The organism is Gemmatimonadota bacterium (assembly GCA_026705765.1).
Taxonomy (GTDB): domain Bacteria; phylum Latescibacterota; class UBA2968; order UBA2968; family UBA2968; genus VXRD01.
The window spans coordinates 1-88545 of the sequence record JAPPAB010000056.1 but is presented as its reverse complement, the minus strand read 5'-3'; the positions used below and the strand labels follow the sequence as shown (position 1 = coordinate 88545).

General features: G+C 50.1%; 99 protein-coding genes. 41 read left to right on the top strand and 58 right to left on the bottom strand.

The features are described 5' to 3' along the window. Positions 1–407: 407 nt before the first annotated feature. The 12 genes from OXH16_08125 to OXH16_08070 form a co-directional block, all read right to left on the bottom strand. Positions 408–1205 (bottom strand): hypothetical protein, encoded by a 798-nt coding sequence (locus tag OXH16_08125; protein ID MCY3681350.1) that lies wholly within the window; start codon positions 1203–1205, stop codon positions 408–410. Positions 1206–1388: 183 nt separating this feature from the next. After that, entirely contained in the window at positions 1389–2132 is a 744-nt protein-coding gene (gene map / locus OXH16_08120; protein MCY3681349.1) for a type I methionyl aminopeptidase, read from the bottom strand. Positions 2133–2372: 240 nt separating this feature from the next. Then, the gene (locus OXH16_08115; GenBank protein MCY3681348.1) at positions 2373–2603 is read right to left on the bottom strand and encodes a hypothetical protein; all 231 of its coding nucleotides are present in this window, start codon (positions 2601–2603) and stop codon (positions 2373–2375) included. A 4-nt stretch (positions 2604–2607) separates the two neighbouring features. Then, positions 2608–2982, bottom strand: coding sequence for a hypothetical protein (locus OXH16_08110; protein ID MCY3681347.1), 375 nt, complete (start codon positions 2980–2982; stop codon positions 2608–2610). A 602-nt stretch (positions 2983–3584) separates the two neighbouring features. Further along, on the bottom strand, positions 3585–3812 hold the full coding sequence (locus tag OXH16_08105; protein ID MCY3681346.1) for a DUF433 domain-containing protein: 228 nt from the start codon (positions 3810–3812) through the stop codon (positions 3585–3587). 89 nt (positions 3813–3901) lie between these two features. Beyond that, complete coding sequence (locus tag OXH16_08100) at positions 3902–4498, bottom strand: histidine phosphatase family protein (protein ID MCY3681345.1); 597 nt, start codon at positions 4496–4498, stop codon at positions 3902–3904. Positions 4499–4589: 91 nt separating this feature from the next. Beyond that, a complete protein-coding gene (locus OXH16_08095) occupies positions 4590–5693 on the bottom strand; it encodes a hypothetical protein (GenBank protein MCY3681344.1) in 1104 nt (367 codons plus the stop codon). A 249-nt stretch (positions 5694–5942) separates the two neighbouring features. After that, complete coding sequence (locus tag OXH16_08090) at positions 5943–6869, bottom strand: hypothetical protein (GenBank protein ID MCY3681343.1); 927 nt, start codon at positions 6867–6869, stop codon at positions 5943–5945. A gap of 53 nt (positions 6870–6922) precedes the next feature. Next, positions 6923–7243, bottom strand: coding sequence for a DUF2442 domain-containing protein (locus OXH16_08085; GenBank protein ID MCY3681342.1), 321 nt, complete (start codon positions 7241–7243; stop codon positions 6923–6925). Between the two features lie 88 nt (positions 7244–7331). Further along, on the bottom strand, positions 7332–8081 hold the full coding sequence (locus OXH16_08080) for a UvrB/UvrC motif-containing protein (protein ID MCY3681341.1): 750 nt from the start codon (positions 8079–8081) through the stop codon (positions 7332–7334). A gap of 112 nt (positions 8082–8193) precedes the next feature. Further along, on the bottom strand, positions 8194–9255 hold the full coding sequence (locus OXH16_08075) for an Ldh family oxidoreductase (GenBank protein ID MCY3681340.1): 1062 nt from the start codon (positions 9253–9255) through the stop codon (positions 8194–8196). A gap of 46 nt (positions 9256–9301) precedes the next feature. After that, a complete protein-coding gene (locus OXH16_08070) occupies positions 9302–10453 on the bottom strand; it encodes a hypothetical protein (protein ID MCY3681339.1) in 1152 nt (383 codons plus the stop codon). A gap of 147 nt (positions 10454–10600) precedes the next feature. Here OXH16_08070 and OXH16_08065 point away from each other — a divergent pair, with 147 nt between their 5' ends. Both OXH16_08065 and OXH16_08060 read left to right on the top strand, forming a co-directional pair. Beyond that, positions 10601–11614, top strand: a complete 1014-nt coding sequence (locus OXH16_08065; protein ID MCY3681338.1) for a Gfo/Idh/MocA family oxidoreductase — start codon at positions 10601–10603, stop codon at positions 11612–11614. A 6-nt stretch (positions 11615–11620) separates the two neighbouring features. Beyond that, positions 11621–12859, top strand: a complete 1239-nt coding sequence (locus tag OXH16_08060) for a 4-hydroxy-3-methylbut-2-enyl diphosphate reductase (protein MCY3681337.1) — start codon at positions 11621–11623, stop codon at positions 12857–12859. A gap of 7 nt (positions 12860–12866) precedes the next feature. Here the strand turns inward: OXH16_08060 and OXH16_08055 are convergent, their stop codons facing one another. Beyond that, entirely contained in the window at positions 12867–13274 is a 408-nt protein-coding gene (locus OXH16_08055; GenBank protein ID MCY3681336.1) for a helix-turn-helix transcriptional regulator, read from the bottom strand. Positions 13275–13386: 112 nt separating this feature from the next. Between OXH16_08055 and OXH16_08050 the strand changes: the two genes are divergently transcribed. From OXH16_08050 to frr, 6 genes are all read left to right on the top strand, one after another. Continuing rightward, positions 13387–14187 (top strand): hypothetical protein, encoded by an 801-nt coding sequence (locus OXH16_08050; protein ID MCY3681335.1) that lies wholly within the window; start codon positions 13387–13389, stop codon positions 14185–14187. 395 nt (positions 14188–14582) lie between these two features. Continuing rightward, entirely contained in the window at positions 14583–15014 is a 432-nt protein-coding gene (gene rplM / locus OXH16_08045; protein MCY3681334.1) for a 50S ribosomal protein L13, read from the top strand. 13 nt (positions 15015–15027) lie between these two features. After that, positions 15028–15423: a 30S ribosomal protein S9 gene (gene rpsI, locus OXH16_08040; GenBank protein ID MCY3681333.1), complete on the top strand. Its 396-nt coding sequence runs from the start codon at positions 15028–15030 to the stop codon at positions 15421–15423. Between the two features lie 109 nt (positions 15424–15532). Beyond that, positions 15533–16291: a 30S ribosomal protein S2 gene (gene rpsB / locus OXH16_08035; protein MCY3681332.1), complete on the top strand. Its 759-nt coding sequence runs from the start codon at positions 15533–15535 to the stop codon at positions 16289–16291. A 23-nt stretch (positions 16292–16314) separates the two neighbouring features. Beyond that, a complete protein-coding gene (gene tsf, locus OXH16_08030; protein ID MCY3681331.1) occupies positions 16315–16914 on the top strand; it encodes a translation elongation factor Ts in 600 nt (199 codons plus the stop codon). Positions 16915–16944: 30 nt separating this feature from the next. After that, positions 16945–17502: a ribosome recycling factor gene (gene frr, locus OXH16_08025; protein MCY3681330.1), complete on the top strand. Its 558-nt coding sequence runs from the start codon at positions 16945–16947 to the stop codon at positions 17500–17502. Positions 17503–17591: 89 nt separating this feature from the next. Here frr and OXH16_08020 read toward each other — a convergent pair whose 3' ends face one another. Next, positions 17592–18119: a hypothetical protein gene (locus OXH16_08020; GenBank protein ID MCY3681329.1), complete on the bottom strand. Its 528-nt coding sequence runs from the start codon at positions 18117–18119 to the stop codon at positions 17592–17594. Positions 18120–18199: 80 nt separating this feature from the next. Here OXH16_08020 and OXH16_08015 point away from each other — a divergent pair, with 80 nt between their 5' ends. From OXH16_08015 to OXH16_07985, 7 genes are all read left to right on the top strand, one after another. After that, the gene (locus OXH16_08015; protein ID MCY3681328.1) at positions 18200–19153 is read left to right on the top strand and encodes a serine hydrolase; all 954 of its coding nucleotides are present in this window, start codon (positions 18200–18202) and stop codon (positions 19151–19153) included. 93 nt (positions 19154–19246) lie between these two features. Further along, positions 19247–20326 carry a chorismate synthase gene (gene aroC, locus OXH16_08010; GenBank protein ID MCY3681327.1) on the top strand — a complete coding sequence of 360 codons (1080 nt, stop codon included), beginning with the start codon at positions 19247–19249 and terminating at the stop codon, positions 20324–20326. Between the two features lie 3 nt (positions 20327–20329). Continuing rightward, positions 20330–21976 (top strand): class I adenylate-forming enzyme family protein, encoded by a 1647-nt coding sequence (locus OXH16_08005; GenBank protein MCY3681326.1) that lies wholly within the window; start codon positions 20330–20332, stop codon positions 21974–21976. Positions 21977–22042: 66 nt separating this feature from the next. After that, positions 22043–22363, top strand: a complete 321-nt coding sequence (locus tag OXH16_08000) for a YkvA family protein (protein ID MCY3681325.1) — start codon at positions 22043–22045, stop codon at positions 22361–22363. A gap of 12 nt (positions 22364–22375) precedes the next feature. Beyond that, positions 22376–23491, top strand: a complete 1116-nt coding sequence (mutY, locus tag OXH16_07995) for an A/G-specific adenine glycosylase (protein MCY3681324.1) — start codon at positions 22376–22378, stop codon at positions 23489–23491. Then, positions 23488–24306: an SDR family NAD(P)-dependent oxidoreductase gene (locus OXH16_07990; GenBank protein MCY3681323.1), complete on the top strand. Its 819-nt coding sequence runs from the start codon at positions 23488–23490 to the stop codon at positions 24304–24306. Before mutY ends, OXH16_07990 begins: the two co-directional genes overlap by 4 nt. A 1-nt stretch (position 24307) precedes the next feature. Beyond that, complete coding sequence (locus tag OXH16_07985; protein MCY3681322.1) at positions 24308–25054, top strand: SDR family NAD(P)-dependent oxidoreductase; 747 nt, start codon at positions 24308–24310, stop codon at positions 25052–25054. Between the two features lie 102 nt (positions 25055–25156). Here the strand turns inward: OXH16_07985 and OXH16_07980 are convergent, their stop codons facing one another. The 10 genes from OXH16_07980 to OXH16_07935 all read right to left on the bottom strand — a co-directional run bounded on the left by OXH16_07980 (position 25157) and on the right by OXH16_07935 (position 33073). Next, entirely contained in the window at positions 25157–25321 is a 165-nt protein-coding gene (locus OXH16_07980) for a hypothetical protein (protein MCY3681321.1), read from the bottom strand. A gap of 27 nt (positions 25322–25348) precedes the next feature. Then, positions 25349–25789 carry a VOC family protein gene (locus OXH16_07975; protein MCY3681320.1) on the bottom strand — a complete coding sequence of 147 codons (441 nt, stop codon included), beginning with the start codon at positions 25787–25789 and terminating at the stop codon, positions 25349–25351. A gap of 176 nt (positions 25790–25965) precedes the next feature. Then, entirely contained in the window at positions 25966–26571 is a 606-nt protein-coding gene (locus tag OXH16_07970; protein ID MCY3681319.1) for an XTP/dITP diphosphatase, read from the bottom strand. An 11-nt stretch (positions 26572–26582) separates the two neighbouring features. Beyond that, the gene (gene rph / locus OXH16_07965) at positions 26583–27299 is read right to left on the bottom strand and encodes a ribonuclease PH (protein MCY3681318.1); all 717 of its coding nucleotides are present in this window, start codon (positions 27297–27299) and stop codon (positions 26583–26585) included. A 78-nt stretch (positions 27300–27377) separates the two neighbouring features. Next, a complete protein-coding gene (locus OXH16_07960; GenBank protein MCY3681317.1) occupies positions 27378–28145 on the bottom strand; it encodes an ATP-binding protein in 768 nt (255 codons plus the stop codon). 153 nt (positions 28146–28298) lie between these two features. Further along, positions 28299–28769, bottom strand: coding sequence for an SsrA-binding protein SmpB (gene smpB / locus OXH16_07955; GenBank protein ID MCY3681316.1), 471 nt, complete (start codon positions 28767–28769; stop codon positions 28299–28301). An 11-nt stretch (positions 28770–28780) separates the two neighbouring features. Continuing rightward, positions 28781–29611, bottom strand: coding sequence for a transglutaminase-like domain-containing protein (locus OXH16_07950; protein MCY3681315.1), 831 nt, complete (start codon positions 29609–29611; stop codon positions 28781–28783). After that, on the bottom strand, positions 29608–31485 hold the full coding sequence (mnmG, locus tag OXH16_07945; protein MCY3681314.1) for a tRNA uridine-5-carboxymethylaminomethyl(34) synthesis enzyme MnmG: 1878 nt from the start codon (positions 31483–31485) through the stop codon (positions 29608–29610). Before mnmG ends, OXH16_07950 begins: the two co-directional genes overlap by 4 nt. 8 nt (positions 31486–31493) lie before the next feature. After that, positions 31494–32522 (bottom strand): biotin synthase BioB, encoded by a 1029-nt coding sequence (bioB, locus tag OXH16_07940; protein ID MCY3681313.1) that lies wholly within the window; start codon positions 32520–32522, stop codon positions 31494–31496. A gap of 29 nt (positions 32523–32551) precedes the next feature. Continuing rightward, positions 32552–33073 carry a chromate transporter gene (locus OXH16_07935; GenBank protein ID MCY3681312.1) on the bottom strand — a complete coding sequence of 174 codons (522 nt, stop codon included), beginning with the start codon at positions 33071–33073 and terminating at the stop codon, positions 32552–32554. Positions 33074–33380: 307 nt separating this feature from the next. Between OXH16_07935 and OXH16_07930 the strand changes: the two genes are divergently transcribed. The 19 genes from OXH16_07930 to OXH16_07840 all read left to right on the top strand — a co-directional run bounded on the left by OXH16_07930 (position 33381) and on the right by OXH16_07840 (position 54580). Beyond that, complete coding sequence (locus tag OXH16_07930) at positions 33381–34166, top strand: tetratricopeptide repeat protein (GenBank protein ID MCY3681311.1); 786 nt, start codon at positions 33381–33383, stop codon at positions 34164–34166. Further along, positions 34150–34887: a class I SAM-dependent methyltransferase gene (locus tag OXH16_07925; GenBank protein MCY3681310.1), complete on the top strand. Its 738-nt coding sequence runs from the start codon at positions 34150–34152 to the stop codon at positions 34885–34887. The genes OXH16_07930 and OXH16_07925 overlap by 17 nt, the downstream gene beginning before the upstream one ends. Before the next feature lie 4 nt (positions 34888–34891). Next, complete coding sequence (gene efp / locus OXH16_07920; protein MCY3681309.1) at positions 34892–35449, top strand: elongation factor P; 558 nt, start codon at positions 34892–34894, stop codon at positions 35447–35449. 9 nt (positions 35450–35458) lie between these two features. Further along, complete coding sequence (gene accB / locus OXH16_07915) at positions 35459–35944, top strand: acetyl-CoA carboxylase biotin carboxyl carrier protein (protein ID MCY3681308.1); 486 nt, start codon at positions 35459–35461, stop codon at positions 35942–35944. 92 nt (positions 35945–36036) lie between these two features. Next, entirely contained in the window at positions 36037–37380 is a 1344-nt protein-coding gene (accC, locus tag OXH16_07910) for an acetyl-CoA carboxylase biotin carboxylase subunit (GenBank protein ID MCY3681307.1), read from the top strand. A gap of 43 nt (positions 37381–37423) precedes the next feature. Then, positions 37424–37807, top strand: a complete 384-nt coding sequence (gene gcvH / locus OXH16_07905; GenBank protein ID MCY3681306.1) for a glycine cleavage system protein GcvH — start codon at positions 37424–37426, stop codon at positions 37805–37807. A 108-nt stretch (positions 37808–37915) separates the two neighbouring features. After that, positions 37916–38443, top strand: a complete 528-nt coding sequence (locus tag OXH16_07900) for an HNH endonuclease (GenBank protein MCY3681305.1) — start codon at positions 37916–37918, stop codon at positions 38441–38443. Between the two features lie 12 nt (positions 38444–38455). Further along, complete coding sequence (gene trpS / locus OXH16_07895) at positions 38456–39523, top strand: tryptophan--tRNA ligase (GenBank protein ID MCY3681304.1); 1068 nt, start codon at positions 38456–38458, stop codon at positions 39521–39523. Beyond that, a complete protein-coding gene (locus tag OXH16_07890; protein MCY3681303.1) occupies positions 39520–40314 on the top strand; it encodes a segregation/condensation protein A in 795 nt (264 codons plus the stop codon). Before trpS ends, OXH16_07890 begins: the two co-directional genes overlap by 4 nt. Next, a complete protein-coding gene (gene scpB / locus OXH16_07885; protein ID MCY3681302.1) occupies positions 40307–41053 on the top strand; it encodes an SMC-Scp complex subunit ScpB in 747 nt (248 codons plus the stop codon). Before OXH16_07890 ends, scpB begins: the two co-directional genes overlap by 8 nt. Further along, a complete protein-coding gene (locus OXH16_07880) occupies positions 40965–41687 on the top strand; it encodes a pseudouridine synthase (GenBank protein MCY3681301.1) in 723 nt (240 codons plus the stop codon). The genes scpB and OXH16_07880 overlap by 89 nt, the downstream gene beginning before the upstream one ends. A gap of 93 nt (positions 41688–41780) precedes the next feature. After that, positions 41781–42458 (top strand): (d)CMP kinase, encoded by a 678-nt coding sequence (gene cmk, locus OXH16_07875; GenBank protein ID MCY3681300.1) that lies wholly within the window; start codon positions 41781–41783, stop codon positions 42456–42458. A gap of 16 nt (positions 42459–42474) precedes the next feature. Next, positions 42475–43119 carry a lysophospholipid acyltransferase family protein gene (locus OXH16_07870; GenBank protein MCY3681299.1) on the top strand — a complete coding sequence of 215 codons (645 nt, stop codon included), beginning with the start codon at positions 42475–42477 and terminating at the stop codon, positions 43117–43119. A gap of 92 nt (positions 43120–43211) precedes the next feature. Continuing rightward, positions 43212–45161: a 30S ribosomal protein S1 gene (gene rpsA, locus OXH16_07865; protein MCY3681298.1), complete on the top strand. Its 1950-nt coding sequence runs from the start codon at positions 43212–43214 to the stop codon at positions 45159–45161. Positions 45162–45243: 82 nt separating this feature from the next. Further along, positions 45244–46587, top strand: a complete 1344-nt coding sequence (gene mtaB / locus OXH16_07860) for a tRNA (N(6)-L-threonylcarbamoyladenosine(37)-C(2))-methylthiotransferase MtaB (GenBank protein ID MCY3681297.1) — start codon at positions 45244–45246, stop codon at positions 46585–46587. 146 nt (positions 46588–46733) lie between these two features. Beyond that, positions 46734–47300 (top strand): hypothetical protein, encoded by a 567-nt coding sequence (locus OXH16_07855; protein MCY3681296.1) that lies wholly within the window; start codon positions 46734–46736, stop codon positions 47298–47300. 21 nt (positions 47301–47321) lie between these two features. Beyond that, the gene (mutS, locus tag OXH16_07850) at positions 47322–49946 is read left to right on the top strand and encodes a DNA mismatch repair protein MutS (GenBank protein MCY3681295.1); all 2625 of its coding nucleotides are present in this window, start codon (positions 47322–47324) and stop codon (positions 49944–49946) included. Between the two features lie 152 nt (positions 49947–50098). Continuing rightward, positions 50099–50485 carry a hypothetical protein gene (locus OXH16_07845; protein MCY3681294.1) on the top strand — a complete coding sequence of 129 codons (387 nt, stop codon included), beginning with the start codon at positions 50099–50101 and terminating at the stop codon, positions 50483–50485. 21 nt (positions 50486–50506) lie between these two features. Continuing rightward, a complete protein-coding gene (locus OXH16_07840) occupies positions 50507–54580 on the top strand; it encodes a hypothetical protein (protein MCY3681293.1) in 4074 nt (1357 codons plus the stop codon). Positions 54581–54809: 229 nt separating this feature from the next. Here the strand turns inward: OXH16_07840 and OXH16_07835 are convergent, their stop codons facing one another. The 6 genes from OXH16_07835 to OXH16_07810 form a co-directional block, all read right to left on the bottom strand. Continuing rightward, complete coding sequence (locus OXH16_07835) at positions 54810–55025, bottom strand: hypothetical protein (GenBank protein MCY3681292.1); 216 nt, start codon at positions 55023–55025, stop codon at positions 54810–54812. Between the two features lie 94 nt (positions 55026–55119). Beyond that, entirely contained in the window at positions 55120–55482 is a 363-nt protein-coding gene (locus OXH16_07830; GenBank protein MCY3681291.1) for a HigA family addiction module antitoxin, read from the bottom strand. Between the two features lie 54 nt (positions 55483–55536). Further along, positions 55537–55875, bottom strand: a complete 339-nt coding sequence (locus OXH16_07825) for a DUF5615 family PIN-like protein (protein ID MCY3681290.1) — start codon at positions 55873–55875, stop codon at positions 55537–55539. After that, a complete protein-coding gene (locus tag OXH16_07820; GenBank protein MCY3681289.1) occupies positions 55876–56145 on the bottom strand; it encodes a DUF433 domain-containing protein in 270 nt (89 codons plus the stop codon). It abuts the gene before it with no gap. 153 nt (positions 56146–56298) lie between these two features. After that, the gene (locus tag OXH16_07815; GenBank protein MCY3681288.1) at positions 56299–57144 is read right to left on the bottom strand and encodes a phytanoyl-CoA dioxygenase family protein; all 846 of its coding nucleotides are present in this window, start codon (positions 57142–57144) and stop codon (positions 56299–56301) included. A 16-nt stretch (positions 57145–57160) separates the two neighbouring features. Next, a complete protein-coding gene (locus OXH16_07810) occupies positions 57161–57622 on the bottom strand; it encodes a GNAT family N-acetyltransferase (protein ID MCY3681287.1) in 462 nt (153 codons plus the stop codon). A gap of 231 nt (positions 57623–57853) precedes the next feature. Here OXH16_07810 and OXH16_07805 point away from each other — a divergent pair, with 231 nt between their 5' ends. Both OXH16_07805 and OXH16_07800 read left to right on the top strand, forming a co-directional pair. Further along, positions 57854–58615 carry a sugar phosphate isomerase/epimerase gene (locus OXH16_07805; protein MCY3681286.1) on the top strand — a complete coding sequence of 254 codons (762 nt, stop codon included), beginning with the start codon at positions 57854–57856 and terminating at the stop codon, positions 58613–58615. A 15-nt stretch (positions 58616–58630) separates the two neighbouring features. Continuing rightward, positions 58631–59314 carry a methyltransferase gene (locus tag OXH16_07800; GenBank protein MCY3681285.1) on the top strand — a complete coding sequence of 228 codons (684 nt, stop codon included), beginning with the start codon at positions 58631–58633 and terminating at the stop codon, positions 59312–59314. On the opposite strand, the gene OXH16_07795 is transcribed toward OXH16_07800, so the two are convergent. The 25 genes from OXH16_07795 to OXH16_07675 form a co-directional block, all read right to left on the bottom strand. Continuing rightward, on the bottom strand, positions 59311–60216 hold the full coding sequence (locus OXH16_07795; protein ID MCY3681284.1) for a dihydrodipicolinate synthase family protein: 906 nt from the start codon (positions 60214–60216) through the stop codon (positions 59311–59313). The genes OXH16_07800 and OXH16_07795 overlap by 4 nt on opposite strands. After that, positions 60213–61220, bottom strand: a complete 1008-nt coding sequence (locus OXH16_07790) for an ADP-ribosylglycohydrolase family protein (protein MCY3681283.1) — start codon at positions 61218–61220, stop codon at positions 60213–60215. Before OXH16_07790 ends, OXH16_07795 begins: the two co-directional genes overlap by 4 nt. A 44-nt stretch (positions 61221–61264) precedes the next feature. Next, complete coding sequence (locus tag OXH16_07785; GenBank protein ID MCY3681282.1) at positions 61265–62263, bottom strand: homocysteine S-methyltransferase family protein; 999 nt, start codon at positions 62261–62263, stop codon at positions 61265–61267. Continuing rightward, on the bottom strand, positions 62260–64188 hold the full coding sequence (locus OXH16_07780) for an ASKHA domain-containing protein (protein ID MCY3681281.1): 1929 nt from the start codon (positions 64186–64188) through the stop codon (positions 62260–62262). The genes OXH16_07785 and OXH16_07780 overlap by 4 nt, the downstream gene beginning before the upstream one ends. Continuing rightward, entirely contained in the window at positions 64181–64942 is a 762-nt protein-coding gene (locus tag OXH16_07775; GenBank protein MCY3681280.1) for a corrinoid protein, read from the bottom strand. Before OXH16_07775 ends, OXH16_07780 begins: the two co-directional genes overlap by 8 nt. Then, positions 64935–65987 (bottom strand): MtaA/CmuA family methyltransferase, encoded by a 1053-nt coding sequence (locus OXH16_07770; GenBank protein MCY3681279.1) that lies wholly within the window; start codon positions 65985–65987, stop codon positions 64935–64937. Before OXH16_07770 ends, OXH16_07775 begins: the two co-directional genes overlap by 8 nt. Before the next feature lie 15 nt (positions 65988–66002). Then, positions 66003–66632, bottom strand: a complete 630-nt coding sequence (locus OXH16_07765) for a hypothetical protein (GenBank protein ID MCY3681278.1) — start codon at positions 66630–66632, stop codon at positions 66003–66005. 13 nt (positions 66633–66645) lie between these two features. Next, complete coding sequence (locus OXH16_07760; GenBank protein MCY3681277.1) at positions 66646–67509, bottom strand: HAD family hydrolase; 864 nt, start codon at positions 67507–67509, stop codon at positions 66646–66648. A gap of 10 nt (positions 67510–67519) precedes the next feature. Further along, complete coding sequence (locus OXH16_07755) at positions 67520–68557, bottom strand: Gfo/Idh/MocA family oxidoreductase (protein MCY3681276.1); 1038 nt, start codon at positions 68555–68557, stop codon at positions 67520–67522. A gap of 109 nt (positions 68558–68666) precedes the next feature. Continuing rightward, positions 68667–69530, bottom strand: coding sequence for a class I SAM-dependent methyltransferase (locus OXH16_07750; GenBank protein MCY3681275.1), 864 nt, complete (start codon positions 69528–69530; stop codon positions 68667–68669). Continuing rightward, complete coding sequence (locus tag OXH16_07745; protein MCY3681274.1) at positions 69531–70841, bottom strand: PQQ-like beta-propeller repeat protein; 1311 nt, start codon at positions 70839–70841, stop codon at positions 69531–69533. After that, positions 70838–72196, bottom strand: a complete 1359-nt coding sequence (locus OXH16_07740; protein ID MCY3681273.1) for a serine hydrolase — start codon at positions 72194–72196, stop codon at positions 70838–70840. Before OXH16_07740 ends, OXH16_07745 begins: the two co-directional genes overlap by 4 nt. A 152-nt stretch (positions 72197–72348) precedes the next feature. Further along, on the bottom strand, positions 72349–73389 hold the full coding sequence (locus OXH16_07735; GenBank protein MCY3681272.1) for a hypothetical protein: 1041 nt from the start codon (positions 73387–73389) through the stop codon (positions 72349–72351). Between the two features lie 10 nt (positions 73390–73399). Beyond that, positions 73400–73630, bottom strand: coding sequence for a hypothetical protein (locus OXH16_07730; GenBank protein MCY3681271.1), 231 nt, complete (start codon positions 73628–73630; stop codon positions 73400–73402). A 1-nt stretch (position 73631) separates the two neighbouring features. Continuing rightward, positions 73632–73862: a hypothetical protein gene (locus OXH16_07725; GenBank protein MCY3681270.1), complete on the bottom strand. Its 231-nt coding sequence runs from the start codon at positions 73860–73862 to the stop codon at positions 73632–73634. Between the two features lie 86 nt (positions 73863–73948). Further along, on the bottom strand, positions 73949–74272 hold the full coding sequence (locus OXH16_07720; protein MCY3681269.1) for a DUF5615 family PIN-like protein: 324 nt from the start codon (positions 74270–74272) through the stop codon (positions 73949–73951). 29 nt (positions 74273–74301) lie between these two features. Continuing rightward, positions 74302–74538, bottom strand: coding sequence for a DUF433 domain-containing protein (locus tag OXH16_07715; protein ID MCY3681268.1), 237 nt, complete (start codon positions 74536–74538; stop codon positions 74302–74304). 35 nt (positions 74539–74573) lie between these two features. After that, the gene (locus tag OXH16_07710; protein ID MCY3681267.1) at positions 74574–75365 is read right to left on the bottom strand and encodes a class A beta-lactamase-related serine hydrolase; all 792 of its coding nucleotides are present in this window, start codon (positions 75363–75365) and stop codon (positions 74574–74576) included. A gap of 8 nt (positions 75366–75373) precedes the next feature. After that, positions 75374–76420 carry a Gfo/Idh/MocA family oxidoreductase gene (locus tag OXH16_07705; GenBank protein MCY3681266.1) on the bottom strand — a complete coding sequence of 349 codons (1047 nt, stop codon included), beginning with the start codon at positions 76418–76420 and terminating at the stop codon, positions 75374–75376. A gap of 13 nt (positions 76421–76433) precedes the next feature. Further along, on the bottom strand, positions 76434–77429 hold the full coding sequence (locus OXH16_07700; protein ID MCY3681265.1) for a TIM barrel protein: 996 nt from the start codon (positions 77427–77429) through the stop codon (positions 76434–76436). 14 nt (positions 77430–77443) lie between these two features. Next, the gene (locus tag OXH16_07695) at positions 77444–77884 is read right to left on the bottom strand and encodes a hypothetical protein (protein MCY3681264.1); all 441 of its coding nucleotides are present in this window, start codon (positions 77882–77884) and stop codon (positions 77444–77446) included. 94 nt (positions 77885–77978) lie between these two features. After that, entirely contained in the window at positions 77979–78359 is a 381-nt protein-coding gene (locus tag OXH16_07690) for a hypothetical protein (protein ID MCY3681263.1), read from the bottom strand. 7 nt (positions 78360–78366) lie between these two features. Further along, positions 78367–79146, bottom strand: a complete 780-nt coding sequence (locus OXH16_07685; protein ID MCY3681262.1) for an undecaprenyl-diphosphate phosphatase — start codon at positions 79144–79146, stop codon at positions 78367–78369. A gap of 9 nt (positions 79147–79155) precedes the next feature. Continuing rightward, positions 79156–79989, bottom strand: a complete 834-nt coding sequence (locus OXH16_07680; GenBank protein ID MCY3681261.1) for a hypothetical protein — start codon at positions 79987–79989, stop codon at positions 79156–79158. A gap of 91 nt (positions 79990–80080) precedes the next feature. Continuing rightward, on the bottom strand, positions 80081–81277 hold the full coding sequence (locus OXH16_07675; GenBank protein ID MCY3681260.1) for a Gfo/Idh/MocA family oxidoreductase: 1197 nt from the start codon (positions 81275–81277) through the stop codon (positions 80081–80083). Positions 81278–81322: 45 nt separating this feature from the next. Here OXH16_07675 and OXH16_07670 point away from each other — a divergent pair, with 45 nt between their 5' ends. Continuing rightward, on the top strand, positions 81323–81613 hold the full coding sequence (locus OXH16_07670; protein ID MCY3681259.1) for a type II toxin-antitoxin system RelE/ParE family toxin: 291 nt from the start codon (positions 81323–81325) through the stop codon (positions 81611–81613). A 10-nt stretch (positions 81614–81623) separates the two neighbouring features. Next, positions 81624–81911: a putative addiction module antidote protein gene (locus OXH16_07665; GenBank protein ID MCY3681258.1), complete on the top strand. Its 288-nt coding sequence runs from the start codon at positions 81624–81626 to the stop codon at positions 81909–81911. 58 nt (positions 81912–81969) lie between these two features. Here the strand turns inward: OXH16_07665 and OXH16_07660 are convergent, their stop codons facing one another. The 3 genes from OXH16_07660 to OXH16_07650 all read right to left on the bottom strand — a co-directional run bounded on the left by OXH16_07660 (position 81970) and on the right by OXH16_07650 (position 83098). Continuing rightward, positions 81970–82500: a methylated-DNA--[protein]-cysteine S-methyltransferase gene (locus OXH16_07660; protein ID MCY3681257.1), complete on the bottom strand. Its 531-nt coding sequence runs from the start codon at positions 82498–82500 to the stop codon at positions 81970–81972. A gap of 106 nt (positions 82501–82606) precedes the next feature. Further along, positions 82607–82741 carry a winged helix-turn-helix domain-containing protein gene (locus OXH16_07655; protein ID MCY3681256.1) on the bottom strand — a complete coding sequence of 45 codons (135 nt, stop codon included), beginning with the start codon at positions 82739–82741 and terminating at the stop codon, positions 82607–82609. Between the two features lie 81 nt (positions 82742–82822). Continuing rightward, on the bottom strand, positions 82823–83098 hold the full coding sequence (locus OXH16_07650) for a DUF2442 domain-containing protein (GenBank protein ID MCY3681255.1): 276 nt from the start codon (positions 83096–83098) through the stop codon (positions 82823–82825). Positions 83099–83220: 122 nt separating this feature from the next. Here OXH16_07650 and OXH16_07645 point away from each other — a divergent pair, with 122 nt between their 5' ends. The 3 genes from OXH16_07645 to OXH16_07635 form a co-directional block, all read left to right on the top strand. After that, positions 83221–84393, top strand: coding sequence for a hypothetical protein (locus tag OXH16_07645; GenBank protein MCY3681254.1), 1173 nt, complete (start codon positions 83221–83223; stop codon positions 84391–84393). A gap of 312 nt (positions 84394–84705) precedes the next feature. Beyond that, positions 84706–86661: a hypothetical protein gene (locus tag OXH16_07640; protein ID MCY3681253.1), complete on the top strand. Its 1956-nt coding sequence runs from the start codon at positions 84706–84708 to the stop codon at positions 86659–86661. 14 nt (positions 86662–86675) lie between these two features. Continuing rightward, positions 86676–88545, top strand: a 1870-nt coding sequence (locus OXH16_07635; GenBank protein MCY3681252.1) for a DUF3604 domain-containing protein, incomplete at its 3' end; no start/stop codon positions are given.

Sequence of the window (88545 nt, the reverse complement as noted above, 5' to 3'; positions counted from 1 at the left end):
TGGTCATATTGCGAGAGAGACTTATTCTCATTTTTCCATGCTTGTATTCTCGCACAGAGTAGTTGATTATAGAGAATACGACATTCGTCAATATGCGTCAGCAAGATTTGTTCTTGCTTTTTGGTCGGTCGCAATCTGTACTTGAACGAATTAAACATAATAAAAATATATACTTATGTGTTATTTTTGTCAAGTTGAAAATAGAATAAATCTTGTTGATGCACCGCCACCGATAGTCCCTTGAGGACTATCCTCCAGGCTAAAGTCGCCCCATAAATTCTATGCGCTTCGCCATGCCTGAAGCGCAGACGCGTTGTTACGCGCTGGCGACGCAGCCCACTCACGGCAAAGTCTTTCAAGGGCTGAAAGATTCGACCACACGATGTTTTTAGTTGTGTGGTTCGGTATCACTCAATCAGTGACAGGCGAGTCAACATTGAGCCGCCGACTTTTTCTAACGTGACGTCGCAAACGATGAGTGTCTCCCTTCCATCGGGAGCCTGATAAACGACAGTGCCATCTTCTGAAGCAACCGCAATTCCGCCATGCCGCCGAGTAGGGGGCAAGGCGTTTATCTCATTGATGTAACTTGCTTGGATCGTGGGACAGCGATAGCGCAAAGAAATGGACCTTACGCCTTCGGCACAGCTGTTGTGCAGGAGACTACTATCCTCGGAATAGTGGTTTACAGTTACTCCAGGCCAGAAGATGATTTGGCTCTGTTCAATGCCCGAGTCCTCAAGCTGGTCGAGCATTCCAACTTCATTGCAGACCACGAATCCGCAAAGGATCTGATCTATCATGATCGGGGCTTTGGAAGAGGCTCCGACGAAATTCCAGTTCTTAGTCCAGCCGGGTGCAATCAGCATTCTGCCACCCACATACTGAATACCGGTTACAGGATCGAGTAGGATTATAGCATTTACGTAGGAATCCGCGACAGAATATGGAGAGCCAAGGAGTACTCGGACACCATTTTTCTCTACGTGCTTGAGAATTTCATAGAGTCCTTGAGTGACTTCATCAATCCAAGCCTCTCGGGCAAAGAAGTCGTGCAAGTGTTGCCCCCAACCTGTAACCATCATCTCTGGCAAGAGTGCAACATCAGCCTCTTTATCCGTAGCTATCTCAATGGACCGTATCGCAGTCTTCACATTCTCAGTCAATTGGCTGGACATTGAAACTTGGAAAGAACAGATTCGCATAGTGATTTTCTTTTTCGTAGATGGAGTGGTTTCTGCTTCTGTACATAATTTGTCAGGGTGAGATGGTAGGAGAACCTTGCGCCGCTTGCGTGTAATGTTACCGTCGTACCCGAATCGCGAAGCGGTTGCGCGGAGGGCACAGCCCGAAGTCGGACACGGACGTGTTAGCAGAAATCAGGCCGCTCAGGCCGCAGTCAGCAAAATAGGCCGGCCATCGGTAATAACGACAGTATGCTCAAAATGAGCCGAAAGAGATCCATTTGAGGTCCTCACGGTCCAACCGTCGCAATCTTCAACGGCTTGGGCTGGATGCTCGGCAATCATAGGCTCGATGGTGATCACAAGACCATTCGTAAGCGGCTTTGAATCGAGCGGATTGTAGGTGTTTGCAACGATGGGGTCTTCATGGATAACCCGACCTATCCCGTGTCCCGCAAGCTCATTGACAACCCAGAATCCTTGTCGTTTCACCTCGTGCTCTACGGCATGGCCGATGCAATTGATCGGTTTGTTTGCACGAGCTACGGCCACCGCCTTTTCGAATGCCGTACGGGCACATCGACACAATCTATCGGCTTTCGCGGAATATGGAGGAATCGGGATGGTGATTGCTGCATCTGCAATGTAGCCGTTCAGTTCAGCGGTGACATCCAGGCTTACAATGTCACCCTGTTCCAGCACTCGGTCACTCGGAATACCGTGAATGATCTCGTCATTGACACTGATAAGATTGACGCCGGGAAAACCGTAAAACAGCCGAGGTGCGGACGTTGCCCCGTATCGATTGAGCACCAACTCGCCAACGCGATCAACTTTCGCTGTGGTTACTCCGGCGCGAACAGCACTCGCCATTGCCTTTAATGTAGCGGCAACCACCTGCCCTGCCTGTGCAAGGCCTTCGAAATCCTCAGGACATTCTATCGACAATGGAACCACTCCTTTTTGAAGGTGGTGACTCTCAATCTTGATTTATGCTAACTACGGGATTAACGAACTGTTACGGTAATTCATATTGAACTGACCGTTCAGTCAAATGCCGTCCCGGTTTGGTATCCGGAAAAAGCCATGTTTGGGGTTGATATTGGCACTTGTGATCTTGCACCGCCTTCGGGCTCGTGAGACCTTCACAAGCTGACGGTAAGCATCGGGTTGGCTGATTCTTGCCTTTCAATCTATGCCTTCGATTGCAGCCTCGCCCATACGAATCGCCGCATCAGGGAGAGCGAGTATTCGGTCTTCCAATCCCCAGGTTCTCCGATTAGGCGACTTCGGACCCCATTTCCGGTGGAGTTGGCAGAGACGTTTGGCATAGTAGGCCGCGAAGATGAACGGGAGTGCGGTACGTTCATCATCTGAGGGAGGCCGGACCGAAAAGTACCCCTCCACGAACCGCTGCATTTCCTCATCGGAGAGTATCGACGCGGTCTACGACCTCTCCTTCCAAGAAGCTCTCCACCGAAATCACCAGGTCTCGAACGGACTTGTAGAGGCTACCATCCGTGGTTGGACGGATGTCAGGACACGGCGCGCCGTGATCGGCAAGGTGTCGAACAAACTCCACAATGGTTTTGGGATGGGTCGAGCCGTCCCACCCCGGATTCACGCGGAACACAACGCGTCCGTCCCGCAGACTATCACAAAAGAAGACGCACCGCGAATTCGCCCTGCGGACGCTGGTTACTTCCAGATCCCAGAATCGCTTGCAGAGATCCATAATTTCTGACTGATCAGGCAGCGGGCCCGTTTCGTCTCTATATCTGGGATAGCGTGGTTCCATTGGTTTTCTCGGCCCAGGACTGGCCGTAGCGGCGCATTGCAGGTAACGGCCTGCGGTTGCCTAAGTGGCAATGCATCAGGAAACAGATCACCTGTTTTCCATCAGCCAACCCATCACTCACGGCCACTTGGGTTGGAGCGACCGAAGGGAGCGCAACTGGCAACCGTCTTGTTGTGTGCTGTGCCAGCCTGGGGTGGGGAGCGGACGAACAACACTTGCAGAAATCCCGCCAGATAGGTCGTCTAGCGGGAACCGAAAAAATTTGCCGCGTCTATGATCGCCACAGCCTCAGATTGGAATCTCTATGTAGTCACCTGGAGCTATTTTATCAACAGCCGCCTGGATGTCATCGATTCGCAACTGGATTCGTGGCCATGAAGTCGAAAGCAGAACGATGATCGCCAGCTGTCTGCCGGACAGATTCTGTTGGTATCGAAGATTTTGGTCTGTAGAGATCAAGAGTTGGTAGTCATCCTGCTCACTTGCCTGAAGCAACTCGCTATTTTGAAGGTGGGACCATCCCCGCTCAAAGGCGGTATCGACCGAGTGATTTGACAGATATCGTCGAAGAGGCACGGGGGTGCCCTGATCAAATAGAATTCTCATGAATCAACAGAGCCCGCCAACGCCTTCACTTCGTGATCGAGAACCGTTTCGATCTGCCATCGTTTTACGCCGGGGAACCATTCCAGAAACTGCTCAATCGAAGCCCCATCTTTGAGATTCTCGAAAAGCGCGGATACAGGAACCCGAGTGCCACGAAATATCCAGGCTCCACTGACCTTTTTGGGATGGCGCTCAACCGCATCGCATGTTTCCCAATTTGTCATACATTTACTCCATTTTCAATCTGCCTGGTGGTATAACCTCAGCCAATAGTATGAAAAAATAGCGCTATCCGTTGGGATAAACAAGAGGATTATAGGTGGTGCATAGCCCCAACAGCATCGAGTCGATATTGGTTGCCATCGTATGCAATCGTCGTAACGGAGCATTCACGCATGACTTCACCACTGTATGGGTTATTGCAGAATTTCGGACTGATGCGACTCAGTTCTTCAAACGAAAAAACGTTGAGAAGGAAGTCTGCTAAGACACCACCATGGGTCACCCCAATCACAGTATCTTTGGATGACTGACGATAGCAATCGGAAACAAATGCCTCAATGCGTCTGCCAGCCTCAATGCTTGAATCGCCAACACTGGGTCGGTAATCTCGCTCTCTGTTACAACGCTCCCACTGAGCTATGAATGCATCGAAAGATTGGCCTTCGATATCACCCCAATTCATCCGCTCACGTAGCCGTGAATCTTCAGTAACTTCAAGATTCAAAATGGTGGCGATGATCTCTGCTGTCTCTCTTGTTCGTGCCAGGGGACTGCTGAAGATTCGCGCGATGCCATTTGATGCTAACTTCCGGGCGAGTAGTCCTGCCTCTTCTCGTCCCTTTGATGTCAATGAAGGGTCGCCGATCTTGCGGTCTCTCTTACCGTGGCGAATGAAGTGAAAACGCATTAAAATTAAATCTACCTATCTTTCGATTTTTCTTGTACACAATTTGCCGGAGTGAGGTTGGAGGGAACTCTTGCACCGCTTCAGGTGTCAATCACCTCCTCGAATGATACACGAGGAATCGCTCGAACTCAAGAATCGTCTGAACGACATGTGCATCTACTTCCCAAGAATCATCTTTTCGTTGTATCACATTATTTTGTAGTAGAGCACGAACATCAGACACTCTTTGGAGCATGACTTTTGGACGGATATCGGTAGTGCCTACATCCATGTAAAATGACTCTGACACACCGCTTTGTCTAGGCAGTCCATCTATTACTTCTTTGAGCTTGGTCTTATCTGAGAGTAATTGTCCCATTTCATGTACATAGTCGAAACCGTTGTCCTCGTACGCAGAAAAAAGGAACTCGTCTTTATCCTGCAGTTCAATGTCCGTTGCTCTCCTGAAGCGTTTTACGTGTTTTTTGCGTTTTCTCCGCGTGAGTTTTTCCGAAACAAAGTCTACTGAAAAAATGACCGTAAGCAACAGAAGGGTGAGCCCTAAAAAATATAAAATCAGCCTTGCTGCCTGCACCCAGACTCCACCCGCGAAGACAAGGTGCCAGTAAGACATTTCGCTTTCAGCGCTTGATTGCTCAGTGAGGTAGAAAGTCCTAATACCAGCAATTTTGCCCTGTGGGGAAAGTATTGGTGTCCAACCTTGGGTATGCAAAATCAGAGCCTTGAACATAAAGTACTCCTTACTCTCTAAGATTACTGGCTCGAAGACGCAAAGTAAGCTATCAGTGAGTGAAACGCGCAGATTTGATATCAAATATCGGCTGCTAGCTTCGAGCAATTCCACTCGTAGCAACTTACCGGTTGAGAAGGTAAAGCCAAGTGGTTCCCTTTTGTCGTAATGGCCCATGAGAATGGCCGTCTCACCAGAGTTGACCACTCGGACTACTACTACCCTAAGGGCCTGCTTGGACTTCTTAATATCAAGCCCATCATATAAGATTTCCAACTTTCCCAAATCTTCTCGAACGTCGAGAACGCTCGTATTGCTTACTATTTCGAATCTCAGTTGCGGTTTGCGGTCTCTGAAAAATTCCGAGTATATTGCCAAACTGCCAAACAATAGGGCGATGATGAAGCCCAAGAGCGACCAATTATATTTATTCTTGATGGTGTTTAGAGAATCTCGTAAGCCCATAGCGTTTCATCTTTGAATAAAAGTTCTCGCACTGCAATCCAGAATCTATGATGGAGTATTCTGGGTAGTGTATATAACTGTTCTATTTCTGTTTTTTAGCACAGGACGCGCCATTGCTTTTAGGGCTGCATGGTCGCTAACGACTTCACAATTCACGACCCTGCGATGTGGGGTGAAAGAAGCGCCAAGGAGCGTAAGCGAAGCGGCGTAAATTGCTCTGTTAGGTAGAGCGAGAATATCACAAGCACACTAACTATTGTCATCGATCTGTGAAGCGTTACTCAATTCGCGAGATGTCCGTTCAGCAAGCAACGAAGTATCTATGAGGAATTTTAAACAGAATCGTGCACGGGCTTGGTCATAGAAGCTATCGTCTCTTATTTGAACTATAGATATTTTGCCTCCCACAGTTCTGTGGACGATAGGAATTATAGCTTTAAATCTACGGTAATCTCTAAGATCTACACCATTTATGAGTAATTGCAGGTCTGTATGAATAGTACTGAACTTTTCTTCTAATTCTCGAGTAAAATATTCAAGGGAATTTCGAAGGTCCGAGTCGTCTACTTCAGGTGGTCTAATATTTAAAATTCCGGACCAACGCTCCTCCTCAATCCGAGGAAAAAGACTTAAAACTTCATGCCATAGTACAGCGCATTTTTTGATAGCATCAATGTACTGGTCTCTTTGAATATCTTGCTCCGCCTCTTTTAGTTTACTCTTAATGTTCTCGTTTTGTACTGCATCGATAATAGAAACATCACTAAAATTGATATTTAGAAATCGTTCAGAGGATAGAAATAAAAAGGAATGTATATTGATAGCAATAGCCCGGATATCTTCAGATCTAGGTAACATGCCCATATGTTTAAAATCAACCCTCGCCTTGTTTAGCCTGAAAAGTTCCTGGCGCCCAGGGATGGTTTTATCTGTCTTCGTTTCTATTTTGTTAATAAGCCCACTAAAGCTCTCGTGCTCTTTAAAAGGAGCTTCTACACTCTCTCCAATAATTCGTAAGACTATTTCTACACAATCATGGAGGGACAAAACCGCGAACCCTTCAGAATGCTGCCCACCGGTATCAAGCTGTCTGATAGCTTGCTCAAGTAGTAGTCTGGAAATCAACAGACGTTCCATTTGATGAGGAGTTACATCCATATCGCTAGTATTACTCATCTCCTTTCATATAACCACGGAATTAAGAACAGTTACGGTAATACATACTAAATCTATGTATCTCCGATCTTGCGGGAATTCTTCTCTTTATTTCTTGTCTCTAACCATCGCTTTAGCGAACGTTGGCTTTCTCCTGAAGGTCGGCCAGCCCATACATTTTCGATGCTAATATCTTCATCCAGATCAGGCCAATGAATGCCTTCGCCTCGACCAATGAGTCGCCAATTATTGCGCTCTTGAGGGCTGCCAGGCAATAGACGGGGATACCATTCTAAAGGGACGCTTATGCTTCGTCCATCGACTAAGTCTATAATTAGTGCATCGTCGATAGATATACGCTCCGCAAGCACAGGTTTGCCTGTAATATATATCATTGTTTGACAATGATTTAGAAACTAAAAGCCCACGTCCTTTGACTGTGGGCTTTTTGTATGATCCTACCTCTCGCAACTGGTTTATAGATCAGATTTCGGTCTTTTCCTTCAGAGACAGAAGTTGATCGCGCAATTCTGCGGCGCGTTCGAAGTCTTCGAGGCCCACGGCTTCGCGGATCTGGTCGCGCAAGTCCTGGGACAGGGATTTGGGGCGGTCGCGGCGAATCTCGTCTGCCCATTCCTGGAGGAAGGCGATTTCTTCACTTTCGTCAATGAGGTCGTGACGGTCAAATTCTCTGAAGAAGGCTCGGAGTTCGTCAATGCCGTCGTCAATTTTTGACAGTGCCATGTCGTAGGCTTCGCGTTCGAGGTACATCAGGACTTCGGCCCTTACGCGGTGTCCAATGACAAAGGGACGATAGTGCTCAAACGCTATGCGGTCTTCCTCGTCTTCTGCGTATTCTTTGACAAAGTCGAAAAGTTCGAGGTTGCGTTCTGCGTCTTTTTTGGCGTTGAGATATTCGCCTATTTCGAGAAAGCTAATGCGGCGATGATAATATTGGAGGGCTTCCATCTGGAGTTCCATACAATTTTCAGAATTGAGCACAAAGTTTTCTGGACCGCGTTTTTGTGCCTGCGCTTTGTAATAGTGCAAGAGCGATTCATACCCTTCGGGCTGTTGGCCGTCGGGGCGACCGGTGACATCCATTTGCAAGATGCCCATTTCGATGCGGAGTTGAACTTTGGTACGACCATCATTTCCTCTGATTTTGCGAACACACAATTGCCCGGGTTCACAGGGCCAGTCATCCAGAAGAGGCTGAATATCTTTACTCATCGGTGCGTATCCTCCATTGATAAATTGGCTTAGGAAAATAAGCTCGAAAGCAGTTTACGATAATCACTATATGTTGTCAAGAAATTAGCGGAGAAAGGTGGGGGTATGATTTTCACGCATCATCTCGTACTTCGGGTATTGACACACCCAGTTCATTTGCTGTTTCGACTGTGTTGTCCCAGGTTTCGTCTTCGATAAAGACACCTTCGGCTTCGCGTTTGGCGCGTGTGTCGTGTTCGATTTCCCCTGGGAGATAGATTTTATCGACGCCGGGCTGGGTTCGGGAAGACTTGATCCAGTCGCAGAGACGGTCAATTTCGTTGAGATAATCGGAGAGATCGATAAAGCTGTCGATTTTGATGGCGATGGCGATATAGCCGCTGCCGCCTCGCGTGGGTTGTTCCGAACTGCATCCCGCCCATGAGAGACCGCCCGCGATGGCGTCGATCATCATGCCCAGGCCATATCCCTTGTGGCCCTGAGGTCCGCCCAGAGGTAGCATTGCCACAGCGTCACCGTTACCTTTGAAGCGATTGGGGTCATTCACGGGATTGCCGTCTGAGTCTATGAGCCAGCCATCGGGTGTTTGTTGCCCGCGCGCGCGATACACATCGACTTTGCCACCGGCAGACATGCTGGTGGTTATGTCGAGCATGAGGGGAGGACCGTTGGGTGTGGGGGCACTGAAGGCGATGGGATTGGGGGGGAGGCGTCGGCTCGTGCCGCCAAAGGGAGCGGTGAAGCGCCCACCGCCATTGAGCATGAGCAGGCCAATGCAGTTGCGTTCAGCCGCTTTGGGCGGATAATCGCCCAGGCGACCGATATGACTGGATCGGTGGACAGCTACGGCGCCGATGGTGTGTTCGAGGGCGCGGTCGGTAGCCATTTGCATGGCTTTGTGGGCGACGACAATGCCGATGGTGCGCTCGGCATCAATGACGGCTGAGACCGGGGTTTCTCGAATGATTTTGAGTTCGCGCACGGGTTTGATATTGCCGCTTGTGATGGCGCGAATATAGCCCGGCGTGCGAATAACACCGTGCGAATCGTGGCCGTAGAGGTTGGCATCCACGAGGTGGTCGGCTACGATGTGAGCCTGATCTTCTGGAAATCCCGCAGCGCTGTAGAGTTCGCGTTCCAGGGTTCGAAGATGCGTTGCGTCAATAATGGGCATATAGTATATGTCCTTTCAAAAAAGATGATGGTGTGCTATGATCCGTCTATTGGATCGCCTGGCGAACCCAATCGAGTGCGGAGAGCGGCATGATGCCATAGTTATAAAAGGCGAATTTGGTCACGCCTTGCTCTCGGGCCGCTTGTAGATTGGCACAGAGGGTTTCTGCATCGGGGGAGGCTGGGGGATAGGCTTGAAGTCCGACAACGAGTTGGTCTGGACTCTGGAGGATGGGCAAGAGTTCAGAGACTCGCGTTCTGGTGCGTTGGGGATCAGCAGTATAAGAAAGAATTTCTACGCTGTCAGCAATTTGTGCAATGGCTTTGGGATTTGATCCCGTGATCGTTGAATCACCCATCAAGATATAGGAGAGCGGGACATCCACGGACGCTTTGAGTTCGCGTACGAGGGATGTGACAATTTCTTCGCGCATGGCGTCAAATGCTCCGAGATCTGGTATTGTGCGTTTGAGGTCTGTGATGGTTTCCCGGACGGGTTGACCAGTTTCAAAGGCCGTGCGGATTTTTGCGGTGACAGCGCTTTGTAGCCGGGCAATGTCGATATTGGCTTCCATCGCCTGTTTTTTGCAGCTATCGCAGAAACAAAGTGAAAAGAGGTAGCGTCCGCCAGCCCCCAGGTCAATACCGTGTTTGGCGTGATAGTGCAGATGGCCCCAACCGGAGTAGGCGAGGGATTCGCATTCGAGGAGGGAGATGCCGTAGTTGAGAACCAGATCCCGAGAGAGCGCGATGGCAAAGGCGCGCACGTCTGGGTTTGCCGGGCAGAGAGCCGATTTGCTGATGTCACCTGTGCAGCGGACTTCGGCACATTCGGGGTGGGATTGCGCCTGATGGGAGTTGTGAAAATAGACGGTCCATGAATTGAGATTTATGTCTGCGGATGCTGCTGCTTTTGCTGCTTCGCCCCACCAGTTTTCGTTTTGCATCAAAGGGCTAACATGTGGTTTGATCGCGCCGTAAAGCGATTCCTGTGGCTCAAAATAAATTGCTGATTGTGAGACCTCGAGTGTGTTATTGGCGGGTAGATGGGGACGCAACATGTCAAAGGTGTGGTAAGCCGATGCGAGGTTGATGGCGTCGAGTTTAACTTCTTCGCGGAGTTTGTGCAGGACGGCGTCATAACCTTCGTCGCGTAAATCCCAGGGATAAGTCCACATGGTGGCGTTGAGTGCAGGCATTGGGATGCTCCTTTCACTGTTTGAGACATGGTATTTTCATTTTGGATAATTTCAAAGTGATTTTTGAGACGGGTTGAAAGGGGATTGACTTTTTTCCTAAAATATGGTATAACCTGTTTTTGTATTCAACATTGTTTGGAGGAATGGATGACAAAACTCGGATTGGGTGTGATAGGATGCGGCAATATGGGCGTGAGCCTGGCCAATGGTGCGCGAGACCTGGACTGCGCCGAGGTGGTTTGTGTCAGCGATGTGGATAGTGAAAAAGGCCAGGCGCTATCTGAGAAAATGGATTGCGATTACGAGGCGGATTATCACACCATGCTGGCGCAGGAGGATGTGCAGGCAGTTATGATTGCCACGCCACCGTTTTTGCACAGTGACCCCACAATAGCAGCAGCCCAGGCGGGCGTGCATGTGTTTTGCGAAAAGCCCATGTCGCCGACGCTGGCGGGGTGTGATGCGATGATCGCCGCGTGTGAGCAAGGCGGCGTCGCGTTGGGTATTGGGCTGGTGTGTCGCTTTCACCCGGTGCATCGCAAGGTGCGCGATTTGGCTCGCGAGGGCGATTTGGGAATGCCTTTGTGTTTGATGGTGCATCGCCTGGGTGGTGGCTGGGGCGGCGTGTGGTCTGCATCGTGGCGAAAGTCAAGGGATAAAAGTGGCGGTACGCTAATGGAAGTGAATGCGCACGAAATCGATTTTATGCGTTTTGTGATGGGCGATGCGGAATCGGTTTCTGCGGCGGGTGGGCAGTTCGTGCAGATGGAGACGGATTTTCCAGATGTGGCACTCGTTTCCATCCGATTCAAAAACGGTGGGGTAGGCGTATTGCACTCCAGTCAGGCAAGTGCTATTGGCGGTTATGGCGGGCGGTTGGATTGCGCCGAAGGCTCGGTGGTCTTTCCTACGTTTTGGGGCGGTGAAGGTGGTTTGCGCTACAAGCGATACGATGGTGATGAAACGGCGATTGCCGCATCGGAGTTGTCGCAAGATGAAAGCCCGGTGAGCCAGGAGATTCGCGCATTTTGCGAAGCTGTGCTCAATGGGGAAGATCCGCCAGTGTCTGGCGCAGATGGCAGGGCAGCTGTGGAAATAGCGTTGGCGGCTTATCGGTCCATTGAAACGGGCGAAGCGATTGCGCTCCCATTTGAGGAATGAAGTGTCATGGCGCGAAAATTTGAGATTCCAGAATTTTACAAAAGTCCGATTATTTCGCAGGTCAAAAGCGCGCGACAATTATCGGATCCCAAAAAGCGCGATTTGCAGCCCTCGGTGCTGGATTTTGGGCCTGTGCGATTTTTTTTGGCGCGGCATTTTGGGTTTTGCTTTGGCGTGGAGAATGCCATTGAAATCGCGTATAAGACCCTGGAAGCCCATTCGGACCGGCGCGTGTTTTTTCTGAGTGAGATGATTCACAATCCCAATGTGAATGCGGATTTGCAGGATCGCGGCGTGAAGTTTATGTTTACGCCCTCTGGCGAACAGCTCATTCCGTGGGACGAACTTGTACCCGAAGATATCGTGGTGGTGCCCGCTTTTGGTACAACCGTGGGAACGCAAGAGGAATTGGCCCGGCGGGGGATTGATCCCTATCAGTACAATACTACCTGTCCATTTGTCGAAAGGGTGTGGAAGCGCAGTGCCCAATTGGGAGATGGGGATTATACTGTTATTATTCACGGGAAGACCATACACGAAGAGACGCGGGCGACTTTTTCACACGCGGTTCAAAATGCAGAGGTCGTAGCTGTACTGAATTTGAAAGAGGCGCGTATTTTAGCAGATATTATTCGGGGCAAACGCGATCCCGATGCTTTTGAACGGCATTTTAGACACAAGTGCTCACAGGGATTTGACCCCAGCATCCATTTGTCGCGTATCGGTGTGGTGAATCAGACGACGATGTTGGCTACTGAAACGCATAAAATAGCTGAGATCATTCGGCAGGCACTCATGGATCGATATGGAGTGGAGAATATCGAAGATCATTTTGCGGATACATCAGATACGCTTTGTTATGCCACCAACGAAAACCAGAATGCGACATACACGCTTATCGAGCAGGGGGCAGACATCGCTCTGGTTGTAGGGGGCTACAATTCTTCGAATACATCACATATTGTGGAATTGTGCGAGGAAGCTATGCCGACGTTTTTTGTGAAGGATGCCGGGGAGTTGGTTTCAGAACGCGAAATTCGGCACTATTGCCTCAGGTCGCATGGGGTGGAGATTGCCGAGAATTGGTTGCCCGATAAAAGACCTGTGGATGTCGCACTGACATGCGGTGCTTCGTGTCCCGATGCCGTGGTGGATGGTGTGCTGTTGCGGGTGTTGTCTTTTTTTCCCGATGCGCGGGATGTGAATGATGCGCTGGCATCGTACAGGGCGATGGAGCCTGTGTAATATGGGGTTACCCCTCTCCTAAGACTTCGAGAAGTCTGCGAACTTTTTCCAGTGATTCCTGTTTCTGCAAGCGCAGTAGTGCAGAAAGCACGGCTTTTCCGTCTTCGGAAGACAGTAAAATATTCAGTTCTCTGAGTTGTTCTGTCGTGAGTGTATTAATCCGGTCGCTTACAATACTGCTCAACTCGGGATCGCGCTCTCGCGGGTAAACGATAGTTGTTGTACCCAGGAGGACATCCGGCGAAACGCCCAGGGCAGTAGCAATAGCGACCAGAGTATCGGTTCGAGGCACTTTTGTCTCTGCTTCAATGCGAGATACTGTTGCCTGATCAATATTAGCCGCATTGGCGAGGTCGAGTTGAGACCAGTTTTTTGCGTGCCGTAATTCCCTTATTTTTCGTCCAGTTACGATCATAAATGAAAAATAAGGTAATTTTATGGATTTATATATGCTCATAAGCATATATTTTGATTAAAAATATGTATTTATACATATTATACGTTTGCATTTTGGGATTGGAGCCGCTATGAGAAAAATGTATTGGACAGATCTGAGAACTTCTAAAATTCAGTGTGCAAACACAGATGGTTCAAATGTCAAAGATCTCGTTACTACCGGATTGCGTATTCCAAATAGCATCGCCCTGGATGGAGACGAGGGTAAGATGTACTGGACGGACGCTGGGACGTCCAAAATTCAGCGTGCAAACCTGGATGGTTCAGATGTCGAAGATCTCATTACTGACGATATATATCTTCCAGGTGGAATGACGGTGTATGGAAAAAAAAGAAAAATATATTGGACAGATGCGGCCTGGGGAGAGACCGTGGAGTGCAAAGTACAACGAGCTGATCTGGATGGCTCTCAGGTCGAAACCCTCGTTTTCACCGAAATGAGTATTCCCAACGGTATCGTCCTGGACCTGGACATGGGTAAGATATACTGGACGGACTTAACTAAAATTCAACGTGCGAACCTGGATGGTTCTTATGTTGAAACTCTCGTTTTCACCGAATTACTGCCATTGGGGATTGCCTTAGACGTGGGTGAAGGGAAGATGTACTGGACGAACTATAAGGGTGCTGGCGTGTCTAAAATTCAACGCGCGAACCTTGATGGCTCCGATGTTGAAGATCTCGTTATCGCGGGATTGGATCGCCCGTCGGGTATTGCTTTAGACGTCGTCAAAGGGAAGATGTACTGGGGGGACTACGACAACTATGGCGTGTCTAAAATTCAATGTGCGAATTTAGATGGTTCAGATGTTGAAGATCTCGTGACTGAGGGATTGGATCGCCCATCGGGTATTGCACTGTGTTGCTTCTAATACTTCCACCTTTTCAAGGGTTGACTTTCACCTTTGCATGGGCTATATTGGAACCACACAAGAAAGGAGGTGGTCGAATGAGTGAAATGACCAGTGGAGGTGGCTGTCGTTAGGTGCGCCTCTGCCAGGAGCGGGAATAGCATCTCGAATGGTAGCGCACCTGGCAATCCAAGACAGCCATCGAGCGGTTTGTTATCTGCCACATTGGCGATTTTTTGACAATCGCGAGGCAGAAATTTCCGTCAGACGATGCGCCGCACGGAGATGGGTCGGTTTTCCGACACCCGACGTGTGGCGCTTTTTTGTGGGTTTCTAACTTGACAAAATTGGATTATACTGTACCTTCAAAGGCTTAAAATACTTTGCGATTTCAAAATTTGGAGAGGAAATGAGCGATGATGACACCGAGTGCCAAAAAAGGTGATGTTGAACAAACCTGGTATGTCGCAGATGCGGAAGGCAAGATACTGGGGCGATTTGCCAGTGGCGTTGCCCGAATTTTGCGCGGCAAACACAAGCCTTTTTATACCCCCCATGTTGATACGGGGGATCATGTGATTATTGTAAATGCCGAGAAAATACAGGTGAAGGGCAATAATAAAGCCCAGCAGAAGGTTTATACGAGTTATAGTGGGTATCCCAGCGGGCTTAAGAAGCAAACACTGGAAGATGCGCTGGAAAAGCGTCCCACGTTTGTACTCGAGCACGCGATTCGGGGTATGTTGCCCCACAATAGATTGGGGCGGCAGATGATCAAAAAGGTCCGTATTTACGCCGGGCCAGAGCACCCACACCAGGCTCAGTCTCCTGAGCCTATTGATTTATAGAGGAGGTGATTATTTGGCAGTTGAACCACTGAGTTCTGCTACGGGACGTCGCAAAACATCGACGGCGCATGTGAAACTTTTCCCCGGGACGGGGGCGATTACTATCAATGGGCTTTCCGCGCTCGATTATCTCAAACGGGAGACATTGGTGATGATTATCGAACAGCCCTTAGATGTGACCGAGACCCGGGGGACTTATGACATTGTTGCCAAAGCAAAGGGGGGCGGTTTGACCGGTCAGGCCGGCGCCGTGCGATTGGGTATTGCGCGCAGTTTGCAAGGCGTGAATACGGGCAATCACAAACCCCTGCGCCAGGCGGGCTTGCTCACGCGCGATCCGCGCAAAGTGGAACGAAAAAAACCCGGGCAGCCCGGCGCGCGCAAAAAATTCCAATTTTCCAAGCGTTAAACCAGAATATTTCTGGATCTCACATGCATTCTGATTGCTTCATGGGTGCCAGATGGCAATGCGGCAAGATGAGGGATGCAGAGGACAAACCCAAAGTGCAGGAGGTGACATGGCTGTTGTTTCAATGAGGCAACTGCTCGAATCTGGCGTCCACTTCGGGCATCAAACCCGACGGTGGAATCCAAAGATGCAGAAGTACATTTTTACAGAACGCAATGGTATTTATATTGTCGATTTGCAAAAGACCCAGACGCAAATCGACACGGCATATCAGGCTGTGCGCAAGGCTGCTGAAACAGGCCAGCCGATTCTTTTTGTCGGCACGAAGAAACAGGCTAAAGACATCATTTCAGATGCCGCTGAGCGCTGCGACATGTTTTTTGTCAACAACCGCTGGTTGGGGGGCATGCTGACGAATTTTCAGACTATTCGGCAGAGCATTCGCCGCCTGGACACGCTGGATAAAATGGCCGGTGATGGCACATACCAGCAGTTGACAAAAAAGGAAGTGTTGCGTTTGGAACGCGAGCGCGATAAGTTGCAAAAATCCCTGGGCGGGATTCGCAGCATGGGGCGTTTGCCAGCCCTCGTATTTGTCGTGGATACCAAAAAGGAAAAAATCGCAGTCGCCGAAGCGCGTCGTCTGGAAATTCCGATTGTGGCGATTGTCGATACCAACTGCGACCCGGACGAGGTTGACCATCCCATTCCAGGCAATGATGATGCAATGCGGTCCATTGCGCTGATTACAAATTTGATGGCCGAGGCCGTAATTGAGGGGACAACTGTTCGAGAGGATGAAGTAGAAGATGCCCCTGTGCCGGATGCAGGCCCTGAGATTACAGAAATTGATCCCAGCAATAATTAAATCAAAAGAAGATGGAGATTGAAATGGCTATTTCTGCAAAAATGGTTCAGGAGTTGCGTGCCAGAACCAATGTGGGCATGATGGATTGTAAACGAGCGCTTGAAGAGGCCGATGGCGTCATGGATAAGGCTGTTGAGTTGTTGCGTAAACGGGGGATTGCCAAAGCCGAGAGCAGGGCGGGACGTCAGGCTAAAGAGGGAGCGATTGCGTCTTATATCCATGCGGGAAGCCAATTGGGAGTTTTGCTCGAGATCAATAGCGAGACCGACTTTGTAGCGCGTACCGATGAGTTCCAGACGTTTTCAAAAGATGTGGCTATGCACATCGCCGCTGCCGCACCTCTTGTAGTGAATCGCGAGGATGTAGATGCCGAAATGCTGGAAAAGGAAAAGAATATTTATCGCGATCAGGCACTCAGCGAAGGCAAACCCGAGCATATCGTGGATCGAATTGTGGAAGGCCGCATGGAAAAGTACTATCAAGAAGTGGTCTTGATGGAGCAGGCTTTTGTCAAAGACCCGGACAAAACCATTCAGGATCTGCACTCAGACCTGGTGGCCAAATGCGGCGAAAATATCACCATTCGCCGATTCGCCCGTTTTGTCCTGGGTGAGGAGAGTTAAGCGTCAATAAATGCCCAGAGGAGGTGCGCCGTGATTGATGAGATTATGGCCGAAGCGCGAACGGCCATGCAAAAGTCTGTGATAGCGTTGCAAAATGAAATGGGTACAGTACGCACCGGGCGTGCCAACGCGCATTTGCTGGATCAAATTCGAGTCGAGTATTACGGTACACAGGTGCCGATTAATCAGGTCGCCACGGTGGGTGTGCCAGAACCGCGTTTGATTGCGATTCAGCCCTGGGATAAGTCGGCGATTCCGCTGATTGAAAAGGCAATTCTGGAATCGAATTTGGGATTGACGCCAGCTAACGATGGTACAATTATTCGGTTGCCCATTCCGCAGTTGACGGAAGATCGCAGGCGAGAGTTAGTGCGGGTGGTAAGGCAATATGCCGAAGAAAGCCGCGTTTCGGTTCGCAATACCCGTCGCGATGCCAATGAACTCATCCGCGATGCACAAAAAGAAGGCGAGATTCCCGAAGACGATGCCAGGCGCACAACAGATCGCGTGCAGGATTTGACCGACGAGTTTGTCGCGAAAATCGATGAGGTGTTAAAAGAAAAAGAAGAAGAAATTATGGAAGTTTGATGCGGAACGAGATCTGCTGAATTGAAGAGGCCATCTCCATTGCGAGGTGGCCTTTTGGTTTTTAAGTCTGAGGAGTTCCCCGGCTCCCTTTAATATCTGATCGCATAGATCTCGACAAATTCGCCGTAGTGCCAGACGTAATACGCCGTGCGATAGTGCGATTTGGACCTGCCTGTTGTTCGGGTGGCGCGTTCGACGGCTTCGGGAGGGTTGACGATCAGGAGTTTGCTGTCGAGGCGAAAGCGAAAGCCCAGATGTGTGACGAAGGGCGCGAAGATTACACTGCCTGTTCGCACGTCGATAACGGCGAATTGCTGGCATTCTTCGCCGCAAAACCACCGCACAATGGTTTGATCGCCCGCAAAATTGGGACCGATTTTGGCACCGTGAATCAAGCGGTCTTTGAATCGAAGCGCGCGCGGATGGCTCACGAGATTGACAGGACGCGGTTTGTCTTTGTAAATTTGGTATTCGGGAATCGCAAACTGTTCAAATTCGGGCATTTCAGTCACGGGACCAGGCGCTTCGGGTAACTCGAGTTCGGGCATACAGGCGAAAAAAAACAAAAACAGGATGAGGGGGACCGCCTGATATTTTTTGTATTTTGCGATTTTCATGATGTCAAATATAAGGCTTTTTAGTCAAGTCGGGCTATCATTTACCCAATTGAAAACAGGTTTAGTTTATGAGGTGGTCCATGAAAGACAAACTAAATGCGGTTGTTCAAGCGCACAATTTTTCGGGTGTGGTTCTCGTCGTGCGGTCGAGAGAGCGATTATTGGCACAGGGATATGGGATGGCTGACCTGGAAAACAACGTGCCACATGCCCTGCATACCAAATTTCGCATTGGCTCTATAACCAAGACATTTACCGCAATGGCGGTGATGATATTGGCGGAGCAGGGCAAACTCCAAATAGACAATTTGCTCTCTGAGTATTTACCGGACATTCCCGATCACTGGACCGGGATCACATTACACCATCTGCTGAGCAATACGGCGGGGATCAGGCATGTGTGGGAACTGCCTGGTTTTTCCGATACCATGTCGCTGAAAGCAACCTCTGCCGAGACAATTCAAAAAGTTGTGGACCGGCCTCTCGTGGCGCCGCCGGGTACAAAATACCACTATAGCGGAACGGGATTTTTTGTCTTGTCGCGAGTGATCGAAAAAGTGTCGGGTCAATCATATCAGACTTTTTTGAAAGCGCACATATTTGACCCTATAGAGATGACCGATACGGGATGCGATCATCCCGATCCAATTTTGCCACATCGCGCACGCGGATATGCACCTGCAGAGAATGGCGTGATCAATTCTCCGATGATCTATATGCCGATTCTGACCGGTGGGGGAAATTTGTATTCCACAGCAGAAGATCTGGCGAAGTGGGATACCGCGCTCGGCGATGGCAAACTGATTTCACAGGCATCTTATGAGCAGATGTTTACGCCGGTGTTGAACAATTACGCCTGCGGCTGGCGCGTGGAGGACAATGGATCTGTTATGCACGGCGGTGGGGTATCGGGATTCAACACGGTTTTGTTGCGGTTTTTAGATGACGAGGTCTGTATTATTGTATTGAGCAATGTGAATCCCGCTCCTGTAAAATCCATTGCGCAACAACTCGCGGCGGTTGTGTTTGCCTGAGCAACACTGCTGAGTATTGCGCGTTGCTTGACTCCCCACTATCCATTGGGTACATTTGCATACCATTCACGTCATGATATAGAGGAGCTTGTTATGAGCAGCACATTTGGTCGCGCATTTCGCATCACCACATGGGGGGAGTCACACGGTGGTGGCGTTGGTGTTGTTCTGGATGGATGCCCGCCCGGCCTGGAGATCAGCGAAGAAGATATACAGATTGAACTCGACCGTCGCAAACCTGGCCAGAGCAAAATTACCACACAGCGCAAAGAAGAAGACCAGATAGAAATCCACTCGGGTCTTTTTGAGGGCAAAACCCTTGGCACGCCTATCTCGATGATGGTATGGAATCAGGATGCGCGTTCCAAAGATTACGAAGAAATACGCACCAAATACCGCCCTTCACACGCCGATTACACATATCAGCAAAAATACGGCATTCGCAACTGGAAAGGTGGGGGCAGAGCCAGTGCGCGCGAGACAATCGGCCGCGTTGCCGCAGGTGCGATTGCGCGCAAATTGCTCAATCGCGATTGCAATATCGACATTATCGCTTATGTGCGTCAGGTTCACACCCTTGTTGCCAATGTCGATCCCGTCGCGGTGACCCGCGAGCAGGTCGAGTCGAATATCGCCCGCGTGCCCGATTCCGAGATTGCCGAGCGAATCATTCAGCGCATCGATGCCGCCCGCAAAGATGGCGACTCGCTCGGTGGCGTGGTCGAAGCCGTTGCCCATCGCGTTCCTCCCGGCTGGGGGGAACCTGTTTTTGACAAACTCGAAGCAGACTTCGCCAAGTCCATGCTTTCATTGCCCGCCTGCAAGGGTTTCGAATCCGGCTCTGGTTTTGGCGGTATTGCGATGACTGGCTCTGCACACAACGATCCCTTTTACAACGATGGCAGCGGCATTCACACGCGCACAAATCATTCCGGCGGTATTCAGGGCGGTATCTCCAACGGCGAACCTATCGTCATTCGCGCAGCTTTCAAGCCCACTGCCACAATTTTGGCCGAGCAAGAAACCGTCGATATCCACGGCAACGCCACCACTCTCAAAGGGCGCGGTAGGCACGACCCCTGTGTCTTACCCCGCGCAGTTCCCATTGTCGAAGCGATGATGGCACTCGTACTGGCGGACCACTATTTGCGCCAGCGCGGACAAAGAGGGTGAGAAATGATCGATTCTCAAATTTTCACCTGTATTAAAAATGCCAACTCCCACGCCTATCGCTTTCCGTGGCGCAACTTTACGCATCTCTTAAAAGACCGCGCAGAGCATCAGCCAGATAAACCCGCGTTGATTTTTTGCGATTGCGATACAGATGCTCGCACGGTTATTACCTATTCTGAATTTGAGCGCCTCACCGCCGGGCTTGCGGGCCTGATGCACCGCGAATACGGCATAAGATGCGGCGATTGCGTCGGTCTGGCTTTGCCCAATTGTGCAGAGATTCCGTTGTTCACCCTCGCCCTTTTTCGCCTCGGCGCAACTTCTGTTCCTCTCGATATTGCCAAAGATGTTGCGGAGCGCAAGCGCTACAAACTGCAGAATGCCGGAGCCAGACTGCTGGTTGTTTTGCCCGAACATGCAGAAATTCAACGCCGCGCATTGCCCGATATCCAGATTGCGACAACAGAGCAGTTGCTCGCCACAGATGGATATGATGCAGTGGATATCGAACCCGAGTGGTCCGGCGATCCAGAGGACGAACAACAAACCAGTATTGTGCTATACACATCGGGTACAACAGGACATCCCAAAGGCGCATGTATTACCCGACAAAGTCTAACATCCAATGCCGATGGCATCATTCGCTGGCTCGGTTTTGATGCACGCGAACGCCTCAATCTCGTTTTACCACTTCATCATATCAATTCCACCACGTTCTCGATCACCAGCCTCCTGGTAGGGGGGAGCCTTGTGCTCAATTCGCGCTACAGCGTTTCGGCGTTCTGGCGTATCATATCGCGGGAGCGGGCGACATCTGCGAGTATTGTGCCGACGATTATGGCCGATTTGCTCGCCCGCGCCGATGACTTTGAGGGCGCGGGCTATGACATATCGTCACTAAAAAAAATTATGATCGGTTCGGCACCTGTTCAGCCCAATATTGCCTGCCAATTTGTCGATCGCTTTGGCGTCCGCCTCGTTCAGGGGTATGGTTCAACCGAAGTCAGTTTGCGCGTTACTGGCGTACCACCCGATCTGCCTGATGAACAGTACCGCGATGTACTCGAACAAAATGCCATTGGTGTTGAACTCGCCAATAATAACATAAGAATTGATGGTGGGAGAAACGAAGGCGAGGTCGGTGAAATTCTCCTGCGCGGTCCCGTGGTTGCCAATGGTTACCTCAACCAGCCCGAAGATACTGCCGAAGTTTTTTCCAATGGCTGGTTCCGCAGTGGCGACATGGGGTATTTCCGCGACATGTATAACCATCGTTTCTACTTTATGCACAGCCGGAAGAAAGAAATCATCATCAAAGGCGGTGTCAATATATCACCCATCGCCGTTGAAAATGCCCTGCTCGACGCCTGTCCAGAACTCGACGCTGTTTATGTGATTGGACTTCGTCATGACCGATGGGGAGAAGACGTTTGTGCCGCAGCTATTTTTAAATCTGGGATTGACCAGTCCGAAGCAGCTCAGGATATTCTCAAACGCGGACAAAGCGGCCAAATCCCGGGGCTGAGTACCTATGAGGCTCCTTCGCGCATTATCCCAATTACATCGGAAGACCGCCCGTTGACCTCTACGGGCAAAGTGCAGCGCAGCGCCCTGCAAGAGATTATCCAAAATCAGATTGACAACGCCTGAACTCCTATATTATATAACTGCGGTGGGTGGTGGGGACTGGCTACTGACCACTTTCTGGTGATTGTCATGATGCGTATTTTTCTCCTTCTATTTCGTCTCTTGCGCGTACGTGGTGTTTTATCAATTATCTCTCGACTCCCAAAATACTTGCGCCTTACCTGGCGACTTTTATGGGATTCCCGCATACCTTTATTGCCCAAAGTGTTTGTCGTTTTAACTGTTTTATACGGGCTTTCTCCTTTCGATATTATCCCAGAGGCGATTCTTCCCCATATCGGATTGGGAGATGACATCGTGTTTGTTATCCTGTCTATTCGCAATCTGATCGCGGCCAGTCCGCAGAATATTGTCCAGGAGCACGCCCGCAAGATTGCAGAGAAATCGTGATTTATGTCTCGCATGGATTTTAAAACTCAGATCGCTGCCGATCTTCTGGCCTGGTATCGCGAGCACAAGCGCGATCTGCCATGGCGGCAGACAGACGATCCCTATCGCATCCTGCTGTCTGAGTTTATGCTCCAGCAAACGCAGGTCGATACCGTTATTCCCTATTACCATCGCTTTCTCGACCGTTTTCCCACGGTTTATGATCTCGCCAATGCCTCACAGGATGATGTCCTCAAAGCCTGGGAAGGGTTGGGCTATTACGCTCGCGCCCGCAATTTGCACAAAGCCGCGCATTCTATTGCTATGGACTTTGGCGGCACAGTGCCCGATACGTACGACGAACTCAAATCCCTGCCAGGCTTTGGTCCTTATACCACGGCCGCAGTTTTGAGCATTGCTTATGATCGCGACCATGCCGTACTCGATGGCAATGTTATTCGCGTTGTCACGCGCCTTTTTGATATCGATGAGGATGTCACGCAAACCCGCGTCAAAAACCGACTTTGGGATCGCGCCCAGGCTCTGTTGCCAAAAGGTGAAGCAGGTGACTATAATCAGGCGATTATGGAACTCGGCGCAATGGTCTGCACTGCTCGAAATCCGGGGTGCGGTCAGTGTCCCGTGCAAAAATACTGTGCAGCTTACAGAACGGGCAATCCGCAGCGTCTGCCCGTCAAAGGCAAGAAGAAGCCGCGTCCCCATTATACGCTGTGTGCGGGTATTGTGTGGCACAATGACAAAGTGCTCATTACCCAGCGTCCGCAAAACGGTTTGCTCGGCGGGCTTTGGGAATTTCCCGCGGGAACGCAACAGGATGGGGAATCTCTGCAAGATACTTGCAGGCGCGGGATAAGAGAAACCGCGGGTATCGACGTCAAAATCAATGATCGGTACCGCACGGTCAAACACGCTTTTACCCACTTTAGTATTACCTTGCACACTTTTCAGTGTGACCATGTCAAAGGTAGAGCGCGTCCACTCACTTGCGATAATCTCGCCTGGGTTGTGCGTGCCGATTTCAATGCTTATGCTTTTTCTCGCACCAGTCGCAAACTCATTGAGTATCTACAACAAGATGTCCAACCCGACCTTTTTGCATTTGAACACAATCTCAGGGAGGTTCCATGAAGCTCGAAAACAAAATCGCGCTTATAACAGGCGCGGGATCGGGCATTGGCAAAGCCATTGCGCTCGAAATGGGTCGCGAAGGCGCGCATATTGCCGTTAACGATCTCACCGCCGAAACTGCTGAGACCACTGCACACCAGATTGAAGCTCTCGGTCGCGAGCCCTTCGTCATTCCCGCAGATGTTGCCGACTCGGGTCAGGTCGATAATATGGTTCAACAGACGCTCAATCGCTTTGGGCGCATCGATATTCTGGTCAACAATGCCGGTGTGTACATTCCCCAGGACGGTGGCGTCACAGCCATTACAGATGAGGCGTGGCAGCGCATTCTCGATGTCAATCTCAATGGCCCTTTTTATTGTTGTCGCGCTGCTGTCAAAGACATGATAGCGCGCAAGCAAGGCGGGAAAATTATTAATATCTCGTCTGTGCAGGCCGAAGTCGCGCATTTCGACGCTTCTGCCTATCAGCCTTCTAAAGCCGCCGTGGTTATGCTCACGCGAACCCTTGCCGTGGAACTCGCGCCTTACAAAATCAATGTCAATGCCATTGGTCCGGGTGCTATTGCATCCGAGGGTATGGGCGCTTCACTCGGTCCTGAAGTTATCGATGCCTACCGCAAACGCATCCCCTGGGGTGCTCGGGGATACACCCGCGATATTGGAACTGTCGCCGCCTTTCTGGCTTCGGAAGATGCGCGCTATATCACAGGCCAAAACATCTATGTCGATGGCGGTTATTTGTCTGATAGCACGCCGACAGAGCTAAAATCGCAAGATCATCCCGTTTCACCAGATGACCCGGATCCAAAATAATATGATTCCCAAAAATCTCACCAATAGAACGGCCATTATCACCGGTGCCGCACAGGGTATTGGAAAAGCGATTGCCATACGCCTTGCTGAGGCAGGTGCAAGTGTGGCGATTGCCGATCTCAATCTGGACATCGCGCGCGAAACAGCCCGGGAAATCGGGGTAGATGCATTGGCACTATCGCTTGATGTTGCAAATGCCGAGCGTGTGCAGAATTCGATTGATGAATGTCTCAATACCTGGGGGCGTATTGATATTCTCGTCAACAATGCGGGCATTGTGGGGCGCGATGTGCCCGTCAAAGATCTCGCAGAAGGGGACTGGGACCAGGTTCTCGATATCAATCTCAAGGGGACTTTTCTGTGTTCACGCGCCGTAATCGCGCCTATGCTCAATCAAAAAAAAGGTGCCATTGTCTCGGTCGCCTCCATAGCAGGCAAAGAAGGCAATCCCAGCATGGCACCCTATTCGGTCTCTAAAGCGGGTATTATATGTTTTACCAAAGTCCTGGCAAAAGAGCATCTCGAGGACAATATTCGCGTCAATTGCGTCTCGCCCGCTCTGATCGAAACCCCACTTTTGGCAGATGTGGAGCCTGAGCAACTCGATTACATGACGTCCAAAATTCCCCTCGGTCGCCTCGGCCAGCCCGAAGAAGTCGCCGCTGTTGTTCATTTTCTCGCATCCGACGATGCTTCTTTTGTGACCGGGCAGTGTTATGATGTCAGCGGTGGCAGGGCGACGTATTGAGACGAATCAACGAATCAACGAATCGAAGCTCGTAACGATTTTGGGCGGTGGGGTAGGGTTCGTCTATTCGTCTATTCGTCTATTCGTCTATTCGTCTATTCGTCACCCGAGCGGTCGCGCGCTGAATACTGCTCTTAAATAGAGAACGACCCACCCGATAGCCGTCACTGCTATCGCAACGCCCACGGCAATCAGACACAGCAACCATCCCGGAGTTCGGGTATCTGGATCGTGATAGGGATTTCGTCGGGGATCGTCCCAGCGCATGGTGGTGTCCTGAGTTGTATCAGCAGTTTATTGATTTAAATCTTCTGAAAATTCAGTGCCTTCTGGCACATCTGTATCGCTTTCAAAGCAGATACTGAATCCATCCGGGTCGTTCAATGAAACAACCCACATTCCGTTTCCGACAAAGGGATTCGATACCTCGATACCCCGATGTTTGATTCTGCGATAGATCGTCAGGGCATCTTCGCACATGAATACAATCGAGACGCCTTCGCCCACTTTTCCTTCGGGCACCCACGAATTGCGTCCTTCCTTTTGGAATTCCTGTAACATCAACGCAGCGTCCCCGCATTGGAGCCAGCACCAGCGGAGCTTTCCGTCTGGTTCCCATTTATGGATCATTTCAAATCCGAGATCCTCGACATAAAAGCGAACAGATGCTTTGATGTTTGATACCGAAAAGAATGGGATCGCCTGTTTGACATTTGGTTTTGTCTCAGCGGTCATTATTTGCTCCTTGTGCTTTCCAGAGTGTCGTTATTGGAAGATATAAAATTCTGCAATGACGGGATCAATGCCGCGTACATAGAGTAGTAAAATTATTGCGAGGATAATAAAGATAGCGACGCAGAGGAGCACAAACCCATTTTTTTGGTGCCATTTGGGGGGGATGTTGGGATCGCTCATGGTATAGGTGCTCTCAAGAGGTCGAGTATGAGGGGTAAGATGGCACTCAGAGCCTGGCCCCGGTGGCTGATGCGATTTTTTTCGTCAGAAGACAGTTCGGCGGAAGTGCAATTGTGGGTGGGAATGAAAAAGAGCGGATCGTAACCAAAGCCATTCTCGCCCCGGGGTGTTGTGAGGATGCGGCCCTTCCATATAGCCTCAGCGGTCTGCACGTGGCCATTGGGTGTGGCGAGAGCCATTGCGCAGCAAAAGTGCGCGGTGCGCTGTTTCGCGGGAATTCTGCGTAGATTTTCGACGAGTTTGGCATTATTTGTTTCATCTGTGGCGTTCTCTCCGGCATAACGCGCAGAATATATGCCGGGTGCGCCGTTTAAGGCATCGACCACAAGGCCAGAGTCATCGGCCAAAGCAGGCAAGCCCGTGTATTTTGCAATTTCACGGGCTTTTTTTTTGGCATTGGCTTCAAAGGTGTCGCCGTCTTCGATTACTTCGGGCGCATTGGGAAACGCTTCGAGCGATTGTACCTGGATATCAGAGCCGAGCATGTCCTGGATTTCCCTGCGCTTGCCCTGATTGCGGGTGGCGAGTATGAGGGTAGGCATGGGTTTGATTACTATTGTGCTAAAACATCACGCTGGAGTTGCGTGATTTCGGAGATGCCCTTTTGGCCGAGGGCAATGAGGTGTTGCATCTGGTCGAATGTGAAGGGATTTCCCTCGGCTGTGCCCTGTACCTCGACGAAGTTGCCCTGACCGGTCATGACGATGTTCATATCCACTTCGGCGGTTGCATCTTCGGCATAACACAAATCGAGCATGGGCGTGTTGTCAATGATGCCCGCGCTGACGGCTGCGATGGAATCACCAAGAGGATTTTTTGTAATTCTGCCCTCTTTTTTGAGCTTGTCAATCGCATCGACGACTGCGACATAAGCACCCGAAATTGAGGCTGTGCGGGTGCCGCCATCGGCCTGTAACACATCGCAGTCGATCCAGAGGGTGCGCGAGCCGAGTTTTTTGAGGTCGATTACGGCGCGCAGTGCGCGGCCAATCAGGCGTTGAATTTCCTGGGTTCGGCCCTTAGTGCCGCGCGTTTCGCGCTCGCTGCGCGTATGGGTTGAACGGGGCAACATGGCGTATTCCGCCGTGATCCAGCCCGTGTTTTTTCCCACGAGAAAATGGGGTACGCGGTTCTCAACACTCGCTGTGCATATAACGTGTGTGTCACCCATTTTGATCAGTGCCGATCCCTCGGCGTGTTTCATAAATCCGCGTTCAATACTCGCGGGACGCAATTGGTCTGGGCGGCGTCCATCTTTGCGCTGGCTCATAAATGCTCCTTTGGCGAATAGACGAATAGACGAATTAACGGAAGAGAGTGACTCTGCTTCGCCCGTTGTAGAATGTAGCTACGCCATGCCTCCGGCCTGTGCCTGTTCATCTATTATTCTGTCCCGCCCTATTGTGGGCTGTGCGTCTGTTTGCTTACTGATGGCCGATCCTTGCGGATTGCCCAATTCTCGGAAGTCGTGCCCGTCAACGTGAATGATATGACACATTTCGAGAAAGCGAGAATAGATGCGCCCCTGCGCGAGATCTTTCAATTCATCAACTTTCTGATTTGTGGTCACAAATGTCAGGCGTCGATTGGCATAGCGGGCATCAATGAGGTTGTAGAGAATTTCCATTTCCCATTCGGTATTGCGCTGCACGCCAAAGTCGTCGATGACGAGATAGGGCACATTGCTCAATACGTCAATCATGGGCATAGCCTGCCCATGCGTGTCACTGCTTTCGTCAAATGTGCGTCTGATTTCGTGAAAGCTCTTTGAGAGTGAGATGAATTTGCCGGGTTTTACAAATCGAAAAATGAGTTCGTTGAGCAAGATATATGCAAAGTAAGTTTTTCCTCGGCCTGGTTCACCCCACAAATATAAGCCTTTGGTTGATTCTTTTTTGCTTTCAATATAATCCCTCAAAAAAACGGCTTTAAGCCGTCTCGCTGCTGGGATGTCTTGCCCATTGTCGTACTGCACCTTAAAGTCCTGTAAGAACTTAAAGCGAAATCGATCGGGAATGCCCGATTTTCGGATGTACTTATCAACATGGAGCCTCTTCATCCGAAAGGAATAACACGGGCACCAGATGGGTTCGCTGCTCTTTGTATCAAGGACCATAAAAGGCGACTTGCCGCCGCATCGACAGTGCTCGAGGACTTTTGAAGAGAGTTTGATTTTGCCGTGAAGACCCGCTTCGACATGGGGGTCGTAGTAGTAGCCCAGGTCATCGGGGGGGAGGTCAATGCCTGTTGTTTGTGAAGATGTGATGATTTACCTCCCGTTGCGGATGCGTGATTTCAGCGCTTGTTCGACTTCGCGCTGGGCATCTCGGCGGGCAATATCGCGCCGCTTGTCAAATTGTTTTTTGCCGCGTGCCACGCCGAGTTCGACTTTGGCTTTGCCGCGTTTAAAATAGAGTTTGAGGGGGATTAATGTGTGGCCTCTTTCGTTGATATATCCTCTCAGGCGATTGATTTCATGGCGGTGGAGCAGTAATTTGCGTTTGCGCTCGGTGTCGTGATTAAACTGGTTGCCCTGTGCATATTCGCTGATATGCGTGTTGTGCAAATAAGCTTCCCCATCTTCAATACGCGCGTAGCCATCTTTCAAGTTGGCACGGCCTTCGCGCAGGGCTTTGACTTCTGTGCCCCGCAATTGCAGGCCGGCTTCATACGTGCTGAGGATGTGGTAGTCACGCCGCGCCTTTCGGTTTTGCGCGATGATTTTGATGCTTTCTGACATTGGCACCTCGCTCATATATCGGGCTGAAGGATGTCCATGAGATGTTCGAGTTTTTTGGCGCGGTTTGGGTCGCCCAGGTTTAGATATGTATATCTGAGGTTGTTCATCATGCGAAAGAGTGTGAAGGAGTTGCTGGCTTTAGAAAAAAGATCGTCCGAGATTTTTTCACCAATGAGATCGGCGCATTCATTTGCCGTGAGGATCTGACCCCGGTTGTGTGGATCAATATAAATATGTTGATCGTTGTGGATGTATTTGACGATGTAGTGCTTGGGCAAAGCAACGCCTGCGATAGGTAATTCAAGGCGTTGTGCGAGAATGAGATAGACCGCTGAGAGCGTGATTGGCCAGCCGCGCTTGCGATCGAGCACGCGGTTGAAATACGTGTCGTCGGGATCACGGTGTGTAGATGCGTGAAACCCTTGCTCTTCAAAGAGATAATGATTGAGCGTGCGAATGATGCGAATGGGATGATCGTCGGGGGCAATTTTGGGCGCGAGTTCAAAGGCCATGTATCCCAGACGCGTTTTGTAAGCACTTTCATCGAGGTCGGGATATCCAAATCGCGCGAGGGTAAAGACGCCTTCTTCAAGGGCAATGTCGCCGTGTTGGTCGCGTGTGAGATCGCGAAACCGCATGTCCAGAGACGGTTCTCTAAATTGCCTGAGTACGCGGCTGACTTCCCGGTGTGCGCGTGAGTCTTCGGCGCAGGCTCTGTGGATTTCGCGTGTGGCCTTTTCACCCATATCATACAGTTTTTGGCGCAAACGATCCGCAATGTCGGGGGAACAGTCCGATAGTAGCGATACAATGGCGTGGATTTGTTCGGGATGGAGTTTCATACGGGAATACCGCGTTTTTTTAGCATGATCATAAGTAGAGAAATATCCGCAGGGGAAATGCCCGGAATACGAGATGCCTGTCCCAGTGATCGAGGTCTGATGCGGATGAATTTTTCAATAGCTTCATTTCGCAAAGCCGCGATGGCGGCATAGTCAAAGTTTTCGGGAATGTATTTTTTTTCCAAATTGTGAAAGCGCTGCACCTGTTCTTCTTGCCGATCGAGATATCCCTCGTATTTGAGTTCGATTTCGACCGATTCACACACATCCTCAGGCAGGTCTTTAGCAGCAGGTGACAATTGTGTGACTATGTCGTATGACAATTCTGGTCGTCGCAAAAGTTCGGCGAGTGTCACTGCGCGTTTCAAAGGAGAAGAATGCGACGCTTTGAGGGTTGTTTGGACATTGTCGATTGGGGTGAGGCGCGTTGAGCGCAGCCGTTCGATTTCTTTATCGATTTGTTTTTTTCGCTTGCAAAAACGGTTATACGCCTCGTCGGAAAGCAATCCAATTTTGCGCCCGAGTTCGCACAGGCGCAAATCCGCGTTATCCTGGCGCAAGAGCAGGCGGTATTCGGCCAGTGAGGTAAACATGCGATAGGGTTCTTCAGTGCCTTTGGTCACGAGGTCGTCAATTAGAACGCCGATATAGGCCTGCGAGCGGTCCAGGATTATGGGATCGTCGCCCCGGGCTGTTAAGGCGGCGTTGATGCCCGCCATAATTCCCTGACCAGCGGCTTCTTCGTATCCAGTGGTGCCATTGATTTGTCCAGCAAAAAACAAACCGGTGATGGGTTTTGTTTCCAGGGTGGGATGGATTTGCGTCGGGGGTACATAGTCGTATTCGACGGCATAGGCCGGGCGCATGATCTCGGCCCGTTCGAGACCGGGAATGCTGCGTACAACCTCGACCTGCACATCTTCGGGCAGGCTCATCGACAGGCCATTGAGATAGATTTCAAGGGTGTGATATCCTTCGGGCTCGAGAAAAATTTGATGCCCTTCCTTGTCGGGAAAACGCACAATTTTGTCTTCTACCGAGGGACAATATCGCGGTCCCACTCCCTGGATGCGCCCGCTGTACATGGCCGAGCGATCCAGATTGCTGCGAATAATATCGTGCGTTTTGGGCACGGTCATTGTGAGATGACAACTGAGTTGCTCTTGCTCGATGGCGTCGGTATGGTAGGAAAAGGGCCGGGGATCTGGATCACCTGGTTGCTCTTCGCAGGCGCCAAAGTCGATGCTGCGCGCATTGACGCGCGGTGGGGTGCCTGTTTTGAGCCGCCCGAGTTCAAAGCCGAGTTGGGAGAGACCATCGGATGCTTTGTCGGCGGCTTGCTCACCTGCGCGCCCCGCGCTGTAGGAGAAATCGCCTACATGAATGAGGCCCTTGAGGAAGGTGCCCGTGGTCAGGATTACAGTTTTGGCGGCAAAAACCGTTTTGGCTTTGGTGACCACGCCTTCAATGCGTCTGTTTTTGACCACGAGGTCTTCGAGCAAGCCCTGTTTGACATCGAGGTGTGGCTGGTTTTCGACTACTTCTTTTATGCGAAACTGATATGCTTTTTTGTCCGCCTGCGCTCGTGGTGCCTGTACAGCGGGTCCTCTGCGCCGGTTGAGCATGCGAAATTGCAGACCCGTGGTGTCTATATTGCGCGCCATTTCACCGCCCAGAGCGTCAATTTCGCGCACCATGTGGCCTTTTGCTATGCCGCCAATGGCCGGGTTGCACGACATCTGTGCGATGGTGTCGAGGTTCATGGTCAGCAGTAGTGTTTCACTTCCCATGCGCGCAGAGGCCAGTGCAGCTTCTGCACCTGCATGTCCGCCGCCAACGACAATGACGTCGTATTTTTTTTCGTAGATCGACATATTCGTTTTTACTGTTGAGCGTGTACTGGTGTGCCTATCGCCAGAAGCTGATCGCTTTTCGATTCGCTTTGAATCGTTTCAACTTCAAATCCCAGATCGGCGATCATCTGGTGCGTATTCTCTATATCCATGCCACCGGTGGTCAAATATCCCTCCATGAAGAGCGAGTTGGCGGGATAAAGTGATAGGGGTTGGAGGGCCCGGAGGTTTTTCTCTCGGCCACCCGCCACGCGAATTTCGGTTGAGGGGTTGACAAATCGGAACAGACACAATGCGCGCAGACAATCGTGTGGGGTCAAGGAATTTCGATTTGACAGGGGTGTGCCCGCGATGGGGTGCAGGAAATTGACGGGGATGGAGTTGACGTCAAGGTCGCGCAAAGACACGGCCATATCAATTATATCATCGTGGGTTTCTCCCATGCCGATAATGCCGCCACTGCACGTATCCAGGCCCGCTTTTTGGATGTTGTGCAGGGTTTTCAGGCGGTCTTCGTAGGTGTGTGTAGATACAATATGCGGCGTGTGCGCTTTGCTGGTGTTGAGATTGTGGTTTACGCGATCGACGCCAGCGTTTTTTAGGCGCTGTGCTTTTTCGCCAGTTAGCAAGCCCAAACAACAACAAATGTCGATATCTACTTCCCGTTTGATCTGGCGCACGACATCTGTGATAGCATCAACTTCATTGTCGGTGGGTGCGCGTCCGCTCGTGACTATGCAGTATCGATACGCACCGTTTTCTTTGGCTTCGCGGGCTGCATCTATCATCTCGCGAGATGGTCGCAGGGGATATTTATCAATCGGTGCGTTTGAGACAGCCGATTGCGAGCAATAGGCACAATCTTCGGGACACAAGCCACTTTTGGCATTCATCAGCACATGGATGTGTACTTTGCGCCCAAAATAATGATGGCGCACCTGATATGCTGCGTGTAAAAGCGGTAGAATATCGCGGTCGGGCGTTTGAAGAACAGCGTGCATTTCAGCGGTTGACAAGCCGGTATCGAAGAGCGACTTTTGGGCATAAAAAGTGTACATAGTATGTCCTGAATGTCTATACTTTTGGGTTATCGATAAAATGCCAGGCCAAGGGCTGCGGTTACAACAATGGCCAGGGCGGGATGCAGATTGAGAAAGTTGATGGCTACAAATGCAGCAACCGCAATCAGGGCAGTGTGCCAGGAGGTAACGGATTTGGGGCACATTTCCCAGACTACGACGATTAAAAGCCCGACTACTGCCGGGCGCACGGCTTTGAGCATGGCCTGTACGAGCGGCGTATCCTTGTAGTTCATGAAAAACAGACCGAGGATCATCATCATGAGCAATGAGGGGAATACCGTGCCAAAGAGCGCGACCAAAAGGCCGGGTGTGTCGGCGACCTGGTATCCTATATACGCAGCCATTTTGGTGGCGATGGGACCGGGAAGTGCATAGCCCATCGCAAGCGCGTCTGTAAATTCTTCTATGGTCATCCACGCATTGCGATCGACGACTTCTTCTTGAATGAGCGGGATCATCGAAGGGCCGCCGCCATAAGCAAAGATGCCGACTTTAGTGAATGAAACAAACAGACGGAATAGCTCCATTAAGATGCTCCTTGTAAGCGTAACAGATTGTTAAACATCAATGTTACGGATAATTTTGCTTCTCTTTGTGAAGAGGAAATATATCCATTTCACGCTTATGAGACAAGGTAAATCACATCGGGAATCGTCGAAATTATTGGCTGATTTTGCATTGGATTTTTTGGTCAGATTTTTTACATTTGAGAACGATTTTGTTGCGCGTTAATCTTTTCTTGTGTAATTGTGCGAGAAGACAGCGCGAGAAAAATGAAATAAGATCCGGTTTAATCTCTATTTGTCGTTGACAATTTCGGACCTTTTTTCTATTATGCCCGATCTTTTTCAGGGGCAATTTACTTCTATGTTGGAAATAGAAAAACTTCAAAAAATCTGTGATCAAAATCCGACCTCCATTTTATTTGCACGTCTGGCAGATGGGTTGTTGCAGCAGGGAGAGGTCGCACGCGCAATTGAGGTGTGTCACCGAGGATTGCGCTATCGCCCGTCTTATACGGCAGGCCATGTGGTGATGGGTAAATGCTATCAGGCGGCCGGGCATTATGAAGAAGCACGTCTGGTATTTCACAGGGTACTGCAATTAGATGCAGGTCATCTTGCCGCACATTGGTATATGGGCAAAATCGCTTTGCAATTGGACCGCGGCGACCTCGCGCTCAAATACTTTGAACAGGCTCAGGCACGCGATCCCTTTTGTCCCGAACTTATAGAGCAGATTCGCAAACTCAAGGGCGAGGAGGTTGAAGAGGAGCAAGACCTGAGTTCTGAGTCTGCAGACGCGAATACCGATTCTGAGGACAGTGAAGTCGTATCTGATAGCGATTCATTTGATCAGGCTCTCTTAGAGGAAGATGTCGAGGATGATTTAGATACGCTGGTTACGTCACTTAAACGCGAGCCAAAATCCGGAGGAGAGGTCCCTGTTATTGCAACGAAAACGCTGGCTGATCTGTACGCGAGTCAGGGCCTTATTCAGGAGGCCATCGCAGTTTTGGAACAGGTGATTGCACGCGAACCAGACAATGAGCATATTATTGCTCGCCTGGATGAGTTGCGGAATTTATCAGAGGAATCGGGGCATGAATCAGGAGTATGATGGAATTGCGGAAGCCTATAGGGATTCCAAGCAACTTTCATTTCGAAAATATATTGAAGAATATACTTTTTTTAAGATATTGGGAGATATCCAGGGGGCAACGGTATTAGACCTGGCTTGCGGTGAGGGGTTTTACACGCGTAAGATCAAACAAGCCGGGGCAGCAGAAGTCACAGGCGTCGATCTTTCCGCAGAAATGATCAAATTGGCAAAAGAAGAAGAACGCGTCCGTCCTTTGGGATGCAAGTATCTGAATCGAGATGTGGCACAGCTCGATATGGCTGAATCTGTCGATGTTGTGGTGGCGATGTATCTTTTAAATTATGCCGGGACAAAAGAGGAACTTCTCAATTTCGTCCAAGTGGCCTATAATAGACTACGATCAGGAGGACGATTTATCGGATTTAATGACAATGTCCAGCATGTTCCCAGAGGGACTATTTCCTTTGCCCAATACGGATTTGACAAAGTGTGTACCCCTTCTCCTGAAGAGGGCGATATTATTTTGTATCAGATGATCAATGAAGATGGTACGCAGTTTGAGTTTAAGAATTATTTTCTCAAACCAGAAACGTATCAATGGGCTTTTCAGAAGGCTGGTTTTTCCGATTTTCAATGGGTCGGTCCCTTTATACACCCGTCTCAGCAGCACAACTCCTTTTGGGATGCTTTTATGTCTCGGCCTCCACTTATTGGCTTTAGCGCGTCAAAGCAAGGATAATTTTATGGTTTCTACTTCTGACTTTCGCAATGGTATGGTTATTCGCCTGGATGGGCAGCTTTTTTTTATGACCGAGTTTGAGCATTTTAAGCCCGGCAAAGGTGCTGCGGTCGTGCGTACCAAGCTCAAGAGTGTGATGTCGGGCGCTGTGATTGATCGCACATTTCGGTCGGGCGACAAAGTAGATGATGTTCGTCTGGAAAGACGGAAGTGCCAGTACTTATACAAGCAGGATGCGTTTTACATTTTTATGGATACGCGCACCTACGACCAATACGAAGTATCTACGGAGATTGTGGGCGATGCGCAAAAGCTGTTGCAGGAAAATGAAATTGTCGATGTACTGATTGCCGAGGGAAATGCCCTGGGTGTGGAACTGCCCATTTTTGTAGAATTAAAAGTCGATCAAACCGATCCCGGTTTGCGCGGCGATACAGCTACTGGCGGGACAAAGCCCGCGCGCGTGGAAACCGGGGCAACAGTACAGGTTCCGCTATTTGTCGAGATTGGCGATGTGTTGAAGATTGATACGCGCACCCAGTCTTATGTCGAACGGGTTTAGGAGATCATTGTGAAAATTTCCAAACAGGTAATAGCGAGTGCGAAAGAACTCATCGATCTGATTGGCGCCGATGATGTACAGGAAGTTGAGATTGAACGCAAGCTCTTTGGGCGTGGGCGCATTCGCATTGTGCGCGCCAGCAAGCAAGCCCCCATCGTGCAAGCGCTGACTGCGCCACCTGCGTCAGCATCTGCACCTGTCGATGTCTCTGAGACCCAGGTTGAAGATGCTGCAAGTGGAGACGACGGGCACTATCACACTTTGCGCTCGCCTATGGTGGGTATGTTTTACCAATCGCCGAATCCCGAAGCACCGCCCTATGCAGCAGAAGGCGATGAGGTGACGCGAGGACAGACCCTGTGTATTATTGAAGCCATGAAAATTATGAATGAAATCGAGTGTGATGTGGATGGTCGGGTGGTGCGCGTACTGGTTGAAAATGCCGCGCCCGTCGAATACAATACGCCCTTGTTTTTAATTGACCCAGAAAAATAGCCTCTCGGGGATGCCCATTCGCTTGTTGTCGTTTGCCCTCCCCCTGCGAATGAGCAGGCCCTATTGACCTTTCCTTTTTTGAGATCATACCCTTGTTTGAGAAAGTTCTCATTGCCGACCGCGGCGAGATTGCGCTGCGTATTATCCGAGCCTGTAAAGAGTTGGGGCTGCAAACTGTAGCCATTTACTCTGAAGCGGATAGCAATTCTCTGCACGTTGGTATGGCCGACGAAGATGTTTGTATTGGCCCGCCTCCCGGTGAGCAAAGTTATCGAAATATTCCGCGCATTTTAAGTGCTGCCGAAGTGACCAATGCCGATGCGATTCATCCGGGATATGGTCCGCTGGCCGAGAATGCCGAGTTTGCCGAAATTTGCGGTACTTGCGGCATTGTTTTTATTGGCCCGTCTGCCGAAGCGATACGCAAAATGGGCGATAAGGCCATCGCGCGCGAGACCATGCAAGGGGCCGGTGTGCCCGTTGCGCCGGGTACAGGAGTTCTGGAGAGCTATGAGGAGGCACAGCAAGCTGCGCGTAGCATTGGATACCCCGTGCGTCTCAAGGCCGTGGCAGGCGGGGGTGGTCGGGGGATGCGCACTGTGTTTTCAGAGCGCGAGTTGGAACGCGCGTGGCAAATGGCACAGGCCGAGGCACAGGCGGCGTTTACGTCTGGTGCGCTCTATTTGGAAAAAGAGATTGTGCAGCCCCGGCATGTGGAGATCCAGGTATTGGGAGATTTGGCGGGGCGTATTGTGCATTTGGGGGAACGAGAGTGTTCGGTCCAGCGTCGGCATCAAAAGCTCATCGAAGAGTCGCCTTCTCCCGTGGTTGATGAAGCCATGCGCCAGCGCATGGGAGAGGCAGCTATTAAAGGTGCTCTTGCGGTTGGATACGCCAGTGCTGGCACCGTTGAGTTTTTGCTCGACGCTTCCGGAGATTTTTATTTTTTAGAAATGAACACGCGCATTCAGGTCGAGCACCCGGTTACAGAGATGGTGGCAGGACTCGATCTGGTCAAATGGCAGATCCTCATCGCAGCCGGTACATCCCTTACACTATCTCAGGATCTATTTGATTTCAAAGGGCATGCTATTGAGTGTCGGATCAATGCCGAAGATCCCAAGCACAATTTCAGGCCCTCGCCCGGTACAATTACTTCTCTTCACCTGCCAGGTGGTCCGGGTATTCGCATTGATTCACACGTCTATACGGGATATACGGTTCCCCCGCAGTACGATTCTCTTTTGGCCAAGCTCATCGGATATGGCGACACGCGCGACGAGGCAATTGCACGAGTAGTGCGCGCACTTGAAGAGTTTGTGATCGAAGGTGTGCCAACGACAATTCCCTTTCATCTCCATGCTTTACAACACGAGGATTTTAGAACAGGACGAGCAACAACAGAATTTGTGAACAAGTTGGGCTATGGCGGGTGAAGCGCATTTCTCACCCATAGGTAAAGGTACAAAGGAGCAGAAAATGTCGGATATTCCAGAAGATTTACTTTTTAATAGCGATCACGACTGGGTTCGAATTGAGGGTGATACGGGCACATGCGGGATTACGGATTACGCGCAGGGCGAACTGGGCGATATTGTGTTTTTAGAATTGCCAGAGATTGGCGATTTTGTCGCTCAGGGGGAATCCTATGGCATAATTGAGGCGGTCAAGACGGTGTCCGACCTCATTGCACCGGTTTCGGGTGAGGTGGTGGATGTCAATATCCAGTTGACAGATGATGCTGCTCTGGTCAACGACGAGCCTTATGGCGAGGGATGGATGATTCAAGTGCGCCTTTCAGATCCTTCAGAAACAGAGGACTTGATGGATGCTCATGCCTATGCAGGTCTGGTTGATGAATAGATAGAGTGAATAAGTCTTGACACCTTGTAGTCAATACAATATATCATGGAGATTTATATTAGGGAGTGGATGGGCGGAGGCTAATCGCTATTTTTGAGGTGCTTTATCATGCCCGTGACGATGCCCACGGTACTCAATCAGTCTGTGCTGGTGCTCAATCAGAGTTATGAACCTCTGCATGTGTGTTCTGTGCGCAGGGCTATTGTACTGGTTTTTCGAGGTCGCGCCGAAGTTGTCGAAGCGTGCGATTCTCGCATCCATACGGTGAGGGATTCATTCCCCGTGCCGAGTGTGGTGCGTCTGGCCGTATATGTGCGCGTGCCTCCCAAACCGCTCGCTTTGACCAAGCGCAATATCTTAAAACGCGATGGGTTTCAGTGTCAGTATTGTGGCATTCGCCGCGGTCCATTTACCATTGATCACGTGGTGCCGCGGTCTCAAAATGGGCGCAATTCATGGGATAATCTGGTGTGCGCCTGCCATCGGTGCAACAATCGCAAGGGCGACCATGCGCCTGCGGAAGTCGGTTTGTCATTATTGCGCAAGCCGCAGTCTCCCAATCGGGTGACCTTTATTCGACATCATATTGGGGTGCCAGATCGCCGCTGGCGTCCCTATCTTTTTATGGATGATTAAAAGCGGGGGCTGATGGAAAAAAAGCGAATTTTGACAGGTGATCGGCCCACGGGGCGCTTGCATCTCGGGCACTATGTTGGGTCTTTGAAAAACCGCGTGGCTCTGCAAGATGATTACGAGAGCTATTTTTTGGTGGCCGATCTGCACATGTTGACCACGCAGCCTCAAAAAGAACACATCGATGCATTGCGTGAAAATATCTATGAGATGGTATTGGATTATTTGGCCGTGGGTATAGATCCCCAAAAATCGACCATCTATTTGCAATCGGCTATTCACGCTGTGTACGAGATGAATCTGTTTTTTGAGATGCTCGTGACATTGCCCCGCGTGGCGCGATTGCCCAGTGTGAAAGATATGGCCCGCGCGGCGAATATGACAGATGAGGCAATTCCATTTGGCCTGATCGGGTATCCCGTGCTTCAAAGTGCCGATATTTTGATGCCGCGCGCACATGTTGTGCCGGTGGGGAAAGACAATGAGGCGCACGTTGAAGTGACGCGGGAAATTGCGCGTCGGTTCAACGCGTATTACGGCGATGTATTTCCCATTCCCGAACTCCTCATGGGCGAGGTCCCTACTCTGGTGGGAACCGATGGACAGGCCAAGATGAGCAAAAGTCTCGACAATGCGATTTTTTTATCTGATGATGAAAAGACTGTAGAAAAAAAAGTGCGCGGTATGTACACGGATCCCAATCGCGTTCGCGCAGATATTCCGGGCACTGTTGAAGGCAATCCCGTATTTATGTATCACGATGCATTTAATCCCAATGTCGCTGAAGTTGAAGATCTCAAAACCCGCTATCGCCAGGGGCGTGTGGGCGATGTCGAAGTGAAAGATAAATTGGCACGCGCGCTCAATGCGTTTCTCGCCCCTATCCGCCAGCGCCGGGCACATTTTGCGGCGCAGTCGGGTTATATCGAGCAAGTGATTTACGAAGGCACGCTCAAAACGCAAGCACTTGCAAACGAAACGCTTTTGGCTATGAAAAAGGCGATGGGTTTTACCGGCGTATGGAATCGGATTTCTCGCAAAGCGCGAGATAGAATGAAGAAACAGGAGCAGGAGGCGCAATGATTGCATCCAATTTGACAGCTCAGTTCGATCCGGATGCTGCGCCTTATGGCGTGAAGCTCGATTTGTTTGAGGGCCCGCTGGATCTGTTGCTCTTTCTCATTCAAAAAAACGAGATCGATATCTACGATATTCCCATCGCCGATATTACGCGGCAATTTTTAGAATACGTCGAGATTATCCAGAGATTAAACTTAGAGGTTGCCGGCGATTTTGTCGTGATGGCCGCCACATTGATGCGCATCAAATCGCGCATGTTGTTGCCCTCTGATCCAGAAGCCGAGGAGGAAGAAGGTGATCCTCGCGAAGAATTGGTGCGCCGCTTGTTGGAATACCAGCAGTTTAGAGAAGTAGCCACGTGGATGGACGATCAGCAAACGGAATACCGCGATGTTTTTTATCGGGGTGCTTCGATGGATCTGGAAGATATTCGAGAGCGAGAAACCGGGGAATTTCGTCCCGTGAGCCTGTTCGAATTGCTCCGCGCCTTTAAGCAAGCGATGGATGCGGCACCAAAAGTCGATTTTCACGAGGTGACGCGGGTCGATGTGACCACAGAAGAGCGCGTCGAATACGTGCTCGATGTACTCGCGCGACGTCATCAGGTTCCATTTAGCGATCTGATTGCCAGTGCATATCGAATTGTTGTTGTTGTGACATTTATCGCGTTGCTGGACTTGATGAAAGAAGGCAAAGTCCGCGTTCAGCAGACTGATATTGATGGAGAACTCTGGGTATATCGCCGCGATGCTTTAGACACGGCGTCTTTCGAGGAGGGCACAACCGATGTCTGAGAGAGATGACGCACGCGTCGCCAATCTGGCTACCGATGAAGATGCACGCAACAAAGGCGTGGTTGAAGCGTTGTTGATTGCAGCCGATGATCCTCTGGGCGTATCGCGTCTGTCATCGGTTTTGGGACAGCATACTGGCGCAAAAGAAATTCGCGCCTATGTCAATGATCTCAATGAAGAATACGCACAGACTGGGCGCAGTTTCAGGGTTGTCGAAGTCGCGGGGGGCTTTCAGTTGGCTGTACACAGCGAATTTGCGCCATGGATTCGGCAACTGATGCGCGAGAAAGTCGCGCCCCGGCTTTCTCAAGCTTCCCTGGAAACGCTCGCTATTCTGGCTTTTAAGCAGCCGGTTACCAAAGCCGAAGTCGAGCATATCCGCGGTGTGTCTGTCGATGGCGTTTTGCGGCAATTGATGGAAAAGGGCTTGATCCGCATTTCCGGACGGTCAGACGCGCCCGGGCGGCCCTTGTTATACGGAACGACACGCGATTTTTTGAAGCATTTTGGCCTTAAGACCCTGTCTGATCTGCCCAGGATTCGCGAGTTGGAAGAATTGCTCCGAGAAGAAGAGCAACGGGTAGCCGAAGGCATAGACAGCCCGTTATCGGGCGTGATCAATACCGATGGAGAAAGCGAACAGGATACCCATGACAGAGCGCCTGAACCGGTTTCTGGCCCGCGCGGGGGTGGCTTCGCGGCGGGCGAGCGATCGGTTGATCCAAACGGGCAGCGTTAAAATAAATGGCGCTGTTGTGACACATCCGGGCACGCGATTAAATCCGCATAGCGATCGCGTATGTGTCAATGGGCGGGCGATCCAATCGGTTGATCGACAAACTTATATTTTATTGCACAAACCCCCGGGATATCTGGTATCGACGCGCGATCCGCATCATGCCCAAACAGTTTATAAATTGTTGCGCGGCATTGATGCTCGGGTTTTTCCCGTCGGACGGCTCGATCTGGATACGCGAGGGGTTTTGTTGTTGATGGATGACGGCGATCTGGCATTTCGATTGACCCATCCGCGATATGGCGTAAAAAAAGTCTATCGCGCATGGGTGCGTGGGTATCCCGGCGAGGCGGTATTGGCAGCACTGCGAGAAGGGATAAAGCTCAGCGATGGTATTTCTGCTCCTGCACATATTCGCGTGATACGCGCAAGCGGTGGGGATACAGAATTAGAATTGGTGCTTCACGAGGGGCGGAAAAGACAGGTGAAGCGGATGTGCGAGGCTGCAGGACATCGGGTACGATCTTTGGCACGCACGCATTTTGCCGGTCTCACAACGCGACACCTCGAGCCAGGCCAATGGCGGCATCTGACACAAGCAGAAGTAAAAAGGCTTCGAGAAATGGTCGGGCTGTAACGAATAGACGAATAGACGAACCCGGCCCTACCACCCAAAGTTGTTACAAACTCCGTCGTTGATTCGTCTATTCGTTGATTCGCTGGTTTTCTTATGCGCGGAAATGGCATTGTTATTGCGATTGATGGCCCGGCAGGTGCTGGCAAGAGTACGACTGCGCGGCTCGTTGCAGATCAAATGGGGTACCTGTATCTGGATACCGGGGCCATGTATCGCGCCGTGGGACTGGCGGCACTGCAACGGGGTGTTGATCCCGATGATCCCGATGGCGTAACCGCATTGTGTAGCGCGCTCGATATCGCATTTGAAACGCGAGATGGAAAGTTGCAAACCCTGCTCAATGGGGAAAATATATCCAATGCCATTCGCTCATCTGAAATTTCTCAGGCTGCGTCTCGTGTAGCTGTCCATCCAGGGGTGCGCGATGTGCTCGTTGCATTACAGCGGGCCATGGGAAGAGATGGGGGTATTGTTTTAGAAGGGCGAGATACTGGTACTGCTATTTTTCCAGATGCGGAATTGAAAATTTTTCTCGTTGCCGATCCCGCCGAACGCGCGCGCCGACGACTCAGAGACCTCAAAAAAAGGGGTGAGACTGCTGTGTTTGAGTCGCTGCTGGACGAAATTCGCATTCGGGATCTCCGCGACCGACAAACGCAGTTGCAACGCGGCGCGTGGCCCGCGCTTGATGCCGTGTGTATAGATACCACAGAATTGTCAATCTCAGAACAAGTGGATAGGATTGTTGACCTTGCCCAAGGGCGTGAATGATAAATGGATGATATCGATGACTTTTTATCGCTTTTGCTGGTGGCTGGCTTACGGGCTGGCCGTTATTCTCTTTAGATTGCGGGTCGAAGGGCGGCGTCACATACCCCGGTCGGGGGCATTAATTTTGGCTTCTAACCATTGTTCTTACGTCGATCCCGTTATTATTGGAGTTGCGGCAGGACGCGAACTTTGGTATCTTGCTAAGGCTGAACTCTTTCCTGTTCCGTTGCTGGGAAAGCTGATTCACAGGTTGCACGCGATGCCGGTTGATAGAAGCCGTGGAGATCGCAGCGCATTTTTGGCCTGGACAAAAACTTTGCAGGGCGGTAATCCCGTACTCATTTTTCCAGAGGGCACGCGCAATAAGCGCCCCGGTTTTCTGCGCCCCCGATCAGGGGTGGGCATGCTGGTTTATCGCACTCGGGCACCTGTGATACCCGTATATATTTCGGGCACAGTCAGTATCTGGAAAACGCTGGTTGGGCTGGATCGGTTGCAGGTGCGGTTTGGCAAGCCTATTCTGGGTTGTCCAGAACAATTGCCCGACAGGCGTCGCGACGCCTACAATTTTATCACTCGGGAAGTGATGCATCATCTCGCTGTTCTGAAGCGGATGCGGCGGAAAGCCGGCACGGTTGCTCCCGCTTCTCACAATGGTTAACGATAAGGTGTCGGCACGGTTTGATCGACGTTATTCGTCGTTCTTTTTTTGTTATTTTGCGCGATTTTTTAGCGCGAAAGGAAATTTTTCGTATGGCCGTTAATACCCTTAAACCCACCCCTGAAGAAGCCCTGGCTGCGCTGGATGAAAGCGAGTATAGCGAGTCAGAATTTAATGAAATGATGGAACTCTACGAAGAGACGTTAGAGACCATTAAGCAGGGCGAGATTGTCGTGGGTACCGTGAGGTCCATCCACGACGGTATCGTGGTGGTAGATATAGGTTTCAAGTCTGAAGGCGCAATTCCCCTCTCTGAGTTTGGCGATCCGCCAGCCATAGAGGATGGCGATGAAATTGAGGTTTTTTTGGAGAGCATTGAAGACCAGGAAGGCCAGGTGGTGCTGTCCAAGACCAAAGCTGACTTTATGCGGGTGTGGGATCGCATTAAGGACGCGTATGATAGCGATCAGATTGTTGAGGGGCGTTTGATGCGGCGAATCAAAGGTGGCATTGTGGTCGATCTCTTCGGCGTCGATGCTTTCTTGCCCGGCTCCCAAATTGATATCAAACAGGTCAAAAATTTCGATCAATTTCTCGGCAATGTGTACCCGTTCCGGATTATAAAACTCAACAAGAATCGCCGAAATATTGTCATTTCTCGTCGCGTTGTTCTCGAAGAAGAACGTTCCAGGCTGCGCAAACAGATTCTCGCCACACTGGAAGTGGGACAAGTGCGTCAGGGATCGGTCAAAAATATCACCGATTTTGGCGCGTTTATCGATCTGGGCGGCTTAGACGGGTTGTTGCATATTACGGATATAGCCTGGGGCAGGGTTGGACATCCATCAGAAGTTTTGTCCATTGGCGAAGAAGTAGAAGTTAAGGTGCTCAATTACGATGAGAAGCGCGAGCGCATTTCTCTGGGTATGAAACAATTACAAGACCATCCCTGGAAAGGTGTCGAGGAAAAATATCCTGTTGATAGCAAGGTAATAGGCAAGGTTGTCAGCATTACGGATTACGGCGCTTTTGTCGAGCTGGAACAGGGTGTCGAAGGGTTGGTACACATTTCTGAAATGTCGTGGACACAGCATATTCGCCATCCTTCTAAGCTGGTCTCCATCGGCGATGAAGTGGAGGTCATGGTCCTGCGCGTTGACCAGGAAGGGCAAAAAATTTCGCTGGGTCTCAAGCAGGTGCAGCCCGATCCCTGGGAAGATCTCGACCAAAAATACCCCTCGGGCACACCTCTCCGAGGTATTGTACGCAATTTGACCAATTTTGGGGCTTTTGTCGAAATCGAAGAGGGAATCGACGGGCTGGTGCATATTTCCGATATGTCCTGGACCAAGCGCATTCGCCATCCGAGTGAGGTGATCAAAAAAGGCCAGGAATTGGATGTTATTGTGCTCAATATCGACAAAGAGCGCCGGCGCATCTCGTTGGGGCATAAACAGACCGTTGAAAATCCCTGGGCGAAGCTGGCTGTTACCTATGCAGTGGGCAATGCCGTAGAGGGTAATATTTCGCGCATTCTCGAACGCGGGGTGGTCGTTGATCTCGAAGGCCATGTGGAGGGATTTGTACCGGTTTCTCAACTGGGTATTGACGACCTTCAACGTCCCGATGAATATTTCGGGGAAGGCGATGAGATCCCGCTGAAAGTCGTGGAGTTTGACGAAGATCAAAAGAAGATTGTATTGAGCGTGCGAGAGCGTTTGCGAGATGCCGATCAAGATGAAATCGACGCTTTTCTCGCGGCACATCCTCAACGCGTAGGCGCAGAAGTAGCCGTGGAAGATGAAGTTGCCGAAGAAGATGAAGTGGTAGCAGATACAGAGGTAGAAGTAGAGGATGAGGCCGAAGTAGAAGCCAAAGCTGAAGTAGAGGTGGAAGTAGAAGCCAAAGCTGAAGTAGAGGTGGAAGTAGAAGCAGAAGCGGAAGCCGAAACTGCCGAGGCAGAAGTTGAAGAGGCAGTGGAAGCCGAAGCCGAAGCTGAGGTCGAAGCAAAGGATGAATCACAGAGTAGAAAAGAGGAATAAGATTGCTCAGATCTTTCTGGCGGTTGCAAAGCGTTGGGGCATATCGTCTCAACGCTTTGTTTTTTCAAATGGCTGATTTTTTATGCGAGATCAAAAGACGGTTGCGTTTTATACGCTGGGTTGTAAGCTCAATACTTACGACACGCAGTGGTATGCCGAGCAGTTTGTGGCGCAGGGTTATCGCGAGGTGCCGTTTGGTGAGTGGGCTGATGTTACTGTGGTCAATACCTGCACTGTGACCGGTCAAGGGGACGCGCAGTCGCGCAAGGCATTGCGCAGAGCACATCGGATTTCGCCCACAGGTACCGTGGTTGCGGTGGGGTGTTATGCACAAACAGATCCAGATGCCCTATCGGCAATGCCCGAAGTCGATCTGGTGGTCGGAACAGCAGAGCGGATGCAACTTCTGGATCTGGTAAATACTACCTGCTCTTTGGGGCGCACATTCGTGACGCGCAGTCGCACGGCTGATTTTCAGGATATGGATATTTACAATTTTGGCGGGCGCGCTCGGGCTTTTGTCAAAATTCAGGAAGGGTGCAATGAATTTTGTTCATTTTGCATTATTCCGTTTGCGCGTGGGCGCAGTCGCAGTCGCACGCTTGAGAGTACCGTATTGCAGGTTGAGAAATTGGTATCAGCGGGCTATCGAGAGGTGGTGCTGACGGGTGTGCATATTGGCGATTACGGCGTGGATTTGGAGGCGCGCGACTTGTTGCAGGTGCTGGAGGCTGTTGAGCGCGTCAACGGGTTGGAGCGCTTTCGCGTGAGTTCAATTGAAGCGACTTATGTGACCGATGCCATGATCGACTTTTTTGCGTCGAGCCAGAAATTTTGCAGGCATTTGCACATTCCATTGCAGAGCGGTGACGACGGCGTGTTGAAGGCAATGCGTCGCCCCTATACGCGGGAGGAGTATATTGCGCTAATTGAAAAACTCGCAGATCGGATTCCCGATGTGGGCATTGGTGGGGATGTGATGGTGGGTTTTCCCGGTGAATCGGATGAGGCATTCCAAAATACGCGCGATTTGATTGCCTATCATCCCATGACGTATTTGCACGTATTTCCGTATTCGCCGCGCGGCAAAACGCCTGCAGCGCGCATGACAAATCAGGTTGATCCAAAGGTGAAAAAGCAACGGGGCGCAATACTCCGCAAATTGGGGCAGCGAAAGGTGGCGGCATTTCAAGCGCGGTTTATTGGGCGCACATTGCCCGTGCTTTTTGAAAACCGCCGCAACGGGCAGCTTTTACAGGGGTTGACCGATAATTATATCCGGGTGGTTGCGCCCGCTCCAGATGCCGCGTGCGAAGAGATTGTCGATGTGCACTTGCAGCGGGTTGAAGACGATGTGGCCGTCGGAGAATTGGCGGGTTTCGAGGGGCATCACGCGCGGGAGTTATTGCAGGTGCAAAGTGCGTAAACTGCGAGATCTGGACAGAAAAGGCCGATTCCGAAAGGAATTGGTCTTTTTTTTTTCAAATTTCTGAGTATATTCGATGAGTAAGAATTTTTGAATTTTTTACAGGCGACGATCGCGCTGTATTTACAAAATAAAGGAGTGAAATTATGTCTTTTGACGCAGGTGCTTATGGCGATGTTTTTGCGGAATTGATTTCCGAAAAGCGATTGAATCCACTGGATGGCGGCGAAGAGAACGCCGGGGCAAAAAGCGCGCTCGATGCGCTGACTGTGCAGTCTGCTTTTGCCGGCAAAGCAGTGGTGGATGAAGATATGGCACAGGCCTGTATTTCTGGTATGTGGCTGTATCACAACTTTTTAGATGCATCTCACACCATCAGTCAGGGCATTTATACAGAGACTGGAAGTTATTGGCACGGTATCATGCACCGCCGCGAACCCGATTTTTCCAATTCAAAATACTGGTTTCGCAAAGTGGGTAACCACGCCATTTTTGACGATTTGTGCAAGGCGGCGGCCAGTATTGCGGATGGTGTTTCCGGCGCGCCAGAGTTTTTGGCGACGCAAGCACATTGGGATGCAGGTGCCTATGTTGATCTGTGTGCCGATGCGCTCGAAGGGCGCTCAGCACACGACGCGCTTTGCCGCGAGATTCAACTGTGCGAATGGGAGTTGTTATTTGATTATTCGTATCGAAAAGCGGTGGGAGAATGAGAAGTCTTTAGAGGATTTGGGATGGCGACGCAATTGACACCGGCAATGGAACAGTACGCGCATTTTAAGGAGCAACATCCAGATGCGATTTTGCTGTTTCGGATGGGCGATTTTTACGAGACATTTTACGACGACGCCGTTGTTGCATCTCGGCTTTTGGGGTTGACGTTGACATCGCGCAACAATGGGCGAGCAGACCGCATTCCGCTGGCAGGTGTGCCGCATCACGCGCTGGATACCTATCTCGCTAGACTTATCAAAGCCGGAAAAAAGGTGGCGATTTGCGAGCAGATGGAGCCGCCACAAAAGGGCAAGAAAGTGGTGCGCCGCGAGGTGGTGCAGGTCGTGTCACCGGGAACGGTAATGTCCGATGATTTGCTCGATCAAAAGCGCAATAATTACCTTGTGGGCATTTTTGTTTCTGGCGATCAATTGGGCATGGCGACAGCGGATTTGTCAACGGGTATGTTCAGGGCATCGGAACGCGCAGCCGATGATTTGTGGGAGATATTGGAGCGCGTGGCTCCCGCAGAGGTGCTGGCACCCGAGGCGTGGGCCAAAGACAATGAGGCCGAGTTTGAAGCGCGGATGCCGGGTGCATTGCTCACGCATATAGAAGATTGGCATTTTGGACAGCATTATGCGTACGATGCATTGAAGGAGCATTTCAAGGTGGCGTCTCTCAAGGGCTTTGGATGCGATGATCTCACCGTTGGAATATGCGCCGCAGGTGGCGTGCTGTGTTATTTGCGCGAAAATCAGAAGGGGGCAGTATCCCATATTACGCGATTGGCGCGCGAACACACCGAGTCGGTGATGGAACTGGATCTGGTGACACAGCGCAATCTGGAACTGGTTACAACCATTCAAGAGGGGCGGCGGGAGGGCACGTTGTTTGGGGTTTTAGATCAGACGTGTACGCCGCAGGGCGCGCGAACACTGCGCACATGGCTATCACAGCCGCTTGTAGATGTCGGCCGCATCGATGCGCGCTTAGATGCAGTACAGGCATTTGTCGAATCTGCGGCGTGTCGGGACGAGGCACGAGAGGCTCTGCGCCACATTGGAGACCTGGAGCGGCTGATGTCCCGGATTTGTTGCAATCGGGCCAATCCGCGAGAGCTTGTGGCGCTTCAGCGGTCTTTGGAAGCGGTTGTTCCGCTGCGAGAATCCCTGCGTGAGTTTCGCGCGGATTTGCTGGTGCGAGCACGCGATCAGGGCATGCCGGACCTGACAGAGCTAATTGATTTGATTGCCCACACGCTTGAAGACGATCCACCTGCACAGATTAGCGATGGCGGATATATCAGAACGGGCTATCACGAGGAACTGGACGAGTTGCGGAAAATCGCATCGGGCGGGCGCGATTGGGTTGCCAACTTGCAGGCAGAGGAACGCGAGAAAACGGGTATCGCGTCGTTAAAGGTGGGGTATAACAAGGCATTTGGATATTATATCGAGGTCACCAAGGCCAATCAGGATAAGGTGCCCGCGTATTTTGTGCGCAAGCAAACGCTGGTCAATGCCGAGCGGTATATCACGCCGGAGTTGAAGGATTGGGAGGCGAAGATTTTGGGCGCAGATGAACGGGCAAAGGATCTCGAGCGCGATTTGTTTGCCGCGTTGCGAGAAAAGGTAGCTGGTTGGGTGGAGCCCGTGCAGCGCACGGCACTATCCGTGGCGACCGTAGATGTGTTGAGCACGCTGGCCGAAGTGGCATCGTCCAATGATTATGTGCGTCCCCAGGTGGATAATAGCGTGCGTATTGATGTGAAGGAAGGGCGGCATCCCGCGGTCGAGCAGTTGCTTCCGGGCGGGCAGTTTGTGCCTAATGATCTGAAGATTGATGGTGAGACCGATCAAATTTTGCTGATTACTGGTCCCAATATGTCGGGGAAATCGACGATTTTGCGCCAGACCGGGTTGATTGCGCTTTTGGCGCAGGTCGGCAGTTTTGTGCCTGCGCGCGAGGCGCATATTGGGGTGGTGGATCGCATTTTTACACGGGTGGGTGCATCCGATAATCTGGCGCGGGGCGAGAGTACGTTTTTGGTGGAGATGAACGAGGCGGCGAATATTTTGAACAATGCGACGCCGAAGAGTCTGGTGCTTTTGGACGAGATTGGACGCGGGACGAGTACGTTTGACGGGTTGAGTATTGCCTGGGCAATGACGGAGTATTTGCACAATGCCGAACAGATTCAGCCGCGGACGTTGTTTGCGACGCATTATCACGAGTTGACAGAATTGGAGGATTTGCTGCCGCGGGTGGTGAATTACAGCGTTGCCGTGCGCGAGGCGGGCGATACCATCGCGTTTTTACACAAGCTGGTGCCGGGTGGGTGCGACCACAGCTACGGCATTGAGGTGGCGCGCCTGGCCGGGATGCCGATAGAGATGATTGCGCGGGCAAAGGAGATTTTGAACCGGCTGGAGCAAAACGATCTGTCAGTGGGATCAAAGCCCCAACCCGATCGCGTGAGGGAGAATGGGCAGATGCCGCTGTTTGCGCCGGTAGCAGAAGTGAAGGTTGAGCGGGAAGATCATCCGATGTTGTCTGAGTTGCGCGATTTAGATATCGCCCATCTCACGCCGGTTGAGGCGCTGGTGAAATTGGATGCGTGGAAGCGTGCGTTGGAAGAATGAGTACTATTTCAAATAAGTTCACTGGACTCCGGCTTCCGCCGGAGTGACGAACGGCGGTTGTCATTGCGGCGTGGTGTAAGCCGCAATCCAGTCTATCGAAAAAACATATCAGTAAATTTTTTTGAAATACCCATGAGTTAGAGATATATAAAATGGCAACTGTTGATTTGAGGATGGAAGCAAAACAGATGCTCGATAAGCTCTCTGATGAGAGTTTAGAGGTGGTAATCAATTTGCTGAGTTCTCTCAAAAATCGAGAGTGTCCCAAGCGGACTGATCTGTTGTCGATCTATCCGTGGGTACGTTACCTATCCGATGCGGAATGCGATGAATTTTTTGAGGAACTCTCAAATACCGCAAAGGACAATGGTACAGGTGTTGATGAAGTGGTCAACGTCTGGCGGGAGACCGCTGAGATCCTATCTGATCCTGACACGATGGCCGACCTTGCCGAATCGGAAAAACAAATTGCAAATGGTGAGGGAATATCTTGGGACAGAGTGAAGCAACGTGATATAAGCTTTTTTGACCATCTTTGAGGATTGTGATTCGAGAAATAAATGGCAGAGCATCAGGAAGAAAATCAAGTTCTAACAGCCGATCCCCAGCGCCAAGCACATGACATGCTAAGGGGATATGTTTATCAAATCTGGCACAGTGTGCATGCTTGGCTCAGCCTTGCTGAAGATGAAATTCTCTATCTGGAAGGAGCGGAAGACTTTGACCAGGTATTAGATGACACTGCTACGGCAGTGCAAGTCAAAGACACGCAACACAATATCACGCTCAGATCTCAGGAAGTGAATGATGCGATCAATCGCTATTGGGCATTGCAAGCCAACCATCCTGATCTGAGTGTGAAATTTCGTTTTCTCACCCGATCCAAGATTGGTGCGGAACGAGGTAATCCATTCGGAGAAGGACAGATGGGTCTCCAGGTATGGAGCCATTGCTCGGGTGATGAAGCAGCTATCACAAAAATTTCCAAATTTTTACAAGATGAAAAGAAAATATCAGAGGAAGTAGATGATTTTCTCAAAAAGGCGGCACCCCGAGAAATTTATGAACAACTCATTGAACCTATTACCTGGGAAACAGATAGTAAAGAAGCCAGTTTTGTTGAGAAATCCATAAGTGATAAACTGACTCTTCATGGTGCCCGACACGGTATCTCACCTTCTGATGCCAGCAAAGTTGTTGATCATCTTCTCAAAGAAGCCTTAATGGTCGCAACGCAACCGGAAAACCGCGAACTTACCCGAGTGCGCTTTCTCGAAATTTTCGAAGAGAAAACAACACAAAGGGTTTCAATTCAGCATTTGCAGACACTACAAATGCAGGCCACAATGACGGATCCTTTTAGAGCATTATCAATGGGGATTTCGTCTGATATTACGATTCAATCTCAGTCTCCCATACTAACTACTATCCCACCTCCTTATCCCGATGTTATACCAAGAAAAGATTTGCTCGCAAGCATCCAGACTCAACTCCAATCAGAGGGTATAGCTGTAATCCAGGGAGGGGCGGGTAGAGGAAAGACAACACTCGCAAAATTGACCGCAAAGTCTATAAGTGGCTCGTGGTTTTGGGTGAATTTCGCAAATATAGATTCATCACATAGTGTCCAGCGTTTACAGGAACTTGCTACTGAAGTAAGTAATCAATTCTCACCGGTCAACATCGTCCTTGATGACCTTAACTTACAGCCTCAAAAGTTGCGACAGTATGAAGAAGTTCTGGGTATTATCGTTTATAGGGTACTGGAACGTGGCGGAAAATTGTTGATTACGAGCCAACATAAGCTACCTAATAACCTCATCCGTCGTCTTGGTGTACCACAGTCTGTATCCATCCTTGTTCCTGATTTTACCATATCCGAAATTGAGCAATTTGCACAACAATTGGGGTGCCCCCCCGATCACGCAAAGCCTTGGGCAAAATTGATTCGATTGCATACAAGAGGGCATCCAAGACTGGTACATGCCCGACTCGTCCGGTTGCGGGAGAAAGGTTGGAAACAAAATAAAAACGAAAGTGTCTTGCAAACACCCCCAGAGGTGATAGAAGAGCGTGAAGAAGCACGGCAATTGCTCATCGACTTGCCAGAAGACCAGCGAGAATATCTCTATAGGCTTAGCCTGATGTTTACTTCATTCAGGAAGGATTACGCGCTCAACATTGGCGAGATACCAGAATCTATACCTCACCCGGGAGATATTTTTAGCCAACTGGTTGGCCCCTGGATAGATCCAGTAAATGAAACATACTACACAATTTCGCCTTTATTGCAAAACGCGGCCGACCAAGTTTGGTCGGAGAGTAAGATAAATGATCTCCACGCCGAGATTGCAAACGCGATCCTTAAAGCAAAGGATCTGACGACAATAGAAGCGGAGGCTGTGCTCGTACATAGTGTGAGAGGTGAGAATAAAGAAGGTATTATCGCTGTTATTTGGCCATTGATTACAATGCCAGATAACAAGTGGAAACTATTTAGCCCTGACTTTTCATGGTTAATACATGTCACAAACAATTCTTTTCATGAGTTATCTAAGGGAGACGTCTTCGTAAATCATCTATTTCGGTCATTGCAATATCGCATTGCGATTGGGGAAAAACCAGAATGTGCGCCGAAAATACTTGAAATTTGGGATAAAGAAACCAAGCCCCACTATCTACATAATTCATATCATCTGTCTCGCATAATGCTGGCGACACAGGCATTGCTATATTATCAAGTCCAACTTCCAGTTAGACAGATGGTGGGCTATGTTAAAGAAATTATTGATATCATAAACAAGGATAAAGATCTAAAAAAAATATATGGCAGTTTTGAAGGACACTTAGCAGAACAAAAAACCGATAAAGCTAAATTTTTCAGTACTTTATTTAGTTTTATCCTGGCGCGTCGTCCTATTTACGCTCCTGCCCTCAGCGACCTTATTGATGCACTCGATGAACTTCAGCCGAAAATTAGAGCTTTATTATTGGCTGATTTCAAAAATTACAACATTTCCTCTCGGATTTTGATTGATAGTGTCTGGATGGCAGAAGAAGACCTTGAGAATTCCGATTGGACGAGATGCCTTCAGGTATATGACAAAGTGATTGAAAGAACTATCGCGTGGGGTTATCCTCATATTGCTTCGGCAGCAGCGAGAGGTAAAGCCATCATCTATGATGAATACTTGCACAACCCTGATACCGCCCATCAAGTTCTTCAAGATATTGTATCAAAAGTGGGGCCATCACCACTGGTAGAGGAAGAATGTGCAACAGTATATTTACACCATAAACATTATCAAGAAGCACTCGATATTTACGAGCGTATTCTCCCAGAGTGGAGTCCATCGCCAGAAAAATTAGACTTTGGGCCTTCAGAGGGGTATCGTCGAGCTGCCATTTGTGCCGCATATTTGAACGATTGGGAGAAAGCAGCCACCTTTTTTCAAGATGGAGCAAAAAGAGCTAAAAGCCTTGATGGCTCAAAGAAATATATTGGTTTGTATGCAGATGCAGGATTTGCACAGTTTAAGGCAGGCAATGTGCGGGATAGCCTGAATTTACTGAGTGTGGCACTACAAGAATTTGATATGCTTCCTCAGGATGATACAGATGTTGGGTATTTCACATTAAAAAAACTTTTAGGATATTCAATAACCTGGTTGGCACAACAAAATAAAAAGAATAATATCAAATCAGAAGAACCTCCACCAGGCTTCTGTAGTGATCCTGCCAGGCATGACGAAATTATGAACTATCCAAATTTTCCTATACAATATGCGTGGCTTTATTTGGCTCAAATGGAGTCTCAATTCAATTTAGGAATGACAATTTTTGAGCAAGTATTGCAGATTACAGACCGAAATGCATATCCATCATTAAGATTCTTTTTTTTTCTCCTTAAATTACAGCATGACTTTAGAAACAAAACCTTTGACGAACTACCACAACGTATGTGTCAATTAGCAGATGCATGTGTCTCAATGCAGAAGCATGAACAAAGTGGAAAAGAAATAGGAGAAAAGGGATTTTATGCTGTATCTACCACGGATCTATCCAACTTTGTTTCAGTCAAGAGTATTATTGGCCTGCTGGTAGCAGCCCTTCTTGTTCAACTGTCAACAAACAAAGATACGGCTGAAATTCTGGCTAAATGGCGTGCAAATTCATCAGGATTACCAATAAAACAAAATATGATTATCGCTCTTGATCTAATTGAATCAATATTAGAAGGAGAAGAGAAGAATGCTCTAACAGTAATGAGAATAACAGCCAGAAGTGAAGATCAACTGGTAGCAGCATTAAAAGTTGCTCAGGATATTGAAATGGACCCACAAAATCTTTTTTATGCCCACATACTTATTACAACTGCTTTCATTGATCAAGATTGGGAAGAGTGTGTAGAGCCAGGCTTAATAGAACTTCTTTCTAAACAATGGCTTAAGAAAACAAAATTTCGAGCGGTTTTAAGAAATCCTATGATTACAGTGCCGCAGATAGAACAAGCCTGCAACAGCAGTGAGACTGGAAAGAAAAAAATCGGCCAGATTTTACTCGCGGCACATCAAGCTGTTTCACTCCAAGCACCATCTGATATTTTACAGCAATTTCGCAGTTGGACAGAATAAGTACCCTGTTATTAAATTGAAAGTTCACCTTTATTGGGTGCAAGATTACTTGAGGCAGTCTGAGTTATGCGATTTGGAAATGGCCTATCTTACGCCGGTTGAGGTGCTGGTAAAATTAGATGCGTGGAAGCGGGTATTGACAGAGGAATCGTAGTAATGAAGTAAATGTTTTTTCTATATGAACATTTAAAAAAAGGCCGATTTAAATCGGCCTTTTTTTATGTACAGATTATTCACTGCTGATCCCGTGTTCTTCGAGCCAGGTTTTGAGGGGTACGTCTTCGGGCGTGGGGGAGGTGTAGCCGCGACCGCCGGAGTAGCTGACGCCGAGGAGTTGTTTTTGTATAGGCGTGCAGCGGTCGAGGGGACGAAGCCAGCGATATGGGACTTTGTGGTTTGGTGGGCGACTGGTCAGCTTTGACGAAGTGATCTTGCTTTTTGCCATTTGGTTTGAATCAGAAACCGCCTTTTTTTTCATGTCATGAATTTTCAGCGATAGCGGATCAACTTTGCACATTATGTTGTGCCAGTCTGTCGTGCTACGGGGATGCAATCAGAGGTTCTATCTCCCGCTCAATTTGGCGACGTACCGTGTGCTCGGCGACATCGAGATCGTAGCGGGTCTGAAGATTGATCCAGAACTCAGGCGTCATGCCAAAGTAGTGACCAAGGCGTAGCGCGGTATCAATTGTAATCCCATTAATTCCATTTACGATAGCGTCTAAGCCCTTCTCCGAAACCTTGATCCCCTGAGCAAGGCGAGTCACACTGAGATTCATCGGAATAAGGAACTCATCGCGCAGGATCTCGCCAGGATGTACCGGAGACAGTAGCTGCCCGGTTGTGACTTCCGAGAAGTCAACTTTTCGCCGGTCCAGTTCTTCGCGTTTAATGATCATCATTCCTTGTATCCACGGAAACTCCCGATCTTACACGACCCTATGAGTGGCACTGCTTCACTGATGCCGTATCTGAATTGTCCAAATTCCGGACGGCAAACTATCCCAAGCCATAACGCTACTGGCGACAAATTCGGCTTTCACTGAATCTGGCACATCGCTGTGAATACGAAACAAGATGACGCCGTGAGGGGCGGACATACCGTCACGATGCACAAGGTCTCCAAAGTCCTTATCATAAGTTATCAGCGCACGTCTTTCCCGCGTTGCCAATTCCAGCAGGTTGGGGTCTGCTTCGCCCCGGTCCGTTTCCTTCGTCCATCGCACATCCTGGCCTGCAGTACGTAGCCGGACAACGACCTGCTCCGATATATTTTCGTCGGCAAGTATTCTCATCTACCGTTTGCCATCCATAATCGCATCAATATCCTCCCAAGTCACATTGGACAGCTTTGCACCAGTGGCGGCGTACTTCCGACAGGCTCGGATATCCTCCGGAGTGATGTGCGAGTACATACGAATGATATCGGCTTCGCTGCGCCCCCCGTCCAGCAATTCCATGATCAGTTCCACCGAAATCCGAGTGCCTTTTATTGTTGGTTTTCCTGCCAGTATCAACGGGTCAGTGACAATGCGATCCTGCCAGATTGGATTCTTATTTATCATGGCGTGCCTCCTCTTTTAGATTCTGGTCTCTGCGACCTCATTACCTACCCGGAGTCTGTAAAAAAGTTCCAAGTGACAAAGACAGTATATTCAGTTCTGCATGTTTTGTCAACGCGCTGTCTTCATTCTCCTGCTTACCACCTGTGCCGTTGACTATTCACCGCTGATCCCGTGTTCGTCGAGCCAGGTTTTGAGGGGCGCGTCTTCGGGCGTGGGGGAGGTGTAGCCTCGACCACCGGAGTAGCTGACGCCGAGGAGTTGTTTTTGGATGGGCGTGCAACGGTCGAGGTAGTGTTCAACTCGCATGTCGTCGCGTGGGCGAAGCCAGCGATAGGAGTAGCCGTAGAAGAGTACGCGGCGAGGTTCCTTCCAGTAGTTGGTACTGGCGGAGTGCCATAAGCGGCGGTCAAAAAACACGGCTGATCCGGGGGGCACGAGCACCGGGATAGCGTCTTTGTGTAGCGCGTTGCGGTCTTTTCCGGGAAATGTGTTTTGCGTTTGGCTTTTGGGGAGGACGTAGAAATTGCCGCGGCCTGGTTGGGTTGTATCGGTGAGAAAAAAGCCGATTTTGAGGGAGATCATGGGACGCGGGTTCATGTCAAAGTCTTGATTGATACGACCGCTGTCTTGATGGAAGCCGAGACCAGGTCCGTCTTTTTCGAGTGTTTTGTGCGGTTCTGCAGGGGGTGTCACGGTCATGTGGGTGTGGTAGAGTTGGATGTGCCATCCCAGGATGCCCCACACTTTGGGAAATGTTTTGTACCAGTCGAGCAAGGGCAAGAAATGGTCGTCTTTACCTATGAAGTCGTAGTGGTTGATGCGCGCTGTGGCACTTTTGCCCATTCGAGCGCGTTCTTCTTTATCTACGCGATCTACTGCGACTACGAGATCGCTGACCATGTCGGGGGGCAGGGCGTCTGGAACGATGAAGTAGCCATCCCGTTTGAATTTGCGCGCTTCTTCTTCTGTCAGACAATAATCGAGACATTTGGGGTGCATTGTTTGGCTCCTTATCTCACGTTTTTGTTTTAGAGCGTCGCGTCAGTACATACCGATCTTCTGCGGCGCGATAATAACCTTTCACAAAGTTTCTCTCGCTAAATCCCCATTTTTCGTACAGGGAAATAGCACTTTCATTTTCGGGATCTACGGTCAAAAAGCAATCCACACCGATTTGGTCACAGGCGGCCAAAATTGCGTCGAACAAAGCGGAACCAATGCCTTTGCCGCGAAAGGGATGATCCACAAATACTTTGTGCAGACAATACAGCCTGTCTGTCTTTGTGGGAAATGCCAGCACGGCACCGATCAGTTTTCCGCCTTCTCTTGCACAGAATACCAGTGCGTGTTCTGTCCACAATCGCCAGACGTGCTCGCCATCGGGAATGTACTCAGAATTCCGGTTTTGTGCCCAGGCTTCGCGGTCCAATTTTGCGATTTCCAAAAAGTCGCGCGTTTCGGCACGCTGAATATGCATCTCAAATACTCCTGCGAATAGTGGTTTGTACCTGTGTAGATATGTAGAAATGTTTGATGTGCGTCAAGTTATTTTCTATGTCTTGTGGGAGATACTTCAAAGGCATTGACATTCTCACAACAAGTCCTATCTTCAGATGCGGTTGGCAACTACAAGTTCATCCACTTTCAGCTTTTGGCCCTTTGTTTTGCCGACCGATAGCGGCTGAGAGCTACCAATTGGGAGATAAAAATGAAGTTGGGTATTGTCACGTATCAAATTGCCGCGGACTGGGATGTTGCCACGATTATCGAAACCTGTGCAAAACTCGGTTATGGCGGTGCCGAATTGCGTACCACGCATGCTCACGGCGTTGAATCAGACCTTTCGGCGGGACAACGGCAGGATATCCGCAAGCAATTTGAAGATGGCGGTGTCGAAATCGCGGGTTTGGGCTCGGCATTTGAATATCATTCAGATGATCCCGGCGTTGTGCGAGAAAATATTGACGGTACTATTGAATACGCCAAACTCGCCGCCGATCTGGGTTGCCCGGGCGTTAAGGTGCGGCCCAATGGCCTGCAAACCGACAAAGGTATCTCGGTGGATCAAACGCTCGAACAGATTGGCAAATCCGTGCGCGAATGCGCGATTGCCGCTGCTGATCTGGGGGTGCAAATCCGGGTGGAAGTACACGGGCGAGAAACGCAAAATCCAGCACATATGCGCACGATTATGGATTGGGCAGATCACGACAATGCGAAGATATGCTGGAACTCGAATTTGGGCGAGGTTGAAGACGGTTCTATCAAAGCCAATTTTGATTTGCTCAAACACAAAATCGGTCTGGTACACATCACCGAATTGTGCAATCCGGCCTATCCCTGGCGCGAACTCTTCTCTCTTCTCAATGCCGAAGGCTATGCGGGATATACGCTGGCCGAAATCCCCGGTAGTACAGATGCCGAGCGTCTGCTTCAGTACTACAAGGCGTTGTGGGAAGCGTATCAGTAGGTAGGTTCCGCTCTGATGAGCGTACAAAAAGAAATTTACGCCCTCAAACGCGAACTCGCCGCACGCTATCAACTCGGCGAAGAACATCACAATATTTGTGGGCGCAAAATAGGTGTGACGTGTGTTGAAGATGCCGAAGCACTCTTTGACAAAATGCAAATGGCCGATCCCGATAGCATTGAGATTCAGGATGAACGCCTGCCTTATTGGGCAACGCTTTGGGATTCTGCGCTTATTTTGTCCGATGTTCTGCTCGCGGATAATCTGATTGCGCCGGGCGAATCCTTGCTTGAACTCGGCTGTGGGTTGGGCCTTGTCTCATCTATTGCCTGTCTCAAACGCGCGCGTGTCACGGCTACGGATTACCAGCCCGATGCGCTCAAGTTTGCGCAACTCAATGGGTTGCAAATTGCCGGCGTCGCTCCACAGACGATGCTCATTGACTGGCGCGCCCCGCCGCGAGAACAACGCTATGCCACCTTGTTGGGCGCAGATCTCGTGTACGAACCGCGTTTTTTCGATCCTCTTATCGCCACATTCGACGCCCTTCTCGCACCGGGAGGGCGCGTTTTATTTTCTGAACCCAATCGCATCTTGGGCAGACCTTTTTTTGATTGCCTGCACAATGCGGGTTGGGTGTTTTCCATTATAACCGAGCGGGAAGGTGGAACGGTGTATGAGATCGTGAGAGGTGATTAAAATATATCCAAATCTGCTGCTTCGATATCTGCTGCTTCGATTTCTTTTCGCAATGCTTTCTCTTCTTCCTCGTCGAGCGGGCGTGTCGGTTTGACGGGGTCGCCGCAGTCTATTCCCTGCCAGCGCAATACGGCGCGTACGCTGCCGTGTCCACTGTATTTTTGACAAATCCGAATCAGTTCATTCACGTCTGCTTGCAATGTGCGTGCCGTGTCCAGGTCTCGCTTGTTCACCGCTTCGTAAATGCCCACAAAATGCGCGGGCATCACATTGTAAAACGTGCCGATTCCCCCCTGAGCGCCTACCGCAATACCCGATAGGGCCACTTCGTCATGTCCGTTAAAAATATGCGGTTTATGTGGTCCATTGAGTATGCGTTCCATCAGGAACAGGTTGAAATTTGTGAACTTAATGCCCACCACGCCTTCGAGTGCGAGCATCTGGTTGATTTGTTCAAACGAATACTCCTGATGTGTAACCACGGGGATGTAATACACAAAGACCGGCAAGTTTGCCGCTGAACTCAGCGCGCTGTAATACGCTAGGATGTCGTCAAAACGATATCCCTGGACATAAGGGGGCAAACTCGAAATGCCATCGGCTCCTGCATTGGCTGCGTGTTTGGCGAGTTCAACGGCATCGCGTTCGGAGGGGGCACCCACATGTACTACTACTCGGCCATGTCCTTTTGATGCTTTGACGGCAATTTCTGTGGCCAACTTGCGTTCGGCCATTGTCATCAAATAGCCTTCGCCCGTGTTGCCCGCCACGTACACGCCGTGAGATCCCTGTTCGTAGATACGCGCCATGAGTTTTTCAAAGGCCGAGACACTGAATGCACCTGTCTCGTCTCTGGGGCTGACCAGTGCGGGATACATGCCCTTAAAACCGTCGATTATCACAGGGCACCTCCGGTTTTTTCGTAGAGCGCGTGGGCTAGTGATTCGATTTCTGTGCGTTCAACCAGTGTTTCTACGAGATGTTGCGGCAAACCCGATGTTCCGTGGTATAAACCACTCAATGTGCCGGCAATGGCCGCAAATGTATCGACATCTCCACCCGTGAGCAGCGCGCGCTCAACTGTGGGGATAAATTCTCCTTCTGAGCGCAAAAATGCCTCCAAAGCCACGACAATTGTGGCCTGGGCTTCGCTTGGGATGGCATTTTCTCGCGCAGCTTCGGGCATCTTTACCATGGCCGCCCACGCATCTTCCTCGTTCATTGTCAGCAATGTCCCCACCTGTGCGATCAACTCGCCTGTGGATTCGCAAATCGGTCTGGCCGACCACTCGGCTACGTCCAGTACCTCATTTCCGTCCAGCGGGCGATGTGTTACCAGATGCCCCACCACATGGGCCATTGCGACTGCAGGCGCGACTGCGCGTGGGTCCTGGTGCGTTACATGGCTCGCTGCAATTGCATCTTTTAGGATATTGTCACCAGTTGCCCAATTCCACAAGCCCACTGGCGCGATTTTCATGATCGCTCCGTTGGAGGGGTGGTCTTTCGATGCGGCTTCGGACCAGGTCAGACCCTGATCAAGGCGTTCCAGGGTTTCCCGAAAGGCCCTGCCATACATAGACAGGAGTCCCTCGCGCCACATCGCCAAAAATCGGTTGCTCAGGTCTTCGGGATTGACCTTTTCACACGCTATAATTGACTCAACGAGGACGAGGGTTTGCTGGGTATCGTCTGTATATTCTCCTGCTGGTCGCGTCAACACGCCTTCCCGATTGACCCGCCCCCGATAGTGGTCTGTCAATCCTTCTACCGCTTTGATCCGATCCCGGTCCCATCCCTCACAAAAACAGCCCAGGGAATCGCCTATTGCCCCGCCCAGTAGCGCGCCTACAAACATATCCTCAACCTCGATATATTCTATATCGTCGTCCCAATAATCAGCCATAATTCAAATCCTCAAGTTTAATCGGTGCAAAAATACAAGAGCTTCTATTGTGCATCTACGATATTGCGAAATGCCCGAATGTGATCGGGCGTTGTGCCGCAACATCCGCCTATTAAGAATCCACCGACGTCCAACAAGTCTTCGACGTGTTGGGCCATGTCTTCTGGTCCTTGCGAATACGACGCCTGTTTGGTGACTTTGTCCAGGGTGGGTAAGCCCGCATTGGGATAGGCCATCAAGCGCTTGTTTTCAATGCCGCGATCCCCAAGTGCTTTTTGCATCTGCACTGTGCCCTCAATTGCATAGGGCATGCCCGTGTGATCTGTATTGCGCGTTTCTGCGCCACAGTTCAGGCCCAGGAGTTGCACATCGCCGAGTAGATTATCGCCGTCTGAAAATTCGCCACTTGCCAAAATGTCCAGTAGGTCGCTGGGTGAAACCCCCCAGTCCGTGCGATAGATCAATTCGCCCGTTTTGCGATCCTTTGTGAATTTATACGTCATATTCACGGCGATGGGCAAGCCCGTTTGTCGCGCAATGTCAACGGCGATTGCCGCTTCTTTGGCGGAAAACTGCGTTTCTATGACAAAAAAATCGACGCCGCCTTTGACCATGGCAGAGATGACGCGCTCGTGGGCCAATCGCACATCTACATTGGGGATGCCAAAAACTGTATCGCCAGCATCGGCTTCGATAGCACCGGGGGAGGGACCGATGGAGCCACCCACATAAACATCCTTCCCGCTTTCTTCAACGGCTTGCCGGGCGTGTTGGACAGCTAATTCTGTCAGGTGCTCGGCATCATCCTCATCGGCGTCGGCCATCTCGAGATGCAGGGGGGATACCACAAATGTGTTTGTGCCAATGGCATTTGCGCCCGCATCAATATACGCGCGATGTACTGCTACAACCTCTTTGGGATGCGATAGATTGGCGATGGAACTGTTTGCCAGGTTTACCCCGTGTGCAAATAATTGAGACCCAAATCCGCCGTCATACACCATTGGCTGGTCATCTGCGAGGCGTTCTGCAAAAGACTTCATACCGTCATCCTCTTGAACTGACACCCTTCGACAAATACGTCAAAAAAGTCTGGCTTTGTCTCCAGTTCCACATGCTCAATCCGTTTCACAAGGTGCTCTAAACTCCCGCGTCGTTTCCGCGAGAGCAATACTTCTCGCGCGCCCAATATCGCGGCATTTCCCACCTTTTCGATGCGTTCTTGTGGCACGGGTGCGAGAAAACCGATGTCAATCGCATTTTGCACATTGACGTAATTGGCAAATCCGCCAGATAGATAAAGCCGATGGATCTGATCGGGGGCAATGCCAAATTCGCGCATGACGAGTAACTGCCCACAGTAATTTGCGGCCTTGGCCTGCGCCAGGTTGCTCGCGTCTTCGCGCGATAGCGCAATGCCGTGTTCGGGCACTACGATCATTTCATATTGCTTGCGGTCGGCAAATACCCCTTTTTCTGTCATCAAATCATGCCGTCGAAGCTCGGCCAACAAATCGATCAGTCCAGAGCCACACAATCCCTGGGGCGTGCCATTGCCGATTACGCGGTAATTGAACTGACCATTTTCCCACGCCATCGATTCAATCGCCCCATCTTGTCCGGGCATGCCACAGGCGATACCGCCGCCTTCAAATGCCGGTCCCGCCGGACAAGAGGCTGCTACCAACCTGTCTCGATTGCCCACGACGACTTCGGTATTGGTGCCCACATCGACGAGCATAAATATCTCGTCTTGAGCGCCCATTTCTACGGCCAGCATGTCCGCTGCGACATCGCCGCCTACATGGCTTGCAATAAGGGGCATGCCATATACCCGCGCTTTGGGATTTGCCCGAATGCCCAATCGCCTGCTGCTCTCATAGAGGGCGGTTGTCTTTCGCTCTCCGGCCAGATATTCGTGTTCTATTTGAGATTTATAGGGTTTTTGCCCGATACTCTGCACATCGAGCCTGAAGAACATATCCCGCATGGTGGCATTGCCTGCGACGACAATTTCGTAAATTTCTTGCCGTTCAAAACCCAATTTTTCACATAGTACGAGAATTTCGTGGTTGATCGCATTTACCAGTGTCTTCCACAGTTCATTTGGATATTCGCCGTCATAGGAAATGCGATACATGATATCGCTGCCGCCAAAGCGCTGGGGATTTTCATAAGATGCAATCGCAATGCTCTCGCCAGATTCCAGATCTACGAGATCCATCACAATTGTCGTGGTGCCCACATCAATTGCCAGCCCATAGATGTGTCCCCGAAACCGATCGATGTCCTCTCCGTCGTAGAATACCCGGTCACCACGGCGCGTTACCATGGGATCGAGATCGATTTCTTTTTGCTGGCTCAAGGTCAAAATTTGAGGCGCGCGGCGCAGGGGTACAAATTCGACTTCGGCATTCAGATCTACGACTTCAGCCTGACAGGCCAATCGGTAATTGTCTTTTAAGAAGGCTTCAGCTTCGGTTTTGGGGCATAAGCTCTCTTCGCCTTTTGCAATTTCTACCACGCATTCATGGCATATCCCCGACCGGAAACACGATGTTGGAACTCGTACAGATAGATCGTCGGCATAATCAAATATCGTCTTTCGCGCTTCGAGTTGTTGCACCTTGCCCATGTGTGTAATTGTGCCCGTCCCCTTTTTTCGGCGACGGTTTTTTTGTTTTTTGAGCGTGGTCTTCATCTCACGATAGGCATTTGGCTCCGTTTCCCAGGCCGTGCGATAGTCGAGATTATCATTGCTGGCACATTGAAAAAGCGCCCGGTCAGGCGCTGGTTTACGCTGAAATTTACATCCAAATTTGGCCGTGCACTCGTCATCCTTGTTTTTGTAGGGACAGCGCATTTGCGCCTGTTCGTCGGCATGCTGGACAATATCTGAAAAAATTTCAGACATGCGATCCAGGCGCTTTTGATAGGCTTCTCGATCTATTTTTTGAGGCTTACGCATTCTCTGCCTCCCACTCCTTCAACAATTGTACAGCCAGTTCCACGCAGTCCAGGGCGTTTTCGCCGTATCCATCCGCACCCATGTCATCGGCAAATTCCTGTGTCACGGGGGCACCACCTACCATGATTTTTACATCGTCTCGCAAGTCTTCGTCGATAAATGCCTCAATTGTCTTGCCCATATTCGGCATTGTCGTGGTCAACAGTGCCGACATGCCGAGCAAATTGGCTTCGTGTTCTTCGACAGCATCCATAAATTCGTCTTCGGATGTATCCACGCCGAGGTCGTGGACGACAAACCCGGCACCGCGCAACATCATGATACACAAATTTTTGCCAATATCGTGCAAATCGCCCTTTACCGTGCCCATAATGACTGTGCCTACAGGATCGACGCCCGAGGCTGACAGGATGGGCTCAATATGCGCCATCCCCGCTTTCATTGCCCGGGCGCAGGCGAGGACTTCGGGTACAAAAATAAAATTTTCTCGAAATTTAATCCCCACAATGCCCATGCCGGCGATCAATCCATCGTCCATAATTTCCAGCGCGCCCACGCCTGCATTTAGGGCTTCGCGCGTTAATTGATCGACATCGTGATGTGCGCCATCGATCAATGAAGCGGCAATTGCCTGCATCTCGGGACTCGCGTTTGCGAACAGATCGATATTGCGTTGAATCTCATCGGGGCGTTCTAAAAATTCTTCTATTTCCTCTTTGATAAACTCATTTTGAACATCGGATAATTCAGCCATTAACGCTCTCTGCCTCCGCATGCCAATCCACGACTGCTTTTGGGATTTCTTTCAGATTTTCGATTGATGTTTGCAATGGAATCGCACATTCAGGCCCGATCAGGTTCACACCGGCGTCCAGGTTTTTATACACTTCTTCTCTTACGGTCTCCGGCTCTTTTGAAAATAGCGTTTCCGGATTGTTGATATTGCCCACCAGCGCGATCTGCTCTTTCATGATATCAATAGATTCATTTGGATCGTTTTTGGAGTCGTAGTGGAATGCCGCCATGCCCGTTTGCGCGATGTATTCCATCCGATCAACGGTGCGTCCGCATATATGCAAAATTAGCGGAATGGGTATGCGGTCGGCAAACTCGATGTGCAATTCGCGCAAATACCGGTCGTAATAATCGCCGCTGACCAGGTCTCCCGTTGCGTGATCGGGCAGGGTCAAGGCATCGGCGCCCGCTTCAATTTGCGCTACACCAAATGCGACGGTTACTTCTTTTAATTTGTCCAGAATTTGCCGCGTGTGATCCGGGTCGTCCAGTGATAGGAGCAAAAAGTCCTCTACGCCAAAGCAGTGATACGCCAGGGACCAGGGTCCCATTGTTTTGCCGATAATCGCCACTTCATCGCCGTATTCTTTTCGCAATATGCCAATCGCGTCCAGTACGCATTTTGTATCGGGATGGGTCAATAAGTTCGATGGGATTTCAATATCATCGGCCTTGTGCCAGATCGGTTCTCTCATTTGCACTGTGGGCCAGTTGTCTTTTTGCTCCCACTGAATTTTGCACCCGAGTGCGGACGATTCTTGAATAATTGTAAATACCGGCATGATCGTGTCAAAACCCAGTTCGGTATAGCCTGTTGCCGCCAGGCGCGCCATGAGTTCTGGGTCGCGATTCGCCTGCGGAAATGGCGCATCGACGAGATCCATCAATTCTACGGTTGCAACCGAAGTGGGATTGCACGTTGGGGTGCGATCCACAGGTGCCCGATTGAGTGCGGCCAATACGCGGTCGCGCGGTTTCATTGGTTTTGTTGTCTGGTCATTCATACGTGACTCCAGTTCCTAATTTTGCGCGCTCGGGGCTGCGAGCACGCCCCGGCTGGCGGCTTGTTCCAATTCTCGCATGACGGATCGCACATTGGGGGCGCGTACGAGAAGAACGCCTATGAGGGGATCGTGTGTCATGCCGCAATCAAAGCGTACCTGGTCTTCTTCCACTTGTTCCAATTCGCCCAGTTTTGCAAGCCCTCCGGCCACCAATCGAATGCGCCGGTCTGCGCCTTTTTCATCGCTGTCAGCCGTGATTTTGTACACGGCATTGGATTGTGCTGTTGCCGAAATGTGCAATCCCGATTTTTTGTCCAGGATGGTCAATGGTCGCATAGATACATCGTCATCCATGCCGAGTTTGCACGCTTCCAGGAATAGTCGTTTCACAGATAGCAGGTGTGTGGCGCCACATGGAAAGCGCAATAATCCCTCGCCTGTGTCTTCCATGCCTCCCAGGACTCGCATCGCATGGTTTACGGAGTCAATACGCGCTTGCGCCCCATCTCTCTGGCTGTATGTGTGAACGCGAAAAGTCGTGCCCTGCGCGTTTTCCTGCCGATATAGCCCTATTGTGATGTCGTGAAAATGGACATCCATTGGCACCAATTCTATTCGCCGACCTATGTCTAATGTCTGTCCCATGAGAATCCTTCCGCTACCTATCAAGCACATATTGGCGCACGGCTTTGGCAAAGCCATCGTTTTCAATGTGGTCGGTTTTTAGAATATTTCCCCCGGCCACTGCGCGATGGGTTGCTGCATCTGCGTTGTGCATCAATATACCGGTTCCGGCTGCGCGCAACATGGGTAAATCATTATTGCCATCGCCCACAGCCATCACTTCATCGAGGCTGCTGCCAATATGGTTGGCAATCGCTGTGAGTGCCGTGCCTTTGTTCACATCCGGGTGCATGATTTCGATGCGACCCGCCACGGCCCATGCCATGTAAATTTGATCGCCGAATATATTTTTTAATTCATCAACTGTTTCATCGGCATGCCCGGGTTTGGGCAAGAGCATTATTTTGGGGGGCGAGGCCAAGTCTTTTGCGCGTATTCGCTGCGCGAGGTCGGCATCGACTTCATAGACCATATTGGTCATTGTGGCGACCTCCCGGCTCATTTTTGTCATGCGGTCGGTAATATAAACTTCGCAAGGATCCTCGCTGTTCATGTCACAGCGGCAATATACAAAATTCATGAGCCGGTCATCGGCATATTGGATCAAAGATAAGAAAATGTCATCGGGCAAACGCTGTTCGTGCATGAGCTGGCGTGTGCCATTTTTCTTGGGAGCAAAAACCATCGCGCCATTATAACATCCGGCATAGAGGGCGTCGGCCACGCTGGGGTTGCTTACAAACGGAATTTGGTTGCGTTCGAAATTGCGCCCACTCATAGACGCTACAGCCACGCCGCGATCCAACAATTCGCAAATCGCCGCCATCGAAGCATCCGATGGGGTGTTGTTGTGATTTAAGAGCGTTCCATCCAGGTCAAATGCCACAAGTCTGATCACTGCATCTCCTCTAATCAACCAGGGGCAATCGAACGGTTCCGCCGCGCTCTGCCGAGCGGTGAACAGCTTCGGTAAATTCCATATATCTCATACCTTCGTAAAAGCTGGTATCGCCCTGAGGCCCACCCTTGATGGCATTGATGAAATCGGCTTCGACAGTCCATTCGGCGGCTTCATCTTCGGGGATGGGAATTTGTTGCGGACGCCGATCACCTGTTTTTGCACCGCGGATTTGCGTTCCCATGTCGTAGGTCAATGTGCCGTCGCTGCCATAAGCTTCAACGATGGAGCTTCCGCCAAATTGCGCGACGCCCGAAAATAGAAATGCCGCACGCGCACCATTTTCCATTTTGCCTATGATATGCGCCATATCAGGTGTTTCAACCGGCCCGTTACCAGACCCATCGGGTAGTGGTCGCTCTCTGGTAAAAATTTCAGTTTCAGCCGTTATGGTTGACATATAGCCAAATACGCGCGCCACGCGCTCGATGGTAATGCCCATTCCCAGGATATTCAGGCCCGAATACCGGCTCATTTGTCGCCAGTGCAATGGCTCTTCGGTATCCCAATAGCGCCCACCCAGGTCGCGAACATAGACGTGGAAAATATCGCCCAAATATCCTTCATCTATGAGCCGTCTCAAGAAACGCCCGCCTTTCCACGGGGGGGCTGGACAAATTTGGGTTACGAGATTGGATTCTCGACTTCTGGCATACATCAATCGGGCTTCTCGCAAGTTCATCGCCATGCGCGCCTGTACAAAGGTGTGTTTGCCAGCGTCTAAGGATGCGAGGACGAATTCACAGTGTTTGTACGGCCAGGTGCCGATCATTACCGCGTCGATATCGTCCCTGTGCAAGAGGGCCTGTGGGTCTGTCATGGCTTCGGCTGATAAGTCCTGCTCGGCTATTACCTTTTCACCGCTTTCTATACTGCGGTTGCATATTGCCACGACTTCGGCATCATCAATTTTTGCCAGTCCTGGAAAATGTCGGCTCCGGAAAATACCACCCGCACCAATAATACCAATGCGAATTTTATCTGCCATTTTTTACCTCGCTGTGTTGTCGTTGTTTTCTCCAATGTTCAAGGGTGCAGAAACTACAGTGCGAATGTATCACAGTTTTTGTCAATTAGCAAACAAATCGGTCACGGCCTCAGGCTGTATCGAACTTCCCTGAGTTCTCTATATATCTTTCATAGGGAACAAGGTTGACGCCACTCCCCCTGTGGATGAAGATCGAACTCTCGCCATATTCGCCATGGCGAAAGATGGGCTCGAATCCGTAGGATCCGACTTCGGCCTGAAGCCGTCTCCAATCCCGATAACACCGCTTTGGAATGTAGGTCCTGCCATTCACAACAATTGTGTCCTCGCACGCTTCGATCCGCTCCCGTTCGGATGGGTATTTTTCGAGCGGTTCGTAGTAGTAATCTGTTGACGGATCGTAAAGACAGTCGTTGTCATAGATGTCATATGTTTGGCCAGTTGATCTGTCGATGACTTTCATGTCCGGAGTATGTCGGGAGGACTCGTAAACCGAGGAACTCACGAGATAGTAGCCCTCAGGTTTCAGTCGCGCCTTGACGCTTTCGAAGACAGATCTGCGCTCTTCTACAAATACGATGTGATTGATGCAGTAGCTGTCGACGATCAAATCGAACTGGTTTCCACTGTGCGGGATCTGGGTTACGTCCATCACCTCATACTGAATGGACAAACCTCGAAGAGTAGCTATTTCCCGGGCCGTGTGGATCGCTTCAGGTATCAAGTCGTAACCGGTGACCTGGTAACCCCGCTCGGCCAGAAATAACGCGCCTGGTCCCACACCGGTTCCGAGTTCGAGAGCCGTTGGATTCGGTGTCTCAAACCGGAGCCTCGGCAAGGCCGCTTCGAGAAAGTTGCGAGATGAAAAGTCGTGGAAGTCCGTGCCTCCATACGTCCTTTTTGCCCAATGCTCCAGACCCATCCGCGTCATGATTTCGTATCGCCGAATATTTTCACGGAAGTAGTATCTCATTTAATCATTCTTATTTTCGCTTTTCGCCAAACTGGCACAAACCAGTTCTTTATCATTTCGGGCGAACACATGTTTATAGGCAAACGCAGGATGCGCCCACGTGACACCCCCTCTGCGGTTCAACTGGTCGCGCGTCGGTTCGATCAGTTTCGCGCGGCTGATGATATTCAGCCCGTCCGGCGAAAGCGTTGTAATCAGGAGTTCGCCGCGCTCATTGAACATCCAGACCTTATCGCCATTTTTGATAAAATGGATGTTGCTCCAGCGCGCTTTCGGAACCGCGGTGAGGTCTTCCCAAATCCGATCGCCGTTGCGGGCATCGAGGCAGCGGAGTTCCCCATAGCTATCCACACCGTAAATGTAATCGCCGAGTCGGATCGGAGTTGACATCGTGGAATGGAGCGCGTCTGTGTTCCGTTCATTTTTTCCCTTACGGTGCCAACCGAATTGCATCATCGGCTTATCTGGATTCAGTTTCAGCAGCAGCGAGCCTTCAAAGAAATCGGTAATAAACAATTCATTTTGATAAAAAACGGGACTTGCGATCCCGATCTCCATGCGAGTCGGTGGAAACGGATGGAGCCAATACGCGCTGCCTGTCTGCGGGTTGAGCCCAGCGATATTTCTACCTGTCCAACAGACGAGCACCCGCTCGCCACCCTGTGTAATCACAATTGGAGCTGAGTAAGATGCGTTGTCTTCAAGGGCTTTCCATTTTTCGGCTCCGGTTTTGCGATCGAAAGCGACGATGCATGCTCCGGGCGTGCCGCCGATTTGTACGATGAGGTGTGAACCCTCGACAATCGGCGCGCTCGCAATCCCCCAGGTTGGCATCTCAATATTATATTCGGCGTTGAGGTCTTTTTTCCACTTCAACGTGCCGGTTGCAGCATCAAAGCAGTGGAGATGCCCCATCGCTCCCAGGGCGTAAGCGAGTCCGTCATGAATGATAACATTGGCGCGGGGTCCGGCGGTATAGTCAATTCGGTATTCACACTCGTAGGTGAAGGACCAGATCGATTCCCCTGTTTTCCAGTCGAAACAGTGAACCCGTTCGACCTGTTTCGGTTTCGCGAGACGGTCAGTAATGTAAATGCGCCCGTCAGCGACGCTCGGGCCGCTATAGCCGCTGCCGATTGGCACTCGCCAACGAATCGGGATCTCCGGTCCGTCAAATGCCTCCAATATCCCGGTTTCGCTCCAAACACCGTCCCGGTGCGGTCCCCGCCACTGCGGCCATTCATCGGCCAAAACCGAAGAGATGGGGATAAGCACAGCGAGCAGCATTAGTTTCAATAGGATTCGGTTCATGGTTCCTCTTGTCTTTTTTTAAAACGCAAATTTTTGACCCGGTTTCCCGTCAGCCTGAACCCTGTAATTTGTCCCGTATTGTCTCGCCTAAAATAAATTTTTGGAAAAAACCACGCATCTCCGACGAAATGATCGTCGGCACAGGTTAGTGATATGTCGTCATGCCGCCTGTGTTGCGCCACGAGCCGGTCTCCTCGCACACCAATGGTATAGGTAGTATCGAGTTCTTCGGTGTAGTAATCGCCTTCGAATTCTGCCAACTGTTCTGGTGATAGGGGGTCAGACTCAATGCGTTCAGAGGGTTGCTTATCCGGCTCGGGTGCTTCAGGGGCAAGGACATCAGCGAGATAGATGTCAGCGATCTTTTTCGCCAGATTGAGCGGATTAAAGGTGTCCAGATTGCACAATATGACAATGCCGAATTTCTGAGCCGGAAAACGTATGAGATGGCTGCGAAATCCCCGCCACGATCCGCCGTGTCCGACCGTTTTCTGCGCTCTGTACTCGCCGATGTCCAATCCGAAGGCGTAACGGATCTGTTTCCCATTATTGAGGACTCCTCGCTGATGCATCTGCTCAACTACTGCCTGTCCGCCTATCCGTGCATCGTCAAAGTTCAGAATCCACTTTGCCAGATCTTCTACTGTTGAATAGAGGGAACTCGAACCGAGGGCGGTTAAATTGTTCACAGCATTTTTGAACCCGTTATCTTTCGCGGACGAATAGGAATACGCCCGGTTTTTCACAATCATCTCGTGGTCATCGTGAAAGTGGGTGCTGGTCATGGCGAGGGGCTTAAAGATGTTGGCGTCCGTCCATTCGCGAAATGAATCTCCCGTTATTGTTTCAACGATTTCTGCCAGCAGATTATACCCCGTATTTGAGTATAAAAACGCTGTTCCAGGCTCAAAATTGAGTTCTTTCTGACGCCTTACCATTTTCAAAATGTGCTTAAACGAAATTATGTCATCCATCTGTCCGCCCGCGATGACAAGTGCCTGTACCCAATCCCGCAATCCACTTGTGTGATGTACCAGATGTCGAATCGTTATTTTTGTTCCAAAATCCGGGATATCGGGCAAGTGCATTCGGATATCGTCATTCAGCGAGAGTTTCCCTTCATCCAACAACGTGGCGATGGCAAAGCCCGCAAATTGCTTGGAGACCGAAGCAATGTCGAAGATGGTTGTCGGCGCAATCGGGATGTCGTATTCGAGATTCGCCATCCCGTATCCGCGTTTGTAGATAATTTCACCGTCTCTGATAACCGATAGGGCGGCACCAGGGGAATCTGGCTTGTCCCATTCCGCGAATACTTGATCGACTTTTGCCTCAAGTGACTCGTGATTTGTCATTGGTTACCTTCCCCCGTCGAATTTCTCGCAAAGCTACCGTACCGGAAATACTTTAACGGTTCTTCTGTTGACCTTCTGAAATAGGCAGGGAAACGAAGGCCAAACCGCCCTGTGGCGACGCTACATCAACGGGATGTTAAGTGACTTGGATCTCAACTAATTGGTTTAGGCACGAGTCGTCCATCTTCGATGGTATAGTCTCGAAATACGCTAACTGTATTTTCAAGAAATTCATGAAGAAGGCTAATTGCTTTTAATGCATCTCTCTTCATTGATAACTCAGTAATCGGGCTTTTAGGATGTATGTGTTTATTTCGTATTCTATTTATAGATTCTAAGACCGCGGCTTGTTCTGAAGTTATCAGGCCAAATGATTGAAGTCGTGGGATTTTCTGACCTAGAGTTTCTTCTTGTATTATTTTTTCTCTAATTGATTTATCGATTTCATATCTTTCTATGAGGTTATTACAGATTCTGTCCGCTACCGTTGCGGTAGAGGCTATACAAGAAAAAAAATGACCGTCCATATATGTGTTACGTGCCTCAAGTAACAATGGTCGTATTTCATCATTATCATGTATTATCAGTGTTGGTAATCTTAGGTGACGCTTAACCTTATCGACCACAGTACGTTTTATTTCGTCAATCTGTAATCTCTTAAGCTGTAGTGTAAATGCTCGCTTTTGAGCTGGAGTACCAGTATAACTGTTCTTAAGCAAATCTATATATACTTTGAGAAATCCTTCCTCAGAGGTTAATTGCAATCCTTCATATCCCAACGCTTTTTTTAACAGTTTGAACTGATTGCCATCTTCTAAAAAACCCAGCTTTCCAAATGCAATATAATAACGTTCATTCTCTCCTTGGCAGATGAAGATATATGGCTTTCCCCAGTATTTCTTGTTCAGTTTAATGCGTTCAATTCCTCTTATATCAGGATGTCTAATTTCTTCATCCTTTTTTATAGGCCTCGCTGTTTTGATGTTTATAGTCTCTATCATACCACCAGTCTCGTCGTTCAAATAAATAGTGGGATCTTTTAATGACTTCCACAGCAATAATCCTGAGCGGAGATGAATAGGACCTGCTTGACGAGATGTATCTACTCGCTTTTGAATCTCAGGAAAGACCCAAGTTCGGATTATACGCTCAAAAAGCAGTTGAGCAGGTGTTTTTTGTCGTTGCGCTGCCATAAACTCAGTCTCAGTTTGCCACTACCAGTGCGTCTTTGGCTTTGCGAGGCAGTTCGACGAGGATGAAATAAGATTCGGGATACAAGTAGTCTTCTCTTGATTCATCAATGACTCTCAAATACCCCTCTTGCGCCGCTTCTTCGTCGGGCAGAATCTGGTAGATCTTTCGCTTTTCCAGATCGTCGCAATCTCTGTTTTCAATACACAGCGCGAATTGAGATTTTGATGGGTTCTTTGTCATTTCAGGCGTGCAGTTCTACATCAATAGTCTCTGGTGTATCCACTAAGATGGAAAACCCGAACCGCGGCAGCAATTCCTCGAATGCACGGCGAGAGATCCCGAGCGCGAGGCACGCTTCTTTCTCGGAGAGTTTTCCTACATGGTAGAGTGTTGCAACCAGGACTTCTCTGAAATACGCCTGGTCGAGATGAACAAGCGCAGCCGTATCTGGCAAGTCTAAAGAGATTTTCATATTGTATGCCCTTTGTTTATTTCGAAGTGGCCAACGCCTTTGATGTCAATGGTGTACTACGTCCGTTGCATGCCCGGTTAGGCTTACTATCTATCTTGTGTCTGCCAACTGCTCTGAACTCTATCTCGCATAACCACTAATAACCCAGGCCAATCTGTTTCGGCAAACTGAGCCATACCCTGCATAATTCGGTGGTGAATTTTATGTCGATTTGGCTGGCGAAGCCGGATGATTAATACACCATAGTGTTTCACTGTACAGTACTGTGTGAAGCCCTTATCCGTTGTGATCAACAAACATCTCTGCCTCTGTACCATCATCCATAGTTCGTCGTCGTGCATGCCCTCATCAGGAGTACCGCGAATATCGCGCACTTCATGGCCCATCTCTCGAAGTGTCTGTACCGTCATCAAAGGAATATGTTCATCAACAACGATCTTCATGACTCTGCCGGCAAGGCTTCCAGAGGGGTTACTTGTTCCTCAGCGAGTGCGGCTCCATAGTCAAAACATGCATAAATATCTTCTTGAGTTAGCGAAGGATATTCTGCGAGGAGATCCTCGACAGTGTCCCCATTGGCCAACATCCCCAGGATTAGATGCACAGGGATACGTGTACCTTTAATACAGGCTTGTCCATGACAAACTCTGGGATCAATGGCAATACGTTCATGCATTTTTTATCTCCATTAAAAGGACTTTTACTTCTTACCTATATCACGCCCGTCACTTGCATCGCAGTCTTGGCAATCTCTGAGAGTGCGCATTCGCCGGTGACGCGATCGCCGAGTTTCAGGCTGTAGAGCGCAATCACCATCGTCCCGGCAGGGGATTCGACGAAGCCGACGTCATTGATTACCCCCCGATTCGAGCCGGTTTTGGAACCCCAGCGATAGGTTTTGGAGGTCGGCACATATCGGCCGATGCGGCGACCATTCTGTTGCTGGGTCAAGGTGGTGAGCATGGCCTGACAGGATGCAGGGGATGCAGCCTGGTCGTCGAGAATTGTTTTGACGACGGCAGTGTAGTCATTGGGTGTGGCCCAATTTTCCTGTTCCCCTTCAATCGCGAGGCGCCCGCGCATGGGACGTCCGAGAATGGAGGCGGTCATACCGAGTTCTCGCATTGTCGCGTTGATGCGATCCATTCCGGCTACTTCAATCAATATGTTGGTGGCGGTGTTGTCGCTGATGGACATCATCAAGTAGAGGAGATCTCCAAACGACAGTTGCAGCCCGGTATGCATGTATCGCAGCACACCACTGCCGGGGGATTTATCCACAGAGCGGACGATATATGTGTCGTCGAGCGCGAGTGTGCCGCGATCAATAGCTCTGTAGATCTCGATCATGATCGGGATTTTAACTGTGCTGGCCGCTGGAAACTGATGATCACCCCGCGAGGCCCAACGCTCTCCCTGAGGCGAAATCACACTGATGCCGATCGTGCCGGGCGATTCGTGCGTTTTCACCGCTTGTTCCAGCTTGCTCCAGTCTGTGGTCATGTGGCCTCTCAATCAACAATGGGCAAATGAACTGTTGCGCCGCGTTCGACGGAGCGGAATACGGCTTCGGTGAATTCCATGTATTTCACGCCTTGATAGAAGGTCGATTCGGCGGGTTTGCCGGTTTTGATCATGTCGATGAAATCTGCCTCAACCGTCCATTCGCGCATGTCGGATGCGGGGACATCCAATTCCTGCAATGCGCCATCGCTCGCTTTGGCGCCCAATATCCGCTGTTCGTCTAAAACGGGTGAGGTTTCGTAAATGAGTGTGCCGTCCGTGCCATAAATTTCAATGGATTCACCCGGCGCGTGATGCGCGGTGCCGGAGAAGAGATAGACCGCAGTTGCGCCGCTTTCCATTTGTGCCAAAATATTCACGGTGTCTGGACGATCTACTGGTCCCGTGCTGTCTTCTGTAGAGCGTTCGGTGACATAGGTTTCTGCGTGTGCGGATACGGATTTGGTATAGCCACACCAGCGGTGTACAAATTCTACCAGCATGCCCACGCTCATGGTGTTTAAGCCGGAGAAGCGACCGATTTGCCGCCAGTGTAGCGGCGTACTGGGATCAATACCTCCGGGCGTCATTGAGCGGATGACGATATTGCGAATATCACCAACATATCCTTCGGCGATCAACCGCTGCATAAACCAGTCGCCCTTTAATGCGTGCGGCGGCTGGCATATCTGGTGCGCGAGGTCTGATTCCATTGCTGTGGCATACATGATTTTTGCCTCGCGCAAATTCATTGCCATGCGCGCCTGCACAAACGCATGTTTGCCCGCATTGAGCGATTCGAGTACAAACTCGCAGTGTTTGTACGGCCAGGTGCCAATCATCACGGCATCGATGTCATCTCGCGCAATGAGCGCGTAAGGATCGGTCATCAAGTCGGGGCTCAATCCAAATTCAGCCGCTATTTTGCCGCCACTCTCTTCACTGCGGTTGCATATTGCCACGACCTCGGCATCGTCTATTTGAGCCAATCCCGGAAAGTGGCGGGTGCGGAAAATACCGCCCGCACCAATAATACCAATGCGAATATCTGCCATTACAACCTCCATTTTACGGCATGGTCAAATCTTCGTAACCCGTCAGGTGATATTCATATCCCAGATAGTCCAGTAAATTGCACAGGGCGCGGAATGCCACGCCAAAACCATCAATACCACTAAAGCCACCAAATTGTCCACCGCCCTTTACGTGGGGTTCCAGGTCGATAAATACACCCGGCACCCCCAGTTCCTGAAACTGACTTTGCAGGCGCGGCACGATTGTTTTAAAATCCCGCAAGACCATTTCATGTCCGGCATCGCCTTGATCGACGGGGATAAACCGCGTCAACCCTCTCTCTGTTGCGCGGTCCAGCATCGGCTGGTTGGCCGGTGCGTTAAATCCTTTAATGTGAATCCATCCCAATCCGGGCTTTGTTTTTTCATATTCGGCAAAAACGCTGTCCGGGCTGTGTCCCATGCTTTCCATATTGCCCACATCCATGATGATGCAGGTGTGGGGACTGTCGATCTTTTCGTGCAATGCGATTAGTGTTTCGCCATCTCCACCGATTAAATGCGATTCGACTTCAGAGCCGTAGATCAGGCCTTCGCTTGCACACAGAGCCACAATTTCTGAGAGTTGGTCTGCCGCTTGATTTAGATGCGGCCAGGGATCGGTCCCATGCGGATGGTAATAGCTAAAGCCGCGGATGAGTTTTGTGTCAAATGCATGGGCGAGTTCGATGGCGCGTTTGACATCTGTCTCCAGATATTCCTTAAACGGCACATAGCGATTGTCGGTCCCGTCATCCACGTCCAGCAATTTTACTTTTCCAAGTGGCGATCCAATGCTCGACACAGAAATACCAAATTCACCGTGCATTTTTTGGAGCTGTTTAATCTCCTGCGCGGTCAGTTCCATGGCGTTCTTTACCCCGTTGCCCATGTCGATAAACCGAATGGTGTAATAAGACAAGCCAAGCGCGCGCATCATGGTAAATTGCTCTTCGGCGCGCTTGCTCTCCGGCCCTTCGTCGGCAAAACCCGATAAAATCACCTCTGCCACAATAATACTCCTTTCTATGGATCAGGCCAAAGCACGGGAATCAATCGCGGTGTGCCAGTGCCCTGATCGCAAGCTGGCGTAATCTCAATTGATTGACTCTCCCTGAAATCCACGTTGGCCAATACAACGGCTGATAAAAAAGTACACGATCCGCCAGGGGCTATTTCAGAGGGTGTACATACATCTTCGCTCGTCCCCAACGGGGTGTCGTTTTCACCCAACACACGCACGCGCACCTTAAGGCCCGTGAGTTCCAGGCCCGATTGACTGTCAAGATTACCACTAATGCGGATAAAGCTCGATGGATTTTCAGGTGTACCCGCAGACTCGCCTATAATGGAGGGGTTGCCCAAGACGACTAAATCTTCGGGAACAAAAACCCGCGATCCGGCAGAGTCGTCTTTAGAACACCCGAAGAAAAAAAAGACGGACAAAAATCCAATGATGTATTTCATCGCTGTGCCCTCTGTTGTGTGATACGGCGCGTTTGACGCAACAATATACACGTCAAAACCGTATCGGGCAAGGGGGGTATTAGTAGTCAGTTGGCTACTGGCTACGTTCTTCAAAATCAAATGTTACCACATTCTGTACGTCTGATAGATTTGAACGCGGAGCAAATGACATGTTCAAGGAAATTCTCTGCACTTGTCCCGCCTCAAAACTGGTAAAGCGATGGGTTGCGCGGGCTATTTCTTCGCTGTCAGAGATCCGCAATTTCCAGGTCATGATAAATGGGCTGATTATCGGTACCGGTCCCGTATTGACGACTTCTGCCCGGATGTTGACTCCTACAATATCGCCAGTTGCATTGTGGATTGGCTCGCGGTGTACGTTGGCAATGGACATAAAATCTGAAAGAAGCTCGTTTTCAGGCGATACGGGGACGCCCCCACAGCCGAGCAAAAAGCACGCGATCAGCCATCTCATGGATTGTTCACTTTCCAAAATACGCTATGCCTATCAGGCCGACGAGCCAGCAATAATAGGCAAATTGTGCAAAATGTCCGCCACTGAGCAATCCCAGGAGCCAGCGAATGGCAAATACCCCGGATGCATAAGCGACAATAGCACCAATCAGCAGGGGCCATAGCGCGTTCATTTGCGGGGGGTGGGCGAGCAGGTTGCCAACTTCTAATGCGGTTGCGCCAAAAATGATGGGGATGGATAATAAAAAAGAAAATGTTGCGGCTTCTCGGCCGTCCAGCCCGCGCCACAGACCCATGCCAATGGTTGAACCCGATCTGGAGATTCCCGGTAATACGGCGAGTGCCTGTGCAAAGCCGATTAAAATGGCGTCTAAAAATGTAATTTTCACGCGGTCACCCCGCGCAAACCGCGTGCTCCACAAAATACAGCCGGTCGCGATTAAGAAGCCGCATACGGCGATTGGGCTGGCAAAAGTCTCTTTGAGGATGTCTTTGAACAAGATTCCCACGACGCCAGCGGGAATGGAGCCGATTATCAACAGGTAGATTGTGTGCCAGGATGCGCTATCGCGTCGCAAACAGCCGACGACTAAGTTGCTGATTCGCGTTCGCAATGCGGTTACTATAGCCAGCAATGTTCCAAAGTGTACGATCACTTCAAAGGTTATATTACCAGTTTGGATGCCCCAAGCTGCTTGTCCTAAAGCGAGATGACCAGAACTGCTTACGGGCAAAAATTCGGTTAGCCCTTGTAATAGCCCCAGGAGCATGGCTTCAAATGGTGTCAAGATATATCCTCAAGCTCTCTTACTGCCTTTTAACAACGCTTCTAATAATTCTATCACAGGTGCCATAGATGCATCGTTGCAGATTACAATATCGTAAGTGCGTAGATATGCAGCGCGATTTTCTTCTACCGCTTCGTTCAAAAATCCCACGCGGAGAACACAGTCCGCATCGGCGTTGTTCACCATCTGTGCATCTTCTATGGTGTCTCCCAGAAGGAGGACGTAGCTCCGTGGCGTGCTTGCACGGCGCGCTTTGTTAAAGCTGTGGATTACCGGCTCGCAAAATCCTGCCACTGCGCCATGTGTATCGAATATCAATTTGTTTGCCGTTATTGTCACATTTGCAGTGAGCAATGACCTGACTCTTAAGAATTTTGCAATGACATTGCCAATGCCTGCGGATAAAATTGATAGAGGTATCTCTCTGTCTGCCAATATTTTAAAAAGATCGATGGAACCATCGCGCAAGCGCATGAAATCACGGATAGCAATGTCTTCTATTATCTCCTCGGTAAGTCCGTAATTTTGCATCATCGCAAGTGCCGCCATCCACCAATCGCGCATGGCTTTTTGTTTTTCTCGGTGCGAGATTGTCTGCGATATTTCAATGGGGCGATACTGCGCATATAGACGATCCATTTCAACGCGATATGTTTCTCCCAAATAGGCTCCGTGTGCAATTACCGAATAGGAGGTCGCATCTTGCCCGTCTTCTGTTCGCGCTTTTGTCAATGTGCGGTCCCAATCGCTGACCACACACAGTTGCCCGGTTCCCGTATGGCTGTTCATTTGCGCGATTTTGCCCTGCAGGGTGTCCTGATCAGCAATTAATACATGGTCCATTGACAACCTTGATTTTTATAGTAAGATTCGAGACGGGGATGCCTCTCCTACGGGTTCGTCTATTCGTCTATTCGTTGATTCGCTGATTCGTCTATTCGTCAATCCGCTCGCTGATCTCACCGGTTTCTTTGTCTTTTACAATTCGCTTCAAGCGCCCATCGGGCATGCGTTCGGTTTTCAGGGTGACAAATGGTGCGTCTGTTTCGGTCGATGCGGTTTCCCGATCTACTTCACCGCCGCGCCATTCCATTTCTATTGGCTCCCATTGCTTTGTTTTTGCCGATTTGTAACACGCATCTATAATTGCATTGACAACATAGCCATCATATAGTGTTTCCATTGGTTCGCGTCCTTCATCCCAGGCGTTGAACATATCCACGAACATGTCCGAATATCCCAGTTCTGCGACTTCGTCACCCACGGGGAAGAGCCATCCAGTATCGCTTTCGGCTTTTTCCGCTACATACCCTCCTTGTCCCACAGCCGTGAACATGTCAAATCCCGTGCGCAACCAGTGGTTGAGCCAGATTGTTCCTTCTGTGCCTGCCACCTCATCCCGCAGGTCCATGCCGCCGCGAAATGCCCATCCGACTTCAAATTGGCCCATGGATCCATTTTCAAATTTGATTAATCCAATCCCGTGATCCTCTGCTTCAACTGGATGTACGAGCGTGTCGGACCAGCACATCGCTTCGACCGGGCGAATGCCTTTGCCGATGAAGTTGCGAATGATTTCGATGCAGTGACATCCCATATCGACAATCGCGCCGCCACCTGCTTTGTCTATGTCCCAGAACCAATCGCTGTGGGGACCGGGGTGTGTTTCGCGCGATCGCACCCATAAGATGCGACCCAATGCGCCGTTTTTCACGGATTCGAGGGCTTTTAGGGTTTTGGGAGGATATACCAGGTCTTCGAGATATCCGCCAAATACGCCCGCTTTTTCCACTGCTTCCAGAATTTGCCGGGCTTCCTCAGCGGTGCGTCCGAGGGGTTTGGTACAAAATACGGCTTTGCTGGCCTGTGCCGCGAGTTTTGCGGCTTCGAGGTGTAGATCATTGGGCAATCCGATTACCACGCCGTCGGTTTCCTCGTCTTCTATTGCGGTTTTGAGATCCGTTGTCCATCTGGGGATGTCCCATTCTTCCGCAAATGTCCTGGCTCGTTCTTCAGTCCGCGAATATACGACCTGTACGCGATCAATTCCCCGATGTCTGTGCAAGGTCATGGTGTAAAACATTCCGATCAGTCCGGTTCCCAACATGGTCAATTTATGTCCTTCAGCCATTTTAATCTCCTTGTTTTTTTGTATCCTATAGGATACATTTAATAAATGATAGAAATTCGTCAGACAAATGTTTACATCCAATGGTTTGACAAGTTACGTGATCGACACGCACAAGCACGTATTAATACCCGAATTCGGCGTCTCTCGTTGGGTAATTTTGGTGATGTAAAACCCGTTGGACAGGGTGTCTCAGAGTTGCGGATTAACTATGGTCCAGGCTACCGCGTGTATTTTGCGCAGCGAGGACAAACGCTGGTAATTCTACTCGCGGGTGGTGACAAACGAACACAAAATCAAGATATTAAAACAGCACAGAATTTAGCGCGTAATCTATGAGGAGGCAATCATGGAAAAAACAAAAACGTACCCCTGGAATGCGGCGACCCATCTGAAGACTAAAGAAGATATCGCCGCGTATCTCGAAGCCGTGCTCGAAGATGGCGATCCCACTTTAATCACTGCTGCTTTAGGCGATATCGCCTGTGCCAAAGGTATGACACAAATTGCTCGTGAAACCGGTCTCGGACGCGCAAGCCTCTATAAAGCATTGTCACCTGAAGGTAATCCGGGTTTTGCTACGGTGCTCAAGGTTATACACGCATTGGGCTTCCGGTTGCACGCGACCCCTATTTGATTACTTTTTAAAAAAATCATCAGTGGCCAGTTCATCCAAAACGAAATTTTCACAGCTTTTACCCAAATAACGCTGGCGGAATCACACCTTCATGCGCCAGTAGAAATTTTTTCTTATCCATCCCCCCAGCATATCCCGTTAGATGACCGGACGCGCCGATCACCCGGTGACACGGTACCACTATCGCCACGGGATTTTTGCCATTGGCCGCGCCCACGGCTTGCGATGCGTCCGCATTGCCCAATGCGCGGGCGAGGTCGCCATAGGTCCGCGTTTCTCCAAAGGGTATCTCCAGTAATAATTTCCACACGCGCTTCTGAAAATCCGTTCCGCGCAAGTCCAATGGCAAATCGAAAACTTTCAACGTCCCATCAAAATACATCGCGAGTTGTTCATCCACCGCATTTATGATTGGATGATTCTCTGTGCGAGGCAAATTTGTCTTCGCCTGTTCCGTTTGATCACTTTCAAAAGCAATTGCATGTACGCCATTATCTGAGGCCAATACGGTCAACGGGCCCAGCCGACTTGCCACATCTTTCCATACGGTCTCTCGCGGTAATTGCTTTAAGATTTGTAAATCTAACATAGCGACCTCTGTGGAGGTGAGATATATTCTTACTCTAATTATACAAAAAAACGGGACGTATGCTCAAAAGAACATACATCCCGTTAGGGGAGAAAGATGGACAGGTTTACTCAATCGGCTTAAAATAGTATTCCACGCCTCTCACTGTGCGGATCATTTCCTGTGCTGCACCCAGTTTTATGCGCATGCGACGAATGTGTGCATCGACCATCCGTCCATTGCCCAGATGGTTGTATCCCATCTCAAATCTCATTCCTTGAATCCCTTTGTGTTCCGTGTTATATTGAGCGGTCAAGTTGTAGGCCACACCCGTGTTTACCTCTTAACCATCTACATGATCTGCGGTGTCACTGACTACGATCCTATTAACCCAGAGTTCTGATTCACTGAGATCGACATAGTCATTCCAACTAATGCCATAACCGGCTGCATCTACGCGCACGTTTTTGAAGAATGCTTCGTCCTTTAATGGACGGAATGCGTCTTCTGTGATAAGCGGCGCGCAGTTATATATTTTCACCTTACCAGAGACAAAGGTTACTCTGAGCTTCAAGTTCGGTAGAGCGGTAACAGATTTTACTTTTGGATAGTTCGGCATTTGATTTACTCCAGATTTTTGTGGTTTTATAACGTAATTCTTGTGTAATGTCAATTGACGAAAAGCGATATTTGAAGATATAAGCTATAATCCATTCAAGATATTGAGAAAGGTTTGTAAATATGCCACTGGAAAACCTGCTGAAACTAATAGAAAAGCTCCAAAAACGTATTGACAGTCATAGCGATTCACTCAGACAAAGCGAAGCGTTGACCCGCTACGCACTGATTGATCCCCTGTTGCGTGAACTGGGTTGGGATACCGAAGACCCGGATGTGGTTGTGCCTGAGTACAGTTCGGGCGGAGGGCGAGTGGATTATGCGCTGCTCGCTGGCAGCAAGCCTGTGATGATGGTAGAGGCAAAGAGACTCGGCAGGTCACTAGGAGATGGGCTTAAGCAAGCCGTAAATTATGCCTTAGACGAGACAAACATTAAAGCCCGCTATTTTTCAGTAACAGATGGCGTGTGTTGGGCAATATACGATACCAATAAGCCCGCAAATGATATGCTGGCAGCGTCATTCGACCTGAACGAGAAGTCAGCAACTGAAGTATGCCTGAAGGTGTTGGCCTTGTGGAGACCCGCTATAATCTCAGAGCATATTAATGCTGGGCAAACTCCGATTGTCAGCTCGACTACTGAGCTAAACATAACTGAATCTCTGATTACTGAAGAAGCCACTGTTCAGTCGGAATCGACTAAAGGTCACTCTGACATACCTGTTATTGAAACATCTACTCCACAGGTTGATATGTTGGACAAACATGCTAAAGAGATCACAGAGCTGTATGATGAGATCAACGACAAAAAGCCAGAGGATATGAAAATTGTACATGCATTTGGTACTGAACTCAACAAGGTTGAGGCAGTCTTTGAAGGACCAGGCTGGAAAAAATTTGTTACTGATACTTGTGAAGTTGATTACAAGACAGCCACACGTTCTAGACGAATTGCCCGAATGTTGACTGTTGAGCAAGCAGTTGAAGAGGGATCAATCAACAAAGCCTATCTTAAATGCCGAGAAATTGACGCAAACAACAAACCAACGCCCATTAAAGATCACTCTGACACACCTGTTATTGAAACAGCTACTTCTGGCCCATACGTTATCCAAAAGTTGAAAAGTGGCACAATCAAGGTTAAAAAAGACGGAGAGATTATTTCTCCAACCAAACCAATACTCAGGGAACTTGCTGAAAAGGTTAATGTTGATCTATTTAATAGTAGAGGTAACACACGCAGTACTAGGCGGTTAGGTAGTGAAGTAATCAAAGCTATAAATAAAAATCGCTAAAGCGAGAGATAGGTAAGGGCGTCTTCAAAAGGTCAAGAGTGCTCAACGTGCCATTAAGCCTGTCGGCAAGGATCCAGCCCAATTCAAAGTTTATTGTCCTTGGCCAAGGCGGGCGACCACAGGGGTTTACAACGGGTCGCAGGTCAGACCCGTTCACTGAACGCCCCTACAACGGCGGACGACCACAAGGGATCGCCCCTACAATTCATAACTCTGACCCTACGGGTTTTATCCTGATCATCCTTTCATCCTGCTTATCCTGATGAACTGGTCTGGAAATCGGCCAGTTTTACACCGCTTCTGACAGTTTCCATGGCTCTTTCATCCGAAATACAAGCTGAAGCATCTCCCGCGCCGGATACGATAACATTTCGGTCTATTTTGTTGGGGCTGGTGACCATTGCGGTTGCGACGTGGTATATGAGCTATTTTGCGGGGAATCTGGTCAAGAGCTATTTGCCCGTGGCGGCTTTGATTCCCTTTGTGATGTGGGTGGGGATCAATGTGGGGCTGATTCATTTCGCGCCGCGATTTGCATTGTCCCGCATTGAGTTGCTCACGATTTTTTCGATGATGTGGATTGTCGGCAGTTTGCCAGCGGTGGGGTGGGGGTTTTATGCGGTGAGTCTGATTCCGTCGCCCGAGTTTTTCGCCTCTCCGGAAAATCGCTTGCGCGATGCGGTCATTCCCTTTTTGCCCCAGTGGTTTTTTTTGGACGCCAATATACCCGATGTGCGGGCGGTGTACACCGGGCGTCATCGCGGCGATCCCGTGCCGTGGTTGCTGTGGGTGCGGCCTTTTTTCTGGTGGTTTGTCGGCTGTATCAGTGCGGTGATGGCGGGATTTTTCGGTAGCGTGCTTTTTTTTAAGCAGTGGCAGGAAAAAGAGCGCCTGGTTTTTCCCATGTCCGAATTTCCCGTGGCTTTGATTGAGGGCGCAGATGAAGGCCGCGTGCCCGCTGTGTTGCGAGACAAAATTTTCTGGATCGGGTTCTGGTGTGTGGCCGGTGTGATTTGCTGGAATATTGTGGGTTATTTTCAACTGAATATGCCCCGGATTACGGTTTTTGATCACTATCTCACCAAAGCCGTGGATTTGGGTCCTTATTTTCCGGCTTATTATTTGCGCGTGCAGCCGCTGATTATGGGTTTGGCTTATCTCTGTCCGGCTGATATTTTGTTCAGCGTGTGGTTTTACAATGTGATTAATATTTTTAAGGTGGGGCTGCTGAATCGTACTGGTTTTACGGTGGGATTAGAGGGGCAGCCCGCCAAGGCCGGTGAGATTGCGATGCTCGAGATGCACGGCGCGCTGGCATGTCTGGTGTTGTGGTCGGTGTGGGTTGCGCGGAAGCACTTAAAGGAGACGGTTCAAAAAGCGCTGAACCGATCTCGCGCCGTTGACGATGGCGTGCCCGTTACGTATCGCACGGCCTGGGTTGGTCTGGGTTTGGCAACGGTTGGTGTCGGCGGCTGGATGATGTCTTCGGGAGTGGGGTTCTGGGCGATGGCGGGGCAACTCATTCTGATGTTTATGTGTTATTTTGGCATTGCGAAATACGCGGCCGCAACCGGATTTACCTATCTCAATCCCGCTGGTGGTAAAGGCGTGGCGCTGATTCACTCTGTGATTGGCACGTCGAGACTTTCGCCCACGTCGCAGTCGATGCTGATTTTGTTCAATCGGAATGTGTTTTTAGGAGCTTCAATCCGAACGACCTGTCTGGCTGCTATTCCGCATATTTTTCGCATGTTTGGCAATTCGCTGCGCCGGCATCCGTGGATATGGGGGATGGTTCCGCTGGCGTATTTGGTCGGGTATATGAGTGCGGGTGGTTTTTATTTGTTTCGGTGTTATGACGAAGGCGGGTTGAATGGGCTGCTGGTGTCGTGGCCTATGGATTCACTCATTTCGCGGGTGCCCTATATCGAGGGCAGTAAAATATCGGTTTTTGATACGCAAAAGCTCGGTGTGTGGTTGTTTGGTTTCGCAGAAGCAGGTGTTTTGACTTATTTGCGTTCGCAGTTTGCGTGGTGGCCTTTTCACCCGGTCGCCATTGCGTTTCCGCCCGGGCGATATGCGTTTTGTTTGTTGCTCGTGTGGCTGGTGAAGGTGGTTGTGTTGCGATTTGGGGGCGTGCAGCTTTACAGGCGGTCGCTGCCGTTCTGGTATGGCGCTATTGTCGGGTATCTGTTTGGCATTGCGCTGTCGAGTGTTGTGGATGCGATCTGGTTTCCAGATAGCAGACATTTTGTTCACGGTTGGTAAGGGGGAGTACAATTATGTCTGATGCAGAAATAAAAAAGTTATATGGGAGTGCGATAGTGAGTCCGTCGGAAGATGTGGTGGCCGGGTCCTGTGGCACATGGACGCTGACTTATACGGCAGGGGAAAAAGGGGTTGCAAGAGGAGGGACGATTCGGATTTATACGGATGCGGATTCAGACCGCGCAACGCCTCAGATGGATGATCCCAGGGGGGCAGATTATTTGATGGTTGACGCGCCGAGAGAAGCGCGTGTGGGTGCGCTGGTTCAGAGTATGATGTCGCTTTTGCTGACTGTAAATGGGCGCGCTTTGGCAGAGGGCGAGCAGGTTTCGGTGACTTATGGCGATACGACAGGCGGCGGACCGGGGTTTCGTTCGCAGACTTTTGCCGAGGCGCAGCACTTTTTCTGGGTGGCTGTCGATGCAGGAGATGGCGAGGCCGCGATATTGCCCGATCCGCCGTCTTTGCGCATTGTGGGAGGCGAGGCTGTGAAGCTGGTGATCAATGCGCCGTCTATTGTCGAATCTGGCAAATCGTTTCGCATTCAGGTCAAGGCCGAAGATGCCTGGGGAAATCCAGCGGTCTCATATCGCGGGGATGTGGCGCTCAACGGCAATGATGTGCGCGTGCCGCAAACTGTAAGTTTTGGCGATGCAGATGGGGGCGTGCGATGGATGGATGAATGTGTGGTAGAGCGCGGGGGAGTTCACCGTATCGATGCGGAAGATGGCACACTGGTTGCGCAGAGCAATCCGATTGCGTGCCGCAATGCAGCACCGCAATTCGCGCTGTATTGGGGAGACTCACACGGCGGTCAGGTGGCTATGGCGGAGAAGATTCCCGATTTTTTCAGGTATGCGCGAGATGTGGCAGCGATTCACTTTGCGGGGTATCAGCGCAATGATCACGTGTTGAGCAAACGCGATTGGGTGTTACAACAAGAGACGGAACGCGCGTATAATCAGCCGGGGCAATTTGTCGCTTTGCCGGGCTTTGAGTGGTCGGCACAAACCACGCGGGGTGGACATCACAATGTGTATTTTCGGCGGCACGATCAGCCCATCCGTCGGTCCGGGCATGAGGGATTGGATGATAAGTCGGATGAGGATACGGATTTGAGGCATATTACAGAGGTCTATGAAGCGTATCGCGGGACGGATACGGTGATTACGGCTCATGTGGGGGGGGAACATTCCGATTTGCAATACCACGATCCGTATTTGGAACCCGCTGTGGAAGTGACATCGGATCACGGGACATTTGAGTGGATTTTGCAGGAGACATTTGAGCGCAATTATCGCATGGGATTTTTCGGTGGGAGCGATAGCCACAACGGGCGACCGGGTGGGGATACGCCGGGTTTTCAGCACCGGCGTTATGCCAAGGCGGGATTGGCTGCTGTTTACGCGCCCGAGTTGACGATTGAGCGTGTTTTGGATGCGTACAAAGCGCGGCGTATTTACGCGACGACAGGTGCGCGAATTTTGTTGCATACTTCGTGCGAAGACCATTTGATGGGGGAGGAGTTCACAACGGGAAATACACCGCAAATCTCAGCTTTTGTGGCGGGTACTGCGCCGTATGAATCTGTGGAATTGTACCGCGGATTGGAACGGATTTACAGCCATCCGATTGAAGGGGCAAAAGACCGCAATCGCGTGCGTATTTTGTGGGAAGGCGCGAGTCGCAAGAGCAGTTATTCTGGCGTGATCTGGGAGGGGACACTGAGGGTGTCGGGGCGCGCAATTAATGGTGTTGAAAAAATTCGATTTGACAGTCCGCGTTCTCGCGTTTTTGATGTGACCGATGAGGGATTGCGCTGGTATTCTGTGGCGTGTGGGTATCGCAGTGGTCTTGTTCTGGACCTGCTTGGCGATGGCGATG

What these genes read in the sequence shown, in the direction of transcription:
- mnmG (MCY3681314.1), bottom strand. Translation starts at nt 31,485, where the DNA reads ATGTCGATCTACGAAAAAAAATACGACGTCATTGTCGTTGGCGGCGGA.
- OXH16_07825 (MCY3681290.1), bottom strand. Translation starts at nt 55,875, where the DNA reads ATGAGAATACTTGCCGACGAAAATATATCGGAGCAGGTCGTTGTCCGG.
- OXH16_08060 (MCY3681337.1), top strand. Translation starts at nt 11,621, where the DNA reads ATGGCGCGAAAATTTGAGATTCCAGAATTTTACAAAAGTCCGATTATT.
- OXH16_07735 (MCY3681272.1), bottom strand. Translation starts at nt 73,389, where the DNA reads ATGGCAGCGCAACGACAAAAAACACCTGCTCAACTGCTTTTTGAGCGT.
- OXH16_07840 (MCY3681293.1), top strand. Translation starts at nt 50,507, where the DNA reads ATGGCAGAGCATCAGGAAGAAAATCAAGTTCTAACAGCCGATCCCCAG.
- OXH16_07740 (MCY3681273.1), bottom strand. Translation starts at nt 72,196, where the DNA reads ATGACAAATCACGAGTCACTTGAGGCAAAAGTCGATCAAGTATTCGCG.
- OXH16_08125 (MCY3681350.1), bottom strand. Translation starts at nt 1,205, where the DNA reads ATGCGAATCTGTTCTTTCCAAGTTTCAATGTCCAGCCAATTGACTGAG.
- OXH16_08070 (MCY3681339.1), bottom strand. Translation starts at nt 10,453, where the DNA reads ATGCCTGCACTCAACGCCACCATGTGGACTTATCCCTGGGATTTACGC.
- OXH16_07645 (MCY3681254.1), top strand. Translation starts at nt 83,221, where the DNA reads ATGCCACTGGAAAACCTGCTGAAACTAATAGAAAAGCTCCAAAAACGT.
- bioB (MCY3681313.1), bottom strand. Translation starts at nt 32,522, where the DNA reads ATGTACACTTTTTATGCCCAAAAGTCGCTCTTCGATACCGGCTTGTCA.
- mutS (MCY3681295.1), top strand. Translation starts at nt 47,322, where the DNA reads ATGGCGACGCAATTGACACCGGCAATGGAACAGTACGCGCATTTTAAG.
- OXH16_07730 (MCY3681271.1), bottom strand. Translation starts at nt 73,630, where the DNA reads ATGACAAAGAACCCATCAAAATCTCAATTCGCGCTGTGTATTGAAAAC.
- OXH16_07970 (MCY3681319.1), bottom strand. Translation starts at nt 26,571, where the DNA reads ATGCCTACCCTCATACTCGCCACCCGCAATCAGGGCAAGCGCAGGGAA.
- OXH16_08015 (MCY3681328.1), top strand. Translation starts at nt 18,200, where the DNA reads ATGAAAGACAAACTAAATGCGGTTGTTCAAGCGCACAATTTTTCGGGT.
- OXH16_08050 (MCY3681335.1), top strand. Translation starts at nt 13,387, where the DNA reads ATGAGAAAAATGTATTGGACAGATCTGAGAACTTCTAAAATTCAGTGT.
- OXH16_07930 (MCY3681311.1), top strand. Translation starts at nt 33,381, where the DNA reads ATGCCCGATCTTTTTCAGGGGCAATTTACTTCTATGTTGGAAATAGAA.
- OXH16_08095 (MCY3681344.1), bottom strand. Translation starts at nt 5,693, where the DNA reads ATGGGCTTACGAGATTCTCTAAACACCATCAAGAATAAATATAATTGG.
- OXH16_07990 (MCY3681323.1), top strand. Translation starts at nt 23,488, where the DNA reads ATGAAGCTCGAAAACAAAATCGCGCTTATAACAGGCGCGGGATCGGGC.
- OXH16_07745 (MCY3681274.1), bottom strand. Translation starts at nt 70,841, where the DNA reads ATGAACCGAATCCTATTGAAACTAATGCTGCTCGCTGTGCTTATCCCC.
- OXH16_07830 (MCY3681291.1), bottom strand. Translation starts at nt 55,482, where the DNA reads ATGATGATCATTAAACGCGAAGAACTGGACCGGCGAAAAGTTGACTTC.
- OXH16_07890 (MCY3681303.1), top strand. Translation starts at nt 39,520, where the DNA reads ATGATTGCATCCAATTTGACAGCTCAGTTCGATCCGGATGCTGCGCCT.
- OXH16_07870 (MCY3681299.1), top strand. Translation starts at nt 42,475, where the DNA reads ATGACTTTTTATCGCTTTTGCTGGTGGCTGGCTTACGGGCTGGCCGTT.
- mtaB (MCY3681297.1), top strand. Translation starts at nt 45,244, where the DNA reads ATGCGAGATCAAAAGACGGTTGCGTTTTATACGCTGGGTTGTAAGCTC.
- OXH16_07820 (MCY3681289.1), bottom strand. Translation starts at nt 56,145, where the DNA reads ATGATAAATAAGAATCCAATCTGGCAGGATCGCATTGTCACTGACCCG.
- aroC (MCY3681327.1), top strand. Translation starts at nt 19,247, where the DNA reads ATGAGCAGCACATTTGGTCGCGCATTTCGCATCACCACATGGGGGGAG.
- rph (MCY3681318.1), bottom strand. Translation starts at nt 27,299, where the DNA reads ATGAGCCAGCGCAAAGATGGACGCCGCCCAGACCAATTGCGTCCCGCG.
- OXH16_07650 (MCY3681255.1), bottom strand. Translation starts at nt 83,098, where the DNA reads ATGCCGAACTATCCAAAAGTAAAATCTGTTACCGCTCTACCGAACTTG.
- OXH16_07855 (MCY3681296.1), top strand. Translation starts at nt 46,734, where the DNA reads ATGTCTTTTGACGCAGGTGCTTATGGCGATGTTTTTGCGGAATTGATT.
- OXH16_07775 (MCY3681280.1), bottom strand. Translation starts at nt 64,942, where the DNA reads ATGGCTGAATTATCCGATGTTCAAAATGAGTTTATCAAAGAGGAAATA.
- gcvH (MCY3681306.1), top strand. Translation starts at nt 37,424, where the DNA reads ATGTCGGATATTCCAGAAGATTTACTTTTTAATAGCGATCACGACTGG.
- OXH16_07680 (MCY3681261.1), bottom strand. Translation starts at nt 79,989, where the DNA reads ATGGACCATGTATTAATTGCTGATCAGGACACCCTGCAGGGCAAAATC.
- OXH16_07670 (MCY3681259.1), top strand. Translation starts at nt 81,323, where the DNA reads ATGATAGAAATTCGTCAGACAAATGTTTACATCCAATGGTTTGACAAG.
- OXH16_07725 (MCY3681270.1), bottom strand. Translation starts at nt 73,862, where the DNA reads ATGAAAATCTCTTTAGACTTGCCAGATACGGCTGCGCTTGTTCATCTC.
- OXH16_07790 (MCY3681283.1), bottom strand. Translation starts at nt 61,220, where the DNA reads ATGGCTGATTATTGGGACGACGATATAGAATATATCGAGGTTGAGGAT.
- OXH16_08115 (MCY3681348.1), bottom strand. Translation starts at nt 2,603, where the DNA reads ATGCAGCGGTTCGTGGAGGGGTACTTTTCGGTCCGGCCTCCCTCAGAT.
- OXH16_08085 (MCY3681342.1), bottom strand. Translation starts at nt 7,243, where the DNA reads ATGATATATATTACAGGCAAACCTGTGCTTGCGGAGCGTATATCTATC.
- rpsB (MCY3681332.1), top strand. Translation starts at nt 15,533, where the DNA reads ATGGCTGTTGTTTCAATGAGGCAACTGCTCGAATCTGGCGTCCACTTC.
- OXH16_07835 (MCY3681292.1), bottom strand. Translation starts at nt 55,025, where the DNA reads ATGGCAAAAAGCAAGATCACTTCGTCAAAGCTGACCAGTCGCCCACCA.
- OXH16_07785 (MCY3681282.1), bottom strand. Translation starts at nt 62,263, where the DNA reads ATGAAGTCTTTTGCAGAACGCCTCGCAGATGACCAGCCAATGGTGTAT.
- OXH16_07640 (MCY3681253.1), top strand. Translation starts at nt 84,706, where the DNA reads ATGGCTCTTTCATCCGAAATACAAGCTGAAGCATCTCCCGCGCCGGAT.
- OXH16_08105 (MCY3681346.1), bottom strand. Translation starts at nt 3,812, where the DNA reads ATGACAAATTGGGAAACATGCGATGCGGTTGAGCGCCATCCCAAAAAG.
- OXH16_07780 (MCY3681281.1), bottom strand. Translation starts at nt 64,188, where the DNA reads ATGCGTAAGCCTCAAAAAATAGATCGAGAAGCCTATCAAAAGCGCCTG.
- OXH16_07960 (MCY3681317.1), bottom strand. Translation starts at nt 28,145, where the DNA reads ATGGTCCTTGATACAAAGAGCAGCGAACCCATCTGGTGCCCGTGTTAT.
- OXH16_07925 (MCY3681310.1), top strand. Translation starts at nt 34,150, where the DNA reads ATGAATCAGGAGTATGATGGAATTGCGGAAGCCTATAGGGATTCCAAG.
- efp (MCY3681309.1), top strand. Translation starts at nt 34,892, where the DNA reads ATGGTTTCTACTTCTGACTTTCGCAATGGTATGGTTATTCGCCTGGAT.
- OXH16_08090 (MCY3681343.1), bottom strand. Translation starts at nt 6,869, where the DNA reads ATGAGTAATACTAGCGATATGGATGTAACTCCTCATCAAATGGAACGT.
- OXH16_08065 (MCY3681338.1), top strand. Translation starts at nt 10,601, where the DNA reads ATGACAAAACTCGGATTGGGTGTGATAGGATGCGGCAATATGGGCGTG.
- OXH16_07715 (MCY3681268.1), bottom strand. Translation starts at nt 74,538, where the DNA reads ATGCATGAACGTATTGCCATTGATCCCAGAGTTTGTCATGGACAAGCC.
- OXH16_07750 (MCY3681275.1), bottom strand. Translation starts at nt 69,530, where the DNA reads ATGAGATACTACTTCCGTGAAAATATTCGGCGATACGAAATCATGACG.
- OXH16_07880 (MCY3681301.1), top strand. Translation starts at nt 40,965, where the DNA reads ATGACAGAGCGCCTGAACCGGTTTCTGGCCCGCGCGGGGGTGGCTTCG.
- OXH16_07720 (MCY3681269.1), bottom strand. Translation starts at nt 74,272, where the DNA reads ATGACGGTACAGACACTTCGAGAGATGGGCCATGAAGTGCGCGATATT.
- OXH16_08100 (MCY3681345.1), bottom strand. Translation starts at nt 4,498, where the DNA reads ATGCGTTTTCACTTCATTCGCCACGGTAAGAGAGACCGCAAGATCGGC.
- cmk (MCY3681300.1), top strand. Translation starts at nt 41,781, where the DNA reads ATGCGCGGAAATGGCATTGTTATTGCGATTGATGGCCCGGCAGGTGCT.
- trpS (MCY3681304.1), top strand. Translation starts at nt 38,456, where the DNA reads ATGGAAAAAAAGCGAATTTTGACAGGTGATCGGCCCACGGGGCGCTTG.
- OXH16_07770 (MCY3681279.1), bottom strand. Translation starts at nt 65,987, where the DNA reads ATGAATGACCAGACAACAAAACCAATGAAACCGCGCGACCGCGTATTG.
- OXH16_07975 (MCY3681320.1), bottom strand. Translation starts at nt 25,789, where the DNA reads ATGACCGCTGAGACAAAACCAAATGTCAAACAGGCGATCCCATTCTTT.
- OXH16_08075 (MCY3681340.1), bottom strand. Translation starts at nt 9,255, where the DNA reads ATGCCCATTATTGACGCAACGCATCTTCGAACCCTGGAACGCGAACTC.
- OXH16_07900 (MCY3681305.1), top strand. Translation starts at nt 37,916, where the DNA reads ATGCCCGTGACGATGCCCACGGTACTCAATCAGTCTGTGCTGGTGCTC.
- OXH16_07665 (MCY3681258.1), top strand. Translation starts at nt 81,624, where the DNA reads ATGGAAAAAACAAAAACGTACCCCTGGAATGCGGCGACCCATCTGAAG.
- rplM (MCY3681334.1), top strand. Translation starts at nt 14,583, where the DNA reads ATGATGACACCGAGTGCCAAAAAAGGTGATGTTGAACAAACCTGGTAT.
- OXH16_07660 (MCY3681257.1), bottom strand. Translation starts at nt 82,500, where the DNA reads ATGTTAGATTTACAAATCTTAAAGCAATTACCGCGAGAGACCGTATGG.
- OXH16_07810 (MCY3681287.1), bottom strand. Translation starts at nt 57,622, where the DNA reads ATGCATATTCAGCGTGCCGAAACGCGCGACTTTTTGGAAATCGCAAAA.
- tsf (MCY3681331.1), top strand. Translation starts at nt 16,315, where the DNA reads ATGGCTATTTCTGCAAAAATGGTTCAGGAGTTGCGTGCCAGAACCAAT.
- OXH16_08080 (MCY3681341.1), bottom strand. Translation starts at nt 8,081, where the DNA reads ATGAGTAAAGATATTCAGCCTCTTCTGGATGACTGGCCCTGTGAACCC.
- OXH16_07765 (MCY3681278.1), bottom strand. Translation starts at nt 66,632, where the DNA reads ATGGGACAGACATTAGACATAGGTCGGCGAATAGAATTGGTGCCAATG.
- OXH16_08005 (MCY3681326.1), top strand. Translation starts at nt 20,330, where the DNA reads ATGATCGATTCTCAAATTTTCACCTGTATTAAAAATGCCAACTCCCAC.
- OXH16_07980 (MCY3681321.1), bottom strand. Translation starts at nt 25,321, where the DNA reads ATGCGCTGGGACGATCCCCGACGAAATCCCTATCACGATCCAGATACC.
- OXH16_07815 (MCY3681288.1), bottom strand. Translation starts at nt 57,144, where the DNA reads ATGCACCCCAAATGTCTCGATTATTGTCTGACAGAAGAAGAAGCGCGC.
- OXH16_07845 (MCY3681294.1), top strand. Translation starts at nt 50,099, where the DNA reads ATGGCAACTGTTGATTTGAGGATGGAAGCAAAACAGATGCTCGATAAG.
- OXH16_08110 (MCY3681347.1), bottom strand. Translation starts at nt 2,982, where the DNA reads ATGGAACCACGCTATCCCAGATATAGAGACGAAACGGGCCCGCTGCCT.
- OXH16_07950 (MCY3681315.1), bottom strand. Translation starts at nt 29,611, where the DNA reads ATGAAACTCCATCCCGAACAAATCCACGCCATTGTATCGCTACTATCG.
- OXH16_08055 (MCY3681336.1), bottom strand. Translation starts at nt 13,274, where the DNA reads ATGATCGTAACTGGACGAAAAATAAGGGAATTACGGCACGCAAAAAAC.
- OXH16_07695 (MCY3681264.1), bottom strand. Translation starts at nt 77,884, where the DNA reads ATGAAATACATCATTGGATTTTTGTCCGTCTTTTTTTTCTTCGGGTGT.
- scpB (MCY3681302.1), top strand. Translation starts at nt 40,307, where the DNA reads ATGTCTGAGAGAGATGACGCACGCGTCGCCAATCTGGCTACCGATGAA.
- OXH16_07705 (MCY3681266.1), bottom strand. Translation starts at nt 76,420, where the DNA reads ATGGCAGATATTCGCATTGGTATTATTGGTGCGGGCGGTATTTTCCGC.
- OXH16_07675 (MCY3681260.1), bottom strand. Translation starts at nt 81,277, where the DNA reads ATGGCTGAAGGACATAAATTGACCATGTTGGGAACCGGACTGATCGGA.
- OXH16_08000 (MCY3681325.1), top strand. Translation starts at nt 22,043, where the DNA reads ATGATGCGTATTTTTCTCCTTCTATTTCGTCTCTTGCGCGTACGTGGT.
- OXH16_07800 (MCY3681285.1), top strand. Translation starts at nt 58,631, where the DNA reads ATGAGCGTACAAAAAGAAATTTACGCCCTCAAACGCGAACTCGCCGCA.
- OXH16_08020 (MCY3681329.1), bottom strand. Translation starts at nt 18,119, where the DNA reads ATGAAAATCGCAAAATACAAAAAATATCAGGCGGTCCCCCTCATCCTG.
- OXH16_07755 (MCY3681276.1), bottom strand. Translation starts at nt 68,557, where the DNA reads ATGGCAGATAAAATTCGCATTGGTATTATTGGTGCGGGTGGTATTTTC.
- OXH16_07690 (MCY3681263.1), bottom strand. Translation starts at nt 78,359, where the DNA reads ATGAGATGGCTGATCGCGTGCTTTTTGCTCGGCTGTGGGGGCGTCCCC.
- OXH16_07805 (MCY3681286.1), top strand. Translation starts at nt 57,854, where the DNA reads ATGAAGTTGGGTATTGTCACGTATCAAATTGCCGCGGACTGGGATGTT.
- smpB (MCY3681316.1), bottom strand. Translation starts at nt 28,769, where the DNA reads ATGTCAGAAAGCATCAAAATCATCGCGCAAAACCGAAAGGCGCGGCGT.
- OXH16_07655 (MCY3681256.1), bottom strand. Translation starts at nt 82,741, where the DNA reads ATGGGATACAACCATCTGGGCAATGGACGGATGGTCGATGCACACATT.
- OXH16_07985 (MCY3681322.1), top strand. Translation starts at nt 24,308, where the DNA reads ATGATTCCCAAAAATCTCACCAATAGAACGGCCATTATCACCGGTGCC.
- OXH16_07935 (MCY3681312.1), bottom strand. Translation starts at nt 33,073, where the DNA reads ATGGAGCTATTCCGTCTGTTTGTTTCATTCACTAAAGTCGGCATCTTT.
- rpsA (MCY3681298.1), top strand. Translation starts at nt 43,212, where the DNA reads ATGGCCGTTAATACCCTTAAACCCACCCCTGAAGAAGCCCTGGCTGCG.
- mutY (MCY3681324.1), top strand. Translation starts at nt 22,376, where the DNA reads ATGGATTTTAAAACTCAGATCGCTGCCGATCTTCTGGCCTGGTATCGC.
- OXH16_07710 (MCY3681267.1), bottom strand. Translation starts at nt 75,365, where the DNA reads ATGACCACAGACTGGAGCAAGCTGGAACAAGCGGTGAAAACGCACGAA.